This window comes from Pseudomonas sp. E1BtOHC1, assembly GCF_058744285.1.
The window spans coordinates 6,411,941-6,527,283 of the sequence record NZ_CP196023.1 but is presented as its reverse complement, the minus strand read 5'-3'; the positions used below and the strand labels follow the sequence as shown (position 1 = coordinate 6,527,283).

99 protein-coding genes, 1 tRNA gene and 1 pseudogene (2 of these 101 running past the window's edge) are annotated in these 115,343 nt (G+C 61.0%); 59 read left to right on the top strand and 42 right to left on the bottom strand.

Features of this window, described 5'->3' with window-relative positions:
• The 4 genes from ACSSVC_RS29450 to ACSSVC_RS29435 form a co-directional block, all read left to right on the top strand.
• Positions 1-23, top strand: partial view of a glutathione S-transferase family protein gene (locus ACSSVC_RS29450; RefSeq protein WP_123724719.1) — the 3' portion only. Its footprint begins 601 nt before the window's first position; the window shows 23 of its 624 coding nt (coding positions 602-624); the start codon falls outside the window, past its left edge; its stop codon occupies positions 21-23.
• Between the two features lie 127 nt (positions 24-150).
• Entirely contained in the window at positions 151-1,494 is a 1,344-nt protein-coding gene (locus tag ACSSVC_RS29445) for a SidA/IucD/PvdA family monooxygenase (protein ID WP_492611788.1), read from the top strand.
• A gap of 65 nt (positions 1,495-1,559) precedes the next feature.
• Positions 1,560-2,882, top strand: coding sequence for a diaminobutyrate--2-oxoglutarate transaminase (gene ectB / locus ACSSVC_RS29440; RefSeq protein ID WP_346633995.1), 1,323 nt, complete (start codon positions 1,560-1,562; stop codon positions 2,880-2,882).
• Positions 2,872-3,777: a DMT family transporter gene (locus ACSSVC_RS29435; protein ID WP_346633936.1), complete on the top strand. Its 906-nt coding sequence runs from the start codon at positions 2,872-2,874 to the stop codon at positions 3,775-3,777. The genes ectB and ACSSVC_RS29435 overlap by 11 nt, the downstream gene beginning before the upstream one ends.
• Positions 3,778-3,890: 113 nt before the next feature.
• Here ACSSVC_RS29435 and ppk2 read toward each other — a convergent pair whose 3' ends face one another.
• From ppk2 to ACSSVC_RS29395, 8 genes are all read right to left on the bottom strand, one after another.
• Positions 3,891-4,781 carry a polyphosphate kinase 2 gene (gene ppk2 / locus ACSSVC_RS29430; protein WP_446439305.1) on the bottom strand — a complete coding sequence of 297 codons (891 nt, stop codon included), beginning with the start codon at positions 4,779-4,781 and terminating at the stop codon, positions 3,891-3,893.
• Between the two features lie 437 nt (positions 4,782-5,218).
• Positions 5,219-7,234: an aconitase family protein gene (locus ACSSVC_RS29425; RefSeq protein ID WP_346633937.1), complete on the bottom strand. Its 2,016-nt coding sequence runs from the start codon at positions 7,232-7,234 to the stop codon at positions 5,219-5,221.
• A gap of 30 nt (positions 7,235-7,264) precedes the next feature.
• A complete protein-coding gene (locus ACSSVC_RS29420) occupies positions 7,265-7,690 on the bottom strand; it encodes a cupin domain-containing protein (protein ID WP_346633938.1) in 426 nt (141 codons plus the stop codon).
• 13 nt (positions 7,691-7,703) lie between these two features.
• Positions 7,704-8,294: a cysteine hydrolase family protein gene (locus ACSSVC_RS29415; protein ID WP_492611787.1), complete on the bottom strand. Its 591-nt coding sequence runs from the start codon at positions 8,292-8,294 to the stop codon at positions 7,704-7,706.
• Between the two features lie 27 nt (positions 8,295-8,321).
• Positions 8,322-10,226: an FAD/NAD(P)-binding protein gene (locus ACSSVC_RS29410; RefSeq protein WP_492611786.1), complete on the bottom strand. Its 1,905-nt coding sequence runs from the start codon at positions 10,224-10,226 to the stop codon at positions 8,322-8,324.
• Between the two features lie 46 nt (positions 10,227-10,272).
• Positions 10,273-11,448 (bottom strand): pyridoxal phosphate-dependent aminotransferase, encoded by a 1,176-nt coding sequence (locus tag ACSSVC_RS29405; protein ID WP_346633941.1) that lies wholly within the window; start codon positions 11,446-11,448, stop codon positions 10,273-10,275.
• A 55-nt stretch (positions 11,449-11,503) separates the two neighbouring features.
• Positions 11,504-12,505 (bottom strand): Fe(II)-2OG oxygenase family protein, encoded by a 1,002-nt coding sequence (locus ACSSVC_RS29400; protein ID WP_446439152.1) that lies wholly within the window; start codon positions 12,503-12,505, stop codon positions 11,504-11,506.
• 141 nt (positions 12,506-12,646) lie between these two features.
• Positions 12,647-13,891 (bottom strand): MFS transporter, encoded by a 1,245-nt coding sequence (locus ACSSVC_RS29395; protein ID WP_492611785.1) that lies wholly within the window; start codon positions 13,889-13,891, stop codon positions 12,647-12,649.
• Positions 13,892-13,995: 104 nt separating this feature from the next.
• Here ACSSVC_RS29395 and ACSSVC_RS29390 point away from each other — a divergent pair, with 104 nt between their 5' ends.
• Entirely contained in the window at positions 13,996-14,880 is an 885-nt protein-coding gene (locus ACSSVC_RS29390) for a LysR substrate-binding domain-containing protein (protein ID WP_346633944.1), read from the top strand.
• A complete protein-coding gene (locus tag ACSSVC_RS29385; protein ID WP_492611784.1) occupies positions 14,864-15,451 on the top strand; it encodes a hypothetical protein in 588 nt (195 codons plus the stop codon). The genes ACSSVC_RS29390 and ACSSVC_RS29385 overlap by 17 nt, the downstream gene beginning before the upstream one ends.
• A 212-nt stretch (positions 15,452-15,663) precedes the next feature.
• On the opposite strand, the gene ACSSVC_RS29380 is transcribed toward ACSSVC_RS29385, so the two are convergent.
• The 5 genes and pseudogenes from ACSSVC_RS29380 to ACSSVC_RS29360 all read right to left on the bottom strand — a co-directional run bounded on the left by ACSSVC_RS29380 (position 15,664) and on the right by ACSSVC_RS29360 (position 24,884).
• Complete coding sequence (locus tag ACSSVC_RS29380; RefSeq protein ID WP_492611783.1) at positions 15,664-16,551, bottom strand: hypothetical protein; 888 nt, start codon at positions 16,549-16,551, stop codon at positions 15,664-15,666.
• A 1,019-nt stretch (positions 16,552-17,570) separates the two neighbouring features.
• On the bottom strand, positions 17,571-22,646 hold the full coding sequence (locus ACSSVC_RS29375) for a P-loop NTPase family protein (RefSeq protein ID WP_492611782.1): 5,076 nt from the start codon (positions 22,644-22,646) through the stop codon (positions 17,571-17,573).
• Positions 22,647-22,916: 270 nt separating this feature from the next.
• Complete coding sequence (locus ACSSVC_RS29370) at positions 22,917-23,774, bottom strand: hypothetical protein (RefSeq protein ID WP_492611781.1); 858 nt, start codon at positions 23,772-23,774, stop codon at positions 22,917-22,919.
• An 88-nt stretch (positions 23,775-23,862) separates the two neighbouring features.
• Positions 23,863-24,627: pseudogene (locus tag ACSSVC_RS29365) on the bottom strand (DUF927 domain-containing protein); the annotation flags it as partial.
• 172 nt (positions 24,628-24,799) lie between these two features.
• A tRNA-Leu gene (locus ACSSVC_RS29360) sits at positions 24,800-24,884 on the bottom strand.
• A gap of 108 nt (positions 24,885-24,992) precedes the next feature.
• Here ACSSVC_RS29360 and queA point away from each other — a divergent pair.
• From queA to ACSSVC_RS29330, 6 genes are all read left to right on the top strand, one after another.
• Positions 24,993-26,057, top strand: a complete 1,065-nt coding sequence (queA, locus tag ACSSVC_RS29355; protein ID WP_102860388.1) for a tRNA preQ1(34) S-adenosylmethionine ribosyltransferase-isomerase QueA — start codon at positions 24,993-24,995, stop codon at positions 26,055-26,057.
• A 14-nt stretch (positions 26,058-26,071) separates the two neighbouring features.
• A complete protein-coding gene (gene tgt / locus ACSSVC_RS29350; RefSeq protein WP_161799191.1) occupies positions 26,072-27,187 on the top strand; it encodes a tRNA guanosine(34) transglycosylase Tgt in 1,116 nt (371 codons plus the stop codon).
• A gap of 47 nt (positions 27,188-27,234) precedes the next feature.
• A complete protein-coding gene (gene yajC, locus ACSSVC_RS29345; RefSeq protein ID WP_015636884.1) occupies positions 27,235-27,573 on the top strand; it encodes a preprotein translocase subunit YajC in 339 nt (112 codons plus the stop codon).
• 62 nt (positions 27,574-27,635) lie between these two features.
• Positions 27,636-29,504 carry a protein translocase subunit SecD gene (gene secD, locus ACSSVC_RS29340; RefSeq protein ID WP_346633953.1) on the top strand — a complete coding sequence of 623 codons (1,869 nt, stop codon included), beginning with the start codon at positions 27,636-27,638 and terminating at the stop codon, positions 29,502-29,504.
• A gap of 9 nt (positions 29,505-29,513) precedes the next feature.
• Positions 29,514-30,428 (top strand): protein translocase subunit SecF, encoded by a 915-nt coding sequence (gene secF / locus ACSSVC_RS29335; protein ID WP_011063222.1) that lies wholly within the window; start codon positions 29,514-29,516, stop codon positions 30,426-30,428.
• 122 nt (positions 30,429-30,550) lie between these two features.
• Positions 30,551-31,105, top strand: a complete 555-nt coding sequence (locus ACSSVC_RS29330; protein WP_102880808.1) for a glycine zipper 2TM domain-containing protein — start codon at positions 30,551-30,553, stop codon at positions 31,103-31,105.
• Between the two features lie 132 nt (positions 31,106-31,237).
• On the opposite strand, the gene suhB is transcribed toward ACSSVC_RS29330, so the two are convergent.
• Complete coding sequence (gene suhB / locus ACSSVC_RS29325; protein ID WP_011063220.1) at positions 31,238-32,053, bottom strand: type III secretion system regulator SuhB; 816 nt, start codon at positions 32,051-32,053, stop codon at positions 31,238-31,240.
• A 246-nt stretch (positions 32,054-32,299) separates the two neighbouring features.
• Here suhB and trmJ point away from each other — a divergent pair, with 246 nt between their 5' ends.
• The 22 genes from trmJ (at position 32,300) to ACSSVC_RS29215 (ending at position 51,671) form a co-directional block, all read left to right on the top strand.
• Positions 32,300-33,073, top strand: coding sequence for a tRNA (cytosine(32)/uridine(32)-2'-O)-methyltransferase TrmJ (gene trmJ / locus ACSSVC_RS29320; protein WP_123724706.1), 774 nt, complete (start codon positions 32,300-32,302; stop codon positions 33,071-33,073).
• Positions 33,073-33,849, top strand: coding sequence for a serine O-acetyltransferase (cysE, locus tag ACSSVC_RS29315; RefSeq protein WP_404937593.1), 777 nt, complete (start codon positions 33,073-33,075; stop codon positions 33,847-33,849). The genes trmJ and cysE overlap by 1 nt, the downstream gene beginning before the upstream one ends.
• Before the next feature lie 237 nt (positions 33,850-34,086).
• Positions 34,087-34,578: a Fe-S cluster assembly transcriptional regulator IscR gene (gene iscR, locus ACSSVC_RS29310; RefSeq protein ID WP_011063217.1), complete on the top strand. Its 492-nt coding sequence runs from the start codon at positions 34,087-34,089 to the stop codon at positions 34,576-34,578.
• A gap of 50 nt (positions 34,579-34,628) precedes the next feature.
• Entirely contained in the window at positions 34,629-35,843 is a 1,215-nt protein-coding gene (locus ACSSVC_RS29305; RefSeq protein WP_025129551.1) for an IscS subfamily cysteine desulfurase, read from the top strand.
• Between the two features lie 94 nt (positions 35,844-35,937).
• The gene (gene iscU / locus ACSSVC_RS29300; protein WP_007929523.1) at positions 35,938-36,324 is read left to right on the top strand and encodes a Fe-S cluster assembly scaffold IscU; all 387 of its coding nucleotides are present in this window, start codon (positions 35,938-35,940) and stop codon (positions 36,322-36,324) included.
• 42 nt (positions 36,325-36,366) lie between these two features.
• Entirely contained in the window at positions 36,367-36,690 is a 324-nt protein-coding gene (gene iscA / locus ACSSVC_RS29295) for an iron-sulfur cluster assembly protein IscA (RefSeq protein WP_007929524.1), read from the top strand.
• An 8-nt stretch (positions 36,691-36,698) separates the two neighbouring features.
• Entirely contained in the window at positions 36,699-37,220 is a 522-nt protein-coding gene (hscB, locus tag ACSSVC_RS29290) for a co-chaperone HscB (protein ID WP_011063215.1), read from the top strand.
• Positions 37,221-37,271: 51 nt separating this feature from the next.
• Positions 37,272-39,134: a Fe-S protein assembly chaperone HscA gene (hscA, locus tag ACSSVC_RS29285; RefSeq protein WP_346633955.1), complete on the top strand. Its 1,863-nt coding sequence runs from the start codon at positions 37,272-37,274 to the stop codon at positions 39,132-39,134.
• Positions 39,135-39,137: 3 nt separating this feature from the next.
• Positions 39,138-39,479 (top strand): ISC system 2Fe-2S type ferredoxin, encoded by a 342-nt coding sequence (gene fdx, locus ACSSVC_RS29280; protein ID WP_346633956.1) that lies wholly within the window; start codon positions 39,138-39,140, stop codon positions 39,477-39,479.
• Positions 39,480-39,493: 14 nt separating this feature from the next.
• Positions 39,494-39,694, top strand: coding sequence for a Fe-S cluster assembly protein IscX (gene iscX / locus ACSSVC_RS29275; protein ID WP_102860397.1), 201 nt, complete (start codon positions 39,494-39,496; stop codon positions 39,692-39,694).
• 94 nt (positions 39,695-39,788) lie between these two features.
• The gene (gene ndk, locus ACSSVC_RS29270; protein ID WP_025129556.1) at positions 39,789-40,214 is read left to right on the top strand and encodes a nucleoside-diphosphate kinase; all 426 of its coding nucleotides are present in this window, start codon (positions 39,789-39,791) and stop codon (positions 40,212-40,214) included.
• A gap of 28 nt (positions 40,215-40,242) precedes the next feature.
• Positions 40,243-41,391 carry a dual-specificity RNA methyltransferase RlmN gene (gene rlmN / locus ACSSVC_RS29265; protein ID WP_102860398.1) on the top strand — a complete coding sequence of 383 codons (1,149 nt, stop codon included), beginning with the start codon at positions 40,243-40,245 and terminating at the stop codon, positions 41,389-41,391.
• 12 nt (positions 41,392-41,403) lie between these two features.
• Positions 41,404-42,162 carry a type IV pilus biogenesis/stability protein PilW gene (gene pilW / locus ACSSVC_RS29260; protein ID WP_346633957.1) on the top strand — a complete coding sequence of 253 codons (759 nt, stop codon included), beginning with the start codon at positions 41,404-41,406 and terminating at the stop codon, positions 42,160-42,162.
• Positions 42,162-43,193, top strand: coding sequence for a RodZ domain-containing protein (locus tag ACSSVC_RS29255; protein WP_492611780.1), 1,032 nt, complete (start codon positions 42,162-42,164; stop codon positions 43,191-43,193). The genes pilW and ACSSVC_RS29255 overlap by 1 nt, the downstream gene beginning before the upstream one ends.
• Before the next feature lie 3 nt (positions 43,194-43,196).
• Entirely contained in the window at positions 43,197-44,306 is a 1,110-nt protein-coding gene (ispG, locus tag ACSSVC_RS29250; RefSeq protein ID WP_011063207.1) for a flavodoxin-dependent (E)-4-hydroxy-3-methylbut-2-enyl-diphosphate synthase, read from the top strand.
• A 23-nt stretch (positions 44,307-44,329) separates the two neighbouring features.
• Positions 44,330-45,619 (top strand): histidine--tRNA ligase, encoded by a 1,290-nt coding sequence (gene hisS, locus ACSSVC_RS29245; RefSeq protein WP_346633959.1) that lies wholly within the window; start codon positions 44,330-44,332, stop codon positions 45,617-45,619.
• A 40-nt stretch (positions 45,620-45,659) separates the two neighbouring features.
• Positions 45,660-46,301 carry a tetratricopeptide repeat protein gene (locus ACSSVC_RS29240; protein WP_123724699.1) on the top strand — a complete coding sequence of 214 codons (642 nt, stop codon included), beginning with the start codon at positions 45,660-45,662 and terminating at the stop codon, positions 46,299-46,301.
• Complete coding sequence (gene bamB, locus ACSSVC_RS29235; protein ID WP_346633960.1) at positions 46,294-47,445, top strand: outer membrane protein assembly factor BamB; 1,152 nt, start codon at positions 46,294-46,296, stop codon at positions 47,443-47,445. The genes ACSSVC_RS29240 and bamB overlap by 8 nt, the downstream gene beginning before the upstream one ends.
• Before the next feature lie 207 nt (positions 47,446-47,652).
• Entirely contained in the window at positions 47,653-49,125 is a 1,473-nt protein-coding gene (gene der / locus ACSSVC_RS29230; protein WP_346633961.1) for a ribosome biogenesis GTPase Der, read from the top strand.
• Between the two features lie 120 nt (positions 49,126-49,245).
• The gene (locus ACSSVC_RS29225; RefSeq protein ID WP_346633962.1) at positions 49,246-50,394 is read left to right on the top strand and encodes a pyridoxal phosphate-dependent aminotransferase; all 1,149 of its coding nucleotides are present in this window, start codon (positions 49,246-49,248) and stop codon (positions 50,392-50,394) included.
• Positions 50,382-51,173 (top strand): amidohydrolase, encoded by a 792-nt coding sequence (locus ACSSVC_RS29220; protein ID WP_123724695.1) that lies wholly within the window; start codon positions 50,382-50,384, stop codon positions 51,171-51,173. Before ACSSVC_RS29225 ends, ACSSVC_RS29220 begins: the two co-directional genes overlap by 13 nt.
• Positions 51,174-51,269: 96 nt before the next feature.
• Positions 51,270-51,671, top strand: a complete 402-nt coding sequence (locus ACSSVC_RS29215; RefSeq protein WP_346633964.1) for a hypothetical protein — start codon at positions 51,270-51,272, stop codon at positions 51,669-51,671.
• An 88-nt stretch (positions 51,672-51,759) separates the two neighbouring features.
• Here the strand turns inward: ACSSVC_RS29215 and leuA are convergent, their stop codons facing one another.
• From leuA to ACSSVC_RS29195, 4 genes are all read right to left on the bottom strand, one after another.
• Positions 51,760-53,439 carry a 2-isopropylmalate synthase gene (gene leuA / locus ACSSVC_RS29210; RefSeq protein ID WP_346633965.1) on the bottom strand — a complete coding sequence of 560 codons (1,680 nt, stop codon included), beginning with the start codon at positions 53,437-53,439 and terminating at the stop codon, positions 51,760-51,762.
• Positions 53,440-53,795: 356 nt separating this feature from the next.
• Positions 53,796-54,617, bottom strand: coding sequence for a M23 family metallopeptidase (locus ACSSVC_RS29205; RefSeq protein WP_123724692.1), 822 nt, complete (start codon positions 54,615-54,617; stop codon positions 53,796-53,798).
• A 3-nt stretch (positions 54,618-54,620) separates the two neighbouring features.
• Positions 54,621-56,000, bottom strand: coding sequence for an exodeoxyribonuclease VII large subunit (gene xseA / locus ACSSVC_RS29200; RefSeq protein ID WP_346633967.1), 1,380 nt, complete (start codon positions 55,998-56,000; stop codon positions 54,621-54,623).
• Positions 56,001-56,005: 5 nt separating this feature from the next.
• Positions 56,006-56,947 (bottom strand): LysR family transcriptional regulator, encoded by a 942-nt coding sequence (locus tag ACSSVC_RS29195; protein ID WP_492611779.1) that lies wholly within the window; start codon positions 56,945-56,947, stop codon positions 56,006-56,008.
• A 101-nt stretch (positions 56,948-57,048) separates the two neighbouring features.
• Between ACSSVC_RS29195 and ACSSVC_RS29190 the strand changes: the two genes are divergently transcribed.
• The 6 genes from ACSSVC_RS29190 to ACSSVC_RS29165 all read left to right on the top strand — a co-directional run bounded on the left by ACSSVC_RS29190 (position 57,049) and on the right by ACSSVC_RS29165 (position 62,897).
• Positions 57,049-57,819 (top strand): sulfite exporter TauE/SafE family protein, encoded by a 771-nt coding sequence (locus ACSSVC_RS29190; protein ID WP_404937586.1) that lies wholly within the window; start codon positions 57,049-57,051, stop codon positions 57,817-57,819.
• 132 nt (positions 57,820-57,951) lie between these two features.
• The gene (locus ACSSVC_RS29185; protein WP_346633970.1) at positions 57,952-58,500 is read left to right on the top strand and encodes a sugar ABC transporter ATPase; all 549 of its coding nucleotides are present in this window, start codon (positions 57,952-57,954) and stop codon (positions 58,498-58,500) included.
• A 116-nt stretch (positions 58,501-58,616) separates the two neighbouring features.
• On the top strand, positions 58,617-60,086 hold the full coding sequence (gene guaB, locus ACSSVC_RS29180) for an IMP dehydrogenase (RefSeq protein ID WP_025129573.1): 1,470 nt from the start codon (positions 58,617-58,619) through the stop codon (positions 60,084-60,086).
• 104 nt (positions 60,087-60,190) lie between these two features.
• Positions 60,191-61,768 (top strand): glutamine-hydrolyzing GMP synthase, encoded by a 1,578-nt coding sequence (gene guaA / locus ACSSVC_RS29175; protein ID WP_025129574.1) that lies wholly within the window; start codon positions 60,191-60,193, stop codon positions 61,766-61,768.
• A gap of 323 nt (positions 61,769-62,091) precedes the next feature.
• Positions 62,092-62,370 carry a hypothetical protein gene (locus ACSSVC_RS29170; protein ID WP_492611778.1) on the top strand — a complete coding sequence of 93 codons (279 nt, stop codon included), beginning with the start codon at positions 62,092-62,094 and terminating at the stop codon, positions 62,368-62,370.
• Between the two features lie 5 nt (positions 62,371-62,375).
• Positions 62,376-62,897, top strand: coding sequence for a helix-turn-helix transcriptional regulator (locus ACSSVC_RS29165; protein WP_492611777.1), 522 nt, complete (start codon positions 62,376-62,378; stop codon positions 62,895-62,897).
• 16 nt (positions 62,898-62,913) lie between these two features.
• On the opposite strand, the gene treR is transcribed toward ACSSVC_RS29165, so the two are convergent.
• Entirely contained in the window at positions 62,914-63,618 is a 705-nt protein-coding gene (treR, locus tag ACSSVC_RS29160; RefSeq protein ID WP_346633972.1) for a trehalose operon repressor, read from the bottom strand.
• 230 nt (positions 63,619-63,848) lie between these two features.
• Here treR and treP point away from each other — a divergent pair, with 230 nt between their 5' ends.
• The 7 genes from treP (at position 63,849) to tadA (ending at position 73,279) form a co-directional block, all read left to right on the top strand.
• Positions 63,849-65,291: a PTS system trehalose-specific EIIBC component gene (gene treP / locus ACSSVC_RS29155; protein ID WP_123724683.1), complete on the top strand. Its 1,443-nt coding sequence runs from the start codon at positions 63,849-63,851 to the stop codon at positions 65,289-65,291.
• A 60-nt stretch (positions 65,292-65,351) separates the two neighbouring features.
• Positions 65,352-66,998, top strand: coding sequence for an alpha,alpha-phosphotrehalase (gene treC / locus ACSSVC_RS29150; RefSeq protein WP_492611776.1), 1,647 nt, complete (start codon positions 65,352-65,354; stop codon positions 66,996-66,998).
• A gap of 109 nt (positions 66,999-67,107) precedes the next feature.
• Entirely contained in the window at positions 67,108-68,331 is a 1,224-nt protein-coding gene (locus ACSSVC_RS29145; protein WP_346633974.1) for a maltoporin, read from the top strand.
• 60 nt (positions 68,332-68,391) lie between these two features.
• On the top strand, positions 68,392-70,923 hold the full coding sequence (ptsP, locus tag ACSSVC_RS29140; RefSeq protein ID WP_492611775.1) for a phosphoenolpyruvate--protein phosphotransferase: 2,532 nt from the start codon (positions 68,392-68,394) through the stop codon (positions 70,921-70,923).
• A 2-nt stretch (positions 70,924-70,925) separates the two neighbouring features.
• A complete protein-coding gene (locus tag ACSSVC_RS29135; protein ID WP_404937581.1) occupies positions 70,926-71,216 on the top strand; it encodes a PTS sugar transporter subunit IIB in 291 nt (96 codons plus the stop codon).
• Between the two features lie 198 nt (positions 71,217-71,414).
• Positions 71,415-72,791 (top strand): multicopper oxidase family protein, encoded by a 1,377-nt coding sequence (locus ACSSVC_RS29130; RefSeq protein ID WP_404937580.1) that lies wholly within the window; start codon positions 71,415-71,417, stop codon positions 72,789-72,791.
• On the top strand, positions 72,791-73,279 hold the full coding sequence (gene tadA / locus ACSSVC_RS29125) for a tRNA adenosine(34) deaminase TadA (RefSeq protein ID WP_103741932.1): 489 nt from the start codon (positions 72,791-72,793) through the stop codon (positions 73,277-73,279). Before ACSSVC_RS29130 ends, tadA begins: the two co-directional genes overlap by 1 nt.
• 143 nt (positions 73,280-73,422) lie before the next feature.
• Here tadA and cmoB read toward each other — a convergent pair whose 3' ends face one another.
• The 5 genes from cmoB to lon form a co-directional block, all read right to left on the bottom strand.
• Positions 73,423-74,379, bottom strand: coding sequence for a tRNA 5-methoxyuridine(34)/uridine 5-oxyacetic acid(34) synthase CmoB (gene cmoB, locus ACSSVC_RS29120; RefSeq protein ID WP_346633978.1), 957 nt, complete (start codon positions 74,377-74,379; stop codon positions 73,423-73,425).
• On the bottom strand, positions 74,376-75,119 hold the full coding sequence (gene cmoA, locus ACSSVC_RS29115; protein WP_346633979.1) for a carboxy-S-adenosyl-L-methionine synthase CmoA: 744 nt from the start codon (positions 75,117-75,119) through the stop codon (positions 74,376-74,378). The genes cmoB and cmoA overlap by 4 nt, the downstream gene beginning before the upstream one ends.
• A 170-nt stretch (positions 75,120-75,289) precedes the next feature.
• The gene (locus ACSSVC_RS29110; protein WP_404937578.1) at positions 75,290-75,925 is read right to left on the bottom strand and encodes a lysoplasmalogenase; all 636 of its coding nucleotides are present in this window, start codon (positions 75,923-75,925) and stop codon (positions 75,290-75,292) included.
• A gap of 1 nt (position 75,926) precedes the next feature.
• A complete protein-coding gene (locus tag ACSSVC_RS29105; protein WP_346633981.1) occupies positions 75,927-76,319 on the bottom strand; it encodes a protease inhibitor I42 family protein in 393 nt (130 codons plus the stop codon).
• Positions 76,320-76,478: 159 nt separating this feature from the next.
• Entirely contained in the window at positions 76,479-78,899 is a 2,421-nt protein-coding gene (gene lon, locus ACSSVC_RS29100; protein ID WP_346633982.1) for an endopeptidase La, read from the bottom strand.
• Between the two features lie 402 nt (positions 78,900-79,301).
• Between lon and ACSSVC_RS29095 the strand changes: the two genes are divergently transcribed.
• Positions 79,302-81,644 carry a putative bifunctional diguanylate cyclase/phosphodiesterase gene (locus ACSSVC_RS29095; protein WP_346633983.1) on the top strand — a complete coding sequence of 781 codons (2,343 nt, stop codon included), beginning with the start codon at positions 79,302-79,304 and terminating at the stop codon, positions 81,642-81,644.
• Between the two features lie 46 nt (positions 81,645-81,690).
• Here the strand turns inward: ACSSVC_RS29095 and ACSSVC_RS29090 are convergent, their stop codons facing one another.
• Entirely contained in the window at positions 81,691-82,122 is a 432-nt protein-coding gene (locus ACSSVC_RS29090; RefSeq protein ID WP_346633984.1) for a HEAT repeat domain-containing protein, read from the bottom strand.
• A 204-nt stretch (positions 82,123-82,326) separates the two neighbouring features.
• Entirely contained in the window at positions 82,327-82,944 is a 618-nt protein-coding gene (locus ACSSVC_RS29085; RefSeq protein ID WP_346633985.1) for a LuxR C-terminal-related transcriptional regulator, read from the bottom strand.
• A 146-nt stretch (positions 82,945-83,090) separates the two neighbouring features.
• On the opposite strand from ACSSVC_RS29085, the gene ACSSVC_RS29080 reads away from it, so the two are divergent.
• Positions 83,091-84,749: an ATP-binding response regulator gene (locus tag ACSSVC_RS29080; RefSeq protein WP_492611774.1), complete on the top strand. Its 1,659-nt coding sequence runs from the start codon at positions 83,091-83,093 to the stop codon at positions 84,747-84,749.
• On the opposite strand, the gene ACSSVC_RS29075 is transcribed toward ACSSVC_RS29080, so the two are convergent.
• The 6 genes from ACSSVC_RS29075 to ACSSVC_RS29050 form a co-directional block, all read right to left on the bottom strand.
• Positions 84,727-85,374 carry a carboxypeptidase-like regulatory domain-containing protein gene (locus tag ACSSVC_RS29075; RefSeq protein ID WP_404937576.1) on the bottom strand — a complete coding sequence of 216 codons (648 nt, stop codon included), beginning with the start codon at positions 85,372-85,374 and terminating at the stop codon, positions 84,727-84,729. The two genes, ACSSVC_RS29080 and ACSSVC_RS29075, sit on opposite strands and share 23 nt — an antisense overlap.
• A 105-nt stretch (positions 85,375-85,479) precedes the next feature.
• Positions 85,480-85,773, bottom strand: coding sequence for a hypothetical protein (locus tag ACSSVC_RS29070; protein ID WP_123724667.1), 294 nt, complete (start codon positions 85,771-85,773; stop codon positions 85,480-85,482).
• Between the two features lie 232 nt (positions 85,774-86,005).
• The gene (locus tag ACSSVC_RS29065; protein ID WP_492611773.1) at positions 86,006-86,326 is read right to left on the bottom strand and encodes a hypothetical protein; all 321 of its coding nucleotides are present in this window, start codon (positions 86,324-86,326) and stop codon (positions 86,006-86,008) included.
• Between the two features lie 1,528 nt (positions 86,327-87,854).
• A complete protein-coding gene (locus tag ACSSVC_RS29060) occupies positions 87,855-90,275 on the bottom strand; it encodes a glucose/quinate/shikimate family membrane-bound PQQ-dependent dehydrogenase (protein ID WP_492611772.1) in 2,421 nt (806 codons plus the stop codon).
• 117 nt (positions 90,276-90,392) lie between these two features.
• Entirely contained in the window at positions 90,393-91,766 is a 1,374-nt protein-coding gene (locus ACSSVC_RS29055; RefSeq protein WP_404940094.1) for a carbohydrate porin, read from the bottom strand.
• Between the two features lie 222 nt (positions 91,767-91,988).
• Complete coding sequence (locus ACSSVC_RS29050; RefSeq protein ID WP_346632551.1) at positions 91,989-93,191, bottom strand: benzoate/H(+) symporter BenE family transporter; 1,203 nt, start codon at positions 93,189-93,191, stop codon at positions 91,989-91,991.
• Positions 93,192-93,500: 309 nt separating this feature from the next.
• Here ACSSVC_RS29050 and ACSSVC_RS29045 point away from each other — a divergent pair, with 309 nt between their 5' ends.
• The gene (locus ACSSVC_RS29045; RefSeq protein ID WP_404937574.1) at positions 93,501-94,889 is read left to right on the top strand and encodes an aminotransferase-like domain-containing protein; all 1,389 of its coding nucleotides are present in this window, start codon (positions 93,501-93,503) and stop codon (positions 94,887-94,889) included.
• A 65-nt stretch (positions 94,890-94,954) separates the two neighbouring features.
• Here the strand turns inward: ACSSVC_RS29045 and ACSSVC_RS29040 are convergent, their stop codons facing one another.
• Entirely contained in the window at positions 94,955-96,994 is a 2,040-nt protein-coding gene (locus ACSSVC_RS29040) for a TonB-dependent receptor (RefSeq protein ID WP_346632549.1), read from the bottom strand.
• Positions 96,995-97,257: 263 nt separating this feature from the next.
• Between ACSSVC_RS29040 and ACSSVC_RS29035 the strand changes: the two genes are divergently transcribed.
• Both ACSSVC_RS29035 and ACSSVC_RS29030 read left to right on the top strand, forming a co-directional pair.
• Positions 97,258-97,488 (top strand): VF530 family protein, encoded by a 231-nt coding sequence (locus ACSSVC_RS29035; protein ID WP_016966714.1) that lies wholly within the window; start codon positions 97,258-97,260, stop codon positions 97,486-97,488.
• An 8-nt stretch (positions 97,489-97,496) separates the two neighbouring features.
• Positions 97,497-98,165, top strand: a complete 669-nt coding sequence (locus ACSSVC_RS29030) for a Pr6Pr family membrane protein (protein ID WP_492611771.1) — start codon at positions 97,497-97,499, stop codon at positions 98,163-98,165.
• Positions 98,166-98,317: 152 nt separating this feature from the next.
• Here ACSSVC_RS29030 and ACSSVC_RS29025 read toward each other — a convergent pair whose 3' ends face one another.
• The 3 genes from ACSSVC_RS29025 to ACSSVC_RS29015 form a co-directional block, all read right to left on the bottom strand.
• The gene (locus ACSSVC_RS29025) at positions 98,318-99,103 is read right to left on the bottom strand and encodes a siderophore-interacting protein (RefSeq protein WP_346632547.1); all 786 of its coding nucleotides are present in this window, start codon (positions 99,101-99,103) and stop codon (positions 98,318-98,320) included.
• A complete protein-coding gene (locus ACSSVC_RS29020; protein ID WP_123726017.1) occupies positions 99,100-99,672 on the bottom strand; it encodes a PadR family transcriptional regulator in 573 nt (190 codons plus the stop codon). Before ACSSVC_RS29020 ends, ACSSVC_RS29025 begins: the two co-directional genes overlap by 4 nt.
• 165 nt (positions 99,673-99,837) lie before the next feature.
• Positions 99,838-102,945, bottom strand: coding sequence for a transglycosylase domain-containing protein (locus ACSSVC_RS29015; protein ID WP_346632545.1), 3,108 nt, complete (start codon positions 102,943-102,945; stop codon positions 99,838-99,840).
• A gap of 492 nt (positions 102,946-103,437) precedes the next feature.
• Here ACSSVC_RS29015 and ACSSVC_RS29010 point away from each other — a divergent pair, with 492 nt between their 5' ends.
• On the top strand, positions 103,438-104,859 hold the full coding sequence (locus tag ACSSVC_RS29010; RefSeq protein ID WP_346632544.1) for an amino acid permease: 1,422 nt from the start codon (positions 103,438-103,440) through the stop codon (positions 104,857-104,859).
• 102 nt (positions 104,860-104,961) lie between these two features.
• Here ACSSVC_RS29010 and ACSSVC_RS29005 read toward each other — a convergent pair whose 3' ends face one another.
• From ACSSVC_RS29005 to ACSSVC_RS28985, 5 genes are all read right to left on the bottom strand, one after another.
• Positions 104,962-105,555, bottom strand: coding sequence for a hypothetical protein (locus ACSSVC_RS29005; RefSeq protein ID WP_346632543.1), 594 nt, complete (start codon positions 105,553-105,555; stop codon positions 104,962-104,964).
• A gap of 8 nt (positions 105,556-105,563) precedes the next feature.
• Positions 105,564-106,154: a papain-like cysteine protease family protein gene (locus tag ACSSVC_RS29000; protein WP_346632542.1), complete on the bottom strand. Its 591-nt coding sequence runs from the start codon at positions 106,152-106,154 to the stop codon at positions 105,564-105,566.
• A gap of 274 nt (positions 106,155-106,428) precedes the next feature.
• Complete coding sequence (locus ACSSVC_RS28995; protein ID WP_492611770.1) at positions 106,429-106,725, bottom strand: cupin domain-containing protein; 297 nt, start codon at positions 106,723-106,725, stop codon at positions 106,429-106,431.
• 76 nt (positions 106,726-106,801) lie between these two features.
• Complete coding sequence (locus ACSSVC_RS28990) at positions 106,802-107,086, bottom strand: putative quinol monooxygenase (protein ID WP_346632540.1); 285 nt, start codon at positions 107,084-107,086, stop codon at positions 106,802-106,804.
• Between the two features lie 63 nt (positions 107,087-107,149).
• Positions 107,150-108,769 carry an FMN-binding glutamate synthase family protein gene (locus ACSSVC_RS28985; protein ID WP_346632539.1) on the bottom strand — a complete coding sequence of 540 codons (1,620 nt, stop codon included), beginning with the start codon at positions 108,767-108,769 and terminating at the stop codon, positions 107,150-107,152.
• A 311-nt stretch (positions 108,770-109,080) separates the two neighbouring features.
• On the opposite strand from ACSSVC_RS28985, the gene ACSSVC_RS28980 reads away from it, so the two are divergent.
• The 5 genes from ACSSVC_RS28980 to ACSSVC_RS28960 all read left to right on the top strand — a co-directional run bounded on the left by ACSSVC_RS28980 (position 109,081) and on the right by ACSSVC_RS28960 (position 112,605).
• On the top strand, positions 109,081-109,353 hold the full coding sequence (locus ACSSVC_RS28980; RefSeq protein WP_123726025.1) for a type B 50S ribosomal protein L31: 273 nt from the start codon (positions 109,081-109,083) through the stop codon (positions 109,351-109,353).
• 176 nt (positions 109,354-109,529) lie between these two features.
• Positions 109,530-110,876, top strand: coding sequence for a response regulator c-di-GMP phosphodiesterase, NosR family (gene nosR, locus ACSSVC_RS28975; protein WP_346632538.1), 1,347 nt, complete (start codon positions 109,530-109,532; stop codon positions 110,874-110,876).
• Between the two features lie 100 nt (positions 110,877-110,976).
• Positions 110,977-111,411, top strand: a complete 435-nt coding sequence (locus tag ACSSVC_RS28970) for an NUDIX hydrolase (protein WP_492611769.1) — start codon at positions 110,977-110,979, stop codon at positions 111,409-111,411.
• Positions 111,412-111,433: 22 nt separating this feature from the next.
• On the top strand, positions 111,434-112,072 hold the full coding sequence (locus ACSSVC_RS28965; RefSeq protein ID WP_346632536.1) for a LysE family translocator: 639 nt from the start codon (positions 111,434-111,436) through the stop codon (positions 112,070-112,072).
• 29 nt (positions 112,073-112,101) lie between these two features.
• A complete protein-coding gene (locus tag ACSSVC_RS28960; RefSeq protein ID WP_404940092.1) occupies positions 112,102-112,605 on the top strand; it encodes a GNAT family N-acetyltransferase in 504 nt (167 codons plus the stop codon).
• 41 nt (positions 112,606-112,646) lie between these two features.
• Here the strand turns inward: ACSSVC_RS28960 and metR are convergent, their stop codons facing one another.
• Positions 112,647-113,564: a transcriptional regulator MetR gene (gene metR / locus ACSSVC_RS28955; RefSeq protein WP_346632534.1), complete on the bottom strand. Its 918-nt coding sequence runs from the start codon at positions 113,562-113,564 to the stop codon at positions 112,647-112,649.
• Between the two features lie 108 nt (positions 113,565-113,672).
• Between metR and metE the strand changes: the two genes are divergently transcribed.
• Positions 113,673-115,343, top strand: the 5' portion of a protein-coding gene (metE, locus tag ACSSVC_RS28950) for a 5-methyltetrahydropteroyltriglutamate--homocysteine S-methyltransferase (protein WP_492611768.1). 639 nt of this gene lie beyond the right edge of the window; 1,671 of the gene's 2,310 nt are visible here — the first part of the coding sequence; it begins with the start codon at positions 113,673-113,675; its stop codon lies beyond the right edge, outside the window.

Below are 115,343 nucleotides of genomic sequence, written 5' to 3'. Positions count from 1 at the left end.
AGTTGGCTGCAGCAGAAGTTTGAAAAAAGCCAAGTAGTTATAACGAATAACGCTAACTAAAAATTAATGATTATTTGACTGAAGGCAGAAAAGACCCTGGTGTTTTTTCTGCTTTTTCGAGTCTGACTTTTGTTGCGAAAAGGGGAATTTATGAGTGTTCATAAAGTGACTGCCAAGGATGTTGGCCGTGATGGGCAAGTTTACGACGTGATCGGCATCGGCTTTGGCCCGGCGAACATCGCCCTGGCCATCGCCATGGAAGAGATGGAGTTTGCCGGCACCCGGCTGTTTCTCGAGCGTCACGCGAGCACTCAATGGCAGCCGGAGATGATGCTCTCCGGCAGCGATATCCAGAACCACCCGAGCCGCGATCTGGTGACCCCGCGCAACCCGCGCAGCCGCTACACCTTCACCAACTTCCTGTTCGAGAACGACCGGCTGTTCGAACACCTGAACCTGGGCCTGGAGTTCCCGCTGCGCAGCGAGTTCGCCGAGTACGTGCGCTGGGTCGCCGGGTTCTTCGCCCGGGACGTGGCCTACAACCAGAGCGTGGCGCAGATCCAGGTCGACCCGGTCAGCAACCTCTACACCATCACCACCCAGGCCGGTGTGCAGTACCAGGCCCGCTCCGTGGTCCTGGCCCCGGGCCGCACCCCGGTGATTCCGCAGGTGTTCGCCAATGCCGCAGCGGATCGGGTGTTCCACCTGACCCAGTACCTGGGCCGCCTGGCCAACCTGGCCCAGAAGGGCGAGCTCAAGCGGGTGGCGGTGGTGGGCGGCAGCCAGAGCGCCATCGAGATCATCCTGCACCTGCGCCACACCTATCCGACCCTGGAAATCGTCAACGTGCAGCGCGGCTACGGTTTCCGCCTCAAGGACACCAGCCAGTTCAGCGAGCATGTGTACTTCCCGTCCTTCGTCGACCAGTACTACAACAGCTCCGCCGAAGCGAAGAAGAACATCAACCGCCACCTGCACTACACCAACTACTCCGCTGCCGATGCCGACGTGATCAAGGAACTCTACGTGGGCATGTATGAGGACAAACTGCAGGGCCGTGAGCGCGTGATCATCAAAGGCCACAGCGATATCCAGGGCTGCACCCCGGACGGCGAGGGCTATCGCCTGTCGCTGCGCAACAGCAACACCCACGCCACCGAAGAGCTGGGCGGGCTGGATGCCGTGGTCCTGGCCACGGGCTTTCGCAACCTCGGCACCGGCCCCCAGGAAGAACGCTACCCGGCGATTCTCAAGGACCTGGCCGAGCACCTGGACTGCGATGCCCAGGGCGTGATCCGCATCGGTCGCGACTACAGCCTGGCCGCCGCCAAGGGCAGCCATCTGCCGGCGCTGTACCTCAATGGCCTGTGCGAATCCTCCCACGGTTATGGCGATGCCGGCTCCTTCAGCCTGCTGTCGCTGCGCTCGCGGGACATTTTCAACTCCCTGAACCAGCAACTGGGCCTGGCCCAGGCGGCGGAAAAGATCGCCTGAGCCGCTGCATCGAACCCTGAACCTCGACCCCTTTATGTGAGCAGGCAGCAATGGATATTTCAGAAATGGATGAGTTGGGTGTATTTGCGGATGTGGAGTCTTCGGCGCGCAGTTACTGCCGCAGCTTCCCGGTGGTATTCGACCAGGCCCAGGGCAGTCATCTGTATGACCTGAAAGGCCAGGCCTATATCGATTTCCTGAGCTGCGCCGGTTCAGTCAACTACGGACACAACCCCAAGGCGGTCAAGGCCGCGGTGATCGACTACCTGCAACGGGATGGCATCCAGGCCGCCCTGGACATGCACAGCCGGGCCAAGCAGGAGTTCATCTACAACTTCCGCAGGATCATCCTCACGCCACGGACCCTGCCCTACAAAATGCAGTTCACCTCGCCCACCGGCACCAGCGTGGTGGAGTCGGCGGTCAAACTGGCGCGCAAGGTCACCGGACGCCGGCACATCGTGGCCTTCACCAACGGTTTCCACGGCATGTCCAACACCTCCCTGGGCCTGACCGGCAACCGCGACAATCGCCAGCCCGGTGTCGATCCCTATGTGTTCCGCATGCCTTTCGACGGTTACCTGGCGGGCCTGGATTCCATCGAGTACTTCGAGCGCTTGCTCAAGGACAACAGCTCGGGCATGGACCTTCCGGCAGCGGTGATCCTGGAAACCATCCAGGGCGAAGGCGGGATCAATGTGGCCTCGGCGGAGTTCCTGCAGCGTCTGCGGCAACTGACCACCGAACACGGCATCCTGCTGATCGTCGATGACATCCAGGCCGGCTGCGGCCGTACCGGGACCTTCTTCAGCTTCGAGCCCTCGGGCATCACCCCGGACATGGTCTGCCTGTCCAAGTCCCTCAGTGGCTACGGCTTGCCGTTCGCCCTGTTGCTGCATCGTCCGGAGCTGGACCAATGGTCCCCCGGCGAGGACAACGGCACTTTCCGCGGCAATACCCTGGCCTTCGTCGCGGCCACCAAGACCGTGCAGGAGTTCTGGAGCGACGACCGTCTGGTCAAGCACATCCAGGCCAACGAAGCGCAGCTCAAGGAATGGCTGGCCGAAGTCACCGAACGCTTTGCTGGGCACATCAAGGACGTGCGCGGCCGCGGTCTGTTCTACGGCATCGAGTTCCACGATCCGGCCCTGGCCGCTGCGGTGATGCGTGCCTGTTTCGCTCGTCGCCTGATCATCGAGCGCTGCGGTCCGGTGGACCAGGTGCTCAAGCTGATGCCGGCGCTGACCATCAGCAGCGAAACGCTGCAGGTCGGCCTGGCGAGTATTTTCGATGCCATGCAACAGGTACTGGAGCAGGGCACGCTAAGTGACCCGGACCAGGACGTTGATCCTCTGGTCTTCATCAATGGAGTCGCGCATGTCGACTAATACCAACCGCGCCATCATCGAACTGACCATCGGCGGGCTGATGCTCAGCCTGTCGGCGCTGGCGGTGGCCTTCGCGCATATCGGTGCCGGCGGCGCGGGGTTCTACCGCATGCTGTTCGCCTCGATCCTGTTTTTCCTGCTGCTCAAGGTGCGCCGCATCCCGGTGTTGCTCAAGAGCGCCAAGGCGCAGCTGTACACGGCCCTGGCCGGGGTGTTCCTGGCCATCGACCTGGTGCTTTGGCACCAGAGCATCTACATCGTCGGCCCGGGCATCGGTTCGATCCTGACCAACTGCCAGGTGTTCTTCATGACCCTACTGGGTCTGTACCTGCTCAAGGAAAAACCGTCGATCTACTTCCTGATCTCCATCACCCTGGCGTTCGTCGGCCTGTACCTGTTGCTGCTGCCGGAAATGACCAGCGCAGTGGGCATCAAGGGCGTGGTGTATGGGGTGCTCTCGGGTCTGGCTTACGCCATCTGCGTGTATTTCCTCAAGGTCAACACCCAACTGCCTGACGGCGGTGGCGACAAGATCGCACAGATGCTCAACCTGAGCCTGTGGGCCGCGCTGGTGCTGCTGGTCTACGCCCTGGCCATGGGGGAAAGCCTGGCCATTGTCGATGGGCAAACCCTGGTGATGCTGATCATCTACGGGGTGATGGTGCAGTTCGTCGGCTGGTTGCTGGTCAACCGTTCCATCGGTGCCATCAGCCTGGGGCTGGCGGGGCTGATCCTGTTGCTGGAGCCGGTGATCACCTACTTCGTCGACGTGGCGTTTCTCGGCAAGGCCAGTTCGGCGCTGCAGATCGCTGGCGCGCTGCTGACCATCTTTGCGGTGTACATCGGTTCGATCAAACCGCCGGAGAAGGTGACGCCGGTGACCGAGGCCGCCTGAGGCCTCGACCTGATGCAGGGGGCCAGCTGTTAGCTCCCTTCAACTCATAGTTCCGCTCGACTTTTACTGCGCACAGACCCGCCTGTCTGCGCGCAGTTTTTTTTGCCCGCAATTCAGGCCGTCAGTGCCAGGCGTGTCGCGCCGGCGTCCGCCGTCGCCTGGGTCCGTTCATCCTCTTCCAGCCCCCGCGAGGCGCGGCCTACCAGCAGCGGGTCCGGGGCGTGGGCGACTTTCAGGTCCTTGCCCGGGTAGTCCAGCTCGTGGAGGAAATGACGGATGCAGTTGATCCGCGCGCGCTTCTTGTCATCGGACTTGATCACCGTCCACGGCGCATCGGCGGTGTCGGTGTGGAAGAACATCGCCTGTTTGGCGGCGGTGTATTCGTCCCACTTGTCCAGGGACTTGATGTCGATGGGCGAGAGTTTCCAGTGCTTGAGCGGGTCGTCCCGGCGCGAGATGAAGCGCCGCAGTTGCTCTTCGCGGTTCACCGAGAACCAGAACTTGAACATCAGGATGCCGCTGTTGCACAGCATGCGCTCCAGCTCCGGGGTCTGGCGCATGAATTCCAGGTATTGCAGGGGCGAGCAGAACTCCATGACCCGTTCCACCCCGGCGCGGTTGTACCAGGAGCGGTCGAAGAAGACCATTTCCCCGGCGGTGGGCAGGTGCTGGATATAGCGCTGGAAGTACCACTGGCCCTTTTCCTGTTCCGAGGGTTTCTCCAGGGCCACGATCCGTGCGCCACGGGGGTTGAGGTGTTCCATAAAGCGCTTGATGGTGCCGCCTTTACCGGCCGCGTCCCGGCCTTCGAACAGCACCACGATGCGCTGCCCGGTTTCCTTGACCCAGCTTTGTACCTTGAGCAGCTCGATCTGCAGCTCGTTCTTGGCCTTTTCGTACTCGGCCCGGCGCATCCGGTTGCGGTAGGGGTAGCTACCCGGCAGCGAGGCTGAAACGCTGTCTTCATTGGAGCCGCGCGGGGCGCTGGCCACTTGCAGGGCCATGGGTTTCTGGCTGATGGCGCTGATGTCGGCTTCGGCGGTTTTCGCCGGCGCCGCCTGGGTGGCGGTGCGTGGGCGACGGGTCCGGGGGGCGGTGGTTTTACGCACAGCGGTCTTGGCGGCCGGGGTGCTGCTGGCCGGAGCTTTTTTCACTGGAGCAGGTGGCAGGGGCAGGGCGGTGGATTCTTCACTCATGGGAGGGGGCCTGTAGTTGCGTTCAATGTCCTCCGGTCATTTTTAGGGCTGGGCAGTTGGCGGCCGTTGATCTCGATCAAGTTTGTAATAAGGAAAAGTCGGTAATCAGTTGAGATTTTTTCGGCGGCTCGCTCGGGAGCTATCTGACCTGAGGCGGAGACCATCACCACTGGCAATTGCGCCGCAGGATCTCGATGCGCGGGGGGGTGAAAGGACGGCGGATATCAACCCGCCGCCTGTCGTTTTCAGTGAGCCAGGGCCGGGCGTCTGTCCGCAGGATCACGCTGGCCGGGCTTGGCGGGCGCCGAGGGGGTGGCGCTGTGCCGGGTTTGCAGGGCGCCGAACGAGGTGATGTAACCGGCGATGGCGCTGGCGACCACCGTCGGTGGGCTGGCCAGCCAGACCTGACCTGGACCGGAGCGCCCCGGGAAATTCCGGTTGATGGCGCTGACGGTGACCTGCTCCTGATGGGTCGATGAACCAGGGCCGCAGTTCGCGCAGGCTCCGCAGGCCGGCTGCAGCAGCTGCGCGCCAAAGGTTTCGAAGGCCGGCAGGTAGCCCTTTTCCTCGCAGTAGTCGCGGACATCCACGGTCCCGAACTGCAAATAGAGTTTGACCTCGGGATGCAGCCGCAGGTCGTTTTCCAGTGCCCAGTTGATCACCTCGAAATAATGATCGAAGTCATCGCGCTTGCCGGCCGTGCAGGAGCCGCCATAGGCGATATCGACCATGACCCGCTCGGTCAGATCGGTGAGGCGCTGTCCGTTGCCGGGGTCGCCCGGAGAGGCAATCATCGGCAGGATCTGATCGCAGTCGAGGACGATCGTGTCGGCGTAGTTCGCCTCGGGGTCGCTGGTCATCCAGGGCTCGAGCACGAAGTCGAGGTGGCGCCGCTCCTTGAGAAAACGAACGGTTTCCTGATCGGGTACGACGATTCCGCTGAAACCACCCAGCTCCGCTGTCATGTTGGTGAGGGTGGTGCGTTCGTCGGTGGATAGGAACGCCAGGGCCGGGCCACCGAATTCGAAGATCTTGCCGACACCCTGGCCAGCCTTGATCCGGCCATCGGCCAACAGGGCGAGCACCAGGTCCTTGGCGGTCACGCCGGCGGACAAGCGGCCGACCAGGGAAATGCGTAGCACCTGTGGATACACCGTCCTGACCGAGCCGGTCATGAAGGCGTTGGCCATGTCGGTGGTGCCCACGCCAAACGCCAGGCAACCGAGTGCGCCGCTGTGGGGGGTATGGGAGTCGGTGCCGACCACCACTTGTCCAGGCAGGGCATATTGCTCGGCCATCATCGCGTGGGAGATGCCCTCGCTGCCTTCTGCCGGCAGATAGCCGTGGGCGCTGAGTCGATGCTTGGCGACGAAGTCCCGATGGGCCTGAGACAAGCCATCGAGTTCGCCGACCAGGCTCTGTTGCAGGTGCGCCGGGCTTCGGCGCTTGTAGGACAAGTGGTCCTCAAACGCCAGGATCGATTCCGGCTGGTACACAGAGAAGTTTTCGCCGAAGGCATCGTCGAGCAAATGGGCGCAAAGCCCGGTGTAGTACTCGTGGATAAAGCGCCAGTCGGCCTTCAGCAGAATGCCGGCGCCCTGTTCGACGCGCTCGGCCCCGCGGGCCTTGATCAAATGCCGATGAATGATTTTTTCGGCAAAGGTCAGGGGCCCGGTGGGCAGCTGCGGCGACGGCTCCCCGGGCTGGTCCGGCTGCTGACGCAAATGCTCGCGACCGTAGTTGAGCAGCCCGCCGCTGCGCAGAATTGCCGTGGACAGCGCATCCCTGGTGCCAATCAGTTCCTCCAGCGACAGCTCTTCGCCGGCCTGCAAGCGCGGCACCAAGGACAAGTCGGTGGAGGTCAGCAGGCCGATGTTGTCGGCGTTTTGTCGGTAGATGCGCTCGAAGCTTTCGGCGATGACCAGGCGGATGCCGGCTTTTTTCTCCGCCAGCGGGCTGTGCTCGCGGGAAGAGCCTTTGCCGTAGCGGGTACCCGCCACGGTCACTGTAAACCCTGCGGCGGCGACATCGTCCTTGCCGATAGGCAGTACCGGGCCGGTCTTGAGGCCGACATAGGGGTATGAACCCAGCCGGTGGTCAAAAAAAGCCAGCACCGGGATCGGTGTTATTTCGTCTGTTGAAATGTCATCGCGCAGGGGCCGTGCCTCCTCAAGGGTCAGTGTTTGCCCCCCCAACTGCCGTGACACTTTCAAAGGATCGCTGCTGAGAAAAAGCAGCTTTGCGTCAAGCTTGAAACCCATGATTCACCCCAAAAGAAATGGCCGACGGTTTCAGATCAAGTGCCGACCGTCATAGACGCTGTTGTCGTAGGCGGCATGGTTGGCGGCCTCGGCGGCTGGCGCTGGTTTCGAGGTTACGGCGCCTCCCCAGGTGGCATAGATCAACGCGCCCTTGGAGGACTTCCAGGCGTGGGTGCTGCCTGGCGGGTAAATCACCAGATCGCCCTTGAGGTAAGTACCGTTTTCATCCTCAAAGTCACCGTCCAGGATCAGAAAGGTTTCATGGCCGTGATGGTGGTGAGCTTGGGCACTGGCGCCCGCGTCGCAACGGATCAAGGCAATCCGCTGGGCACTCTCCTGGCATTCGAACAGCGTGTGAATGCTGGCGCCGCTGCGACCCAGTTGTTGATGAGTCGACCATTGGATCGAATCCGGCTCGCTGGATACATTCAGCAGATTGAAGACTGTCGGGTTCATGGATGTGCGCCTGTTATAGAGAAGAGGTGATGAAGTTGAAGGTCGAACTGATGGTCGCCGTGCGGGAGATTCTTTCTATCGCCGCCAGGTGACGCTCTTGGGTCACCGCCGCGCAGGCATCTTCCAGCACGGTGATCTTGAAGTCCCTGTCATGCCCGTCGAGGGTCGTGGCGAGGATCACGTGTTCGGTCGATACCCCCGTCAATACCAACTCTTCAATACCTTGGGTCCGGAGTATCAATTCCAGGTTGGTTTGATAGAACGGGCTGACCCGGCTCTTGGCGATCACGATTTCGTCTTCGTGGGGGCGCAGGTCGTCATGCACCTGGGTGGACCAGGTCTGCAACTTCAAGACGCCATGTTCCTTGGCGGGAGCAAACACTCGGGAGTGCGGGGGGAAGCCTTCATAGTGGGCGTTGAAACCGACGACGATAAAGATGATCGGCAGTTGATTGCTGCGGGCGTAGTTCAAGGCCGATGCGGCCTTTTCCACCACCCGACGTTCCTCGGTCTGTTGGTAATAGCCTTCACGGGCATAAACCCCTTCGGGATGGACAATTTCATTGATGAAGTCCATGACCAGCAGTGCTTTCTTTGCAGACATCATTCATTCCTTTAAATGAGGGGGCGATCAGGCCACTTCAGTGATTGCCACAGGCGCTTGGGCGTAGGCCGACTGCAGTGCATCGAAGGCCACGTAGTGGGCATCCTGGGCAAAGTCGGTCCAGAAGCCGGGGCGGCTACTGCCGGCCTGCATGAACCAGCGGGTGTGCTCGGAAGGCAGGCCCAGTACATAGAGCCCCTTGATGGGCTGGCCCGAGCGGTCGATCGGGTGATAAGGACCGGGGGTGACGGCGACGCCGCCGGTGACGAAGTCCTCGTCGATCCCCTGGTTGATGTAGTTGGTCCAGTACCCGCGCCGCACCAGGTTTCTGGTCAGCGGTGACGGGTCTCGGAGCAAGTCTGGCGAAGGGATGCGCCCGTCGATGACCACATCGATCAGTTGCCTGGAGTGACGGACCCTGGGGGACTCGATGCTGAACTTGTGGTGCTGGGTATCGATGCCATAGACCGTTTCAGGTCCCACCAGCGTCAGTACCCCCGCCGCGATCAGGGCGCGGATTTGCTCGGTGCGGTAAAGGGGCGGTCCTGCGGTGAGAAACAGGCTGGTAGGGGCGTAGTACTGCAGGAAGTCTTCTTGATGCGAGCGCGGGGTGAGCCGGCCGAAATCCACCACGCTTCTGATCAGGGCGCGGGTATCGCGAATGGTATCCAGGGCGGCTTTCATCGGGTTGTCGACGTTGCCCTCGCGGGCGCTGCACAAGTCATCTTCCAGTACCCGATCCAGGGCTTGGGCAAAGTCTGCCGGGCTGTGGAACTCTTGGGCGCGGAACGGCCTGGCCAGTCGGTCCAGCTCCAGGACCGGAAGGTCGCTCACGCCGAAGTCGGCGGCCGCGGCAACAAGGGCCGGCAAGGAGAATAGTTGCTGTTGCGCCACGCGCTGCTTGAACTGCTGCTCGGCTGCCTGCCCCGCCTTGGCCCGTAGGGCGGTGGCGAAGTAGACGATGTTGATTTCAACCAGCAGCAGCGGAAGCACTTCGGCAGCAAAGTCGATGTGACCGCGTTTTTGCAGTGCATCGATCTTGTCCCGGGTGATGCACAGCGGTTGGTATTGAAAGTTCGGGCCTTTCTGGTTGCGGCCCCTGGCGGGGATCAGCATGCCGCTGCGGGACCCGGCGAACAGCTTGGGTTCACGGTGCGACGGGATGTAGGTGGTAACACCGTCGACAACGCTGAAGCGGCCACCACGACCGACCGTGAGGGCGGCAACGATGTCGTGGAACGCCAGGCCCAGGCCGACGATCCCCACCTGCTGCTCCGACTGGATTCGCGACAGCGGCATGTCGGCTGCGGAGTCGCCGCGAAAGAACTCCAGCCCGGCAGTCTGCTGGGCGAACTGTTGCAGCTGCTTTTCCCAGCCGATCAACTCGGGGGTGGGGTGCCCGGTGGCGATGACCACCTTGTCGACCTGGAGAAAAGACCCGTTATCCAGTTCCAGGGTCTGGATGTTTTCATCGTTGACCAGATCGACGACCACCGCCGGTACGCGCTGCAGCGAGATGTTCGGCGTGAAGCTGGCCTCGATGGTCGCCAGGACGAACTGCATGTACTCGCCATGTACCGCGCGCGGAGCATAGGCATTGGCCCCCGGGTAGGCCGGGTCCACGGAGCTCCACCATTGTGCCAGCGACGGCCCGGCGCCCGGTCTGATCGGGCCGTCGTCCAACGGCCCGGAGAAGGACGAAACCTCCTCGGCGACGGTATTCATCACGTAGTGGCGTGGTTGATCGGTGCGCCATACCCGGCCGGAGCCCATTTGCGCGCTGTCGATCAGATAGACAATGACTGGCTTGATCGGGGCGTCCATGAGCATCAGTGCGGCCAGGCGCTCCAGCACAGACAGACCACGGGGGCCGCTGCCAATGATAGCGATACGGTGTGCAGGCGACGAAGGCGTGATGTGTCGTAGAGACATACTAACTCCTGTTTGTATGTGATGACGGTTCTAGAGGGGCGGGCAATTATTTGAAGGCTTGATGAAAGCGCCTGACGGCCTCGTCGATGGCTTCATCGCTACCGGCAAAGGACAGTCGGATATAGCCTTCGCCCCCCTCACCAAAGGCGGTGCCTGGGGTGACGGCGACTTTCGCGGTGCTGAGCAGCCAGCGGGTAAACGACAGGGAGTTTTCAAAACCCAGGTCGGCGATGGAGGCAAACAGATACAGTGCGCCCTCGGGGGCTATGCACTTGATGCCGGCAATGCTCTCAAGGCCTTCGATCAGCCGGTCGCGGCGCTTTTGATAGGAGGTCACCATGTCGGCTATTCGGTGCTGGCAACCTTTGAGGGCAGCGACGCCGCCGCGTTGAATAAAGGAGCCCGCACAGCCGACGGTATGCTGATGGACCTTGAGCAGCTCATTGGAAATGCGCTCGGAACTGACGACGTACCCCAGGCGCCATCCGGTCATCGCGTAGGCTTTGGAAAAGCCGCTGATGGTGACGGTGATGTCCTGGGCGCCTTCGATGCTGGCAATGCTGATATGGCGGGCCTGGCCGTAGATGACCTTTTCGTAGATCTCATCGGAAATGATGTACAGCCCGTGTTTCAACGCTACCTGGACCACCCCGGTGACCTCTTCGCGGGTCAGCACGCGGCCGGTGGGGTTGTTGGGGTTGTTGATCAGAATGGCTCTGGTGCGTGGCGTGATCGCCTGTTCCAGGGCGTCGGCTTCGAGCATGAAGCCGTTTTTGCCGTCCAGCGGCACCGCCTTGACGGTGGCACCGGCCATGGCCGCCATGGCCTTGTAGCTCACCCAGCTGGGGGTTGGGATGATGATTTCATCGCCCTGGTCCAGCAAGGTCATCAATGTGATGAACAGCGCGTGCTTTGCCGATGGGGTGACAATGATGTTCTTGTCGGCCACCAGATCGAGCCCGTGCTCGGTCTTGTATTTATGGGCCACGGCGTCCAGCAGTGCCTTGGTGCCACGGCTGGGTGTGTAATGAGTGTCACCGTCTGACAGTGCTTCAACGGCAGCATCTACGACATGATCGGGCGTCCTGAAGTCAGGTTCACCACCGCCGAGATCGACGATATCTTCCCCCTGCTCACGCAGGCTGCGCACCATATCCAAAATGGCGTAAGTTTCCGAAAGCTCAAGGTTTTCAACCCGTTTGGAGAATGCGTGTAGGCGCATTTAAATCACCCTGACTGGTCATGCTGATAATGAAGTTATTGTTTTAGCGGTGAACTTAGTCGATGACGCAGCCGGCCCGGTTATTGGCCCAGTACGCTTCGTAACTTTCGGCAGTGCGGGAGTCCTTGAAGGCATAGGTCTTCAACAGCCAGCGCGCAGCGGCACTGTCAGGATTGAGGATGTCGATCTTTTCCCGGTTATGCAGGCCATCCTGATTGGCGAACGTCAGCAGGTCGCCGGTGAGAATGCGGTGGCGCTTGCATTGAGAGCGGGTCATCGCACTTTTGAAGGCAATGAAGGCATCTCGCGCTTCGAGCGGCGCTTCTTCAGCGACACAGGTCATGGTGTCAAGGAAGCGAATGGAATGAGCGTTACTCAGGATCGGGTGTTTCTCGGAGGTGCTCAGTTGTTTGTTCATGTCCCGTGAGAAGACATCGAAAACCGTATAGAAGTGTGGCTCACGCAAGCAGGCGATGTGCTTGGGCTCGAGGTTGCTGACGATGTCCGCGCCGTCGATGTAGCCGGTGTAGATCAGGTCATCATCGGGGCAGCGCATGCCCAGCAGGGTGATGTAGTCGGCCCGGACTTTGTGTGCTGTGCGGTCGTTGTGAAACACCAGCTCGCTGTCGCTGAACCCGGTGAGCTGCCCGCTGTATTTCTTGATCGCGATGACATCGGTAAAGAAGTCACCCTGGTTTCTGGTTTCGTAGGACAGCAGCGGAGTGCCTGTCAGTTGGGCGAACAGTTCGAGAAAGGCTTCGCTGATGAACTTGTTCTTTTTCAGGTGTTTGTCACTGACTGGATCGTCGGGGTCCAACTCGGGGATCACCTTGTCCATAGGGCAGTTACGTATAACGTGGATCTTTTGCTGGTGACGGGCTCGTTCATTGCTGATGGTTTGGCAGGCCTTTACAAAACGCTGTGGAACCTGGGAATGCAGCTCTCGTATTTCTTCTGAAAAGTCGCTGTAGTTCTTGTAGGGCGATAGCTGGACGTGTTCAAGAAGACTCAGTAGTTGCGCCTTTTCACCGGCTTCAAAAATAAATAGCGGGATCATTGGTTTCCTCCATGGAATAAGATCGGACTAGTTAATCGAGTGGTTAGGTTGTTAGCGTATGTAAGTCAGAGTGCGACGCGTGCCGCTCTTCAAGTTATGCAGCACGCGCTTTAGTTGTGACACGTTTGTAAAGGAGCAACTTCAAGCCGAGCCAAGTTCCAGCGCATAGTTTTTTTCAACGCGCGGAAACAGCGGTACGGTCAACAGGGCGCAGAAGGCGGCTGCCAGCCACACCAGGCTCCAGGAGAAGTGAGTCATGAGCGCGGACGCGGCGATGGGGGTCGCGAACAGCACCACAAACACGCAGGTATTGCCCATGGCCAAGGCTGTACCGGCCCGACTGGCGCCTGCCAGTGTGGCCAGTTCGGTGTAGGCAACACCGTGCCAGGCGGACACGCTGATCCCGGCGATGATCATCACACCGATGATCAGGGCACTGGCCAGCGGGGTCTGGCTGATGCCATAGAAGCTGGCGGCCGATACCGTTGCGCTCAAGGCCACAAAGGTCAGGGTGCTCAACCAGGCGCAGGCTTTAAGGTAGCTGCGGCGGTTTTTGTTTTTGTCGGTCCAGCGTCCGCTCCAGATCCTGCTGACGATTGCGCCAATCTGGATCACCGCCAAGGTCGCGGAAACCAGAGTGATGTTGATGTTGCCAAAGTCATGAAAGAACACCGCCGCATAGGTGAGGATGGCAAATTGCGGGGCGCAGAGCAGGCCGATGGCCAAGACGATTCGCCAGATTCTCGGGTCTTTCAATGGGCTGTTGCTGCTCTCCAGGCTCTGTTTTTTTGCTGCGCTGCTGGAGAAGTCCGGCTCATACAGCCATAACCAGGCAAACAGGGCGGCCACCAGGCAGAACAGGGCGGATGCCGTGAATACTTCGATAAAACCGTAGGTATGAGCCAGGTAGGGCAACACCACCGCGCCCAAGGCATAGCCCCCGGGTACAGCGGTCTGCCGAATGCTCATGGCCAGCCCTCGCTCGCCTTCCTTGAACCAGGCCATGATGGCCCGGCCGCTGGCGCCGTTGACGCTGCTGCCCAGCAGGCCCACGGTGAACAGCCCCGCCGCCAGCAGGACCACCGTGGGGGCATAAAAGGCCAGCATGGCCAGGATCAGCAAGGCGATGCCGGAGGTCAGAAGCCCGGTCAACAGAACCGGACGATCCCCCCAGCGATCGGTGAGCAGCCCCCACGGAATCTCGCTGATGGCGATGCCCAGTCCGAGCACCCCCAGGACCAGCCCCAGCTCGGCGTTGTCCAGCTGATAGGTGGCGCGCATATAGACCGCTGTAGCGGGCAGTCCCCCCACCACACTGGAAAAGCTGGCGTTGGCCGCAACGCCGACGCCGAGCACTTTCCAACGGTGACCGTTATCTACAGGCATAAGAATCCCACTAGTTAAATAGTTGTGGGTCAAAAGACTCTCATGGGAGTATCGTCTCGAATATCAAATAATTTTGCGTGTTAGTCCCAAAAAACAGGATTGTCATGAGACCAGTAAATTTCGATTTGGATGTCATGCGCAGTTTCGTCACAGGGGTCGAATTGGGCAGTTTTGCCAAGGCGGCGCAAAAGCTCGCTCGTTCGACATCGGCCATCAGCGCCCAGTTGAAGAAACTCGAAGCCCAGGCGGGTTCGCCCTTGTTCAAGAAGGCCGGCCGCAGGCTGGCACTGACGGACACCGGGGAAGTGCTACTGAACTACTCCCGGCGGCTCTTAAGCCTCAACGATGAAACCATCACCGCGGTGTCCGAGCTCAAGCTCAAAGGCTGGGTGCGCCTGGGGCTTCAGGAAGACCTGGGCAGCTTCCTGCCCACGGTGTTGGGCCGCTTCGCCAGGGCCCATCCGGATGTTCGGGTCGAAGCCCGCATCGCGCGCAATGGCGATCTGCTCAGCCGCATCGAAAACGGCTCCCTGGATCTCGCCGTGGCTTGGGGGGCAGAGCGGACCACCGGGTATCAGGAAGTGGTGGCGGACCTGCCCATGCAGTGGATCGGCTCATCGCATCAATACCTCGACTGGCGCGTCGAGTCGGGAACGCCGTTGCCGATCATTGCGTTCGACGCGCCTTGTCCATTTCACTCGATGGCCACTGAAGCCCTCAACCGTGACGGGATTCCCTGGTTGCTGTCGTTCACCAGCTCCAGCCTCAATGGCCTATCCGCGGCAACCGAAGCCGGCTTGGGCTACACCATCCGCACGGCCCTGGGCCTGCAACCAGGCACCGAGCTTCTGCAGGCCGGCGACCGCGGCTTGCCAGCCTTGCCCTCAATCGCCCTCACGCTGCATCGCCGAGAGGCAACCCCGGACCCGTTGACCGAACGGCTATCGAACATCGTGATACAGGCCATCCGCAGTGAAATCGTTTACTGACGGGGATGCTTTGAGCGCGGCCTTGCCGAGCGGATATCGCGGAGCAAGGGTTTGCAGCGGGGCTATTGTTGAGTACAGAGATTCGATCAGCAGAGAGCGCTCGATGAACAAGTTCGTTTGGCCGGCACTGGTTGTTTTGCTGTTTACCCAGTCACCGGCCCACGCCATCAATGAAAAGTATCGCCAGCAGCTTGAGCAGTCGGGCTGTACCCAGATGACCGAGCTTCAGGGATGCGACATCCACAAGAGCAAGGCGGAAAACGCCAAGGCCGGATTTGCCGACCCTTACACACCCGCCGCCGCTGCTGACAGCGCCAAGGAACAGACCCCCTACGCCGGACAGTGGACGGCCAAAAGCGATACTGGCGCGACAGTCGCCACCATCCGTATCGATGCCAAAGAGCATGTGTGGGTGAACGGCAAACAGGTCAAAGCCAAACGCACGGATGGCGCCCTGCAATTTCGCCAGGGCACGCTGCTGTTCACCATTCAAGGTGATCGACGCCTGAAGAATGAAGATGTGTGGATGGATACCGATGCCGGAACCAAGGGGCCGATTCAGATCGAGTGAGGATTCGGACAGGCACAAAAAAACCGGCTCAAGTGGCCGGTTTTTTTGGGTTCAAGATGCATTGAGCGGCATCTTGAGGTATGTACTTGGTGCCCCGAGGGGGACCAGAAAGATCTATATAAATCAAGGGTTGAGGCTTTTTTTGTCATTTAGGGATACACGCAGGGATACAGATTTTACCGCGTTGTCCTGCGTGAGAGTCTTGCCCAACCCTAAGTCGGTATTCCAGTGAAAAAGTCTATGTCTTCGTGTTTGTCTTCAGTAAGAGCCGGCATGGAGGGTTGCTCAGGTTTTACGACTGACGTCCGTACAATGTATTGAATCAACGATTGAAGCGTTTGGGCTGCTCCTGGCGCATCTGCCAAGCCGCTAGTGAGCGCGGTAACGATCATAAGGGAGCCAATGATGTTCTGCCACTTTGGGATTTTTGACTGAGCTTCTGCTTTTATTTCCACTAAGTAGCTGTTGATGAGGCGTTTCGTTTCGTAATTCAACGAGCTCGAATTATCGATTTGCTCTGATATTTTATCAATCAGCTCAATAACAATGCTTTCTTTTATACGAGATGGTTTAAATATTTCGTCGTCGAGTTCTTCTCTGTGGCGAAGAATTTCTTCAATTACTTTAAGGGTTGAGATTAACTTGTCGCAGTTAAGTATGGTCCTCTCAATAGACATGTTTTCCTCACCAAATAAACGTTTTGTCTCACTGGTGGAGAAGAATTTTACTTGCAGGAATGACCTAGCTAGTACCTGCATGAACGAGGTAGCGGTAGGTGCGCGAGACATTTGCAGTTTTAGGTTTATTAGCGAAATTTGGTCTACTAATAGAGATTCTTTTTCTAGGCTATCTAATGTTAGGTATGTTTCTTTGTCGATATTGGCGATGTTGCGTTTGATGGTTCTGAATGTCTCAGGGAACTCGTCCATAGCAGCTGTTGCGCTTTCGAAATCATCTAGTTTTCTTGTTATGTGCAAGCCCCGGAAGGCGATTTCTTCTTCTGAAGAAGCAACGTCTATCAAAAATTTCCTTATTAGCTTTGTTGCCTTACCTAGACTGTATGGAGCTACCCAATCCATTTGGTTTTTACCTAAGTTCAATCAGTTGTGTACCTTCCGAGCTGAAAAATGTATTTCTTAGAGCTCGAGGCTGGTGGGGGGGCCGTGAGTATGTAACCAAAAGAGAGAAGCTACCTGTATAGCAATTCATTGTCTATGTTGGTTGGCTGAGAAACGAGGGGGCCCCTGGATAATCCAGAGTCCTACGGGGTCGGAAACCCGCGAGATCTTGGTAGCGACAGTTCCCCCAGCTTACTGAAATTTCGACATTGAAATTGAAAGGATATTGAAGAGAAAAGGGCATCGTTACCGCAACGGTAAAGGTGGGCCATTGTGTGGTTAATAGCGAACGGTTGAGCCCGGTCAACCTTGGGGATGGTGTCAAATACGTCAACCTGTCAACCAACGTAGAAAACTCAGCCGCTAACCAGGTGCGGCGGGTTCTCTGCCCCGTGCCTTTCAGATTTGCTCAGGGTCCCCGGCAACCTCTCAGGACCTTGTGCATTTGCACTGGTGAACTGTGTATTCACCCGGTTCACCAGTTCACTAAGCTGTGCACCTTGTCGCTAACACAGTCCTGCGGGTTTCCGACCCCGTATGTTGCTTAATCTCGCAGGGTCCCCGGCGGCTTACAGACTCGGGAGGACAGGGCTTGCCTCGCCGCTGAAGGAGCGATCGAATAGGGGGCATGGGGTCGCTAGATAACTACGAGTCTAAAGCTGTGTAACGGGTGTAGCGGGTGTGACGAAATCTCACAAGATATTGATTTGTAATGATAAAAATTGAGATACGCCCTGATAGGCATGCTTGCTCCAGCAGTGTAACAACGGAAACGGTGTAACCGCGACTGTTCGCTATCGACCTAAGGCGAATGGTCGAAACAGACTGCTTTCGATCAGAAGCTACCATTGGTCAGCGATGTCTTCTACGCAACTAACACCCACTTCTTCGACTTGTGCGACCTTGCAGCGATCGTAGCCATCTGACTTCGCAGCCCTTTAACCAGATGATCATTGGCTCAGTGTGGGTGCTGTTAGTAAACCTACTGCCAGAATAAAATATTAGGGCTCAAGAACCTCACTAACCGCTGTGGGCGAAGTCGCCAAGTAGTCCCGAAGCTGGAATCCGAGAGACGACCCGGCGTCGACGAGCCGGTCGAGTATCTCGAGTGTTGCCCTGCGCAGGTTAATGTCTCGAATCAAGGACTCTCGGTGTTCATGCACTGCTATTCGGCAGATAGTCTCCGCATGCCATAAGCTGTTTCCGTCGTCGAGCAAGTCGACGGGAGCTCTACCCAAAGCGTCTCGTAGTTGGGGGAGTGCAGAGGGAATCGCGGATTTACGACCAGCACCTGCCATTAGTTGTAGCAGGTGCTCTAAGCCTTTCCGGCTATCACCCACAGCGGTTAAGCAGTTTGAGATGAAGTGTGGTCGGAACCTGAAAAGCTCTAAGTCCTGCCTAGTCTTGGACCAGGGCATTGAGCACAGCAAAAGTGTCCTTAGTACATTGTCGAATCGGCTGTAGAGCCTCCGGCTCTTGGTTCTCAGCGAAACATCACCGAAAACCCTAGCTGTCGCGCGATCCCATACACGCCATAAACTCACTGCGTTTGCGAACTCCTGCTTCACGCACTCTCTAAGTACCGACTCCAGAACCCTTTCGCTGAGCTCAGGTGCGTTCTCTAGACAGTGATCAAACATATCGAAGAGCGGTGAGTCTTCATTTGATTGTGCCATGAGCTCGACTGCGATCAGATCACCCAACTCCCACCGGGCCTCGAAATCAACATGGTCGGGGTCATGCCGCTTCGCTTTTGGCCCTTTTTCATGCTCCACCATGAGCCTGGTAAGCGTCACGAGCGTTTGTACTCGCCAAGTATCGGGCATCTCGCTACACGCAGCGTCAAGAACTATTGTCCACTCCTTTAGGGCCGCCAAACTTTTTGGTGAAGGACGGGGGCCGGGAGTCAACTTTCGCAGTGAGGTGAAAAGTGATTTGACTGTAGTTTCCCGAGCTTCCCTAAAGAAATCATGAGTCTTTCTACGCGGGTGTTGAATGATTACGTCCAGAGCCTCAGCGTACTGAGCAAGACCGTTAGTCAGTACTTCAGCCAGAACAGGTTGTTTGGGCCTCAACTCGTCTGAAATTGCCTTGGCCGCAGCCCGACGCATTTTCCACATCGGCTCAGTCACGATGTTGATTAATGCTTCAACCATCATAGGTAGAGATGGATTGACGGCAGCCAGTGAGATAACCGCTCGTGCCCGCACTTGCCCCCTCAAGTGGTCTCCGCGTAGCCACGCATCCTCATCTTTGAAAACGGTGGCGCGTTCGAGGACAAGGGTCCGGGCCCACTGTAGCGCCTGAGAGGTATCGGTGGGCCACTTGTAAATCAGGGCGCAGGCAAGCTCCTCCTCCAGGCTGGCGAGCATGCTGATTTCCTGTCCTTCAATCTCGTCACAGAGGCGAAGGAATTCTTCATATGGCTCAGACGGCGACGAAAATCGGTCTGTCGTTCCTGGCTCTGCTGTGGAATATGTTTCAGTGACTGCTGTAGCCCAATTACTCACGGTACTAATGCGGTTCACCCGCTGCATACCAGCGTGGGCTTTGTCGCTGGCTTGCTGCAATTCGGGTTCTAGGTTGGCAATCTCCAGAGAAACTCCCTTGCCATCGCTGGCAGTTTCTCCGAACTTTAGTCCACGGACATCCATACGCCTTAGAGCCATGCGCCAGCCGACTGGTACTTCCTCTGCTCCCTCCAGCGCTTCCGAGTGGCTGTCCAGAGTCCTGTGGATGGCTTCGAGAAGATCTGGATGATTGAATTGCAGTTGAAGAACGAGATCCTCCAGGTGCCGCCGCCTATGTGGCAGTCGATTGCTTGCTAAGCGCTCCTGCTGCCTGGAGTCATCAAGCCCATCGTGGCCTCCGTAGATGGCCAGCGCACCTGTCTCTTGAACCCTGCGAGCGATGTCGTCTGAGAAGAATTGCGGGCATTTGAAGATGGAAAGCATCTTCTCGGTTACGAGCTGAGGGTGGGCCATCAAGACCCCTGCAACCATTCCTGTAGTGAAACTCGACTCACCCAACTCAAGGATGATCTCGAGTACCTGCGAGATAACCTTGGGCTGCCCTTTGGCCTCTATAAGCAGGCGCTCTTCCAATGCCATCAAAGCCACATTCAGGAGGTAGCTCGTGACCGAAAGACCGCGATAGGTCGCCCACATGCGATAGTCATGGATGTGTGGGCGATCATTGGGGCTTTGTTCTGGCGGAATAGTTGAAACTTCGTTCGGATGCATTTTGGCAAATGCCTTAGCAGCGTGGTTGCATAGATCAACCACGAAGCGCACGCTCTTGGGCCAAGCGTAGAGCAGCAGCGATCGGAAGGGCCCCTGCAAGACCGACGGAGGGAAGAATTCGTGATCTGCTAGCTCACTCAGTCCCATTTCGGACTCCCATCCGCTCATGCTGAAGTTTTGTTTAACTTTCGGCTCAGACTTCGTGTAAAGAGTCCAGAAGACCTTCCACACTAAGTCTGGAGCGAAGAAGCTAGCCTCGCGGCAGTTCTTGAAGTTGACCAAGAACTGAAGACGTTCCTCCGCATAGAAGTCGCGCATATCGGCGCCAGCCAAGATGCGCTGCAAGAGCGTCTCAGTGAATATCGTGAACCGGCCAGAGTCTGCACCTACGCAGCGACATAAAAGCGCATAGAAGCGCTTGCTAATAGATTGCTCACGATACCAACTCTCTTCATCGCTCCTGCAGAAGTGTTCAGCCATATTGAACACGTCAACTACTCGCTGGGTGGGCTTGTGCCAGTTCTCGTCGTGAGACGTGGCGTCTTCTGCCAATTGGACGAGCCAGGAGTAGTTTTCCGGCTGCAGATCAGGAAATGCCTTTGCAGCCAATCTAATGACTACATCCCAAGCTTTGCCAACCGGTGCAGCCATACCGATCCGCAGCACGATCTCCCTGTTAGAAGGATCGTCCGCAAGGTTGGAGTAGTCGATAGAGGTTGGTCCTTTACATGCCACGCGTAGCAAGTGGCTTAAGCGCTGTAAGAGGTTGGCGTTGTTGAAGGAGACGCAGTTGCTCAGCTTTGCGACTAAGTCTTCTACTCGCTCGGAGCGCAGCAATCCAATGGTTACTTCGTCTCGCCAAAGCTGTGGAATGGTCGAGTCTTGCCTGAGAGCTGCTTCAAGCAGAGCATAGGCATCAGCGTCATCTTCTGCTGAGCGCTGAGCTGTCCAGGTGCGTAGTGCCCGGCGCATGCCCGCGTGTGAACCGAGCTTGCCGAAGAGCACATTCCATTCCCTCTCGGCAGCGCGTACCTCTTGGTCGACTCGGAAGAAGAGCGACCAATCTTCCAAGACATCGTGAGTAGGAGTTACGCGGTGTGCGGCATCTTGTGCTAGCACTCCGTCTTGAACAAGCAAAGCCACCGCTTCAGCGTCCGCTGGTGCCTGTACGAACTGAGCAAAGCGCTCCGTACGCTCGTAGCAGACCTGATTGAAGGCTATGCGACGGCGTTCGGCCATGCCTGCTAGCAAGCCCCTACTGGGAGCAACCATCTCTGTCCACAGCCGCAAGCGCAAGTCGTTACCAGCGGCCTGGGGAAGAATTGCTCCGGTCGCGGTGTAGTTGAAGGCAAGGCGCAGATAGTAAGGCGCTCGGAGAACTTCTCGTACTCTACCGTCCTTAGCCGTAATGTCTTCAAGAGCTGTTCCGATCACTACCGAAGAGATCTCGGCATCTGTCAGTAAAGGGACGTCAACAACCTGGTACGAAAAATCGGCGAGAAATATGGAGTAAAGAGCATTAAGAGCATAGGAGCGAGTCGTCACGCACAACCTCACTCCTTTGTGCTGGCGAACAAGCGCCAAAAGTTCTTCTAGCGCACCCGGGCTCCTGGCTTCGAGCGCTTTTTCTAGCGAGTCGATGACGATAGTTGGTGTGCCGCAGCGCAAGAGGCTCGTCATGCTGAGCACAGCATCCGGCATCCTGCTGAGTGACTGAACCGCAGCTAAGCATGGATGGCTGAGCTCGTCGGCTCGGAAGAAGAACAGTGGGCCAGACTCACGAAGCAGTGGTGCGAGTTCTGCGATGATCGCTGACTTACCCGCACCCGGGCCGCCTGTGATGATGACGAGCTGCCGCTCATCGAGGCCCGCCAGCACCTGGGCTACGCATTGGCCCCGAGGAATGTGCGATCCGTTGGGAAGCTTGGTTGAGATGAGCGAGAGCTGATGCTTGGCGCGGTCACTGAATTGCTCGGCGATGCTGCCAAGGCCACTTTGCTTTGTGAGGCGGCTGACGGCTTCTTGGATGCCGACTTGCGCGGTCGTTTTCCAAGTCTCAGGCGTGATAGTGCCGACAGTGATGCCTTGCTCTAAGACATATGAGAACAGCCCGTTCCATACCTGTTCGCCGGAATCTCCGGGCTGCCCTGAAGCCAATAGGGCCTGCACCAGACTTAGCTCTTGCGAGCCTTCGGTTCCGAGGTCATGTATGTCTACACGCAGTCGTCGCAAGAGGTCGAAGAGGAGCTCGTCGGTGTACTTGTCCGCTAGCGTGTTCCTTGAGACTTCCTTGAAGGCGTTCCACGTACGCTTATGCTGTGCGTCAAAAAGCTTTGAATCAAGTTTTTGTAGGAAGTCAGACAAGTTCAGTGATGAACGAGATAATTCACAGAGCCGTTTGGCTGCTTGGTTAGCGGGCTTCGCTGGTGCCACGGTAGCAAGGATCAGAATATCGCATGCCCGATCAAAAGGGCTGTCCTCTACTCTTAGAAAGTCTCGCCAGGCTCCCTGCAACCCATCAATGAAATCTTCGTCGCTAGCTGTAGCATTAAGGCCTAGCTTGCACTGGATAAGCTGACGTCGGGAGTGCTCCCCGTCTCTAATCTGGCAATAGATATCGTCGGTGTGAGCGCCTGTGTAGCGCGCCTCAAAGCGAAGGGTAGTTACCCGGGCACCGTGCAAGCCAAAGGCACTTGGTACGCCTGCCAGCATATTTGCCAGGTACAGTGCCCCAACCCGCGCTTGGAATACCCCGCCGCCGCCGCCAGTAGCAACGGTGCTCATGAGCTGAGTGCCCTGAAGGGGCAGGCGCTTCGATTTTTTTTCTATGCTCATCCAAAAATACCCTCGCCGCTCCTCGGCGCGTCCTATTAACAAGCATAAATGTTCTGTAAGCGTCACAGCTGAAATATATGGGTGATCTGCACCGGTGATAGCGCTAGATGTCCGTTATGAGTCGAAAAGCTTTTACTCATGAACGGTAACTGCCGACCGAATGTAGTCATCTACGATGAGTGGCACACTCGCTGTTTGACTAGATCAACACGTAGGAAAGTCGTACCCATTGCAGTAGCAAAAAGCCCGCATCTGCGGGCTGTTTCGGGGTTACTCGGCAAGTAGCTGTTCTAGGGATATGCTATGGGCCGCTGCCGCTAAATCGGTCCGATCAAGCCTCGAATAGAAAGGGCCAAAACGTGGCACTTCAAGTCCAGACAAGGCATCTCCCATTCCGCCCTTTTGATAGCTAACGGCAAGTATCTGGGCGCCTACAGCTAGCAGTTGCTCAGTCACGGTGTTCCACTTCTCGTCCAGCGCGAACCCGACTGCACTTAACGCTGTCACTTTGGCTTCATCTCCACGTTGGCGGACCTCCGAGATTTGAGTCTCGATGGTATCAAGCTCCACTTTTAGAGCGTCGAGGATAAGATCTTGCCTCCTGACTTGCTCTTCCGTTACTGCCAGCTGCTTGGCTGCCTTTTGCATTTCGCTGCTTGCAGATTTTTCCCCTTCGGTGTCACCATTTGCCAAGCTTTTGGCGTAGGACGTCGCGGCGTCACGCTCGACTTGTTGCGCTTGTTCTATCGCTTTATCCGCCTCCAACTGAATCGCTTGAAGTCGCTCAGTTAGTTGTGCTTTTTTTCGCTCCAGTACTTCGACTTCGGCAGTTGCGTCGGACATTGCCTGGATAGAGTCTGCTTTGATCTGATCAATTTCCTCCAGACGCTCTAAGTGCTTAATTTTACGATCAATTACTGCAAGTGCGCCTGGAATTGCTCGCATGCGGGATTGGGCACTCGAAAGCTTGTCTTCAGCCGCTCTGCTCTCCGCGCTTCCTATCATGTTGCCGTTAGCACTGAAATCAGTCGGTGCGTTGCGCCAGTCGGCTTCCAGTTGTGGAAGGCGTTGCTCCAAGGTTTCCATTTCTTGAATTAAGGCGGTTTTTTGTTGTTTCAGTTCGTTCATTTTGAATTCCTAAAGATAAAAGATGAATTGGATTTTTGCAGGCTGGCCAAGCCAAGGTGAGCCGGTGGTTCCTCATGGCTCAGTTGTTTTAGGTTGCGTGCGAGTCCTGTTCACCTAGTTCTGGAACTGCCCCGATCACGTAGCAACGCTGTAGACCAAGTCCTGGTAGTCGCACTGCGGTCGAAGCTTTTCCATCCTTGCCAGGGGCTAGTACTCCGCGTCTCAACAACTCCTTGTTTACTGCGTTGATGTTCATGCCCCTGAAGATCTCGGAGCGCCACGCCTCGGGCAGCACGTAATAGGTGTTGGTGGTGTGCATGGTGTCGCCCATGCCGTGCTCAAGTGTTTTGCGAAAGCCCAGGCGGTCGATGGTGCGGGGACCGTGCTCATCGACCTTTGCGGCGGCTGACTCCCAGCGGGTGAAGCGGCTTTCACCGAAGCGCTCGATCACTTGTCGCAGTCGAGCCAATATCGCGTCGCCCTCGAAGTTTCCGGCGCCGCCACGCTCGGCTAGCCATGCGTGCAAGCAGACTCGGGCTGCGGAGATAGCGGTGCCATCCGGCCAACCGGTGACACCAAAGGCTGTGGCCAACTCGCCTGCTGCTGCCGCGAGCCCGAAGCGCAGGGCTGCGCGTTGAGCCTGACCACTTGATGAGGTCGGCAAGTTTTGGGTAATGAATTGCTCCAGCGTGCGGCGAACGATCACTGACCACCTGAGCATTTCTCCTGGCGCGCACAGCGCCTCCAGAAAGGCGGTGAGGGGTGTGCCGTAGTACTTGGCTACCCTCGCTGTAAGCGCGTCGAAGAGGGCGGCTGCGTTTTCCTGGCCGTTCAGCACGTCGCACATGCCGATTTCGTCCAGGCTGCGGTGTTCCTGGTTTCAGGCTCCAGCCTTGCAAGCTGGGAAGCAGGAGTACAGAAGAGGAGGGGATAGAGAGGCGAATAGCCAGGCACAAAAAAACCGGCTCAAGTGGCCGGTTTTTTTGGGTTCAAGATGCATTGAGCGGCATCTTGAGATATGTACTTGGTGCCCCGAGGGAGACTCGAACTCCCACTTCTTGCGAAAACGGATTTTGAATCCGCCGCGTCTACCAATTCCGCCATCAGGGCTCAATGGCGGCGAAGTATAGAGAGGCGGTTACCGTTGGTCAATCGGCTTTCGTGGTCAATTTTTAGTTATTCCGCTAAACTTTCCGGCCCTGCTAGACGAACCCCATCATGCGCGTTGCTGACTTTACCTTCGAGCTTCCTGATTCGCTGATCGCCCGCCATCCTTTGGCCGAGCGTCGCGGCAGCCGTCTGTTGACCCTGGATGGGCCAACCGGCGCCTTGGCCCACCGTCAATTCACCGATCTGCTGGAGCATTTGCGTCCGGGCGATCTGATGGTGTTCAACAATACCCGGGTGATTCCGGCCCGTCTGTTTGGCCAGAAGGCCTCCGGCGGCAAGCTGGAGATCCTCATCGAGCGGGTGCTGGACAGCCATCGGGTGCTGGCCCATGTGCGCTCCAGCAAGTCGCCCAAGCCTGGGTCGAAGATCCTGATCGACGGCGGTGGCGAGGCCGAGATGCTGGCGCGCCACGACACGCTGTTCGAGCTGGGCTTCGCCGAGGAGGTGCTGCCGCTGCTGGATCGGGTCGGGCACATGCCGTTGCCTCCTTATATAGACCGCCCGGATGAAGGCGCGGACCGTGAGCGTTATCAGACCGTGTACGCCCAGCGTCTGGGGGCTGTTGCGGCGCCCACGGCGGGGCTGCATTTCGACCAGCCGCTGCTGGAGGCCATTGCTGCCAAGGGCGTGGAGACAGCGTTCGTGACCCTGCATGTCGGCGCCGGCACTTTCCAGCCGGTGCGGGTCGAGCGCATCGAAGATCACCATATGCATCACGAGTGGCTGGAAGTCGGCCAGGACGTGGTGGATGCGGTTGCCGCATGCCGTGCTCGCGGTGGTCGGGTGGTGGCGGTGGGCACCACCAGTGTGCGTTCCCTGGAAAGTGCCGCGCGCGATGGTGTGCTCAAGCCGTTCAGTGGCGACACCGATATCTTTATCTATCCGGGCCGGCCGTTCCATGTGGTCGATGCCCTGGTGACCAACTTCCATCTGCCGGAATCCACGCTGTTGATGCTGGTTTCGGCGTTCGCCGGTTATCCCGAGACCATGGCCGCCTATCGCGCCGCGGTGGAAAATGGATACCGCTTTTTCAGCTACGGTGATGCGATGTTCATCACCCGTAATCCCGCGCCAACCGCTCCCAAGGATCTGGCCCCCGAGGAAACTGTATGAGTCGCACCTGTCGTATGTCCTTCGAGCTTCTGGCCACTGATGGCAAGGCTCGTCGCGGTCGCCTGACCTTCCCCCGCGGTACGGTGGAAACCCCGGCCTTCATGCCGGTGGGCACCTACGGCACGGTCAAGGGCATGCTGCCGCGGGATATCGTCGCCACCGGCGCCGAGATCATCCTCGGCAACACGTTCCACCTGTGGCTGCGCCCGGGCACCGAGGTGATCAAGGCTCACGGTGACCTGCATGACTTCATGCAGTGGAACGGCCCGATCCTCACCGACTCCGGCGGTTTCCAGGTGTTCAGTCTGGGCGCCATGCGCAAGATCAAGGAAGAGGGCGTGACCTTCGCCTCGCCGGTGGACGGTGCCAAGGTGTTCATGGGCCCGGAAGAGTCGATGCAAGTGCAGCGCGACCTGGGTTCGGACATCGTGATGATCTTCGACGAGTGCACCCCGTATCCGGCCGATGAAGACGTGGCGCGGATTTCCATGGAGCTGTCCCTGCGCTGGGCCCAGCGTTCCAAGAACGCCCATGGCGACAACACGGCGGCGCTGTTCGGTATCGTCCAGGGCGGCATGCACCAGGACCTGCGCATGCGTTCCCTGGAAGGCCTGGACAAGATCGGCTTCGACGGCCTGGCCATCGGCGGCCTGTCGGTGGGCGAGCCCAAGCATGAAATGATCAAGGTCCTGGACTACCTGCCGGGCCAGATGCCTGCCGACAAACCTCGTTACCTTATGGGAGTTGGCAAGCCGGAAGATCTGGTTGAGGGTGTGCGCCGCGGTGTGGACATGTTCGATTGCGTGATGCCAACCCGCAATGCCCGCAATGGGCATCTGTTCATCGATACAGGCGTGCTGAAAATCCGTAACGCGTTCCATCGCCATGATGATTCGCCGCTGGACCCAACTTGTGATTGCTACACCTGTCAGAACTTCTCCCGTGCTTATCTGCATCACTTGGACAAGTGCGGGGAAATGCTCGGGAGTATGCTCAATACCATCCATAATTTGCGCCATTACCAGCGTCTTATGGCTGGTTTGCGCGAGGCTATTCAACAAGGTACATTGGCCGCCTTTGTCGATTCCTTCTATGCCAAACGCGGGTTGCCCGTGCCGCCTTTAGAATAAGTTCTAAAGACGTTAAGCCACTAATTTTGCAATTATCGGAGTGTTAAATGAGCTTTTTGATCCCTGCCGCGTATGCGGACGCCGCTGCACCTGCCGCTGCCGGTCCTGCTGGCACTGGTTTCGAGTGGATTTTCCTGATCGGTTTCCTGGCCATCTTCTATCTGATGATCTGGCGTCCACAGGCCAAGCGCGCCAAAGAGCAGAAAAACCTGCTGGGCAGCCTGCAGAAAGGCGACGAAGTTGTGACCACTGGCGGTATCGCCGGCAAGATCAACAAGGTGACCGACGACTTCGTGGTTCTGGAAGTGTCGGACTCCGTTGAACTGAAGTTCCAGAAGGGCGCGATCGCTGCCACGCTGCCAAAAGGCACGCTGAAAGCCATCTAAGTTTCATCTTTTACCAATCGACGGGGCGCGCAAGGCGCCCCGCGTCATAAACGGGCGGCGTGATGCTGAACAAATATCCTCTGTGGAAGTACCTACTGATCCTGGCGGTGCTGGCGATCGGTTTTATTTATTCCGCTCCCAATCTATACCCTGATGATCCGGCCATTCAGGTCAGCGGTGCGAGCACTGCGTTGCAGGTCACTCAGGCGGATCTGGATCGTGCGAGCAAAGCGCTCACCGACGCCGGTATCAACGTCAAGGCTTCTTCCATTGCTGCCAACGGCAAGGGCGGCCTGCTGCGCTTGATCAACAAGGAAGACCAGCTTCCGGCCAAGGATGTAGTGCGCAAGGCGCTGGGCGATGACTATGTGGTGGCGTTGAACCTGGCGCAAACCACCCCGCAATGGCTGCGCAACCTCGGTGCGCACCCGATGAAACTGGGTCTGGACTTGTCCGGTGGTGTGCACTTCCTGCTGGAAGTGGACATGGACAAAGCCCTCGACGCCCGCCTGAAAGTCTATGAAGGCGACGTCAAGAGCCTGCTGCGCAAAGAGCGTCTGCGCTATCGCAGCCTGCCGCAGCTCAACGGCGCCATCCAGCTGGGCTTCAGCGATGAAGACAGCCGTGAACAGGCTCGTTCGCTGATCCGCAAGAACTTCAACGATTTCGATATCGTACCGGCCGACCTCAATGGCCAACCGGTGCTGCGTCTGGCGATGACCCCGGCCAAGCTGGCGGAAATCCGCGAATACTCCATCAAGCAGAACTTGACCACCGTGCGTAACCGGGTCAACGAGCTGGGTGTGGCCGAGCCTCTGGTTCAGCGTCAGGGTGCCAACCGTATCGTGGTTGAGCTGCCGGGCGTGCAGGACACTGCTGAAGCCAAGCGGATCCTGGGCAAGACCGCCAACCTGGAATTCCGTCTGGCCGCCGAGCCGGGTGCTTCCAAGGCGACTTCCGAGTCTTTCGAATTCCGTGAGGGCAACCGTCCTCCCGCGCAGATCGAGCGCGGCCTGATCATCACGGGTGACCAGGTGACCGATGCCCAGGCCGGTTACGACGAACACGGCCGTCCACAGGTGAACATCAAGCTTGATGGTCACGGTGGCGAGCTGATGAACCGTTCGACCCGCACCAACGTCGGTCGCAGCATGGCGGTGATCTTCATCGAGCAGAAGCCGACCACCACCTACACCAAGCAAGTGGTGAACGGTGTTGAGAAAGACGTGCCGGTGCAGACCTTCAAGGAAGAGAAGAAGATCATCAGCCTGGCGACCATTCAGTCGCCGCTGGGCAGCCAGTTCCGCATCACTGGCCTGAACGGCCAGGGCGAATCTTCCGAGCTGGCGCTGCTGCTGCGTGCCGGTGGTCTGGCGGCTCCGATGTACTTCGCCGAAGAGCGCACAATCGGTCCAAGCCTGGGTGCTGACAACATCACCAAGGGTATCGATGCGTCGCTGTGGGGCATGCTGTTCGTGTCGCTGTTCATCATCGCCATCTACCGTTTCTTCGGTGTCATCGCCACTGTGGCACTGGCATTGAACATGGTGCTGCTGCTGGCCCTGATGTCCCTGCTGGGGGCAACGCTGACCCTGCCGGGTATCGCCGGTATCGTCTTGACCATGGGTATGGCGGTGGACGCCAACGTACTGATCTTCTCGCGGATACGTGAAGAGATCGCCGCGGGCATGACTGTGCAGCGGGCAATTAACGAAGGCTTCGGCCGGGCATTCACCGCGATCCTGGACTCCAACCTGACCACCTTGCTGGTGGGTGGCATTCTGTTCGCCATGGGTACCGGTCCGGTCAAAGGCTTTGCGGTGACCATGTCCCTCGGGATCTTTACCTCGATGTTCACGGCCATCTGGCTGACCCGTGCGATGGTCAACCTGATCTTCGGCGGTCGTGACTTCAAGAAGTTGTGGATTTAAGGGGCTGCCATGTTACGTACTATTAACTTCATGGGCGTGCGCAACGTTGCGTTCGGCGTCACCGTGCTGCTCACCATCCTGGCGTTGTTCAGCTGGTTCCACAAAGGCTTGAACTACGGTCTGGACTTCACCGGCGGTACGCTCATCGAGCTGACCTACGAGCGTCCGGCGGACGTGATGAAGGTGCGTTCGCAGCTGAACGATGCCGGTTATCACGAGGCTATCGTGCAGAGCTTCGGTGCTACCACCGACCTGCTGGTGCGGATGCCGGGTGAGGACCCGCAACTGGGTCATCAGGTGGCCGAAGCGCTGCAGAAGGTTGGCGGTGACAACCCGGCGCAGGTCAAGCGCGTCGAGTTCGTCGGCCCGCAAGTGGGTGAAGAGCTGCGGGACCAGGGCGGTCTCGGCATGCTCATGGCCCTGGGTGGCATCCTGATCTACCTGGCCTTCCGCTTTCAGTGGAAGTTCGCGGTGGGCGCCATCGTTTCGCTGATCCACGACGTGATCGTGACGGTGGGTATCCTCTCGTTCTTCCAGATCACCTTCGACCTGACGGTGCTGGCGGCAGTGCTGGCGATCATTGGTTACTCCCTCAACGACACCATCGTGGTATTCGACCGGGTGCGTGAGAACTTCCGTGTGTTGCGCAAGGCCAGTCTGATCGAGAACATCAACATCTCGACCACCCAGACCCTGCTGCGCACCATGGCCACCTCGATCTCCACCTTGCTGGCGATCGTGGCTCTGTTGTTCTTCGGCGGCGACAACCTGTGGGGCTTCTCCATCGCTCTGTTTGTCGGTGTGTTGGCGGGTACCTACTCGTCGATCTATATCGCCAACGTGGTGTTGATCTGGCTGAACCTGAACAGCGAGGATCTGATTCCTCCGGCCAATACCGAGAAGGAAGTGGACGACCGTCCGTGAGGATCTAGCCCTTTTCCGGCTGTCAGTTAAAAAGGCGCGAGTGTTGAACTCGCGCCTTTTTTATTGCTCCAACGCTGGGAGAAGCGCGGGCTAAGTCCCGTTTGTATGGTCAGGAGGTTCACGTGAACAAGTCGTTGCTGGTTGGTGCGGTATTGGGTGCTGTCGGTGTCACCGCCGGGGGTGCTGTTGCCACCTACAGCCTGGTTAAAAGCGGCCCTGAGTATGCGCAAGTGCTGGCCGTACAGCCGGTCAAACAACAGATCAAGACCCCTCGTGAAGTCTGCAAGGACGTCGCCGTGACTCGCCAGCGCCCGGTCAAGGATGAGCATCAGATCCTGGGTACCGTGGCGGGTGCGGTGGGCGGTGGTCTGCTGGGTAGCATGATTGGTGGTGGTAATGGCAAGAAGATCGCCACCGTGGCGGGTGCCGTTGGCGGTGGCTATGCCGGCAACAAGGTGCAGGAAGGCATGCAGGAGCGTGACACCTACACCACCACCCAGACTCGCTGTAACACGGTCAATGACATCAGTGAGAAGGTCGTGGGTTATGACGTGAAGTACGACCTGGGCGGCAAGCAAGGCCAGGTGCGCATGGATCGTGATCCGGGCAATCAGATTCCGGTGGATAAAGAGGGTCGCCTGATTCTGGGTCAGAACCAGAATCAACCTGGCCAATAACCCTCGCTTGTAGGGGTTGGCTTACCGGCGAATGGGCTTTGAGATCGCCTTCGCCGGCAAGCCGGCTCCTACAGGTCGGGTTTTGCGGACATAAAAAAAGCACCCCTCGGGGTGCTTTTTTGTCGCTGGCGTTTAGCGCTTCAGCGAAGCCGGCAGGTGCGGCTGGATGGCGGTCAGGACCGCTTTGAAGCATTTGGTGTTGCCAGCCACCACGTGGCCTTTTTCCAGGAAGTCGTGACCGCCGGTGAAGTCGCTCACCAGGCCGCCGGCTTCTTGGATCAGCAGGGCGCCTGCTGCCATGTCCCATTCGGACAGACCCGATTCCCAGAAGGCGTCGAAACGACCGGCAGCCACGTAGGCCAGGTCCAGGCTTGCAGCACCGGCGCGACGGATGCCGGCGGTCTGGCCTACCAGGGCGCGGAACATGCCCAGGTAGTTGTCCAGGTTGTCCATCTGGTCGTCACGGAAGGGGAAGCCGGTGCCCAGCAGGGCGCCGTCGAGGCTGGTGCGGCCGCTGACGCGCAGACGGCGACCGTTCAGCTGGGCGCCACGGCCACGGCTGGCGGTGAATTCTTCCTGACGAACCGGGTCCAGGACCACAGCGTGTTCCAGGCGACCACGGTATTTGCAGGCGATGCTCACGGCAAAGTGCGGGATGCCGCGCAGGAAGTTGGTGGTGCCGTCCAGTGGGTCGATGATCCACAGGTAGTCTTCGCCTTCGCCGCTGCCGGCGTGCAGGCCGGTTTCTTCGCCGAGGATGGCGTGGGTCGGGTAGGCCTTGCGCAGCGCGTCGATGATCTTCTGCTCGGCAGCGCGATCAACTTCGGATACGTAGTCTTTGGCGTCTTTTTCGTCGACCTTGATGGTATCCAGGCGCTCGATGGAGCGGAAAATCAATTCACTGGCGCTGCGGGCGGCGCGCAGCGCGATATTCAGCATTGGCTGCATGGATAGGTCACCTAAGGTTGTTAAAGAAAGCCGAGCATTCTAGCAGAAAACTTTTGCAGATGAAGGTCGGTGTTCGCTTTTGATTGCATTGATCCGCTGTGTGGCGTTCTCCGGTGGCGAGTGTTTGTGTCGCTTGCTGGGCGCCTTTATAGAATGTCGGAATCTTTCGGGTGGTTATTTTTGAGGCGGGAGTCTTGCCTGTTCTGTAAGATTTGCTCCCCCTTACCGTGTCCGAGAGCGCATCCCTTGCTGCAGAACATTCGTGTCGTCCTGGTCAATACCAGTCATCCGGGCAATATCGGCGGGGCTGCGCGTGCCATGAAGAACATGGGCTTGTCGCGGCTGGTGCTGGTGGAGCCTCGGGTATTTCCGTCCCACGAGGCGGATGCGCGGGCTTCCGGCGCCACCGATATCCTGGCCAATGCCCAGGTGGTCGCCACCCTTGAGGATGCATTGGCGGGTTGCACGCTGGTGTTTGGCACCAGTGCTCGCGACCGGCGCATTCCCTGGCCCTTGCTTGATCCGCGTGAGTCCGGCCTCAAGGTGGTAGAGGAAGCCGGGCAGGGTGCGCAGATCGCCCTGGTGTTTGGTCGTGAAGATTCCGGCCTGACCAATGATGAGCTGCAGCGATGTCATTTCCACGTGCATATCCCGTCGGATCCGGAGTTCAGCTCGCTGAACCTGGCTACGGCGGTGCAGGTGCTGACTTATGAAGTGCGCATGTCCTGGCTGGCGGCCCAAGGCCGGCCAACCAAGGTAGAGAAGGATGAAGTGGCTTCGCCGCGCAGTGAAGAACTGGCGACCATGGATGAGTTGGAGCGGTTCTATGAGCATCTGCAGCAGACGCTGGTGGCCATCGACTTCCTCGATCCGGAAAAGCCGCGGCACTTGATGGCGCGCCTGCGTCGGTTATACGGTCGCAGCTCGGTCAGCCGGGCGGAAATGAATATATTGCGTGGCATTCTCACGGAAACCCAGAAAGCGGCCCGTGGAGAGCTACAGAAGCGGAAGGATCAGTGATGTTCGAGCGTCTTCGTGAAGATATCCAAAGCGTATTCCATCGTGACCCGGCGGCGCGCAATGCCTTCGAGGTGTTGACCTGCTACCCGGGCATGCACGCGATCTGGATTCATCGTTTGTCCGGTGCCTTGTGGGGCATGGGCTGGAAATGGCTGGCCCGGCTGGTGTCGAACTTCGGTCGTTGGTTGACCGGGATCGAAATTCATCCGGGAGCCAAAGTCGGCCGTCGCTTCTTTATCGACCATGGCATGGGCATTGTCATTGGCGAAACCGCTGAGATCGGCGATGACGTGACCCTCTATCAGGGGGTGACCCTGGGTGGCACCAGCTGGAACAAGGGTAAGCGCCATCCGACCCTGGAAGACGGTGTGGTGGTGGGGGCGGGTGCCAAGGTGCTGGGGCCCTTCACTGTGGGAGCGGGGGCTAAGGTCGGTTCCAATGCGGTGGTGACCAAGGCGGTGCCGGCCGGAGCGACGGTGGTGGGCATTCCTGGGCGGATCATCATGAAGTCCAGCGACGAACAGGCAGCCAAGCGCAAGGCCATGGCGGAAAAGCTCGGTTTCGATGCCTACGGAGTCGGCGAGGACATGCCGGATCCGGTGGCTCGGGCGATTGGGCAGTTGCTGGATCACTTACAGGCGGTTGATGGTCGCCTGGAGGATATGTGCGGCGCGCTGAAGGATCTGGGCAGTGACTACTGCGCCAAGGATCTGCCCCAATTGCGTGAAGAGGACTTCGCTGAAGTCAAGGGCAAGGACGGCAGCCAGGTCGGCTGAAGTCCTGCAAGCCGGCTCCTTGCAGGGGCTGGCTCGCTGGCGAAATGGTCGCGATAGCCGGTAAACGCCCCGTGGGTCAGTTACTGCCATCCTGCTGTGCCATTACGTCGCAGACTTTGCTATGATTCGCGCGCTCTTTTGCGGGTAAACCCGACTAAAGTAGTTGGTCTTATAGTTGACTCGATTACTCGGGTATTGCATACTCGCCTCCATTCCGAAACTCCGTGGTACTTGTCCATGCGACTGACTACTAAAGGCCGATACGCCGTGACCGCCATGCTTGATCTGGCGTTGCACGCGCAACATGGCCCGGTCTCCCTGGCCGATATCTCTGAGCGCCAAGGCATCTCCCTGTCCTACCTCGAACAGCTTTTCGCCAAACTGCGCCGCAGTAATCTGGTGTCCAGCGTCCGGGGTCCTGGTGGCGGCTACCAGCTGTCCCGTGACATGCAGGGGATCCAGGTGGCTCAGGTGATCGATGCGGTGAACGAATCGGTCGATGCAACCAAATGCCAGGGGCTGGGTGACTGCCATGCCGGCGACACCTGCCTGACCCATCACCTGTGGTGCGATTTGAGCCTGCAGATTCACGAATTTCTGAGCGGTATCAGCTTGGCTGATCTTGTTACTCGCCGTGAGGTACAAGAAGTAGCCCAGCGTCAGGACCAGCGCCGCTGTAATGGCAAGGCGCCGCGCCTGGACAAGATTGAAGCGTCCGCCGTCGAATGACAGCCAAAGAGCTAGCGGCACGCCAGCCAGCCTGATTTAGGAGAGAGTCCATGAAATTGCCGATTTACCTTGATTACTCAGCGACCACGCCGGTCGATCCGCGTGTTGCGCAAAAAATGAGTGAATGCCTGCTGGTCGACGGAAACTTCGGTAACCCGGCGTCCCGCTCTCACGTGTTTGGCTGGAAGGCCGAAGAGTCGGTGGAGAATGCCCGTCGCCAAGTGGCCGACCTGGTTAACGCCGACCCGCGTGAAATCGTCTGGACTTCCGGTGCTACCGAGTCCGACAACCTGGCAATCAAGGGTGTCGCGCATTTCTATCACACCAAGGGTAAGCACCTGATCACCTCGAAAATCGAGCACAAGGCTGTCCTGGACACCATGCGCCAACTCGAGCGCGAAGGCTTCGAAGTGACCTACATCGAGCCGGGCGAAGATGGCTTGATCACTCCTGCCATGGTTGAGGCGGCCCTGCGTGACGACACCATTCTGGTTTCGATCATGCACGTGAACAATGAAATCGGCACCGTCAACGACATCGCCGCCATCGGCGAGTTGACCCGCTCCAAAGGCATTCTGTTCCACGTCGACGGCGCTCAGTCCACCGGCAAGGTCGAAATCGACCTGCAGGCCCTGAAAGTCGACTTGATGTCCTTCTCTGCCCACAAGACCTACGGCCCTAAAGGCATTGGCGCGCTGTACGTCAGCCGCAAGCCTCGTGTGCGCCTGGAAGCCACCATGCACGGCGGCGGTCACGAGCGCGGCATGCGTTCCGGTACCCTGGCCACTCACCAGATCGTTGGCATGGGCGAAGCCTTCCGCGTCGCCAAGGAAGACATGGTCGCCGAAAATGCTCGCATCAAGGCACTGAGCGATCGCTTCTACAAGCAGGTTGAACACCTGGAAGAGCTGTACATCAACGGCAGCATGACTGCTCGTGTACCGCACAACCTGAACCTGAGCTTCAACTACGTTGAAGGCGAGTCGCTGATCATGGCCCTCAAGGACCTGGCAGTGTCTTCCGGTTCGGCCTGTACTTCGGCTTCGCTTGAACCTTCCTACGTGCTGCGTGCCCTGGGCCGCAACGACGAGTTGGCTCACAGCTCGATCCGCTTCACCTTCGGCCGCTTCACCACCGAAGAAGAAATCGATTACGCGGCGCAGAAAGTCTGCGAAGCCGTCACCAAGCTGCGCGCTCTGTCGCCGCTGTGGGACATGTACAAAGATGGCGTCGATATCTCGAAGATCGAGTGGGCGGCGCACTGAATATAAGTCGCCGCACAGGGTTCTGTAGAGCGTACCGATAACGGCGATTTGCAGAACCCAAGAGCGACTCTCTGATGAGTGAGGATTAAGAATCATGGCTTACAGCGAAAAGGTCATCGACCACTACGAGAACCCGCGCAACGTCGGCAAGATGAATGCGGAAGATCCGGATGTCGGCACCGGCATGGTCGGCGCTCCTGCCTGCGGCGACGTGATGCGCCTGCAGATCAAGGTCAATGAGCAGGGCATCATCGAAGACGCCAAGTTCAAGACTTATGGCTGCGGTTCCGCCATTGCTTCCAGCTCCCTGGCCACTGAGTGGATGAAGGGCAAGACGCTGGATGAGGCCGAAACCATCAAGAACACCCAGCTGGCTGAAGAGCTGGCCCTGCCTCCAGTGAAGATCCACTGCTCGGTTCTCGCCGAAGACGCCATCAAGGCCGCCGTTCGCGACTACAAGCAGAAGAAAGGCCTGATCTGATCGATCGGCTTTCACAGATTTGGCGACAAGTAAGGAGTCACGATGGCTATCAGCATGACAGAAGCGGCTGCTCAACACGTGCGACGCTCCCTCAATGGGCGCGGCAAGGGTGATGGGATTCGTCTGGGTGTTCGCACCACAGGCTGTTCCGGCCTTGCCTATGTGCTGGAGTTCGTCGACGAGATCGGCGAGGACGATCAGGTGTTCGAAAGTCACGGCGAGAAAGTGATTATCGACCCGAAAAGCCTGACCTATCTGGACGGCACCGAGCTTGATTTCGTCAAGGAAGGGTTGAACGAAGGCTTCAAGTTCAACAACCCCAACGTGCGCGGTGAATGTGGCTGCGGCGAAAGCTTCAACATCTGAGGCTTCTTGTGGGTACTCCTTGTCATTTCGCTTTATTTGAGCTGCAACCGAGTTTCCGCCTGGATCTCGAGCAGTTGGCCGCGCGCTACCGTGAGTTGGCGCGTGGGGTTCATCCAGACCGTTTTGCCGATGCTTCCGAGCGCGAGCAGCGCCTGGCCCTGGAGCAGTCGGCAAGCCTCAACGAGGCTTACCAGACCCTCAAGAGTCCGCCCAAGCGCGCCCGTTATCTCCTGGCCTTGAATGGTGGTGAGTTGCCGCTGGAGGTCACGGTGCATGATCCGGAGTTTCTTCTGCAGCAGATGCAGTGGCGCGAAGAGCTCGAAGACTTGCAGGACAGCGCCGACCTGGCTGGAGTGGCGGCATTCAAGCGTCGACTCAAGACTGCACAGGATGAACTGAACGAAAGCTTCGCAGCCTGTTGGGATGATGCAGCGCAACGCGAGCAGGCCGAACGCCTGATGCGGCGCATGCAGTTCCTCGACAAGCTCACCTACGAAGTGCGCCAGTTAGAAGAGCGCCTCGACGATTAACCCAGTGCCGCTCCGGTCGCACGCCTGATATACAGATAAGTCCAGATAAGCATGGCCCTACTGCAGATCGCCGAACCCGGCCAAAGTCCTCAACCGCACCAGCGTCGTCTGGCTGTGGGGATCGACTTGGGCACTACCAATTCGCTGGTCGCTGCCTTGCGCAGTGGTCTTTCCGAGCCTCTGGCCGACGCGCAGGGCCAGGTGATTCTGCCGTCGGCCGTGCGTTATCACGCCGACCGCGTTGAAGTGGGCGAGTCCGCCCGCCTGGCTGCGCCCTCCGACCCCCTGAACACCGTGCTCTCGGTCAAGCGCCTGATGGGGCGCGGTCTGTCCGACGTCAAGCAATTGGGTGAGCAACTGCCTTATCGCTTCGTTGATGGTGAGTCGCACATGCCGTTCATCGAGACCATCCAGGGGCCGAAAAGCCCGGTGGAAGTTTCGGCTGAAGTGCTCAAGGTCTTGCGTCAGCGTGCTGAGGCGGCCCTGGGTGGCGAGCTGGTGGGGGCGGTGATTACCGTTCCGGCCTATTTCGATGACGCCCAGCGTCAAGCCACCAAGGATGCGGCCAAGCTGGCTGGCCTGAATGTGCTGCGCCTGCTCAACGAACCTACTGCGGCAGCTGTGGCTTATGGTCTGGATCAGCACGCCGAAGGCGTGGTTGCGATCTATGACTTGGGTGGCGGCACCTTCGATATTTCCATTCTGCGCCTGACTGGCGGTGTCTTCGAGGTCCTGGCTACCGGTGGCGATACTGCCCTGGGCGGCGACGACTTCGATCACGCCATTGCCGGCTGGATCATCGAGGGCGCGGGCCTGTCCGCCGACCTCGACCCGGGTACACAGCGCAGTCTGTTGCAAGCGGCCTGTGCGGCCAAGGAAGCCTTGACCGGCGCCGCGTCCGTGGAGGTGGTGTATGGCGATTGGCGTGCCACCCTGACTCGCGAAGCCTTCGATGCGCTGATCGAGCCGATGGTTGCCCGCAGCCTCAAGGCCTGTCGTCGTGCTGTACGCGATTCCAATGTCGAATTGGATGAAGTGCAGGCGGTGGTCATGGTGGGCGGTTCGACCCGCGTGCCGCGTGTGCGTGAGGCGGTGGCTGAAATGTTCGGTCGCCAGCCGTTGACCGAGATCGATCCGGATCAAGTGGTGGCCATTGGTGCCGCGATCCAGGCCGATACCCTGGCCGGCAACAAGCGTGAAGGTGGCGAATTGCTGCTGCTGGATGTGATTCCGTTGTCTTTGGGGCTGGAAACCATGGGCGGGCTGATGGAGAAGGTGATTCCGCGCAACACCACCATCCCGGTTGCCCGTGCCCAGGACTTCACCACTTACAAGGATGGCCAGACGGCCATGATGATTCATGTGCTGCAGGGTGAGCGCGAGCTGATCAGCGACTGCCGTTCCCTGGCGCGCTTCGAGCTGCGCGGCATCCCACCGATGGTGGCCGGGGCGGCGAAGATCCGCGTGACCTTCCAGGTCGACGCCGATGGCCTGCTCAGTGTCTCTGCCCGAGAACTGGGGTCGGGTGTTGAGGCCAGCATTCAGGTCAAGCCGTCCTACGGCCTGACCGACGGCGAAATAGCCAAGATGCTCAAGGACTCCTTCCAGTATGCCGGCGACGACAAGGTGGCCCGCGTGCTGCGTGAGCAGCAGGTTGATGCCCAGCGCCTGATCGAGGCCGTGCAGGGCGCCCTGGACGCCGATGGTGATCGTCTGCTGGACGCTGAAGAGCGCATGGTCATCGAGCTGCAGATGCAGGAACTGAGTGAATTGATGCGTGGCACCGATGGTTACGCCATCGAGCAGCAGACCAAGCGTCTGTCGCAAGTGACCGATGCCTTTGCTGCCCGCCGCCTGGATTCGACGGTGAAAGCCGCGTTGGCGGGGCGCAACCTGAATGAAATCGAGGAATAACTGATGCCGCAGATCATTTTTCTGCCACACGCCGTGTTCTGCCCGGACGGTCTGGTTGTCGAGGTCGAGCCCGGTGTTTCGGTGCTCGACGTGGCCCACGACCACCACATCGAGATCGAGAGCGCCTGCGGCGGCGTCTGCGCCTGCACTACCTGCCATTGCATCATTCGTGAAGGGTTTGACTCGCTGAACGAAGCCGACGAGCTGGAAGAAGACTTGCTGGACAAGGCCTGGGGCCTGGAAGCACAGTCGCGCCTGTCGTGCCAGGCCATCGTTGGTGATGAAGACCTGACCGTTGAAATTCCCAAGTACTCACTCAACCATGCCGCCGAAGCGCCGCACTGATTCAAGGAGTCGTCATGAGTCTGAAGTGGGTTGATGTACTGGAAATCGCGATCCAGCTGGCTGATTCCAAGCCGGATGTGGACCCGCGTTATGTGAACTTTGTCGACTTGCACCAATGGGTTCTGGCACTGCCAGAGTTCAGCGACGATCCGGCTCGCGGAGGCGAGAAGGTTCTTGAAGCAATTCAGGCCGCCTGGATCGACGAAGCGGACTGAATCCGCGGGCTACGCAGTTAGGCAATCCTTATAAACCCGCGTATAATTCGCGGGTTTAATTTTTCGCTTTAATCACCGTTTCTGGAGTTACACCATGGCTGTTCAACGTACTTTCTCCATCATCAAGCCTGACGCTGTTGCAAAAAACGTTATCGGCAAGATCGTTTCCCGTTTTGAAGAAGCCGGCCTGCGCGTTGTAGCTTCGAAAATGAAGCAACTGTCCAAGGCTGAAGCTGAAGGCTTCTACGCTGAGCACAGCGAGCGTGGCTTCTTCGGCGAACTGGTTGCCTTCATGACTTCCGGTCCGGTTGTTGTTCAGGTTCTGGAAGGCGAAAACGCCATCGCTCGCAACCGTGAGCTGATGGGCGCTACCAACCCTAAAGAAGCTGCTGCCGGCACCATCCGTGCTGACTTCGCCGAGTCCATCGACGCCAACGCCGTTCACGGTTCGGACTCCGAAGCTGCCGCTGCTCGCGAAATCGCTTACTTCTTCGCAGCTACTGAAGTAACCGCTCGCTGAGTAAGGCTGGCGAGTGAGGGGTGAGACCATGACTACATCGATCGGCAAAACTAACCTGTTGGGGTTGACTCAACCGGAAATGGAGAAATTCTTCGACTCAATCGGGGAGAAGCGTTTCCGTGCCGGTCAGGTAATGAAATGGATTCACCACTTTGGCGTCGATGATTTCGACGCCATGACGAATGTCGGCAAGGCCTTGCGCGAGAAGCTCAAGGCCGTTGCCGAGATTCGCGGTCCGGAAGTGGTCAGCGAGGACATCTCTAGCGACGGCACCCGCAAATGGGTGGTGCGCGTGGCGTCCGGCAGCTGCGTCGAGACCGTTTACATTCCCCAGGGCAAACGCGGCACTCTGTGCGTTTCGTCCCAGGCAGGCTGTGCCCTGGATTGCAGTTTCTGCTCCACCGGCAAGCAAGGCTTCAATAGCAACCTCACCGCCGCCGAAGTTATCGGCCAGGTGTGGATTGCCAACAAATCCTTTGGCAGCGTCCCGGCGACCGTCGACCGTGCCATCACCAACGTGGTGATGATGGGCATGGGTGAGCCGCTGCTGAACTTCGACAACGTCATCGCTGCGATGCACCTGATGATGGACGACCTGGGCTACGGCATTTCCAAGCGTCGTGTGACCCTGTCCACCTCCGGCGTGGTGCCGATGATCGATGAGCTGGCCAAGCACATCGACGTGTCCCTGGCGTTGTCCCTGCACGCACCCAACGATGCGCTGCGCAACCAGCTGGTGCCGATCAACAAGAAGTACCCGCTGAAGATGCTCCTCGAGTCCTGCCAGCGCTACATGTCCTCCCTGGGCGAGAAGCGTGTGCTGACCATCGAGTACACCCTGCTCAAGGACGTCAACGACAAGCTGGAACACGCGGTTGAAATGATCGAGTTGCTCAAGGACATTCCTTGCAAGATCAACCTGATCCCGTTCAACCCGTTCCCGCATTCCGGGTACGAGCGTCCGAGCAACAACGCCATTCGTCGCTTCCAGGATCAACTGCATCATGCCGGCTTCAATGTCACCGTGCGTACGACTCGCGGTGAAGACATCGATGCCGCCTGCGGTCAGTTGGTCGGGCAGGTGCTGGACCGCACCCGTCGTAGCGAACGTTATATCGCCGTGCGTGAGCTGAGCGCCGACGCCGATATGCCGCAAAGCGCCGCGACCCGTACCTGAGAGAGGATCTCCATGACCCTGCGCTTCGCGCTGCTCCTGCTTGTTGCCAGCCTCTGTGCTGGCTGTGTTCTGTCGGGTGATTCCAATCCGATGAACACCAGCAAGGGCCGCGATGAGGCACGTGAGGCCTATGTACAGTTGGGCCTGGGGTATCTGCAGCAGGGGATGAGCGAAAGGGCCAAGGTGCCGTTGAAAAAGGCCCTGGAGCTGGCGCCTGCCGATGCTGACGCCAATGCCGCCCTGGCGCTGGTGTTCCAGGCCGAGATGGAACCTGTGCTTGCCGATGAGCACTTTCGCCAAGCCCTCGCAGCCCGTCCGGACAGTACGCGTATCCTCAACAACTACGGCAGCTTCCTGTTCGAAGAAAAACGTTACAAAGAGGCTTATCAGCGCTTCGAGCAGGCCGCTGCTGATACTCTGTACCCCGAGCGTTCCCGGGTGTTCGAAAACCTCGGTATGACCGCTTCCAAGCTGGGCCAGCGTGAGTTGGCCCAACTGCAACTGGAAAAAGCCCTGCGCTTGAATCACCAACAGCCCCGCGCATTGCTGGAAATGGCTGAGTTGTCTTACGAAGACAGGCATTATGTGCCCGCGCGTGACTATTACGATCGTTTTAGCCTGCTCGAAGAGCAAAATGCACGTAGTCTATTGCTCGGCGTTCGGCTGGCAACGGTGTTCGAAGATCGCGACAAGGCCGCCAGTTACGGTCTGCAACTAAAACGACTTTATCCCGGTACGCCGGAATATCAGCAATACCTGTCGGAGCAATGATGAAAGCGGCGCATCCCGAAGTTCAAGCAGTGACTCGCGTAAACCCCGGTGAGACCCTGCGTCAGGCCCGCGAAAGCAATGGTTGGTCGCTGGCTGAAGTGGCCCACAAGCTCAACCTCACCGTGAGCTCCCTGAGCAATCTGGAAGCCGGCGCGTTCGACAAGCTGCCGGGGCACACCTTTGCCCGCGGCTATATCCGCGCCTACGCCAAACTGCTGGGCATGGACCAGGCCATCCTGGTACAGGAATTCGATCAGTACACCGGTACCGACTCCCAAGGCAGCAGCGTTCACGCCCTGGGTCGTATCGAAGAGCCGGTACGGGTTTCCCACACCATCCTGCGCATCGTCAGCTTGCTGCTGTTGGTGGCTGTGGTGGGTGGCGGTTTCATCTGGTGGCAGGATCAGTCCTCCTTGCGCGGCAAGGAGCCGATCTCCTTGAGTCCCGAGCATGTCGAGGTCGAGGGTGCCGATGGCACCACTCAGATCCATCCAATCGACGAGCCGGAAGACCAGGCCGTCGCCGAAGGTCAGAGCGAAGCGGTGGTCAACGCCGGGCAGCCGGAGAGCCAGGCAGCGGGTGAAGCGCCTGCCAGTCCGGCAGCGCCTGTTGCGACGGCTCCGGCTGCAACGCCTGTTACGCCGCCTGTTGCGCCAGTGACTCCGGCACGCGCGGCGCCGGCTACGGCACCGGCCGTTACCGCTCCAGTGGTTCAGGCGCCTGCTCCGGCAGCCGCGCCTGCCAACGCCTTGAGCCCGGCGGCAGTGGCCCCGGCAACCTCAGCTGCAGGTTCGGCCCAGGTGCAGATCCAGTTCAGCGCCGATTGCTGGGCCCAGGTTATCGATGGCAACGGCAAGATTCTGCTCAGCGCCCTCAAGCGCAAGGGTGAAGCGGTTGATGTCAGCGGCAAGCCACCTTTTGCCGTACGTCTGGGTTATGCCCGTGGCGCACAAATTTCTTACAACGGTCAGGCGGTGGATATCGCCCCGTTCACCAGTGGCGAGACCGCTCGCCTGAAGTTAGGTCAATAAGTCATGCACGGCGAATCTCCAATCAAACGTCGCGAGTCCCGCAAGATCTGGGTCGGCTCGGTACCGGTCGGTGGCGATGCCCCGATCGCGGTGCAGAGCATGACCAACAGCGACACCAACGATGTGGCCGCAACCGTCGCCCAGATCAACCGCCTGGAAGCTGCCGGTGTCGACATCGTGCGGGTCTCGGTGCCGGACATGGACGCCGCCGAGGCGTTCGGCCGCATCAAACAGCAGGTCAAGGTGCCGTTGGTGGCCGACATTCACTTCGACTACAAGATCGCCTTGCGCGTAGCCGAGCTGGGTGTCGATTGCCTGCGGATCAACCCCGGCAACATCGGTCGCGAAGACCGGGTGCGTGCGGTGGTGGATGCCGCCCGTGACCGCGGGATTCCGATTCGTATCGGGGTCAATGCCGGTTCCCTGGAAAAAGACCTGCAGAAAAAGTACGGCGAACCGACCCCAGCGGCGCTGGTTGAGTCGGCACTGCGCCACGTCGAGCACCTTGAACGCCTGAATTTCAAGGACTTCAAGGTCAGCGTGAAGGCATCCGATGTGTTTATGGCCGTCGAAGCCTATCGGTTGCTGGCCAAGGAAATCATCCAGCCCCTGCACCTGGGGATCACCGAAGCCGGCGGATTGCGTTCAGGCACGGTGAAATCCGCTGTCGGCCTCGGTATGCTGCTGGCCGAAGGCATTGGCGATACCATTCGCATCTCGTTGGCGGCCGACCCGGTCGAGGAAGTGAAGGTCGGCTACGACATTCTCAAGTCCCTGCACCTGCGTTCCCGTGGCATCAACTTCATCGCCTGCCCGAGCTGCTCGCGGCAGAATTTCGATGTGGTGAAAACCATGAACGAACTGGAAGGGCGCCTTGAAGACCTGCTGGTACCGCTGGATGTCGCAGTGATCGGTTGCGTGGTCAACGGTCCGGGTGAAGCCAAGGAAGCGCATATCGGCCTGACCGGTGGTACGCCGAACCTGATTTACATCGACGGCAAGCCGGCACAGAAACTGACCAATGACAATCTGGTGGACGAGCTTGAAAAGCTGATCCGGCAGAAGGCGGCCGAAAAGGTCGAAGCCGACGCAGCGCTGATCGCTCGCGGCTAACCGAACGTATTTAAGGATTTTTTGTGAGCAAGTCTCTGCAAGCCATTCGTGGCATGAATGACATCCTGCCCGAGCAGACCCCCCTGTGGCGTTATTTCGAGGGCACTGTGGCGCGTCTGCTGGATAACTACGGTTACAAGCAGATCCGCATGCCAATCGTCGAGTTCACCGAGCTGTTCAAGCGCTCCATCGGCGAAGTGACCGACATCGTCGAAAAAGAGATGTACACCTTCGAAGACCGCAACGGCGATTCCTTGACCCTGCGTCCGGAAGGCACCGCGGCGTGCGTACGTGCTGTGCTCGAGCACGGCATCACTGGCGGTGGTCAGGTGCAGAAGCTCTGGTACATCGGCCCGATGTTTCGTCACGAGCGCCCGCAGAAAGGCCGCTATCGCCAGTTCCACCAGATCGGTTGCGAGGTTTTCAACCTCGACGGTCCGGACATCGATGCTGAGCTGATCGTGTTGACCTGGCGCCTGTGGGGCGAGCTGGGTATCCGTGATGCGGTCAAGCTGGAACTGAACAGCCTGGGTACCGCTGAGGCCCGAGCACGTTATCGCGACGCGCTGGTGGCGTTCCTGTCGGCGCGCATGGACAAGCTGGACGAAGACAGCCAGCGTCGCCTGAAGACCAATCCGCTGCGCGTGCTCGATACCAAGAACCCGGACACTCAAGCCGTGCTGGTGGACGCGCCCAAACTGGCCGACTACCTGGACGAAGAGTCCCGTGTGCACTTCGAAGGGCTCAAGGCCCGTCTGGACGCCGCAGGCATCCCTTATGTCATCAACCCGAAGCTGGTGCGCGGGCTGGATTACTACAGCAAGACCGTTTTCGAGTGGGTTACCGACAAGCTCGGCGCCCAGGGCACTGTCTGTGCCGGCGGCCGTTACGACGGTCTGGTCGAGCAGATGGGCGGCAAACCTACTCCGGGTGTTGGTTTCGCCATGGGGATCGAGCGTCTGGTGCTGCTGCTGGAAACCCTGGAGCAGATCCCGCAAGAGATCTCGCGTCAGGTCGACGTTTACCTCTGCGCCTTCGGGGAGGCTGCCGAACTGGCCGCACTGGCGCTGAGTGAGCGCGTTCGAGACCAATTGCCGAACCTGCGTCTGCAGATCAATGCCGGTGCCGGCAGCTTCAAGAGCCAATTCAAGAAAGCCGACAAGAGCGGTGCGTTGTACGCGCTGATCCTCGGTGACGACGAACTGGCCCAGCAAGTGGTAGGTTTCAAACCCCTGCGTGGCCAGGGTGAACAACAAAGCATTGCCTGGGATGCGCTCGCTGCGCACCTGGCCACCTGCGTCGTGCAGGGTTGAAGCTGTCAAACAGCCGATTTAGCGAATAAGGAGTATTGGGGTGTCGAGTACCGAAGATGAACAGCTGGCGGAATTGAAAGACTGGTGGCAGCGTAACGGCAAACCCCTGGTGACTGGCGGCCTGCTGGCCCTGGTTATCGTGTTCGGCTGGCAGGCCTGGCACAAGTATCAGAACAATCAGTCGCAAGGCGCTTCGGTGCTCTATCAGCAACTGCTTGAAACCACCTTGACGCCGGATGGCAAGCCTGACGCTGCCCGGGTTGCGGATCTGGCCGGCAAGCTCAACAGCGAATTCGGCGGCACTGCCTATGCGCAATACGGCAACCTGTTCGTGGCCAAGGTAGCCGTGGACACCGGCAAGCTGGACGACGCAGCGGCGCAGTTGAAAGCGGTAGCCGACAAGCCGGCGAACCCGACCCTGGGTGAAGTGGCGCGTCAGCGTCTGGCCCAGGTACTGGCAGCGCAGAACAAGGCTGATGAAGCCCTTAAGCTGCTCGACGGTGATGCCGACAAGGCGTTCCTGGCGACCCGCGAAGAACTCAAGGGTGATCTGCTGGTCCAGTTGGGCCGTGTGGATGAAGCCCATGCGGCATACCAAAAAGCCAAGGCGGCGCTCTCGGATGAAGCAGCGGTCGGTGGCTTACAAATCAAGCTGGACGACCTGGCCAAAGGGGATGCATGACGTGATCCGTTGGAAACATGCAGCATTGCTGGCTCTGGCCTTGTTGGCCGCGGGTTGCAGCAGCAACAGCAAGAAAGAACTGCCGCCGGCTGAACTGGTCGACTTCAAAGAAGAAGTGGTCCTGCAGAAGCAGTGGAGCCGTTCGATCGGTGACGGTCAGGGCGAAACCTACAACATGCTGGTGCCGGCCATCGATGGTGACACCATCTATGCCGCCGACGTGACTGGCGTTGTGGTTTCCATGGATCGCATGAACGGCGACGTCAAATGGAAGAAAGATCTCGAACTGCCTGTTTCCGGCGCCGTCGGCGTGGGTTACGGCCTGGTCATGATCGGCACTCTGAAAGGCGAAGTGGTTGCCCTGGATGCTTCCAGCGGTGAAGAGAAGTGGCGCGCCCGGGTCACCAGTGAAGTGCTGGCTCCGCCAGCCACCAACGGTGACGTGGTGGTGGTCCAGACTCAGGATGACCGGGTGATTGGCCTCGATGCCAGCACCGGCAACCAGCTCTGGCTCTACGACAGCACTCCAGCGGTACTGACCCTGCGGGGCACCAGTGCGCCGTTGGCCACCAACCGTCTGGCCCTGGCCGGTCTCTCCACTGGCAAGGTGGTGGCGCTGGATATCCGCAACGGCGTGCCGGTGTGGGAGCAGCGTGTCGCTATTCCACAAGGCCGTTCCGAGCTGGATCGGGTAGTGGACATCGACGGCGGCTTGCTGCTGTCCGGCGGTACCCTGTACGTCGCCAGCTACCAGGGACGTGTGGTTGCCCTGGACCTGGAGAGCGGTCGTCCGCTGTGGCAGCGTGACGCTTCCAGCTATGCCGGTGTGGCGCAAGGTTTTGGCAGCGTCTATGTCAGCCTGTCGTCGGGCACCGTGGAAGGCGTGGACGAACGTTCGACTACGGCCCTGTGGAGCAACGACTCCCTGGCCCGTCGTCAACTGTCGGCCCCGGAAGTCTTCTCCAGCTACGTAGCGGTGGGCGACCTGGAAGGTTACCTGCACCTGCTGAGCCAGGTTGACGGTCGTTTCGTCGGTCGTACCCGCATCGATAGCGACGGCCTGCGCGCTCGTCCGCTGGTAGTGGGCGACATGATTTATGTGTATGGCAACAGCGGCAAACTGGAAGCCCTGACCATCAAGTAATGGTTTGACTATGCTTGGGGGGATCCCCAAGCGAACTGTAGGAGCGGGCTTGCTCGCAATGGATGCCAGGTGACGCCAGCTTGCTGGATGAGCGCGGCGCCATGGAGTCAATCGCGAGCAAGCTCGCTCCTACAGTGCTGCCCCGAGCACCAGCCGCTGCCTCGCAGCGGCTTTTGTATTTTCTGAATTAACGCAGTGGAGAGCCGCATGGTTCCCGTAATCGCCCTGGTGGGCCGACCTAACGTCGGCAAGTCCACCTTGTTCAACCGCCTGACTCGGACTCGCGACGCCATTGTCGGCGACCTGTCCGGTCTGACCCGTGATCGCCAATACGGTGAGGCCAAGTGGCAAGGGCGTACCTATATTCTGATCGACACCGGCGGTATCTCCGGTGACGAACATGGCATGGATGAAAAGATGGCCGAGCAGTCGCTGCTGGCCATCGAAGAAGCCGATGTGGTGTTGTTTTTGGTGGACGCCAAGGCCGGGTTTACCGCGGCCGACCAGATGATCGGCGAACACCTGCGCAAACGTAACAAGACCTCCTACGTGATCGCCAACAAGGTCGACAACATCGATCCGGACATGGCCCGTGCCGAGTTCGCGCCATTGGGCATGGGCGACGCTGTTCCGATCGCTGGTGCCCATGGCCGCGGCATCACCCAGATGCTGGAAATCGCCCTGAGCGAGTTCCCCAAGGATGACGCCGACGAGCCGGAAGAAGGCGAGGAAGAGATCGTCGCCGAAGGCGAGGAAGCCAAGCGCATTCCTGGCCCGAGCGAGAAAGACGGGATCAAGATCGCCATCATCGGTCGTCCCAACGTGGGTAAATCCACACTGGTCAACCGCATGCTCGGTGAAGACCGGGTCATCGTCTACGACCAGCCCGGCACTACCCGCGACAGTATCTACATTCCGTTCGAACGTAACGACGAGAAGTACACGCTGATCGACACCGCCGGTGTGCGCAAGCGCGGCAAGATCCACGAGGAAGTTGAAAAGTTCTCGGTGGTCAAAACCCTGCAAGCGATCAAAGACGCCAACGTGGTGATCTTTGTCATGGACGCCCGGGAAGGCGTGGTAGACCACGACCTGAACCTGCTGGGCTTTGCCCTCGAAGCTGGTCGGGCCCTGGTGATTGCCCTGAACAAGTGGGACGGCATGCAGCCGAGCGAACGCGACTACGTGAAGACCGAGCTGCAACGCCGGTTGTTCTTCGTCGACTTCGCCGATATCCACTTCATCTCGGCCTTGCACGGTACCGGTGTGGGTAACCTCTACCAGTCGGTGCAGAACTCCTTCAAGTCGGCGGTCACCCGCTGGCCGACCAGCCGTCTGACGCAGATCCTCGAAGATGCCGTTGGCGAGCACGCACCGCCCATGGTCAACAACCGTCGGATCAAGTTGCGCTACGCCCACTTGGGGGGTGCCAACCCGCCGCTGATCGTGATTCACGGTAATCAGGTGGAGAAGGTACCGAAGTCCTACGTGCGTTACCTGGAAAACACCTACCGCCGCGTACTGAAGCTGGTGGGCACGCCGATTCGTATCGAGTTCAAGGGTGGCGAGAACCCGTACGAAGGCAACAAGAACACGCTGACCGACCGCCAGGTCAACAAGAAGCGTCGTTTGATGTCACACCACAAGAAGGCCGACAAGAAGCGCCGCGACAAGCGCTGAGCAACCGGGATTTGTGTGGGTAAGAGGGCGCTTTATGCGCCCTTTTTCATGCCCGGTGTTTGGGCTATTCTCGGGACCTCCCGCGCCGTCGTAGAGCCGGGTGTTCAGCAGGGAATCCTCATGATCACCAGTAAGCTGCCGAATGTCGGCACCACCATCTTCACGCAAATGTCCCAGCTCGCGGTTGAAACCGGAGCGCTCAACCTGTCCCAGGGCTTCCCTGATTTCGATGGTCCCCAAGCCTTGCGTGATGCGGTTGGGCGGCATATCGCCAATGGCCATAACCAGTACGCACCCATGACCGGCTTGCCGTCCCTGCGCCAACAGGTAGCGGCAAAAATCGCTCGCAGCTATGGCGTCGAGGTCAATGCCGACAGCGAAGTGACCATCACTCCGGGCGCCACCCAGGCCATTTTCTGTGCCATCCAGGCGGTGATTCAGCGCGGTGACGAGGTCATCGTTTTCGATCCCTGTTACGACAGTTATGAGCCGGCAGTGGAGCTGGCCGGTGGCCGTTGTGTGCATGTGCAACTGGGCCACGAGGACTTTGCCATCGACTGGCAGAAACTTGGCGAAGCCCTGAGTTCGCGTACGCGGATGATCATTCTCAACACGCCGCATAACCCCAGTGGTGCCTTGATCAGCCGTGCCGAACTGGACCAGTTGGCAGTGCTGATCCGTGATCGCGACATCTACCTGGTCAGCGATGAGGTCTATGAACATCTGGTGTTCGACGGCGTCCCCCATGTCAGCGTTTTGGCCCACGAGGAGCTGTATCAGCGGGCTTTCGTCGTCAGCTCCTTCGGCAAGACCTATCACGTGACGGGTTGGAAGACCGGTTATGTCATTGCTCCGCCGGCCCTGAGCGCCGAGCTGCGCAAGGTGCATCAATATGTCAGCTTCTGCGGCGTGACCCCTTTGCAGTACGCTCTGGCGGACTTCATGGCCGAATGCCCGGAACATGTCGAACAGCTGCCAGCCTTCTACCAGGCCAAGCGTGATCTGTTCTGCGATTTGCTGAGTCCTTCGCGCTTCAGCTTTACCCGGGTGGCCGGCACCTACTTTCAACTGGTGGACTATTCGCAGATTCGTCCAGACTTGAATGATGTCGACATGGCGACCTGGATGACCCGCGAACACGGCGTGGCAGCCATTCCGGTGTCGGTGTTCTATCAGCAGCCGCCTCAGGGGCAGCGTCTGGTTCGGCTGTGTTTTGCCAAGCGCGAGGAGACGCTGCGTCAGGCAGCGGAGAAACTATGCGTGATCTGAGTGCATTACCCGATCTGAATCTGGCATTGATCCAGACTACCCTGGCCTGGCATGACCGCCAGGCCAATTTCGAGCATTTCGAGCAGTTGCTGGAGCAGGCCCGCGGTGCGGATCTGATCATTCTCCCGGAAATGTTCACCACCGGTTTCTCCATGGAATCCAGCACCCTGGCTGAGGCGGAGAACGGCCCCACCAGCAAATGGCTGCGCTGCCAGGCGAAGAAGCTCGATGCGGTGATCACTGGCAGTGTGATCATCCAGGCGGCGGACGGCAGCCACCGCAACCGCCTGTTGTGGGCACGTCCCGACGGCGAAGTCTGGCACTACGACAAGCGCCACCTGTTCCGCATGGCCGGCGAGCACAATCACTTCACCCCTGGCGAGCGCCAGGTGCAGTTCGAACTCAAGGGTTGGCGGATTCGTCCACTGATCTGCTATGACCTGCGCTTTCCGGTGTGGAGCCGCGATGCCCAGGACACTGATCTGCTGCTGTACACCGCCAACTGGCCCGGGGCTCGGCGGCTGCACTGGAACCGCTTGCTGCCGGCCCGGGCCATTGAAAACCTGTGCTATGTAGCGGCGGTGAACCGGGTGGGTACCGACGGCAAGGGCTTTGCCTATACCGGTGACAGCCAGGTGCTGGACTATCAGGGCGAGACCCTGCTCAGTGCCGGGGAGGCGGACGGGGTGTTCCAGGTACGCTTGAACGCCGGTGAGTTGGCCGCCTACCGAGCACGCTTTCCCGCGAATCTCGACGCCGATACCTTCAGGTTCACCTAGAAGGGCTGGGCCGCGGCTCTACACTTTTTTACAGGTTGCACATATCAAGCTTCAGGGATGAAGGCCGATAGGACGGACATTCAGGAGGAATCAGTCATGACCACCATCAATGCCAATGTCGTCAATCCTTACCCGCTGTCGGCACCGAAGACAGCGACCGGCGAAGCCGAAGACACCAGCCCGCTGGCGCCGGTTGCCCAGGGCAAGGACGGCGAAGACAAGGAGCTGCGGGTCAACTCTGCCGATGCCAGCATCGATGCGGTGAAAGGCGGAGGCGATCCGGTCAAGCAACTGCAGAAGCAGATCGAGCAGACCCAGAAGATCCTTGAGCAACAGCAGGCGCAGTTGGCCAGCACCGAGAAGGGCCAGGCCAGCGACGAGCAGAAGGCCCAGCAGGTGATGGAGATCCAGACCCAGATCGCCGTGACCAACAGCACTTTGCAAGTGTTGCAGGCAGCCTTGTTGCAGGCCATGTTCAGCGTCGACGTACATGCCTGAGGCGAGCGTCGCCGGTTGTTAGGTTAATGCCACATACAAAAAGGCCCCGAGGAGCAGGACTCCCCGGGGCCTTTTTTGTCAGGGCTGCTTAAGCGGCCTTGGCTTCCTGCTCGCTCAGGGAGCGGTTCAGGGCACTGAACAGCGCTTTGAAGCTGGCAGTGGTGATGTTTTCGTCGATACCAACACCGTGGACCGCACGTTCACCGTTGACCCGCAGTTCGATGTAGGCCGCGGCCTTGGCGTTGGTGCCCGCACCAATGGCGTGTTCGTTGTAGTCCATGATCTCTACAGGAATCGGCAGGCCGGCCACCAGGGCTTCCAGGGCGCCATTGCCCTTGCCACGCCAGTTCAGGTTGGTCTCGCCCTGGCCCTTGCTCGACACTTCCACTTCCACGGCGCTGTGGCCGTTTTCTTCCTGCAGGCGATGGCTGACCAGCGCGTACGGAGTGTTGGCCTGCAAGTATTCGCTGTGCAACAGCGCGTGGATTTGCTGGGCAGTCATCTCCAGACCCAGGCGGTCGGTTTCACGTTGCACCACCTGGCTGAACTCGATCTGCATGCGGCGCGGCAAGCTGATGCCGTATTCCTGTTCCAGCAGGTAGGCGATACCGCCTTTGCCCGACTGACTGTTGACGCGGATGACCGCCTCGTAGCTGCGACCGATGTCGGCCGGGTCGATCGGCAAGTACGGCACTTCCCACAAGCCATCGGCTTTCTGCTGGGCGAAGCCCTTGCGGATTGCGTCCTGGTGGGAACCGGAGAAGGCGGTGTGGACCAGGTCGCCAACATAAGGATGACGCGGATGCACGGCAATCTGGTTGCACTCTTCCACGACTTTGCGCACGCCGTCGATGTCGGAGAAGTCCAGTTCCGGGTTTACACCCTGGGTGTAGAGATTCAAGGCTACGGTGACCAGATCGACGTTACCGGTACGTTCACCGTTGCCGAACAGGCAGCCTTCGACACGATCGGCGCCCGCCATCAGGCCCAGTTCGGTGGCGGCTACACCAGTGCCACGGTCGTTGTGGGTGTGCAGGCTGATGAGCACGCTGTCACGACGGTTGATGTGGCGGCAGAACCACTCGATCTGGTCGGCATAGATGTTTGGCGTCGCCACTTCAACGGTGGCCGGCAGGTTGAGGATCACCTTGTTGGTCGGCGTCGCGTTCCAGACTTCCACCACGGCGTCGCAGACTTCCTTGGCGAACTCCAGTTCGGTGGCGCTGAAGGTTTCCGGCGAGTACTCGAACTGCCATTGGGTTTCCGGCTGCTGGGCGGCGTACTTGACGAACAGTTTGGCCGCGTTCACTGCGATCTCTTTCACCCCGGCCTTGTCCTGGTTGAAGACGATACGGCGGAACGAAGGGCTGGTGGCGTTGTACAGGTGGACGATGGCTTTCTTGGCGCCACGCAAGGATTCGAAGGTACGGGCGATCAGGTCTTCACGGGCCTGGGTCAGCACCTGGATGGTGGTGTCGTCCGGGATGTGGCCGCCTTCGATCAGGGTGCGCACGAAGTCGAAGTCGGTTTGCGAGGCAGCGGGGAACGAAGCCTCGATCTCTTTCACGCCGACGGCCACCAAGGTCTTCCAGAAACGCAGCTTCTTGACCGCATCCATCGGCTCGATCAGCGACTGGTTGCCATCACGCAAGTCCGAACTGCACCAGATCGGCGCGCTGGTGATGGTCTTCGACGGCCAGGTGCGGTCCGGCAAGTTGATGGTCGGGAACGCGCGGTACTTAGAGGATGGGTCTTTGAGCATGGTCATGGCGAAATCCTTATTGTCCGGGCCGAAAAGAGGCGGCCTACCGGTGAGTCAAGAGTGAGGTGTTGACGCAGGGGGATGAGGCACCGCGATTCAGCCTGGCAGTCGTGCGCTGACGAGGCAGAGGCTCCGGTGTTGACGACGCTGAATGAGGGTGTGAGAGGTTTTCATGTGCTCAACCCTAACCACTGAGGTGAGAGATGGCAAGCAGTCGAAAAAAATTGAGAGGAATACTCGAAATAGAAGCTATATCGAGATTTTATGCTGCCTATTCTTTGAAAGAATACTAACGATTGCGCAGTCATGATGGCCTGCGCAATCCTCGTGGGAGCCGGCTTGCCGGCGATCAGGGCCCGGGATCAGGGTTGAAACGCCCCGATAAAGATCGCCGGATCGACCCGTGCATCGTTCAGGCTGATGTTCCAGTGCATATGCGGGCCGGTCGCGCGTCCGGTCGAACCCACCTTGCCCACCACTGCCCCACGGGCCAGAGACTGACCCACCTTCACGTCAATCTTCGACATGTGGCAGAACATGCTGATAAAGCCCTGGCCGTGGTCGACGAACACCGTGTTGCCATTGAAAAAGTAGTTGCCGGTCAGGATCACCTTGCCGGCCGCCGGGGTCTTGATCGGTGTGCCTGCCGGCACTGCGAAATCCAGGCCAGCGTGGGGGTTGCGCTCCTCGCCGTTGAAGAACCGGCGCACACCGAACTTGCTCGACAGCGGCCCGTTCACTGGCTTGTCCAGCAGCAGATTGCTCGGGGTGTTGGGGCTGAAGCTGCGATAGGCACGGAGCTGCTCTGCCAGTTCACCATCGATGCGTTTCAGGTCAGCCGGGTTCGGATTGACCTGGCGCTGGTTCTTCAGGGTGATGTGCTGCTCGGGGTACTTCTTACTGCCCACCACGAAGTTCAGGCTGCGGTTGCCGGCGCTGATCTGCTGGGTGCCTGGCTTGACCGTCAAGGGGATACCGACAATGGCCAGCCAGTTGTTCTGCTCCTTCACCACCAGCACGGGTTTGCCCTGGTAGCTGGCCTTGGGTGCCTGGGCTGCGCTGCCCAGGTCCACTACCGCCACGCCACCAGGCACGGGTTTGTTCAACAGGCGAGTGATGTAGCTATCGGCGTTGGCGTTGAAGGCCAGGCACAGCAACAGCAGGGAAGCGAGAAAACGCGGCATGGATCAGTCCAATAGAGAAAGAGTGACAGGCGTCAGGTGGTTGTCTTCGACTCGCACCTGCAGTTCGCCTTCGCCCAGGCGGGCGGTGAGGCGCTGGCCATTGCGGGTCTGGGCGGCAGTGCGGATGGCGTGGCCGCGGTCGTCCAGAAGAATGCTGTAGCCGCGCCCGAGGGTGGCCAGGGGGCTGACCACATGCAGGGTCTGCATCTGACTGTGCAACTGCAGGCGTCGGGCTTTCAGGCCTTCGCGCATGGCTCGGGGCAGGCGTTCGGCGAGGCTGTCCAGGCGCTGGCGCAACAGGGCCAGCTGCCGTCCTGGATGCTGGGCGCCGAGGCGGGTTTCCAGGCGGATCAGGCGCTCGCGACGGGTATTGAGGTTGCGCTCGAAGGCCCTGCGCATGCGCATATCCAGGTCATCCAGGCGTTGTGCTTGCTGACGCAGACGTTCGCCCGGATGGCGCAGGCGTCTGGCCAGGCCGTCCAGGCGTAAGCGGTCGCGCATCAGCCGGTCGCGGATGCGCATCACCAGGCGGCGATGCAGGCTCTCGACCCGGCGTTGCAGGTCACTGGAGTCGGGGGCCAGCAGTTCAGCGGCGGCCGAAGGGGTGGGGGCCCTTACGTCGGCGACGAAGTCGCTGATGGAGACGTCGGTTTCATGGCCGACGGCGCTGACGATCGGCGTTACGCAAGCATCGACCGCCCGGGCTACCGCCTCTTCGTTGAAGCACCAGAGGTCTTCCAGGGAGCCGCCACCCCGAGCCAGGATCAAGGCATCGAAGCCTCGGGCATCGGCCAATTGCAGGGCGCGGACGATCTGCGCCGTGGCCTCGCGACCCTGCACGGCCGTGGGGATCAACGTCAGTGCAACCTGGGGCGCTCGGCGGCGGAATACGCTGATGATGTCGCGGATCACCGCGCCGGTGGGCGAGCTGATAATGCCAATGCGTTGCGGATGGGCCGGTAACGCTACTTTGCGTTCGGCACTGAACAACCCTTCGGCGCTGAGCTTTTCCTTCAGCGCATCGAAAGCCAGACGCAGGGCGCCGTCACCGGCGGGCTCCACAGTGTCGAGAATCAGCTGATAGTCGCCGCGTCCCTCGAACAGCGATACCTTGCCCCGGACCTTGACCGCCAGGCCGTCCTTCAGCGCTTGACGGACCCGCGCGGCATTCTGCCGGAACAGCGCACAGCGCACTTGGGCGCCGCTGTCCTTGAGGGTGAAGTACACATGGCCGGAAGCCGGGCGGGCAAGGTTGGAGATCTCGCCTTCGACCCAGATATTGCTGAACACATCCTCGAGCAGCACCCGAGCGCGGCCGTTGAGCTGGGTGACGGTGAGGACCTCGCGGTCCAGGCCGAGTCGTGCAAAGGGATCTTTAATCATGGGGCTCAGTTTAAAGGGCTGTCTGGCAATGGAACAACGCAAATCGGCAGATCCAGGTGAGCACGCAAATATTCGACGAACTGTGCCACCAGGGGCGTGGGTTGCTGACGATAGGCGAGGGCGACGGTGCTTTGGCAGTCGCTATCGGCCAGGGGCAAGAAGCGGACGCCGGCCGGGGCAATGTCCTGCATCGAGGCGGGCAGCAGGGCAATGCCGAACCCGGCCTGGATCAACTGCAACTGGGTGGTCTTGCGCGACATCACCCGCGCCGCCTTGGGAAAGAAACCCTGGCGCATGCACAGCTCGGCCGACAGGTAGCTCAAGCCGCCGCGCTGTGGATGAGGGATGGAGATAAAGGCCTGGTCCCTGAGCTGTGCCAGGTCCACCCCATGAGGCGCAGGGTCCAGTGCCAGCGGATGCTCCGCAGGCACTGCCAGCAGCAGCGGCTCACTGAACAATGGCACGATCTGTACGCCTTCCCGCTGGCGCAGTACCGGCAGGCGCAGCAGGCCGATATCCAGCCGGCCTTCGGCGAGTTCTTCCAATTGCCCCTCGGAGGACAGTTTGACCATGTCCATGGACGCTCCGGGGCAGGATTGCAGATAACCGCTGATGCCCTGCAGCAGGCGGCCGCTCATGGGCACGGTGCTGGAATGACTGAGCCGTAGCGTGCCCAATTGCCCCTGGCCCACCTGGGTGGCCAGTTCACTGGCCTTGTGCAGCTCGCTCAGCAGGTTGCGCGCCTTGGGGAAGAACGCCTCACCGGCGGCGGTCAACCGTGGCAGGCGTGCGGTGCGCTCGAACAGTGGGGTTTGCAGCTGGCTTTCCAGCTCCTTGATCTGCCGGCTGAGGGCCGATTGGGCGACGAACAGGCGCTCTGCCGCAGCACTGAAGCTGCCGCATTCGGCGATTTCCACGAAGTAGCGCAATTGACGGGTTGAAATCACAAGACATGCCTTTTTGTGATGAGTAGGCGACTTTGAAGATATTAGTCGCAAGGCTCGCTGCTGGCTAAAGTCGTTGCGTACTGACTAAGGAAGTTGCAGTGATGAGTGTGATCATCGAGGGTTTGAACCAGTGGTCTTTCGGTCCGGGCGGTTGGCTGGTCATCGGTCTGGGGATCGCGCTGGCGTACGTGGTGTTTGGCATTGCCGGTTTCGGCACGGCGCTGGTGGCGGGGCCGATCCTGATCCTGTTCATGCCGTTGTCGAAAATCGTGCCGCTATTGGTGTTGCTCGACTTTGTCGCGGCCTTCGGCAACCTGCTGCCGTCGCGCAAGGATGTGGCCAAGCCCGAGTTGTTGCGCTTGCTGCCGTGCATGGCGCTGGGTTGTACCTTGGGGGTGATCTTTTTGCTCAACCTCAAGTCCGATTTGTTGCTTCTATTAATGGGGCTGTTTATCAGCGCTTATGCCGTTTACAGCTTGTGGGTTAAGGCGCGTCCCACACGCTTGGCGGTGGGGTGGTCAGTGCCCATGGGGATTGTCGGCGGGATGTTTGGTGCCTTGTTCGGCAGTGGCGGCTTTCTATATGCCATTTACCTGAACAGCCGTTTGCCCAAGGACCCGGCCCGGGCCACCCAGAGTGCGTTGATCAGTTGCAGCACCGTGGTGCGTCTGAGTCTGTTTGCCGTGGCCGGGGTGTATGCCGAGTTGCCGCTGTTGCTCTTGGCTGGGTGTTTGCTGCCGGCGATGGCGTTGGGCTTGTGGGTGGGACGGCGCTTGACCATGAGGCTGTCTCGGGAAGCTTTTGTGCGCCTGGTGACCTGGTTGGTGCTGGCCAGTGGTGTTGCCTTGATCGGGCGCTACCTGAGCACTTGACCTACGAGGTTCAGGGATTAAGCTGCGGGCCTTTAAATCTGTTCGCCTGCCCGCCGGCTCCTACAATTAATGCTAGGCGCCGGCTAGCCGGCGAAAGCGTTCGTACCGTCCCAGCATGTTCCAGGCTTATCCATGAATTCGCAAAGCATCCTCGTCCCGAAAATTTCCACCCTGCCGGTGCACGAGCCCCGGGCTCGGGCCATTGTGCGTTGGCTGGTGCGCAAGAATATCGTCGAGGAAACCCTGAGCACCTGTGGGCGTACCGGCAATCGCATGGGCCATGCCATTGCCGCCGGTGCCCGGGACGTTGTGCTGCGCCCGGACGCACTGCCTTTTGGCGAGCCGATCAATGGCCTGGAGATCATCACCAAGCGTTGCATCTATACCCCGGCCAGAGGCTTTCTCGAAGAAGCCGGCTGCGCCGAGTGTCGCCAGGAAGTGGGCGAAGCGCTGTTCGAGAGCCTGGAAGACTGGATGCCCGGGCGGACCGACAACTTTACCTGCCCCGAATGCGGTCATGAAGATGACATCAACGGGTTTCTGTTCCTGCAGGCCTGTGGTTTTTCCAACCTGGGGTTCATCTTCAACAACTGGGCAGAGGCGGGCTTCAAACAGAGCTTTATCGACGAATTTGCCGATTGGCTGGATCAGCCAGTGAGTTGGGTGAAGGTCGAGCTGTAGCGTGGCGATATCTCCATCTATCACTCCAGCGATATTAGACAGAGTTTTACATTGAGCCCGGGTAGGTGTCTGAGTATAATGGCGCGCTTCCATTTTCCCGCCCGGGAGCCCCCGCGATGCTGCGTATCAGCCAAGAAGCCCTCACCTTCGACGACATCCTCTTAGTGCCCGGTTATTCCGAAGTACTGCCTAATGAGGTCAGTCTAAAGACCCGTTTGACCCGTGGCATCGAGCTGAATATTCCACTGGTTTCCGCCGCCATGGACACCGTCACTGAAGCCCGTCTGGCAATTGCCATGGCTCAGGAAGGCGGCATCGGCATCATCCACAAGAACATGACCATCGAGCAGCAAGCTGCCGAAGTGCGCAAGGTCAAGCGTTTCGAAGCCGGTGTGGTCAAAGACCCCATCACCATCGAAGCCGACGCCACCGTACGTGATCTGCTCGAACTGACCAGCATGCACAACATCTCCGGTGTGCCCGTGCTGCACAACGGCGATCTGGTGGGCATTGTGACTTCCCGCGACGTGCGTTTCGAAAGCCGTCTGGAAGTCAGCGTCCGTGAAGTGATGACGCCTAAAGAGCGTCTGGTCACGGTCAAGGAAGGCGCCGACAAGACCGCCGTCCGTGAACTGCTGCACAAGCACCGCATCGAACGCGTACTGATCGTCGACGACGCCTTCGCCCTCAAGGGCATGATGACCGTCAACGACATCGAGAAAGCCAAGGCTTACCCACTGGCCAGCAAGGACGATCAAGGTCGTCTGCGTGTAGGCGCTGCAGTCGGCACTGGTAAAGACACGGGCGATCGCGTTGCTGCGCTGGTCAACGCCGGTGTCGATGTGGTGGTGGTAGACACCGCCCACGGTCATTCCAAAGGTGTGATCGACCGCGTTCGCTGGGTCAAAGAGAACTTCCCTGAAGTCCAGGTGATCGGTGGCAACATCGCTACCGGCGCTGCAGCCAAGGCTCTGGCCGAAGCTGGCGCTGACGCCGTCAAGGTCGGTATTGGCCCTGGCTCGATTTGCACCACCCGTATCGTTGCCGGTGTTGGCGTGCCGCAAATCAGCGCGATCGCCAATGTTGCAGCAGCACTGGTCGGCACGGGCGTTCCTTTGATCGCCGACGGCGGTATCCGTTTCTCCGGTGACCTGTCCAAGGCCATCGTGGCCGGTGCCTCCTGCGTGATGATGGGTTCGATGTTCGCCGGTACCGAAGAGGCGCCGGGCGAGATCGAACTGTTCCAGGGTCGTTCCTACAAGGCTTACCGTGGCATGGGTTCCCTGGGCGCCATGTCCCAGGCCCAGGGCTCTTCCGATCGCTACTTCCAGGACTCCTCCGCGGGTGCCGAGAAGCTGGTGCCGGAAGGTATCGAAGGTCGCGTGCCGTACAAGGGCACCCTGACCGCGATCATCCATCAACTGATGGGTGGCCTGCGTTCTTCCATGGGCTACACCGGTAGCGCCAACATCGAAGAAATGCGCACCAAGCCGGAGTTTGTCCGCATCACCGGCGCCGGCATGGCTGAATCCCACGTCCACGACGTGCAGATCACCAAGGAAGCGCCAAACTATCGCGTAGGTTGATAGTGATCGCCTCCAGGCTCAGGCCCGGAGGCGATTGACGAATTTAGTAACCGGGGCTGTGTTTTTCAGCCCCGTGTCGTTTCTGAAATTAGACGAGACTGACCATGGCCCTCGACATTCACGCTCACCGTATCCTGATCCTCGACTTCGGTTCCCAGTACACCCAATTGATCGCCCGTCGCGTGCGCGAGATCGGTGTCTACTGTGAACTGCATCCGTTCGACATGGACGACGAAGCGATCCGCGAATTCGCTCCCAAAGGTGTCATCCTCGCCGGCGGTCCCGAGTCCGTGCACGAAGCCAACAGCCCTCGCTGCCCGCAAGCGGTATTCGACCTGGGCGTTCCGGTCTTCGGCATCTGCTACGGCATGCAGACGATGGCCGAGCAACTGGGCGGCAAGGTCGAAGGTTCCGAACTGCGTGAATTCGGTTATGCCCGCGTTGATGTGGTCGGCAAAAGCCGCCTGCTGGACGGCATCGAAGACCACGTCGACGCCGATGGCCTGTTCGGCCTCGACGTATGGATGAGCCACGGTGACAAAGTCACCAAGATGCCGGAAGACTTCCACATCCTGGCCAGCACCCCGAGCTGCCCGATTGCCGGCATGTTCAACGACGACCTGCGCTACTACGGCGTGCAGTTCCACCCGGAAGTGACCCACACCAAGCAGGGCGGCCGCATCCTTTCGCGCTTCATCCTCGACATCTGCGGCTGTGAAGCACTGTGGACGCCGTCGAAGATCGCCGAAGACGCGATTGCCCAGATCCGTGCCCAAGTCGGCACCGACAACGTCCTGTTGGGCCTGTCCGGCGGCGTCGATTCCTCCGTGGTCGCGGCCCTGCTGCACAAGGCCATCGGCGACCAGCTGACCTGCGTCTTCGTCGACAACGGCCTGCTGCGCCTGCACGAAGGTGAGCAAGTGATGGCCATGTTCGCCGAGAACATGGGCGTCAAGGTGATCCGCGCCAACGCCGAGGAGCAGTTCCTGGGCAACCTGGCCGGTGAAGCTGACCCGGAGAAGAAGCGCAAGATCATCGGTCGCACCTTCATCGACGTGTTCGATGCCGAATCCTGCAAGCTGGAAAACATCAAGTACCTGGCTCAAGGCACCATCTACCCGGACGTGATCGAGTCGGCTGGCGCGAAAAGCGGCAAGGCCCACGTGATCAAGTCGCACCACAACGTGGGCGGCCTGCCGGAAGAAATGAACCTCAAGCTGGTTGAGCCACTGCGCGAGCTGTTCAAGGACGAAGTCCGCCGTCTGGGCCTGGAGCTGGGCCTGCCGTACGACATGGTCTACCGTCACCCGTTCCCGGGCCCGGGCCTGGGCGTGCGCATCCTTGGTGAAGTGAAGAAGGAATACGCCGACCTGCTGCGTCGTGCCGACCACATCTTCATCGAAGAACTGCGCAAGGCCGACTGGTACCACAAGGTCAGCCAGGCATTCGTAGTGTTCCAGCCAGTGAAATCCGTCGGCGTGGTCGGCGATGGCCGCCGTTACGCCTGGGTCGTGGCCCTGCGCGCCGTGGAAACCATCGACTTCATGACCGCACGTTGGGCGCACCTGCCTTACGAGCTGCTGGAAACTGTCAGCGGCCGGATCATCAACGAAATCGAAGGCATCTCCCGCGTCACTTACGACGTGTCGAGCAAGCCGCCGGCCACGATTGAGTGGGAGTGATCGGGGCCGAGTGATCGGCGCTTGATCCATTCGCGGTAAACAATGGCGATCGGGACCTTGGGGTGTCGATCGCCATTGTCGTTTCTGGGGGATTGAATCCGTTACACATCGACATTTGTGTTGCAGAACCTTTAGAAGCGGCGCTTTTTCGCCTTCCGGCAATATCACGTAAGACATGTTCGGCGCTCTGTCCCGGGCTTCTCTCTACCCTTGGGTCTTCCCCCGCTGTTTTTACTGCGGCTTGTTCGTGGTGCGGGTTTGATCGGATTGCTTAAGGTTGTCAGTTGACAACCGTGCATGGCTGGCGATACTGGAGGCTACGGATGGCTCGTGCAACTCATCCCAAGAAGGATATTGAAATGGCCCTGCGCTACGCCGAATGGCAGGGCTGGCGCATTGAGGTCGGCGGCGGCCGTGCCTGGGGCCGGATCTACTGCCCGTACAACAACGAGGTGTGTCGCTGTGGCGAGTTCTGCATTACCAGCGTGTGGCGCACGCCGAAGAACCCGAGCCAGCACGCTCGGGCGCTATGCCGGGTGATCGACAACTGCACCCTGAACCAGCTGCGTGGGGCCAGGGCCCCGGCAGCCCGCAAGGAGTAAGGACCATGGAATACCTGTTCACCCTCAACTATCTGCTGCCGCTGGAGGACAGTGATCCGCTGCAACTGGTGGAGCGCCTCGGTGCGGCGGGTTGCACTGACGTCCTGGTGGGAACCGGCCTGGCCGGGCGCCTGGCCCTGGAGTTCAGTCGCGAGGCCGAGAGTGCCGAAGCGGCGCTGCTCAGTGCCCTGGGGGATATCAAGCGGATCATTCCCGAGGCTCGGCTGGTAGAGGCCAGCCCGGATTTTGTCGGCCTCAGCGAGATCGCCGAGATCGTCGGCGTGTCCCGGCAGAACATGCGCAAACTGATGCTCGGTCACGCCGACAGTTTTCCCCTGGCGATCCATGAAGGCAGCACTTCGCTGTGGCATCTGGCGGAAGTCTTGAGCTGGCTGGACAGCAAGGGCGGCTATCCCCTCAAGCACCCGGTGATCGAAGTGGCGCGAGTGGCGCAGCAGGTGAACACCGCCAAGGAGTCGAAGCGCATCGGCCCCCTCAGCGGTGAGCTGGTGGCCCTGTTGGGCTGACGGGGCAGGGTGGGGATTAGCGCCGGGCCACGTCGGAGAAGTAGAACTTGTCCAGAGTGTGCCGTGATTCGGTGTATTCGAACTGCCGCCCGTCCTGGAGAAAGGTCTGGTTGCTCACCACGATCACATGGCTCTGGCCGTCCAGGTCGAGCAGCTGCTGGTCGTCCTTGCTCCTTGGGCTGGCCTCGATGGTTCGCTGGGCGTAGCTGATGTTCAGTTGCAGGGTCTGTTCGATGTAGGCGTAGATCGAATGCTCGGCGATCTCTCGGTCCAGTCCCGGAATCAGCTCGGCGACAAAATGGTTGATGTCGAGAATCACCCGCTTGCCGTCGATCCGTCGCACTCGTTTGATCCGCGTGATCAGGCTGCCTTCTTGTGCCTGCAGATGGTTGCGCAGGGCGCCTTGCAGGGGAAACTGGCTGAACTCCACCACCTCGGTGCTGACGTCATCCCCCAGCCCTGGATAGGTTTCCTGGAAACTGACGATGCCGCCCAGCTGGAACTCGATGGGATTGGGCGAGAGCACGAAGGTGCCCTTGCCGTGGATCTTCTGCGCGAAACCGCGCTCCTGCAGCAGTTCGATGGCCTTGCGCACGGTGCCGCGGCTGGCCTGGTAGCTGTCCATCAGTTCGCTTTCCGAAGGCAGGCGGGCGCCACGCTCCAGACGTTCGGTGGTGATGCTGGCAAGCAGATCGCTGTAGATCTGGTTGTATTTGCTCATGGGATGGCTCTGTGCCGGACTGTGCTCAAGGCAGGCACCTTAAGGGCTGGACGGGGCATTTGTCCATGCGCCCTGGTGATGCTTTCCCGGGTGGAAAAAGCATGGCGCAGGGCCACGCTGGAAGAAAATTTCAAACTCGTCTGTACGAGTTATTGATTTAACTCGTACAGACGAGTAATTTGCCCCTCGGCGTGCTGCCAATAACAAAAATCTCAGGTGGAAGAACAAGCATGAGCCACGACTATTCAATAATCGCCAGCGAGTTGCTGCACAGCCTCGGTGGCGCCGACAACCTCGAACAGGCGGCCCATTGCGTGACCCGCCTGCGCCTGGCCCTCAAGGACCCGAGCCTCGTCGACAGCGCCACACTCAACCAGATCGATCTGGTCAAGGGTTCGTTCTTCACCGGTGGCCTGTTCCAGGTGGTGATCGGCCCTGGCGAGGTAGAGAAGGTCTACGCGGCCCTGCGAGAACAGACGGGCCTTGCGGTTTCCACCATTGCCGACGTGAAGCAGAAGGGCGCGGAAAAGACCAACGCCATGCAGCGTCTGGTGCGGGTGTTCTCCGATGTGTTCATGCCCATCCTGCCGGCCCTGATCATCGCGGGCCTGCTGATGGGGGTGAACAACCTGCTGGGCGCCAAGGGCATGTTCATCGAGGGCAAGACCCTGCTTGAGGCTTACCCGGGGCTGGATGGGCTCTGGAGCCTGATCAACCTGATGGCCAACACCTCTTTCGTATTCCTGCCGGCCCTGGTGGGCTGGTCGGCGGCCAAGCGCTTTGGTGGCAGCGAGATCCTCGGCATTGTCCTGGGGCTGATGCTGGTGCACCCCGACCTGCTCAATGCCTGGAACTATGGCAAGGCTGTGGCCGGGCTGGACGGCCAGAGCCTGCCGTACTTCGATATCTTCGGTCTGTTCCAGATCGAGAAGGTCGGCTACCAGGGGCAGATCCTGCCGATCCTGCTGGCGGCCTATGTGATGAGCGTGATCGAAAAGTGGCTGCGGGCCCGGGTGCCCAACGCCATCACCCTGCTGGTGGTGCCCATCACGACCATCGTGGTCACCGGCGTACTGGCCCTGGCGATCATCGGGCCCGTGACCCGGCACCTGGGGATCCTCATCACCGAAGGCGTGGTCACCCTGTTCGACCTGGCTCCCGTGCTCGGGGGCGCCATTTTCGGCCTGCTCTACGCACCACTGGTGATCACCGGCATGCACCACATGTTCCTGGCCGTCGACCTGCAACTGATCGCCACCCAGGGCGGCACCTTCATCTGGCCGATGATCGTCATGTCCAACCTGGCCCAGGGCAGCGCGGCCCTGGCGGTATTCACCATGAGCCGCAATGCTCGTGATCGCAGCATGGCCTCGACCTCGGCGATTTCCGCCTACTTCGGCATCACCGAGCCGGCGATGTTCGGCGTCAACCTGCGCTACAAGTTTCCCTTCTACGCCGCGCTGATCGGCTCGGCCCTGGGCAGCATCTTCCTCTCGCTGAACAAGGTCCAGGCCTCGGCCATCGGCGTCGGTGGGCTGCCGGGGTTCATTTCGATCATTCCCCAGTACATCCCGACGTTCGTCATTGGCATGGTCATCGCCCTGGTGGTGCCCTTTGTCCTGACCTGCGGCCTGAGCCTGAAGATCATCCGCCCCGGCTACCGAGTGGCCTGACCGGCCTTGTAGGCGCCGGCTCGCCGGCGAACGCCCTCGCACTTTCCAAAGGATTCCCCCATGCAAGACTGGCAGCGTTCGGTGATCTACCAGATCTACCCGAAAAGTTTTCACAGCCACCAAGGCCAGGCCACCGGTGACCTGCTGGGGGTGGTGGACAAGCTCGACTACCTGCACTGGCTGGGGGTCGACTGCCTGTGGCTGACCCCGTTCCTGCGCTCGCCGCAACGGGACAACGGCTATGACATCAGCGACTACTACGCCATCGATCCCAGCTACGGCAGCATGGCCGACTGCGAGCTGCTGATCGCCGAAGCCGGCAAGCGCGGGATCAAGCTGATGCTGGATATCGTGGTCAACCACACCTCCATCGAGCACGCCTGGTTCCAGCAGGCCCGCAGCAGCCTGGACAACCCCTACCGGGATTTCTACATCTGGCGCGATGAGCCCAACAACTGGGAATCCAAGTTCGGCGGCTCCGCCTGGGAATGCGAGGCCCAGACCGGGCAGTACTACCTGCACCTGTTCGATCACACCCAGGCCGACCTCAACTGGGACAATCCCCAGGTGCGTGCTGAAGTCTTCAAGATGATGCGCTTCTGGCGCGACAAGGGCGTTGGCGGCTTCCGCCTCGATGTGATCAACCTGATCTCCAAGCCGGCGGATTTCCCCGAGGATCAGAGCGACGGCCGCCGCTTCTATACCGACGGCCCCAACGTGCACCAGTACCTGCAGGAAATGCATCGGGAAGTGTTCGCCGGGCACGATCTGGTGAATGTCGGCGAGATGTCCTCCACTCGCCTGGAGCACTGCATCCGTTACTCGCATCCGGAGTCGAAGGAGCTGTCGATGACCTTCAACTTCCATCACCTGAAGGTGGACTACCCCAACCAGCAGAAGTGGCTGCGGGCCGATTTCGACTTCCTCGAACTCAAGCGCATCCTCTCCGACTGGCAAACCGGCATGCAGGCCGGTGGCGGCTGGAATGCGCTGTTCTGGTGTAACCACGACCAGCCGCGGGTGGTCTCGCGTTTTGGCGACGACGGCGAGCATCGGGTAGTGTCGGCGAAGATGCTGGCCACCGCGCTGCACCTGCTTCAGGGCACGCCTTTCATCTACCAGGGCGAAGAACTGGGCATGACCAATCCGCACTTCGAGCGGATCGAGCAGTATCGCGATGTCGAGACCCTGAATATCCACCGCCTCAAGCGCGAGGCCGGTGAAGAGCCGCAGGCCATCATGGCGGCGATCCAGCAGAAGTCCCGGGACAACGGGCGCACGCCGATGCAGTGGAATGCCGGGGTCAATGCCGGTTTCAGCAGCGCCGAGCCCTGGATCGGGATACCGGCCAATGCCAGCCAGATCAATGTCGAGGCACAACTGGACGACGAAGATTCGGTGCTGCATCACTATCGCCGGCTGATTGCCTTGCGTCGTCACGAGGCGCTGATCCAGCACGGCCTTTATCGCCAGTTGTTGCCCGAGCATGGGCAGATCTGGGCCTATGTGCGTGAAGGCGACGGCGAACGCCTGCTGGTGGTGAACAACTTCTACGGCTCGCCGTGTGAGGTCGAGTTGCCGGAAGCGGTGATCAGCGCCGGCATGCAACAGCGTCTGCTGATCAGCAACTACCCGGACCACGAGCCGCGCAGCCAGCACTTGCACCTGCGGCCTTACGAGTCCTTCGTCCTGCACCTGACCCTGTAGGAGCCGGCTTGCCGGCGAACCGGGCCAGGCGATCTTTCTGGCCCAGGCATTCGCCGCCAAACCGGCTCCGACGAATCCAAACATCACAATAAAAATAATGGGGTGGCTTATGAAAACAACAATAAATCGCGGTCTGGCGGCGTCTTGCCTGTGCCTGGCATTGCCGTTACCGGCCCAGGCCCTGGAGTTTGCCGGGTACCTGCGCAGCGGTCTTGGCACCTCGGTGAACAGTGGCTCGCAGTCTTGCTTCCAGTTGCCCGGCGCGCAGTCCAAGTACCGTCTGGGCAACGAGTGTGAACAGTACGCCGAGCTTGAGCTGCGCCAGGACCTGTACACCCTGGAAGACGGCTCGGTGCTCAGCGTCGACGGCATGGCTTCGCTCTACAACCGCTACGACCGCAACCTGACCTTCCAGGGCGAGAACGGCTCGGCGCGCATGCCGCAGATGTACGCCCAGTGGTCGAACCTGCCCAGCCTCAATGGCGGCTCGTTGTGGGCCGGGCGCCGTTACTACAAGCGTAACGACATCCATATTTCCGACTTCTACTACTGGAACCAGAGCGCCACCGGCGGCGGGGTCGAGGACGTGCGCATCGGCGATCTGAAATACAGCTACGCCTTTTCCCGCAAGGACAACCTCTACCAGAAGCAGGCCGTGAGCCGTCACGACTTCAACGTTGCCGGTTTCCAGACCAATCCCGGCGGCGAGCTGGAGCTGGGCCTGAGCTACCTGGAAAAGCCCGATCGCCGTGGTGTCCACAATGGCTGGGCGATTACCACCCAGCATGTGCAGAAGGACTTTTTCGGCGGCAAGAACAAACTGGCCCTGCAATACGGTGAGGGTCCCGGTACCGGCCTGGGCTACACCGGCAATCCCTACCTGGATGACGGCAACAAGAGCTATCGCCTGGTGGAGTTCTTCGACTGGCAGGTCACCCCGCGCTTCGGTGGCCAGGTAGAGGCGGTCTATCAGAAGGACATTCGCCCCGACGGCCAGGACCAGAACTGGATCTCCCTGGGCGTGCGCCCGGCCTATGCCATCACCGAGCAGTTCAAGCTGGTGACCGAGTTTGGTCACGATCAGGTGGAGGCGCCGGGAGGCACCCGCAAACTCAGCAAGTTCACCTTCGCGCCTACCTGGTCACCCAAGGGGCCAGACTTCTGGGCCCGGCCGGAAGTGCGCCTGTACTACACCTATGCCAGCTGGAACGAGGCCGCCAAGCGCGCGGCCAACGAACTGGCGGCCGGTTCCGCGCTGTCCGACAGCGGTGTGTTCGGCACCGCCCGTCACGGTGCGAACGTCGGTTTGCAGGTCGAGTACTGGTGGAAATAAGCGATGCTGTCGGGGCTCGCGCTCCATCGGCACTTCAAGGAATCATTAGCAGGTGACGTCATGGCCATAACCCAACCCTTGCAATTGCTCGCGCCCCTGTCCGGGATGCTGCTGCCCCTGGACCAGGTTCCGGACCCGGTGTTTTCCAGCCGGGTGATCGGTGACGGGCTGTGCATCGACCCGACTTCCCAGACCCTCTGTGCGCCTCTGTCCGGGGTCGTCAGCAACCTGCAACACAGTGGCCATGCGGTGAGCATCACCGGTGAACAGGGCCAGCAGGTGCTGATGCACATCGGGCTGGACACGGTAAACCTGGCGGGCAAGGGCTTCATCTGTCTGGTGGAGGAGGGGCAGCAGGTCTCGGCAGGCCAGCCACTGATCGAGTTCGATGCTGATTATCTGGCCCAGCACGCGCGCAGCCTGTTGACCCTGATGCTGGTGGTCAGTGGCGAGGCGGTGACGGGGCTGGTGTCCGGCAGCCTGCTGGTGGAGCTGGGACAGCCGCTGTTGCAGATCGAGCCCGCCTCCGCGAAGGAGGTCGCCGAGGACGCTGAAGCTGAGGCGCTGTTTTCCAAACCGCTGATCCTGGGCAACCCCCAGGGGCTGCACGCACGTCCGGCGGCGTTGCTGGCCCAGGCCGCCAAGGGCTTTGCCGCGAACATCTGCCTGCACCGGCGCCAGGACTCGGCCAACGCCAAGTCCCTGGTGTCGATCATGGCGTTGCAGACGGTGCAGGGCGATGTCTTGCAGGTCAGTGCTGCGGGTGCGGATGCCGAGCGGGCGATCCAGGTTCTGGTGGAGCTGTTGGCTTCGGGTTGTGGCGAAAAGGTCAGTGCTGTGGCGCCGAGTCCTGCGCCGGTAGCGGCGCGGGATGAGTCGCTGGAGACGGTTCTGCGGGGTGTCTGTGCGTCACCGGGTTCGGCGGTCGGTCAGGTGCTGCAGGTGGCTGAGCAGCGCCTGCAGATAAGGGAGTTGGCGGCGAACCCGCAGCAGGAGCGCGAAGTCCTTGAGCGGGCCTTGCGGGAGGCGGTCCGGGGCCTGCAACAGCTGCGGGACAATGCCCCGGGTGAAGCGCAGCAGGAAATCTTCCGTGCCCACCAGGAACTCCTCGACGACCCGAGCCTGTTGGAGCAGGCCGAAGCCCTGATCGTCAGCGGCAAGAGTGCTGCCTTTGCCTGGAACAGCGCCATCGAGGTCACCGCCGAGCTGTTCAAGGGCCTGGGTAGTACGCTGCTGGCTGAGCGCGCGGTGGATCTGGCGGACGTCGGCCAACGGGTGCTCAAGCTGATTCTCGGGGTGCAGGAGCATGCCCTGAGCTTGCCGGACCAGGCGATTCTGATTGCCGAGCAACTGACGCCCTCGCAGACCGCCAGCCTGGACACCAGCAAGGTGCTGGGATTTGTCACGGTGGGCGGTGGCGCCACCAGCCATGTGGCGATCCTCGCCAGGGCCCTGGGCCTGCCGGCGATCTGTGGCGTGTCTTCCCGAGTCCTGTCCCTGGCCAACGGCTCCCGGGTTCTGCTGGATGCCGATCGCGGCGAACTGCATACGGACCCGGACCCGCAACGCCTGCAGCAACTGGAGTCCCTGCGTCAGCAGCAACGCCTGCGCCAGCGTCAGCATCTGGCCCAGGCGGCGCAACCGGCGGTGACCCGCGATGGTCATCATCTGGAGGTAACGGCCAATATCGCGTCTCTGGCGGAGGCCGAGCAGGCAATGAGCCTGGGAGGCGAAGGCGTCGGCCTGTTGCGTTCGGAGTTCCTCTACCAGGACCGCAGCCACGCCCCCAGCCCCGAGGAGCAGGCCGAAACCTATCGAGCCATTGCCCAGGCCTTGGGGCCGACGCGCAATCTGGTGGTGCGGACCCTGGACGTGGGTGGCGACAAGCCTCTGGCTTATGTGCCCATGGACAGCGAGGTCAACCCCTTTCTCGGCTTGCGGGGTATCCGCCTGTGCCTGGAGCGTCCCGAACTGCTGCGCGAGCAGTTCCGGGCGATTCTCGCCAGCGCTGGGCAGGCTCGCCTGCACATCATGTTGCCGATGGTCAGCCAACTGGCGGAGCTGCGTCAGGCGCGGCAGCTACTGGATGACGAGGTTCGGGCCCTGGGTCTGGCGGAGCGGCCCAAGTTGGGCATCATGATCGAGGTGCCTTCGGCGGCCTTGATGGCGGACCGCTTCGCTCCGGAGGTGGACTTCTTCTCCATTGGCACCAACGACCTGACCCAATACACCCTGGCCATGGACCGTGATCATCCGCGTCTGGCCAGTCAGGCCGACAGCTTCCATCCGTCGGTGCTGCGCCTGATCGCGCGAACGGTGCAGGCTGCCCATGCCCACGGCAAGTGGGTCGGCGTCTGTGGCGCACTGGCTTCCGAGACCCTGGCGGTGCCGCTGTTGCTGGGCCTGGGAGTGGACGAACTGTCGGTGAGCGTGCCGCTGATCCCCGCCATCAAGGCCCGGGTACGGGAGCTGGACCTGAGCGAGTGCCAGGCCCTGGCGGCGCGGATCATCGATCTGGAAGACGCGGTACAGGTACGCGAATACCTGCAACAGCAGCAAGTCGCAGCCGACTCACTGGTTCTGGAGAACTGAAGATGTTCGAGAAATTGCAACGGGCGTTCTGGAAGGCCCTGACTCCGGATCTGGTGCCTGATCAGCCGAAGGCCCCCAAGGCCAACGGCAGTGTTCTGAATGACGCGATGCTGGCGGCACTGGGTGGCAGCGCCAACATCAAGAGCCAGCAACCACTGGCCCTGACCCGCTTGCGCCTGGAGCTGCATGATCCGCAGTTGCTGGACAGCAGCGCCCTGCGAGTGGCTGGGGTGCCGGCGGTGATGCCCCTGGCCGGTGGCGTGGTGCATCTGCTGTTGGGATTGCAGGGCTGAGGGGCTTCTTCGCCGGCAAGCCGGCTCCTACGAGAGCGGCGGGCTTGCCAGCGAGCAGATGCTCGAAAATACCCCACGTTTCCCCGTCCTGCCTGCGTCCGGTCGCCACGCCGGCCTTACTGTTTCTCAACTGCGGGTGTATCGTATTCGCCTTTTGCGGGCCTGGGTCCGCCGCAGATACGTGAGGTAGTTGAGTCCATGTCCTTTACCCGTCGACAAATACTCGGTGGTCTGGCCGGTCTGGTAGTGGTGGGCGTGGGAGCGGGTGGCGCCTCGCGTTACTGGCTGGGGAAAATGGCTGACGCTGAAGCGGGCCACGACTACGAGCTGATTGCCGCGCCCCTGGATGTGGAGCTGGTGCCGGGGCACAAGACCGAGGCCTGGGCCTTCGGACCATCGGCACCGGGTACCGAGCTGCGGGTACGTCAAGGCGAGTGGCTGCGGGTACGTTTTATCAACCACCTGCCCGTGGCCACCACCATCCACTGGCACGGCATCCGCCTGCCCCTGGAAATGGACGGCGTGCCTTACGTCTCGCAACTGCCGGTGCTGCCCGGCGAATACTTCGACTACAAGTTCCGCGTACCGGATGCCGGCAGCTACTGGTATCACCCCCATGTGAACAGCAGTGAAGAACTGGGCCGTGGCCTGGTGGGCCCGCTGATCATCGAAGAACGCGAACCCACCGGCTTCCAGTACGAGCGCACCCTGAGCCTGAAAAGCTGGCACGTGGATGAAGAGGGCGCATTCTTGCCCTTCAGCATTCCTCGGGAGGCGGCGCGAGGCGGTACCGCCGGGCGCCTGTCCACCATCAACGGCGTGTCCCAGGCGGTGATCGACCTGCCGGCCGGGCAGATCACCCGGGTGCGCCTGCTCAACCTGGACAACACCCTGACCTACCGCATCAACATTCCGGATGTCGAAGCACAGATCTATGCGCTGGACGGTAACCCCATCGAGCCGCGGCCCTTGGGCAAGGAATACTGGTTGGGCCCGGGCATGCGCATCTGCCTGGCGATCAAGGCGCCGGCAGCGGGGGAGGAACTGTCCTTGCGTAACGGGCCGGTGCGCCTGGGCACGTTGCGCTCGGTGGCCAACACTGATGCACCTACTACCTGGCCACCGGCCCTGCCGGCCAACCCGGTGGCCGAGCCGGATCTCGACAACGCCGAGAAGCTCAACTTCAATTTCGAGTGGGTTGGCTCGGTTTCGGTGAACCTGGACAATGGCAAGCCGCCCAGCCTGTGGCAGATCAACGGCAAGGCCTGGGACATCACCGACAAGACCTGCGCCGACCGCCCGATTGCCACGCTGAAAAAGGGCAAGAGCTACATTTTCGAATTGAAGAACATGACCCAGTACCAACACCCGATCCACTTGCACGGCATGAGCTTCAAAGTCATCGCCTCGAACCGCAAGAAGATCACTCCGTATTTCACCGACACCTACCTGCTGGGCAAGAACGAACGTGCCCGCGTGGCGCTGGTGGCGGATAACCCCGGGGTCTGGATGTTCCACTGCCACGTGATCGACCACATGGAAACCGGCCTGATGGCCGCCATCGAGGTGGTGTGATGCGTCAGATACGCCCGGCGCCGATCATCGACCGCAGTCGCGACCAGGACTTCATGCGCGAAGCCCTGGCCCTGGCCGCCCAAGGCGCCGCCCTGGGGGAAGTGCCGGTGGGCGCGGTGCTGGTACTGGATGGGCAGATTATCGGCCGCGGCTACAACTGCCCCATCAGCGGCAGTGACCCTAGCGCCCACGCCGAGATGGTGGCGATCCGCGCGGCGGCCCAGGCGCTGAGCAATTACCGGCTGCCTGGCAGCACCCTGTACGTGACCCTGGAGCCTTGCAGCATGTGCGCCGGGCTGATCGTCCATTCGCGCATTGCCCGAGTGGTGTACGGCGCCCTGGAACCCAAGGCCGGCATCGTGCAGAGCCAGGGCCAGTTCTTCACCCAGGGTTTCCTCAATCATCGAGTGCTGTACGAGGGCGGGGTATTGGCCGAAGAGTGCGGTACGGTGTTGAGCGAGTTCTTCAAGGCGCGTCGAGCGCGCTGAGCGCAAACCGGTTCGCGGCCTACACCAAACCGTAGGAGCCGGCTTGCCGGCGAAGAGGCCCTTTAGCCTCGCACCGCTTTGGCGGGCGCCTTCGCTGGCAAGCGGAACGCCGCCCGGCCAGCTCCTACAGGGTGAGGGCGGCGTTATTTTTTGGCGACAATCACCGCGCGCATCGGCGCCGGCAGGCCTTCGATGGTCTTGCTGTGGTCGTTGGGATCGAGGAAGTCGCTGAGGGACTGGTACTTCATCCACTCGGTACCGCGCTGCTCCTCGACGCTGGTCACGCTGACATCCACGCACCGCACGTCGCTGAACCCGGCGCGGCGCAACCACAGTTCCAGAGCCGGCACCGACGGCAGGAACCACACGTTGCGCATCTGCGCGTAGCGGTCTTCCGGCACCAGTACCTGATGCTGATCGCCTTCCACCACCAGGGTTTCCAGCACCAGTTCGCCGCCCTTGACCAGACAGTCCTTCAACGCCAGCAGGTGCTCGATGGGCGAGCGGCGGTGGTAGAACACCCCCATGGAAAACACCGTGTCGAAGCCTTCCAGGTTGGCCGGCAGATCTTCGAAGGGGAACGGCAGGTGCCACACCGAAGGCTCCGACAAGTAGCGCTGCACCGCCTGGAACTGGCAGAAGAACAGCCAGTTGGGGTCGACACCGATCACGCTGTGGGCGCCGGCGCCGAGCATGCGCCACATGTAGTAGCCATTGCCGCAGCCGACATCGAGGATGCGCTTGCCTTCAAGGTTCAGGTGCGGGGCGACCCGGGACCATTTCCAGTCCGAGCGCCATTCGGTGTCCACGTGCACGCCGAACAGATCGAACGGCCCCTTGCGCCATGGCGACAGGCCCATCAGCGCAGTACGCATCTGCGCTCGGGTGGCGTCATCGCAATCGGTGTCCAGGCGCAGGCCATTGATCAGGTCGACTTCGCTGGGCTGGATCTTCGGCAGCGCATCCAGGGCGCTCTGCCAGCGCTCCAGGTCGCCATGGCCCTTTTCCATCTTGGTATCGAGCTGGGCTTGCAGGCCGTTGGCCCATTCGGCCAGGGGCGTGCCCGCCAGACGGCGAGCGAGGGGGGACAGATCAATCATGGCAGGGCAATCAACGAGGCAAAATTAAGACACTGGAACCACGGCACGACTTTCGAGAACCCAGCGGCCAGCAGGCGTTCGCGGTGTTCTTCGAGACTGTCGGGCTTCATGACGTTTTCGATGGCGCTGCGCTTCTGGGCAATTTCCAGTTCGCTGTAGCCGTTGGCGCGTTTGAAGGCGATGTGCAGGTCGGTGAGCAGGGCGTGTTCCTCGGTGTCGTTGAAGCGCAGCTTCTCCGAGAGGATCAGCGCGCCGCCGGGCAGCAGCGACTGGCGGATGCGCCCGAGCAGGGCCAGGCGCTGCTCGGGGGCGATGAACTGCAGGGTGAAGTTCAAGGCCACCACCGAGGCCGGCTGGAACTCCAGGGCCAGGATATCGCCTTCGATCACCTGCACCGGCAGCAGCTCCTGGAACATCGAGTCCTGGCCGTTGAGGTATTCCCGACAGCGCTCGACCATGGCCGCCGAATTGTCCACGGCGATGACCCGGCAACCGTCGGTGCGCACATGGCGGCGCAAGGCCTGGGTCACCGCGCCCAGGGATGAGCCCAGGTCGTAGAGCACGCTGTTGGGCTGGGCGAACTGCGCTGCCAGTACCCCGAGGTTCTCGACAATGGTCGGGTAACCCGGCACCGAGCGCTTGATCATGTCCGGGAACACCCGCACCACATCCTCGTTAAAGGCGAAGTCGGGCACCTGGGCCAGGGGCTGGGCGAATAGGCGGTCGGGTTCTTTGCTCACGGCGGTTCCGGCGATGGAGATAAAAAGAGGGCGGCATTGTAGCCGCTGGCGCCGCTTGCGATAAGGCCCGAAGGGCCTTCAGGGGGGCGAGGGCGACACAAGGTGTGGTGCTGTTCGCCGGCAAGCCGGCCCCTACAGATTGTAGGGACCGGCCTGTCGGCGAAGGTGGGTCAGCGCGGCTTCTGGCTGAATGCCGAAGCGGCAATGCCCCACTGGCCCAGCCAGTAGAAAATGATGATCAGGTAGGGCGCGGCATCGAAGGCCACCACGAAGCGGCTGATGCCGATCAGGCTGTCGGAGAAGGCGAAGCTCAGGGCGCCCACTGCGGCCAGGGCCGCCGAGCGCGTGGGCACTGTCGAGCCCAGGCGTGCCAGGGCCCGCCAGAGCATGGCGCTGATGGTCAGGGCGTAGACGATTACCGGGATCAGCAACGGGCCCAGGCCGTGGGAAATCAGGATGCTCAATAGCACCGCGCCAATGGCCAGTGCCACCAGCAAGGGCAGCAGCGCCGGGCGCCGGCAGTCACTGAGATAAGCCTTGAGGTAGGCCAGGTGCGCCACCAGAAACGCCCCGAGGCCGAACACGAACAGGTCCGAGGGCCATGCCAGCAGCACGTCCCCCAGCACCGAGAACAACAGACCGATGATGATCCAGCGGCGATAGTCCCCCGGCGGCGCATCGTGCAACCAGCCCAGCAGTGCCAGAACCGGCAGCGGCTTGACCAGCAGGCAGAGCAGCGTGGCATGCACGCTCACCCCGTAGATGAAGGTGGCGGCGCCCATTAGCGCAAGAATCAGCCAGCCCATCTCAGTTGACCGTGATCGAGCAGTCGAAGGCTTTCACCGGTGCTTCTTCCGGTGCCCAGGGTTGCTGATAGGTCAGTAGCAGCCGGCCCTGGCCGCTGGCGAAAGCCTGGAAACGCCAGGTGGATTGACCACCGCTGCCCACCAGGCCGGTATTCTCGGGATTGCTGTAGACCTCGGGGCTGACCTTGCGCAGGATGCCGCCGGCCGAATCCTGGATCGCCCAGCGATAGCCAGTGGTGGGATTGCTGGGCAGGGTCAGGGTCAGGGTTTGCCCGTTGTGCAATTGCAGGGGGCACTGGCTCTGGTTTTCTACGGTGACGTTTTGCTTGGGTTGGCTGGCGCAGGCGGCCAGCAGGGCGAAGCTGAGCAGGGCAAGAAGGCGGGGTGCGGGCATGGGTCAGGAAGCTCCGATCATTCGTGACGAACGGCGAGCATAACTGAAGATGATGGGCGGTGTGGGGTGGGGATGGAGGTTGGCGGTTATGACCTCTTCGCCGGCAAGCCGGCTCCTACACGGGACAACCTGTAGGAGCCGGCTTGCCGGCGAAGGGATTTAGAACAGCACTTTGGCCACGTCGGCAAAACGCTTGGCGAAATGCACGGTGATGCCTTCCTTGAGGTAGTCCGGCAGTTCCTCGAAATGCCCGCGGTTGGGTTCCGGCAGGATCAGCTCGTGGATCTTCTGCCGCCGCGCGGCGATGACTTTCTCGCGCACCCCACCAATGGGCAGCACGTGGCCGGTGAGGGTCAGCTCGCCGGTCATGGCCACGCCTTTTTTCGGCGGCTGGTTGCGCGCCAGAGACAGCAGGGCGCTGGCCATGGTCACCCCGGCACTCGGGCCATCCTTGGGCGTGGCGCCTTCAGGAACGTGCAGGTGGACGAAGGCTTCGTCGAAGAACTTGCTGTCGCCACCGAACTGCTTGAGGTGCGAACTGACGTAGCTGTAGGCGATCTCCGCCGACTCTTTCATCACGTCACCCAGTTGCCCGGTGAGCTTGAAGCCGCGGTTGTGGGTGTGAATCCGCGTCGCCTCGATGGGCAGGGTCGCGCCGCCCATGCTGGTCCAGGCCAGGCCGGTGATGACCCCGGTGCCACTCAGGACCTGCTCGTTGCGGAACACCGGCATGCCCAGGGAAGCTTCCAGGTCCTTTGGCCCGATCTTGATGTTTGCATCCGGCTCGTCCAGCAGCTTGACCACCGCCTTGCGCACCAGCTTGCCCAGCTGTTTCTCCAGTTGGCGCACCCCGGCTTCCCGGGCGTAACTGTCGATCACCGTGCGCAGGGCACTGTCGCTGATGCTCAGGCTGCTCTTGGCCACACCGGCTTTCGCCAACTGCTTGGGCCACAGGTGGCGCTTGGCGATGGCGAGTTTTTCCTCGGTGATGTAACCCGACAGGCGAATCACTTCCATGCGGTCGAGCAGCGGGCCGGGGATTGAATCCAGGGTGTTGGCGGTGCACACGAACAGCACCTTGGACAGGTCCATGCGCAGGTCCAGGTAATGGTCGAGGAAGTCGACGTTCTGCTCCGGATCGAGGGTCTCCAGCAGGGCCGAGGCCGGGTCGCCCTGGTAGCTTTGGCCCATCTTGTCGATCTCGTCGAGCATGATCACCGGGTTCATCACCTCCACTTCCTTGAGGGCCTGCACCAGCTTGCCCGGCTGGGCGCCGATGTAGGTGCGGCGGTGGCCCTTGATCTCGGCTTCATCGCGCATGCCGCCGACGCTGAAGCGATAGAAGGGGCGCCCCAGGGATTCGGCGATGGACTTGCCAACGCTGGTCTTGCCAACGCCGGGCGGGCCCACCAGCAGCACGATGGAGCCGCTGATCTCACCCTTGTAGGCGCCCACCGCGAGGAACTCGAGGATGCGGGTCTTGATGTCGTCAAGCCCGGCGTGGTGCTGGTCCAGCACCTTGCGCGCGTGCTTGAGGTCGAGCTTGTCGGCGCCGTACACACCCCAGGGCACGGCGGTGGCCCATTCCAGGTAATTGCGCGTTACGGCGTATTCCGGCGAACCGGTTTCGAGGATCGACAGCTTGTTCATCTCCTCGTCGATGCGCTTCTGCGCCTGTGGTGGCAGGACCTTGCCGTTCAGGCGTTGCTCGAACTGTTCCAGGTCGGCGCTGCGGTCGTCCTTGGTCAGCCCCAGCTCCTGCTGGATCACCTTGAGCTGTTCCTTGAGGAAAAACTCGCGCTGGTGCTCGCCGATCTTGCGGTTGACCTCGGCGGAGATCTCTTTCTGCAGACGCGCGACCTCGACTTCCTTGCGCAGCATCGGCAGGACTTTTTCCATGCGCTTGAGCATCGGCACGCAGTCCAGCACTTCCTGCAGGTCGTTGCCGGTGGCGGAGGTCAGGGCGGCGGCGAAGTCGGTCAACGGCGAAGGGTCGTTGGGGCTGAAGCGGTTGAGGTAGTTCTTCAGTTCTTCGCTGTACAGCGGATTGAGCGGCAGCAGCTCCTTGATCGCGTTGATCAGCGCCATGCCGTAGGCCTTGACCTCGTCGGTGGGTTCGCTGGGCTGGTGCGGGTATTCGACTTCCACCAGATAGGGCGGACGGTGGTGCTTGAGCCAGGTGCGGATGCGGACCCGGGTCAGGCCCTGGGCGACGAATTGCAGCTTGCCGTTCTCGCGGCTGGCGTGGTGGACCTTGACCAGGGTGCCGTACTCCGGCAACGCGGATGTGTCGAAGTGGCGAGGGTCGTCCTGGGGCGTGTCCATGAAAAACAGCGCAAGGGAGTGGTGGTCGGATTGGCTCACCAGTTCCAGGGTTTCGGCCCAGGGTTCTTCGTTGACGATCACCGGCAGCACTTGCGCCGGGAAGAAGGGTCGATTGTGAATCGGGATGATGTAGACCTTGTCCGGCAGATTCTGCCCGGGCAGGGCCAGGCCGGTGCCATGGGCACTGGGCTGTTCGGTATTTTCCGGATCGACGTACTCACGTGGATCTTCGGGAAATGCTTGCTGGTCGCTCATGAAGGCTCCTGCGCGATGGGCTATGCAGGTTAGATGGGGCAGGTCACGGCAGGTTTCAATGGGAAACTGGTTTCAGCTTTTTTCCGAGCGCTCCTCAACTCCCCTTGGGGCTAAGTCCAGACGCGTCGAGTGGACGTTGTGGAGGTATTTGACGGCTTTGACGGATATCAAATGTCAATAAAATGACTGCGTGATCACCTGTTTTATTGCGTGATCTTCTGTAGTTAGAGGATTAATCTGAGTGTCCGGAATGCCGGAATGAAGATGGCATTTATTTGACGCACGCATTCAGCTTCTCAGAGGGATGGGTATGAAGAACGGATTTTTCAGCTCCCGGCGGCCGTCACCCGCGCTGGTACTTTCCCGGCTCGGCGGGCGATCGGAGTGGATGAGAGCAGCCCTATGAAGTGGCGCCTAACCTTTCAGGCAAGGATTGTCGGGGTGCTGGCGCTGTTGCTGTTGGTACTGATTGGCGCGGTGTATTTCGCGGTGAAGACTGCCACCACCCAGGCAGTGGAGAAGCAGGCGCAACTGCAATTGAAGATCGGCACTCGAGTGTTCGAGCGCCTGCTGGACCTGCGGGGCCGCAACCTGCAATACGGTGTCGACTGGCTGGTGGTGGATTCGGAGTTTCGTCGTGCTGTGGTCAGCGGCAAACCGGTGGACATTCTTGCGTCCCTGGCCCAGCACCGTGGGGGCATCCGTTCCAGCGAGATGTTCGTGCTCAGCCCCGAGGGGCGAGTCATCGCCAGCACTCTGGCGGAGATTGCCCGGGACCAGCCTTTTCCCTACGACCGGGCGCTGCGTCGAGCGCTGCGGCACAACACCCACATGCTGTTCGTTGCGATCAAGGGCCGTCCCTATCTGCTGGTGCAAGGCGAAGTGTTGGAGTCGCTGCCCATTGCCCGGGTAGTGATGGGCTTTCCCATGGACGAGCTGTTCGCCCGGGAACTGCGTTCCATGAGCAACCTTGAAGTGTCATTCCTGACCGTCGACGGCGAGCACCCCGGAGAGTTGTTCAGCACCCAGCCGGAGTTCTTCTGGTCACCGATCATCAATGTCCTGCGTGATTCTTTGTGGCAGTCCCTGCCGCAGATGAGCGAAGCCCATGGCCAGCGCTTTCTCAACCAGGCACTGCAACTGGCCAATACCGGGGATGCCGACGATCCGCGGGTCATGGCCTTGCTGCAAAGTCCTCTGGAACAAGCACTGCAAGCCTTCGCGCCACTGGACCGGGAGTTCCTGTGGATCGCCATGGTGGCGCTGGTGATTTCCCTGGCCTTCGCCCTGCTGATGGCTCGGCGGGTTTCGAGGCCTCTGGAAGACCTGGCCCAGGCCGCCCGACGCATCGGTGCCGGCAACTATCAGGCCACGGTGGCCATCAAGCGCAGCGACGAATTCGGCGTGCTGGCCGATGCCTTCAACGCCATGCAAAGTGCCATTGCCACCCGTGAGCGGCAACTGGCCCACAACGCCCTGCATGACGCCCTGACCGGGCTGCCGAATCGGGCTCTGGCCATCGAGCGTCTGAGCCAGGCCATCGCTGCCCGGCGCAATGTGGTGTTGCTGTACCTGGGGATCGACAACTATCGGGCGATCAACGAAGGCTTCGGCACTGAAGGGCTGGAGCAGATGATGAGGGAGCTGAGCCGGCGGCTGCGTGAAGTGCTGTCCCAGGGCGATACCGCCGCGCGGATCACCGCCAGCGAGTTTCTCCTGCTGCTGGAAAACACCGAGCTCGATGGCGCCATTGCCATGGCCGACCGCCTCCATGGCTTGTTGAGCCGACCCCAGCTGATCCAGGGCGATGAGGTGCGGCGCCAGATCTGCATGGGCATGGCGGTGTATCCCGTCGACGGCAAGTCCGCCGAAGAATTGATCAGCCGTGCGGCGATCGCCCGCCACGATGCATCGCTCAACCCCGGTTACCTGCAGGTCTACCAGCAAGACCGCGACCTGGCTCATCAGCGGCAGATCAGCTTGATCCGTGATCTGCGTCGTGCCGCCGCCGAAGGCGAACTGTTCCTGCTGTATCAGCCCAAGCTGGATCTGCGTCGAGATTACCTGCACCAGGCCGAGGCTCTGCTGCGCTGGCAGCATCCGGTGTTCGGCGTGGTGTCGCCGGCGGAGTTCATTCCCCTGGCCGAGCGGACCGGCAGCATGCACAGCCTGACCTCCTGGGTCATCGAGGCTTGTATTCGCCAGTTGGCGGAGTGGAGTCGCCGGGCTTTGCCGGTGCGCCTGTCGCTGAATATCTCCGCCAGCGACCTGGAGGACGACGGCCTGGAAGTCCGGGTCAGCGAGTGCCTGGAGCGCTATCAGGTGGCCGCCGAGCAACTGGTGTTCGAGATCACCGAGAGCGCCATCATGCGCCATCCGGAACAGTCGCTGGCGGTGCTGCAGCGCTTGCGTGGCTGCGGCATCAGTCTGTCGGTGGATGATTTTGGAACCGGCTATTCGTCCCTGGCCCAGTTGCAGCGTCTACCGGTGCAGGAGCTGAAGATCGACCAGTCCTTTATCCGCAACCTGGACGAAACCAGCGGTGATGCGGTAATCGTGCGCTCGACCATCGAAATGAGCCACAAGCTGGGACTCAAGGTGGTGGCTGAAGGGGTGGAGTTCGAGCATTGCCTGAAACTGCTGGAGAGCTGGGGCTGTGACACGGTTCAGGGCTACCTGATCAGCCGGCCGTTGCCCACCGAGGCTTTCGAGCGTTGGCTGTTGCGTTCACGGGTGTCCAGCTGAAGGGACTGGATGGCCGGCGGGGAGCCGGCATCCAGGTTGGGGGCTTTCAGAGGGTGGCCGACTCGGCCTTGGTCAGCAGGCTTTGCAGCTCCGGCTCGATGCCTTCTTCACTGAGGTTGTCCATGATTTCCAGGATACAGGGCGCATAGCGCTGCTCGATGGCGGCTTGCGCCCAGTCCAGCTCATAGACCGCCATGACTCGCACATCCAGGTAAGGCGAGTCTGCCAGCAGGCGTTTCAACAACGCGATGGCGGGTGCGGTTCGCAACTCGCCCAGGGAGACGGCGCAGCGGTGCTGCCAGTACTCGGGCCGGGACAGCAGTGTCTCGCCGAGTCGTTGCCATTGCGCCGGGGTAAAGGCGTGAAGCACGCCCTTGGCCACCTGTTCGGTGGTGTATTCGTTCCAGTTGGTGGCTTCCGAGTCACCGAACCAGTGGTGCAACCGATCAAATAATTCATCACGTTTATCCGTATTCATGATGTGTTTCTCCTGCGTGGGGCGGCCGCGCCAGCACGCTGTTCCTGGCGTGCCGCCCAATGCCATGGCGTTTATACAGGCGTGCCAGGACCGATGCTGCCTCATTTATGCCTGGCTTCCCAGTGTTAAAGGTGCAACCGGGTCAAACGGCCGGTGCAGCGCCGGAGGCGATTCTTTGGCATTGGTGCGCGAGCCTGTCCCGGATTACCAGGCCCCGGCGAACTTCACCGCAGCCGCTGCCCGGGAGGGCACCTTCAGGGTGTGCAGCAGGGACGAGACATGGATGCGCACGGTGAACGGCGAGATATCCAGCTCCCGGGCGATTTCCTTGTTGGTCTTGCCCTGGGCGATCAGGCGCAGCACCTCTTGCTGGCGGTTGGTCAACTGGCTGATCTCGGCGCAGGCATCCAGGGGCAGCAGCAAGCCGGAAGGGGCGTACTTGACCACCACTTCGCCCTGGCGAATGGCCAGGATTGCCTGGCCGATCTCCTCCGGGCTGATGCTCTTGCCGATAAAGCCGTCGGCGCCGGCGGCCATGACTTCGCCGATCAGGTCCTGGTTGTCCACCATCGATACCACGATGATCGAGGTTCGGGGCAGCTGTCGGCGTAGGTCGGTAATCATGCTGACCGAGGTCAATCCGGGGAAACGCAGGTCGAGAATCAGCGAGTCCGGTTCCTCGCCGGTCAGGGCCAGGGTCAGCACCGCCGTCAGGTCGCCGGCCTCTTCGAGCACCGCCTCGGGTAGCAGGCGCTGGATGGTACGCAGCATGCCTTCGCGAAACAGCGGGTGGTCGTCAGCGACGATAATCCGGCATCTCATGTCTTGAAACTCCTTGAAACATCCAGTCCTGTGAGCATGCTAACGTGGGTCGCGGCGTTGTAACTGCCCGCTGGTCGTGTTCGATACGCTGTTTTGCAGAGCGGCAAAAGACCACGGTAGCGCCTATTGCACAAGGAGGTGATTGCATGAAAGTTGAGAAGGACAGCGAGCTCGATCAGGCCACCCTGCGGATTATCGTGGCCAGTTGTGCCCTGGTCTGGTTTGGTTTGATCGGCTTTCTGCCGGGGCAGAGTGTCGATACCTATGTGCCGGTGATGATCTACATTTCCCTGTTCTTGCTGGGTTCGATCATCCTGCGCGCGGCCATTGCCCGCTGGCCCGGGCACTACCCGGCGCGGCGCGTTTTGGGCATGGTCTACGACTACAGCGGCACCTGTTACGGACTGGTGGTGGGCGGGGAAGGGGCGCTGCCGATCTACGCGGTGATGGTCTGGGTGAACCTGGGCAATGGCATGCGCTTTGGCTCGCGCTACCTGGCCATCGCCACCGTTCTGGCGCAGTTCGCACTGTTCATGGTCTACCTGCTGACCCCCTATTGGCAGGCCCAGCCGTACATGGTGCTGATGCTGATGATCACCAGCACGGTGATTCCGGTGTACGCCCATATCCTGCTCAAGCGCACCCGCCTGGCTTCGGAAGAAGCCATCGCCGCGAACCTGGAAAAGTCCCGTTTCCTGGCCCAGGCCAGCCACGACCTGCGCCAGCCGATTCACTCCATCGGCCTGTTTACCGCTTGCTTGCGCGAGGCCAACCTGGGGGGGGAAGAGCGGCGCTTGGTGGACAACATCGACCGTTCGCTGCTCAACGTGTCGCAGTTGTTTCGTTCGATCCTCGACCTTTACACCCTGGACAACGGACGCGTGCAGCCCAAGTACGAAACCGTGCACCTGGGGGAGTTACTGCGGGACCTGGTGCGTCAGAACACCGAAGCGGCGCGCTGGGCCGGGGTCGAGCTGCGGTTGCGGCCTTGTGCCCATTGGGTGCGGGTCGACCCGGGGTTGCTGGCGACCATGGTGCAGAACGTGCTGTCCAACTGCTTCAAATACGCTGCGGAACGGCCAGTGCTGATTGGCGTGCGCCGGCGCGGCGAGGGCCTGGCTATCGTCATCTATGACCGGGGCCGGGGCATTGCAGAGGAGCATCTGCCGAAGATTTTCGATGAGTTCTACCGGGTCCGCCAGGTACGGGACAAGGACGTCGAAGGCGTCGGCCTGGGGCTGTCCATCGTCAAACGCCTGGGGCAGTTGACCGACCTGCAGGTGACGCTCCGCTCGCGGGTCGATCATGGTACTGCCGTCAGCCTGCATGGCTTGGTTCTGGCCGCGCCGCAGCGTTTGCACGGCCGTGACGAGGCGTTGCAGAGCGGCTTGCTGACCGGGTTGCGGGTCTGTCTGGTGGAAGATGACCGCAACGTCCTGCTGGCCACCTCGGCGCTGCTGGAACGCTGGGGCTGCGTGGTCCAGGCCGAGTCGAGCGGGGAAGATCTGCTGACCGACTGCGACATCATCGTCGCCGACTACGACCTGGGCACCCGCGCCTCGGGCATCGAGTGCATCGACAGCATCCGCCAGCAGCGGGGCTGGGAAGTGCCGGCCTTGATCATCACCGGACACGACCTCGAGAAAATCCACGCCGCTCTGCACGATCGCAACATCGCCATCCTCTCCAAGCCGGTGCACCCGGTGGAACTGCGGGGCACCTTGCGGGCCCTGCGCGAGGCGCCGATGGCGTCCAGTCACAGGGCCGTGACGCAAGGGGCTGCTACCAGGTCCGGCACGGGATAAGCAGGGGGTAGTTGGTCATGGTCAGCTTCTTGTTCTCGCCACTGGCGAGCTCGACGAAGTTGTCCAGCATGCCCGAGTACGAAGAGGTCGAACTGCGCTCGGTGTAGTAGTGAGTGGTCACCGGCCCGTAGTTGGTGTTGCTCTGGCCGGTGCCCACGTACTCGTTCCAGCGACTGGTGCCGTACACACTGTCCTGGCCCTGGACGAAGTACCGGCCCGGTTGCAGGCCCGTGAACTGGAAGATGCCGTTGCCGTTGGTCCGGGTCACCCGGTGCACGGCCACGGCCTCGGGGGCCATGCTCACCGGCGCGCCCTCGGGCTGGGACCTGCGCAAGTCATGCCAGGCCTGCAAGTGCGGGGTGACCGGGTAGAGATAGATCTCCACATTGCCGCTGTTCTCGATGCCGTCGTTGCCGACGATGCAGAACTTGCCGGTGAGCGTTGCGTTGCCGGGTTGCAGGGCGGCGCGCGCGGCCTGGGTATCGAAGGGGACGGTGGGGTACTGCACGGTGGGGATCTTTACCGGCGGGTATTCGTCCAGGGTTCGTCCCTGGCGCGGCGCGCAGGCACTCAAGGCACAGGCGAGCAGGACTGTGCCTGCCACCATGAGTAAGCGGGAGTTCATGGGTTCAGAACCTTTTGAAGAAGTTGCAATGTTCGCGCGACACAGCCCTGCCATGGCGCAGGTGCCGGTGTTCGCCGCGAACCTGGGTAGTCAGGGACTGCCGGCTTACTGCTTGGTGCACTGGGCGGGGAGCGCTACTGCGCCGCCCATGGTGGCGAAGGCGACCATGCCGCCGCTGGGCAATACGCAGTCATATTCGCCGTTGCTGGTGCTGGCGGTGAAGTAGGTCTGGGACGCGTCGCTGCGTACGTTCGAGACCGTGCTCACGGGCTTGCCGAGGGTGGTCTGGGCGCGGTTCTTGAGGTCGTCGTTGCTCGGTTTGGCGATGGCGCAACCGCCCAGGGCGAGGGCCAGGATGCTGAGCAGGGTGAGAGGACGGACACTGGAATGGAGTTTCATGATGAATCTTCCTTGGTGTTGTTGTGTTTTCAACGGCGCAGCCGCTCCCGACACCGCAGAACGGCGGTGTTGGGGGAGAGCGGGTGGTTGCTTGGCACTATATCGCCCGGGTGGGGGAGGGTCGATTAGCACAAATGGGCTAATGTCGCTTTGCAATTACGAGGCGCAGGGGGCGCGGGGATCAGGGCCGCTTGATGGGCCCGGCGGGGCGCTGCCGGGCCCGGATAAGGGGTCAGGTGAGCAGTTGTTCCTGCAGGCGCCGGCCTAGTACGTCGAGCAGGTCGCAGCCGTCGCGCAGGGGGATGACGCACAGCTGGGCGAAGTCCTGGAGCAGGGCAGGGTTGCTCTGCAGGTTGTCGTGGCTGGCGATGTTTTCCAGTAACTGGGTGGCCGCGCGGATGCGGTGGGCGGCGGCTTCGTGGAGGGCGTCCAGCGGGGCCTGGGTGTCTACCAGCAGGGTGGGGATGTTGTAGTCGTTGCTGGTTAATGGCATGTGACGGGAGTTGGACTCCGTCGCAGTTGTGTCGGGCTTCTTGGGTTTCACCTTTTTCATTTGATCGAGCTCCGGGTAGGCATGAGAGCTGCCAACGGCCTTCCTACGGGCTTGGGTGGCAGCCGCGCGCGGGGTAGGAATACCGAATACCCTTGGACTCGGCCACGCCGAAGCGTGCCCGCGCACGGCCGCCGCGGCTGATCTTACGGATGCGACAGATGCTCCGCAATCAGACGGGCGCTTATGCGCCAAGGGTTCTCGAAGGGTTCCTACGCCCTGTCACTGAATTTGCAATGACCCCCAGACCTTAAGGGCATCGTCTTGGAGGGACAAGGTGATGCAATTGGACGCGAGTTGTAGGAATTTTCGGTGATCGCGGTTTGAGGGGAAGGGGGGGAGGGTTTGCTCTTGATTGGTGGGGAAGCAGTCGTAAAACCGGGATCTTTTTGTGTACATATCCGTTGCTGCGGGTGTGGCGGCTGGCGGTTTCGCCCTTACGGCGAGTCCCTTTTTACAAACGCCTAAAAAGGAACCAAAAACGCTTGCCCCTCCATGGGCCCCTCGCTGAGGCTCGGGGTGCCCTCGCTCCGGCATTGCTCCGGGGGCCCGCCGCCAACCGGCCATCCATGGCCGGGTGGCGGCTAGCTCGGCATCCTTGCCGAGCTGCCCCCTACGCAACGCCTACGCTCGGCCGGCTGGGAAGGGGCCTGAAGATCAAGATCAAGATCAAGAGCAAGAGCCAAGCGCGTATTACGCGCTTTTCGTAGGAGCCGGCTTGCCGGCGAAATGGCCTGTGAGACATGCAGCGTCTGGGCTGGCGCCTTCGCTGGCAAGCCAGCTCCTACGGTGGCCCAACTACCGCATCTTGCTGTAGGAGCCGGCTTGTCGGCGAAGAGGCCCGTGAGACATGCAGCGCCTGGGCTGGCGCCTTCGCTGGCAAGCCAGCTCCTACGGTGGCCCAACTACCGCATCTTGCTGTAGGAGCCGGCTTGCTGGCGAAGAGGCCCGTGAGACATGCATCGCCTGGGCGGACGCCTTCGCTGGCAAGCCAGCTCCTACACGGGGGGCGGTACACACCGCTCCAGCTTCAGGCCGGCCGCAAGGCCGCCGTCGCGCTCTTGATCTTGATCTGAGCGCCCCGTTAACCACGATGGCCGAACGCAGGCATTGAGCCGTGGGTAACCCGGCAGGGATGCCGGGTTAGCCGCCACCCGGCCATGGATGGCCGGTGGCGGCGGCCCACGGATCAATGCCGGAGTGAGGGCATGCCGAGCCTAGGCGAGGCACCGAGTGGAGGGGCAGAGCGTTTTGCTTACTTTTGCGCTGTTCAAAAGTGAGCCGCTGTAAGAGCGGAACCGCCAGCCGCCACCCCCGCAGCACCGGATATGTACCCCAACCCCGCTGTAAGAGCGGAACCGCCAGCCGCCACCCCCGCAGCAACGGATATGTACCCAACCCCGCTGTAAAAGCGGAACCATAAGTCGCCACCCCCGCAGCAACGGATATACACACCATCCCCCTCTACCCAGAACACAAAAAAAAGCGGCTACCCCAAGGTAGCCGCCCCTTTCACCCCTGCCGGTAAAACTTATTCCGACAGTTTGTAGGCAATGATGTAGTCGCCCATCTTGGTGCCCAGGGAGCCGTGGCCGCCCACGACCACCAGGACGTATTGCTTGCCGTCCTGGCCGGTGTAGCTCATCGGCGTGGCCTGGCCGCCTGCTGGCAGGCGGGATTTCCACAGTTCCTTGCCGTTTTTCACGTCATAGGCGCGGATGTACTGGTCCAGGGTGCCGCTGAGGAAGCCCACGCCACCGCCGGTGACCATGGAGCCGCCCATGCTCGGTACGCCGATTGGCAGGCCGATCGGGATCGGCGAACTGTCGCGGCTGGTGCCGTTTTTGTGCTTCCACACCACTTTGTTGGTGGTCAAGTCGATACCGGCCACATAACCCCAGGCCGGCGCTTGGCACGGTACGCCCAGAGGCGACATGAACGGATGCATGATCACTGCGTAAGGCGCGCCAGTGTTGGGTTGCACGCCCGAGGTCTCGCTTTCGCGCTTGCTGCCGGCGGCCACTTCGGCACGCGGCACCAGCTTGGAAACGAAGGCCATGTAGTTCGGGCTGGTGAACAGCAGATGGCGCACAGGGTCCAGCGAGACGCTGCCCCAGTTGAACACGCCGACGTTGCCCGGGTAGATCAGGCTGCCCTGCACCGACGGCGGGGTGTACTGGCCTTCATAGCGCAGTTCCTTGAACTGGATGCGGCACAGCATCTGGTCGAACGGCGTGGCGCCCCACATGGCCTTTTCGTCCAGTGGTGGTGGCAGCAGGTTCAGGTCCGAGCGGGCCTGGGTTGGAGCGGTGTGGTCACCTTCGACTGCGCCGGTCGGGGCCGGTACTTCACGGATCGGCACGATCGGGGTGCCGTCGCGACGGTCCAGCACATACAGGCTGCCTTGCTTGGTCGGCTGGATCAGCGCCGGCTTGACGCCGTCCGCGGTCTTCATGTCGAGCAGGGTCGGCTGGCTACCGACGTCCATGTCCCACAGGTCGTGGTGGGTGAACTGGTAGTTCCAGCGCAGCTTGCCGGTGTCGATGTCCAGGGCCACGGTGCCGGCGCTGAATTTCTCGGCGCCCGCAGTGCGGTTGCCGCCCCATTGGTCAGGCATCTGGTTGCCCAGTGGCAGGTAGACCATGCCCAGTTTCTCGTCGACGCTGGCCAGGGACCACATGTTCGGCGAGTTGCGGGTGTAGGTCTTGCCTTCTGGCAGGGGAGCGGTTTCGTCGGGGTTGCCCGAATCCCAGTTCCACACCAGGTGACCGTCGTGCACGTCGAAGGCGCGAATCACGCCGGACGGTTCGTTGGTCGATTCGTTGTCGGTGACGTGACCGCCGATGATCACCAGATTGCGGGTGATGGCCGCTGGCGAGGTGGAGTAGTAGCCACCCGGAGTGAACGGGCCGATACCGGCCTTGAGGTCCACGGCGCCTTTGTTGCCGAAGTCTTCACAGACTTTACCGGTGTCGGCGTTGATGGCGATCAGGCGTGCATCGGCGGTGGGCAGGAACAGGCGACGCGGGCAGCTGGCGGCGATGGCCTGGCCCGCTGGGGACAGGGTGGCCGGTTGGCTGATGGCGTCGGTGTTCTTGAAGTTGGCTTCGTCGTAGTACGACACGCCACGGCAGGTCATGTGCGCCCAGCCACGGAAATCGTCGCCGTTGGGGCCCTGGATCTGCGGGTCGAAGCGCCAGATTTCCTTGCCGGTATCCGGGTCCAGAGCCAGCACCTTGCTGTGGGCGGTGCAGGCATAGAGCTTGCCGTTGACCTTCAGCGGGGTGTTCTGGTTGGTGATTTCTACCGGGTCCTTGGCAGTCGGCATGTCGCCGGTGCGGATGCGCCAGGCTTCCTGCAGCTTGCCGATGTTGGCCGGGGTGATCTGCTTCAGCGGCGAGTAGCGGTCACCGAACTCGGTGCGGCCGTAGGCCTGCCAGTCACCATCAGGGATGGCCGGCGCGGTGCTGGTCATGTCGGCGCTGTCGCGACCCAGGTCGCCGGAGATTTCCCCAGGGTTAGTGAACTGGCTGCCGATGGCAGCGCCACCGGCCAGGACCACGGCCACGCTCAGGGCCGCAGTGCCCATCGGTGCCGGGCCATCGCGCAGCAGCGGACGACGGAACCAGGGCAGCAGCAGGACCACGCCAAGGGCGAACCACAGGGACAGGCGTGGCACCAGCTGCCACCAGTCCAGGCCGATTTCCCACAGCGACCAGACGGTACTGGCGAACAGTACCAGGGCATAAAGACCCAGCGCAGCGCGTTTGCCGGCCAGCAGCAGAAGGCCGGTCAGCGTCAGGCCGATACCGGCCAGGACGTAGTACAGCGAGCCGCCGAGCATGCTCAGCTTGATCCCCCCGGCCAGCAAGGCCAGGCCCATTAGCAGCAGCAAGATTCCGAGCAGGCTTGGCAGCAAGCGGCTCGGACTTGAAGCACCCTCAGTGCTCATAGTGTGGTTCTCCGTGACGTTAAGAGTGTTCCCGCGCATGTTCACTGTAGATGACGATCAGGCGCGGGCTTGGTTCAGCTGAAAACTGTGAATGGCGTGGTTTTTTGCCTCGCGGCTTCAGAACGAACTCTGGATCTTGATCCCGCCGATCAATGCGTCGTCCACCTGGCTGACGCCACCGGGATGACGGATGTATTGCAGGTTGGGGCGTACGGTCAGCCAGTTGGCCAGGTGCACGCCGTAGTACAGCTCGGCGCTGTATTCAGTGTCCTGGGGCGGCAGGTAGCCCGGGTTGTCGTAGTCGTAGATCGCGCGGGCCTGGTTGCGGGCCTGGGCGTTCTTGCGGTACGCCGGGTTGACGTGGACCCGGGCCAGGGCAAAGCCGATGTCGTCCTTGGCGCGGGCATCGAACAGGCCTTTGTAGACCAAACCGGCCTGGACGTAGTTGTCGATGGCGTTGGTCTTTTTGTCATGGGCGGTGACGTTGGCGAACAGGCTCAGGCCGCGGGAGTGGTCGCTGGCCAAGCTGGTGACTTGCTGTTGTGCGCCGAACCACAGGCCGTGCTTGCTCGAGCTGCTGCGGTAGGCTTCGCCGCTCAGGGCCGCGCTCTGGCCGTTGCTGTCCTTGTACACGTCGCTGGCCTTGGCGCTGCTGTAGTAGTAGCCGGCGCGGTACTCACCGGCCAGGCCGTTGAGCTTGGGGGTCCACACCAGTTCCACCGGCAACAGGGTGCCCTGGGTGCCACTGCCGCTGAGCTTGAAGCCGTTGTCGCGGTCCAGGTTCGACGGGTTCTGCTCATAGGCGCCGATCTGCGCGTAGACCTCTGGGGTCAGGTGGTATTTGACCCGCAGCGCCCACTGGCTCACCGGCCAGTTGTACCAGACGCTGCCGGCCCAGTTGCCCACCTGGGAGCCGCAGAACGCCAGGTTCTGGAAGTCGCAGGGGAAGCTGTTGAAGTCTTCGCCCTGGCCGAAGCGTCCGGCTTTGATGTCGAGTTTCTGGTCGAAGAATTTCTGCTGGTACCACATCTGGGTCAGGCGCCAGGTCTGGCCGCGGCCCCAGACTTCTTGGGCCGAGGTGAAGCCGCCGACCCGAGGGTCGTTGATCCGGTCGTCGCTGATGTTGTTGCCGTCGCGCTTGGTTACCGTCAACTGGAACTCGGCGTCATCCCAGCCGAGGATCTTCTGCAGGTCCAGGTGGCTGCCGAAGGCGAACTGATCGCTGTAGCGCGCGGTACGGTCATGGTCGTAGCCGCCATGCAGGTTGGCGCCCATTTCGCCGACGTAGTCGACCTTGAACTCGTAACCCTTGTTGGCCAGTTCCGTGCGTGTGCCATTCCAGTCGCCGAGCATCCAGGGCGAGTCGCTGTCGAAGGCCGGTGCGGCCTGGGCGCAGGCGGCAAACCCCAGGGCGCCGATCAGGCTCAGGGTCTTGGGCAGGGCGACGGGAGTCAGGACAGCGCTGTCTTTTAGGCGCTGGAAAGTAGGCATAGGCATTCGAGTCAGGTCTTTTTCTAGGAATAGGCAGAAGCAAGGGCGGGCTGCGTGGCCTTGATCACGCTGGATCGAGGGGCATGCCGCTGATTTCAAAAGGAAAGATGAAGCGTTTCAGCTTCAGGGTGCGAAGGATAAAGCGCCGTCTCATCAAGAGAAAGCGCTTTTATTGACATGAACAGTTTCGGATTCGGTAACAGTAATCGGGCCCATTCGGGGTCAGCGCGGCGTGGCTGCCTCGGCGAGGGCTTGTTTCTGCCGGGTATAGCTCAGGGCGAAGTGCGCCACCAGGCCGAAGATCAGCCCCCAGAACGCCGCGGCCAGCCCCAGGAAGCTCATGCCCGAAGCGGTCACCAGAAAGGTGATCAGGGCCGCTTCACGCTGTTTCTCATCGGCCATGGCACCGCTCAGGCCGGCGCTGATGGCACCGAACAGGGCAAGACCGGCCAAGGCGGCGATCAACTCCTTGGGCAGGGCGGCGAAGACCGAGGCCAGGGTGGCGCCGAAGATGCCCATGAACAGATAGAACAGGCCGCAGGCAATCCCGGCGATGTAGCGTTTGTCCTTGTCTTCGTGGGCTTCGCGACCGGTGCAGATGGCTGCGGTGATGGCGGCGAGGTTGATGCCATGGGAGCCGAACGGCGCCAGCAGTACCGAGGTGATGGCGGTCCAGGACACGATCGAGCGCGCCGGAGTGTTGTAGCCGGCGCTGCGCATCACCGCCATGCCCGGAACGTACTGTCCGGTGAGGGTCACCAGGGCCAGGGGCAGACCGATGTTGATGATGGCGTGCCAGCTCCATTCGGGGGCGATGAAGATCGGCTGGGCCACCGCCAGGGTAATGGCGCCGCCGTTGAACTCGCCGAGGCCGGCGGCCACGGCGCAGCCCACCAGCAGTACCGCCAGAATCGCATAGCGTGGCGACAGGCGCTTGCCCAGCAGGTAGGCGGCGATCATCGCCAGTACCAGGACCGGTTGCAGGGTGACTGAGGTGAACAGTCCGGCGCCGAAGCGGAACAGGATGCCCGCCAGCATGGCGGCGGCAATGGCTTTGGGCAGGCGGCTCATGAGTTTGTCGAAGGCCCCGGACAGCCCGACCACGGCAATGATCAGCGAGGCGACTATATAGGCGCCTATGGCTTGGGGCAGCGACACCGTGGGCAGCATCGACACCAGCAGCGCCGCGCCCGGAGTTGACCAGGCGGTGATCACCGGCACCTTGAGGCGCCAGCTCAGCAGCAGGCCGGTGAGGCCGCTGCCGATGGAGATGGCCCAGATCCAGGACGACACCTGATCGCTGGGCAAGTGGGCTTCGCGGGCGGCCTGGAACACGATGATCAAGGGGCCGGCGTAGGAAATGATCACGGCGATCAGGCCGGCAATCACGGCGGAGAGGGACAGGTCCTTTCTGAGACTGTGCATGGCATCTCGACTGGCGTGGGTGAGAGAAGGATTGAATCGATTGGGTTGGCGATGGTTGAGTGTATTTCAATGAATTGAATCGATTCAATTGTTTCTCAAGAAAGATTTCTCTGGGAAGTCCTTTGTTTGTGTATAAGTGACTGATTTAAAACTATTTATATTGATCATGAATAAAGCTTTCGAGTCGCCTGCAGTTTTTTATTTGTCTTTTGATCGAATCAATAGCTCGATTGAGTCGATGTTAAAGGCGAGTGCAAGCCTGTGATATGCTCCGGTCCACTTCAAAGCAGCCGATGGTGATCAGCCTCCATGTGGGTTCCCCAGTTAAGCGAGTTCAATCAGCCGGTTTACCTGTCCATCGCCGACGCCCTGGCGCGGGACATCGGCAGCGGCCTGTTGAACGACGGTGACCGCTTGCCGACCTTGCGCGAGCTGGCGGTGACCCTCAACGTCACCCCTGGCACCGTCAGTCGTGCCTACAGCGAAGCCCAGCGTCGTGGTCTGGTGCAGGGAGAGGTGGGGCGCGGTACTTATGTGCTGGCGCAACCGCCGCTGGAGTTGCCGGAAGGTTCCAGCGCACCTTCGCTGTCCCTGGGGCAGTCCGAAGCCCTGGATCTGTCGATCATCAAGCCCTACAGCGAAACCCTGGAGTACTGGTTGCGCGGCGCGTTGGTGGGCATGGCCCGCAGCAGCGACTTCGGCCGTGCCCTGGACTACGCCCCCGACGGTGGTCATCCGGCTCATCGTGAAGCCGGTGCCCAGTGGCTGCGCCACTCCTTGCCCGAAGCCCATTGGCAACAGGTGGTGATGACTGCCGGCGCCCAGCACGGGTTGCTGGTGGCTATCAGCGCCTTGAGCAATGCCGGCGATCTGGTGCTCTGCGAATCATTGACCTACCCGGGCATCATCTCCGTGGCCCATGGCCTGGAGCGGCGCCTGCGGGGCGTGGCGATGGACGCTGAGGGGATGATTCCCGAGGCCTTGCGCGAGCAGTGCCTAAGGGAAAAGCCGGCGCTGCTGGTGTGCGTCGCCAGTTGCCAGAACCCCACCACGGCGATCATGTCACCCCAGCGCCGGGCGCAGATTGCGGCGATTGCCGAAGAGTTCGACTTCCTGATCATCGACGACGATATCTACGGCTTTCTCGCCACCGATCCGTCGATCAAACCGCTTTCCAGCTATGCGCCGCAGCGTTCGGTGTACCTCACCAGTCTGTCCAAGGCGATCATGCCGGCGTTGCGTGTGGGCTATCTCTACAGCCCGCCCAAGTTGCTGTCGCGGCTGAGCTCGATGGTCCGTAGCAGTGTGTGGATGCCGTCGCCGCTGACCGCGCAACTGGCCAGCAATGTGATTGTCGAGGGATTGGACCGCAAGCTGGTACAGACCCAGCGTAACGAAGCGGCAGCGCGCCAGGCGATTGCCCGGGAAGTGTTTGCCGGTCTGGAGATCCAGACTCAGCCCCACAGCTATCACCTGTGGCTGACCTTGCCGGAGCCCTGGACTGGCGATGAGTTCGCCACCCTGGCCCGAGCCAATGGAGTGCTGGTGATGAGCGGCAGCCAGTTCCAGGTGGAACGCGGTGCCAGCTCCCGTTGTGTGCGGGTGGTGCTGATGTCGCCTACGACCCAGGACGAGTTGCGTTTTGCCCTGACTCAGTTGGCCAGCTTGATCGAGGCTGACCCGCGACGTTATTGCTGAGACCGCTTTCGCCGGCAAGCCGGCCCCTACAGATCCGTGTAGGAACCGGCTTGCCGGCGAACGGTTTAAAAGGTGGTACGCAATCCCACTTCCACACTGCGCCCGGCAGCCGGCGCGATATCCCGCAGGATCGAACTGGCGTAGCGCACGGTCTGGTTGGTCAGGTTCTCGCCTTTGACGAAGGCCAGCCACTGGCTACGGCCAATGTCGAAGCGATAGCCGGCGCTGGCACCAAAGGTGGTGTAGCCATCGGTGCTGCTTTCGTGGTCCGGCACTCGGCCCTGGCCGGCGGCATGCTGGACATCCAGGCGTGCTTGCCAGCGATCCAGTTCCCATAGCAGGCCGCTGTTCAGGCGCAGCGGAGCAATGCGTGGCAGGTCCTGGCCATTGTCGAGGTTCTTGGCCCGGGTGTAGTCGCCGGACAGCTCCAGGGCGAACTTGCCGTAGGCGCTTTCTCCCAGGTTCCAGCGGTCCTGGGCTTCGATCCCGGTGAAGCGTGCCCGTACTCCGGAATAGGCGTATTCCGCAATTCCGTCTGCATCTTCTTCCCCTTCATCGTTGAGGGTTCGGCCCGTGCCCAGCAAGCCGATGTAGTTGGAGAAGTGGCTGTAGAACACCCCGACGCTGCCTTTGTGGGTGCCGTTGTCGAAGCGCAGGGCCAGGTCGCTGGACACGGCCTTTTCCTTGGACAGCTTGGCGTTGCCCAGCTCATAGGTGCCTGTGGCGACGTGGGCGCCGTTGGCATACAGCTCGTAGAAGGTCGGAGCGCGTTCGGTGTAGCCCAGGGTGGCGGCCAGGGACCAGACCGGCGTCAGGGTATAGACCGCACCGGAGGACAGGCTGCCGGCAGTAAAGCTGCTGGACTTATTGGCCTGGGCAAAACGTTCGTTGCCTTTGCCGTCCGGGTCCACGGTGGTGTGTTCCAGGCGTCCGCCAAGGCTGAGTCTCAGGCGCTCGGTGGCTTGAAGTTCTTCAAGAATGAACAGTGCGCCGCTGTTGGTATCGGTCTTCGGCACGAAGGCTTCTTCACCCAGGGCGGAAAACTCGTTGCGATTGACCTGGGCACCGACCACGCCTTCCAGCGGGCCGATGGGCAGATGACGGGCCTCGACCCGCGCCTCGTAACCCTTGTTCTTGAAGGTGGTGCCGGTTTCACCGCCTTCGATCTCCCGGTGTTCATAGTCGGTGTAGCCGGCGTTGAACTTGAGCGAGCTGAACGGGCCTTGGAGGTTGCGCAGCTCCGAGGCAAAGGCGTAGTGATCCTGCTTCATGCGGATACGCACGTCCTCTTCGGCGGGGGAGCCGTAGTTGGAGTCGTAGTTGCTGTAGGACAGGCCGGCATAACCGTCGTCCCAGGTGTAGGAGCCGCCGATGGCGCCGCCGTCCTGGCGACCGTCGCTGTTGCCCAGGCGGCCTTTCTTGCCGTCGCCATCTTCGCTCGCCGGCGCGTGGCGGCTGCGGGCGTAGCCGGGAATCTTCAGGTCATTGAACTGCCGGGAGTTGGCGTCCAGGTGCAGGGCGAAGGTACCGTCGCCGGCTTCCAGTTTTCCGGCGCTGCTGCGGGTGGTGGCGGCGCCGCCGTAGCGCAGTTCACCGGCACCGTGAATGCCCTCGATGGCTTCGGTGGGAATGCGGTTGTCGAAGCTGTTGATGACCCCGCCAATGGCGTTGCCGCCGTACAGCAAGGCTGCCGGGCCACGAACGATTTCGATACGTTCGACGTTGACCGGGTCCAGGGGTACGGCGTGGTCGTAGGACAGCGACGAGGCATCCAGGGCGCCGACGCCATTTTGCAGGATGCGGATGCGGTCGCCGTCCAGGCCACGAATCACCGGGCGGCTGGCGCCGGGACCGAAGTAGGACGAGGACACGCCCGGCTGCTTGTTCAGGGTTTCACCGAGGCTGCCTTTCTGTTCCAGGGTCAACTGCTCGCCTTCCAGCACGGTGGTCGGTGCGGCCAGTTGGGTACTGCCCAGAGGATTGGCGGTGATGACTTGCTGGGGCAAATCCAGGGCCTGGGCCTGGGAAGCAATCAGCAAGGCGGCGGACAGCGGCGACAGGCGCCACAGTAAAGAGCGGGAAGGGCGAGGGACTGAGAGGGACATCGGTCATTCCTTGGCAAGCGTTGCGCAGCGCGCTTTGAGTCAGAAAACAGGCGGGACACGGGGGTGCCCAGGATGCAGGTGAGTTGTTATTGATTGATACAATATAACATCTCTTTTATTTCAAAAAGCCAGGAACTTTTTGCTTCTCATGCTCAAGCACCGTGGTTGCCGACGGCGGCTACAGTTAAAACAGCGCTCTGGCGTGGGCGCATGCCCTCGGCTAAGGTGCGCGGCTTCCTCATCTTTCTCCCCGAAGGCCTGGCATGACCGATACCCAAACCGACCCGCTGCATGGCGTGACCCTGGAACAGATCCTCAAGGCGCTGGTGGAACACTACGAATGGTCGGGGTTGGCCGAGCGCATCGATATCCGTTGCTTCAAGAGTGATCCGAGCATCAAGTCGAGCCTGACCTTCCTGCGCAAGACGCCCTGGGCACGGGAAAAGGTCGAGAAGCTCTACGTGAAGTTGCAGCGCACCAAGCGTCCGCTCTGAGGAATTCCATGACCGGTGTATCGCTGCAGAGGCTGTTCAGCCGACGCGGGCTGATCGCCATTGCCGCAGTGTTGGGTTGGCTGGGGCTGACGGTTCAGCTGTACTTGATCCTGTTGCTGCGCTGGGAGGCCGGTGCCAGCCTGCTGGGCGGGCTGGTGAACTTCTTCAGTTTCTTCACCGTGCTCAGCAATACCCTGGTGGCCAGTGTGCTGACCTGTGCCCTGAATCTGCGGATTTCCCGGGGGCAGGCGTTCATGCTGCGTGCGCCGGTCAGTGGCGCGGTGGCGGCGAGCATTGTCCTGGTGGGGTTGGCCTACAGCCTGCTGTTGCGTCACCTGTGGCATCCCCAGGGCTGGCAATGGCTGGCGGACGAGCTGCTGCACGACGTGATGCCGGTGCTGTTCCTGATCTATTGGTGGTGCTGTGTGCCCAAGGGGCGGCTGCGGCTGAGGCACATCGGCTTATGGATGATTTACCCGATGCTGTATTTCGCCTATCTGCTGTTACGCGGGAATTTGCTGGGGTTGTACCCCTATCCCTTTATTGCCGTGGACAAGCTCGGCTACCCCCAGGTGTTGCTCAATGCCCTGGGCATATTGGCGGGATTCGTCCTGGTGTCGCTGCTGTTGCTGGGCCTGGATCGCTGGCTGGGCAAACACCCTCCGCAACCCCGCTAGGCACCGGCTTGCCGGCTTGAAATCGCTTTCGCTGGCAAGCCAGCTCCTACAAGGGAAATGCATTCCCGGCCATCTCGTAGGAGCCGGCTTGCCGGCGAAGGGGCCCTTGAGAACGCCTTCGCTGGCAAGCCAGCGCCTACCGTGAGGCGGGGTTATTCTTCTTCGCTGCCGTCCAGGCGCCAGTAACCGGCGGCCTTGACGAACTCGTCGTTGAGCCGGTGCTCATCCAGCAGCACTCGACGAACCTGGCGCGAGACCTTGCTCTCGGTGGCCACCCAGGCGTACAGCTTGCCTTGCGGGACCTGCAATTGACGCACAGTGCTGATCAGGTCCTGCCCGCCGCCATCACGTTCCACCCAGATCACCTCGATCTCGGCGGCGCTGTGCAGTGCCTGGCGCTCGGCTCGATCCTGAACCTCGATCACCGCCAATACCTGGCGTCCGGCCGGCAGTTCTTCCAGGCGTCGGGCAATGGCCGGCAGTGCGGTTTCGTCACCGATCAGCAGGTAGCTGTCGAAGATGTCCGGCACGACCATCGAACCTCGCGGCCCGCCGATGTGCAGGTACTGCCCCGGCTTGGCCTGTTCGGCCCAAGTTGAGGCGGGGCCGTCGCCATGGAGCACGAAGTCGATGTCCAGCTCGCCCTGTTCCAGGTCGTAGCGGCGTGGGGTGTAGTCGCGCATGGCGGGCATCGGACCGCTGTCCTTGCCCGGGCCCAGCACCAGGGTTTCCAGGGCGGCTTGCTGTTCGGCGTTCTGCGGAAACAGCAGCTTCACATGGTCGTCGCTGCCCAGGCTGATGAAGCCGGCCAGCTCAGGCCCGCCGAGGGTGATGCGGCGCATGCGCGGGGTCAGGTCGACAACGCGCAAGACTTCCAGGCGCCGGCGCTTGATCTCGTGCATGACCCGGTGAATGGATGGCTCTGGGGTTGCAGTCATTCGGATTTCTCCTGGGCAGTGTGGCTGACAGGACCATCGACAATGGCCTTGGCGGTGTTGTTCAGCAGGTCGCGTACCCGGAGGATTTCTTCCGGGCTCCAGCGGCCATGGTGCATTTGCAGGGCGTGGCGCAGGTTGTGCACCGCCTCATGAATTTCCGCGGGGCGGTCGTGGCCGCGCAGGGAACGCTTGCTGACCTCGATGCGCATGCGCACGCCGTCCAGGGCAATGGCCTGCTCCTGAAGGGAAAGACGACCGGCGTCGGTGACGCTGTAGCGTTTTTTTCCGCCTTCGGCGTCGCCCTGGATCATTTCGCTTTCTTCCAGGAAGGTCAGGGTCGGATAGATCACTCCGGGGCTCGGGCTGTAGGCGCCGTCGAACATGCCTTCGATCTGGCGGATCAGGTCGTAGCCGTGGCAGGGCTGCTCGGCGATCAACGCCAGCAGCAGCAACTTCAAATCGCCGGGGGCAAACACCCGGGGGCCGCGGCCGCCGCGTTCACGACCGGGACGGCGCTCGAAACTGTCGTGGCCGTCACCGTGTTCGCGGTGGTGAGGATGCTCTCTCATTTTCTCTTTCTCCTGTTCGATTTAGACATAACTTAAGATATATCTTAAGAATTGCGCAAGCACTTCTGTGCCGCTCAAAGCTGCCGTTGGTCGGAGATGGAAAATCGCAATGGACGGGCGATCCACGCCATGGAATGGCGTGGAGGGTCTGGCAAGCGGAGGGATTCAGCGTTGCGCGAGGCTGCCCAGGCACTGGGTGCTGCTGCCAGGCTGCAGGTAGGGCATGAGAATCGGCGCCATGCCTTTGAGCACCTGCACCGGCAAGGCCGAGGTGAACTTGAAGCCCTGGGCCGAAGCCCCCGGCACATAGGCTGTGAGGGTGCCGAAGTGGTGATCGCCGATGTAGAACACGAAGGTCGCGGTGCGGTTGATGGACTTGGAGCTCAGCACCCGGCCGCCGGCACCAATGGCCTCGATGCGGTTGTCGCCCGTACCGGTCTTGCCGCCCATGGCCAGCGGCGTACCGTCCGCCAGTTTAAAACTGCCGGATACCCGTTTCGCGGTGCCGGCATCCACCACCTGTGACAAGGCTCCGCGCAGGGCCGTGGCGACCTCCGAAGGCATCACGCGCTTGCCCTTGCCTGGGTCGTTGCTCAGGCGGGTTTCGTAAGGCGTGCCGGCGGCAAAGTGCAGGCTGTCGATGCGCAGGGTCGGCAGGCGCACGCCGTCGTTGAGGATGGTGCCTACCAGCTCGGCGAGAGCCGCCGGCCGATCGCCGGAACTGCCGATGGCGGTGGCCAGGGAAGGCACCAGGTGGTCGAACGGGTAACCGACGCTCTGCCAGCGCTGGTGAATATCCAGGAACGCTTCGATCTCCAGCATGGTGCGGATGCGGCTGTCCCGGGCGCTGCGATGGCGGCTCTTGAACAGCCAGCTGTAGACCTCCTGGCGTTCAAACTCACTGGCCTTGACGATCTGGCTGAAGGTCGCGTCGGGGTTGTTCATCAGGTAGCCCAGCAGCCACAGGTCCAGGGGATGGACCTTGGCGATGTAGCCCTGGTCCGGCAGGTCATAGGCCCCCGGGCCATAGCCGGCATAGAGTTTGTCCAGGCGCTCATCGGTGAGCTTTTCGCCGGTCTTGGCGTTTTTCATGTGGGCCCGGACAAAGCGATTGAAGCTTTCCTGGCTGGCGTCCGGCAGCAGGTAGCGGTGCACGGCAGCCAGGCGGATCGCCGTGGGGTGCATGCCGTCGAGAAAGGTGTCCAGTCGTGCCTGGGTGTCCTTGTTGCGGTACTTCTTCCAGAACCGCAACAGGAACGAGGTGCCCTCGCGGTCAGCGAAGCGTGCCAGGTATTCCTGACGCCGCGGGTTGGCGTCGTCCTTGAGCAACTCGGCACTGCCGCTGTCGCCGCCGTAGGTGCTGTAGCGCACCAGGTCACGCATCAGGCGAATGAACGGCAGGTTGATGGATTCGCGCAGGGCATCGCGCAGGGTCGGGCTGCGGCCGTTGTCCTCGTTGCGAAAGTTGTGGAAGTGATGCACCCCGCCGCCGGTGAAGAAGGCTTCGCCGGGGCTGGCGGAGTAGGTGCGGTCCAGGGCGGCGTCGAGCATCTTCGGCAAGTTGCGGTCGCTGTTCTGCATCAAGTAGTCGATGGCCCAGCGGCTCAGGCGGTCCTGGTCATTGACCACAACCTTCTTCAGTTCGGCCGGGGTTTTCCCGGCGTGCTTGTCGTGCAGCTCGGAGATGATCTGCAGGTAGGTAGTCAGCACCCGCAACTTGGCGGTGGAGCCCAATTCCAGCTTGCTGCCTTCGTTGATGTCGAAAGGCTGGTCGGTGCTGTCGGTCTGCACGCGCACCCGCGAGCCGTCGGGGGTGAGTTCGAACAGGGTGAAGCTGTAACGCACTTGGGTGGTGCTGGTGGGGGTCAGCAGGCGCTCGCCGAGCACACCGATCTGTGCCGCAAATGCAGGGTCGGCGAGATGCTTGAGGTACTCCGTGGCCTGGCGTTGCAGGTCGCTCTGCAAGGTACTGGTGGCCGATAGGTCAAGGCGGTCCAGGTCGTACAGGGGGCGGTTGAGCAGCGCTGCCAAACGGCTGCGGGCCACGCTGATGCCCTTGTTGGTTTCGATCGGCTGGATCGTCGGCTGCTGCTGCCAGTCGCGGTAGCTGACCTTGCTGGCCAGGGCCGCGGCGGTCAGGGCGGGATCGATGACATCGTTTTGCGCCAGCAGGCGGATATGGCTGTCGGTGAGGTCCGCCAGCTCGGCGTGCCCCTTGACCAGATAATGGGAGGGGCGGCGTTGCGCGATCATCAGCGACAGCACCTGACGCAGGGCCAGGCCACGCTGGGCCAGGCTTCTGGCATCGGTGGCGTTGCTGGCCAGGGCCTGGTTGACCTGATCGAAATCGGCGCCGTACCAGACCCGCAGGCCCTCGGCCATGCCATGTACCTCGCCGTGGCCGGGAACTGCCGACAGCGGCACGCTGTTGAGGTAATCGCGGACGATCCGGCGCCGGGCTTCCAGGGTTTGCGGGCCATCCTGATAGGCGCGCACGCTGGCGGAAATCATCTGGCGGATCTTTTCACCGCCGGACACCGTCAAGCCATCGGGTGAGTGGCGGTATTTTTCCAGCTGGGTGGCCAGGGTGCTGCCGCCAGCGGTCTGCCCGGGCAGGTGCAGGAGCTTGGCCACCTGGGACCAAGCGGCCTTGGCGAAGCGCGGCCAATCCACTGCCGGGTTGGCCTGGGCCAGCTTGGGGTCCAGCAGATCGCGGTTTTCGATGAACAGCAGGCTGTGCACCATCAGGGGCGGGATATGGGCGAAGCTGGCATACAGCTGTTGCGGGTAATTGAATTGATACAGGGGCGCGGCGCGGCAATCGGTGATGGACAGGCCGGCCTGGATTTTCTCGGTATAGGGCACGAAAAAACCGTTTTTACTGTAGTCCATCAACGCCGGGGAAAAGCGTGTCTGAGCGTCGATCAGGTAGCCGCGTTTGAGCAGACGTGGCAGGAACTCACCCAGGGCGCTATAGCCCAGACGCCGGTCGAAGGGGCCGGCGCCGGGATAGAGCATGGCATCGCTGGGGCCAGGTTGCAGGGAATAGCTCAAGTCACGAGCCAGCTTGCTGAATTCCCGGGCCTGGAGCTTGGAGGTCCGCATTTCCCGGGTGGCGGCGACCCCCAGGGCGATCAGCGCAATCAGCAATAGCAGCCAGAACAGGCGCCAGGCATAACGGCGCGGTCCGGTTTTTTTGGGTATAGGCGCTTCGTCCTCGCTGTGGTTTGGCACTGCGGTTTTACGCGAATCGGTCTGCCACAGAGCGCCCATAGTCGATTGATCCATTCACGCAGATTGATCGGACTTGTCTGAAGCTTAGTCGGTGGTGGCCGCGGGTGAAGAAATTGTGAAAGCAACTTGTCCTCGAACCGGGCCGTGGCAACCGGGCTGATCTGGAGTCGGTGGGAAAGTGCTGTGATAGAGCCTTTTTTCCAGGTAAATACGCCCTAGGTAGGGGCATGACGATGCACCAGGGCTGTGCAATACTTCCGGCCCTTTCCGAGTGAGGTTTAAGGGCAAAAAGCAGGTAATGCTTCTCCGCGAAAGCGGTATTTGCCGAGATTTCTCTCTGAATTTAGCTACTTATAGAGTGAAAAGCCCTGTCGGGAGCTTTTTATACTGCGCACCCCGCTGATCTGGCAGGTCTTGTCCTACAGACGCGCCGTCCCACAAGGTCGGTCCGGTTGAGCACGCTATGGCTATCCGCCATGGCTTCGCAGACTCGGTGGTTCATATCCAATAACAAAATGAGGTTGTATCTCTATGTCAGTTGGCAACCAACTGCCCCACGGCGAGACCGCTCAGGGCGGCCCGCTGAAACGCGAACTCGGCGAACGGCATATTCGCTTGATGGCGCTGGGCGCCTGTATCGGCGTCGGCCTGTTCCTCGGCTCGGCCAAGGCCATCGAAATGGCCGGTCCGGCCATCATGCTGTCCTACATCATCGGCGGCCTGGCGATTCTGGTGATCATGCGCGCCCTCGGCGAGATGGCGGTGCATAACCCGGTCGCCGGCTCCTTCAGCCGTTACGCACAAGACTACCTGGGCCCGTTGGCGGGTTTTCTCACCGGCTGGAACTACTGGTTCCTGTGGCTGGTGACCTGTGTCGCGGAAATCACCGCGGTGGCGGTGTACATGGGCATCTGGTTCCCCGATGTGCCGCGCTGGATCTGGGCCCTGGCGGCCCTGGTGAGCATGGGCTCGATCAACCTGATCGCGGTCAAGGCCTTCGGTGAGTTCGAGTTCTGGTTTGCCCTGATCAAGATCGTCACCATCATCGCCATGGTGATCGGCGGCGTCGGCATCATTGCCTTCGGCTTCGGTAACGACGGCGTGGCCCTGGGGATTTCCAACCTGTGGACCCACGGCGGCTTCATGCCCAACGGCGTGACCGGCGTGCTGATGTCCCTGCAGATGGTAATGTTCGCCTACCTGGGCGTAGAGATGATCGGCCTCACCGCCGGTGAAGCGCGCAACCCGCAGAAGACCATTCCCAATGCCATCGGCTCGGTGTTCTGGCGCATCCTGCTGTTCTATGTGGGCGCGTTGTTCGTGATCCTGTCGATCTACCCATGGAACGAGATTGGCACCCAGGGCAGCCCCTTCGTGATGACCTTTGAACGCCTGGGGATCAAGACTGCTGCCGGCATCATCAACTTCGTGGTGATCACTGCAGCACTGTCCTCCTGCAACGGCGGCATCTTCAGCACCGGGCGCATGCTCTACAGCCTGGCGCAGAACGGCCAGGCCCCGGCCGGTTTCGCCAAGACCTCGAACAACGGTGTGCCGCGTCGCGCGCTGCTGCTGTCGATCTTCGCCTTGCTGCTTGGCGTACTGCTGAACTATTGGGTGCCGGAGAAAGTGTTCGTCTGGGTGACTTCGATTGCCACCTTCGGCGCGATCTGGACCTGGGTGATGATCCTTCTGGCCCAGCTCAAGTTCCGCAAGGGCCTGAGCCCGAGCGAGCGTGCTGCGCTGAAATATCGCATGTGGCTGTACCCGGTCAGTTCCTACCTGGCCCTGGCGTTCCTGGTGCTGGTGGTGGGGCTGATGGCCTACTTCCCGGACACCCGTGTGGCGCTGTATGTCGGCCCGGCGTTCCTGGTGCTGCTGACGGTGCTGTTCTACCTGTTCAAGCTGCAGCCCACCAACGCCCAGCAGGGTGCGGTGCGTTCGGCGTCGTGATCCCTCGCCCGGGAGGCTCTTGTCTTGAGCATCCCGGGCCAACGGCCTGACCTGAAGAATCCGGCGTCCCGCCAGGGCCGCCGGATTTTTTTTTGCCGCGGTTCAGCCTCCCAGGGTGCCGCTGGTATCGGCATCGAACACCGCCTTGGCTTGTCGGGCCAAGGGGGTCAGCAGGCTCAATAGCGCCGCTGCGTCATAGAGCTGTTGGGCTGCCAGGTTCACCGGGGTGGGATCGATGGGAATCAGCACTTCGGCATCGGCTGCGTGCAGCCAGATCGCCGTCACCTGCAGGGCAGGGATGAACAGCAACCTCAACTCGCAGGATTTTCCCAGCAGCAGGGGGGCCTGTTCCGCCAGGTTCAGGGCACTGATGGCGGACGCCGCCAGAGCGCCGTGATTGAGCGCCGCGAACTCGACCTTGCCGGCCACTTCCGTCAGTTGCGCGTCGGCAATGGATACGCCGCCGGCGAACACCAGGTAATGCCAGTCCCCGGTTGTGGCCTGGTCCAGGCCCTTGCCGCTGGCCAGGTCCTCCAGGCTGAGGGCGTAGCCACGAAATGCCTGTGACAGGCTCAGGGTGCCGGCATTGGCAAAGGCGCGGTTGACACCGAAACCCTGGGTGCGCAGGGCCGCCTGCAGTGCTGGGTGCAAGGTCTGGACGCCGTGGGTGGGCGCCTTGGGGTAAGTCAGTTGCATGACGCCTCCTAGTTTTTCCGGGTGAAGTAGGTGTGAGTCCAATTGCCGCCGCCGTTGTAGGAACCAGGGAAGCTGTTAAGGGCACGGGTCGAGTAACCGAAAATGGAGTCGGCGACCAGGATGTAGTTGCCGTCGGTGCCGTAGATCGTCAGGAAATGCGCGCCGCCGCCATACCAGGCGCAGCGCAGGCCGACGGGGCGGCCCATGCCGAGCTGGTTCTCGATGGCCGGCATCTGCATCCGGTTTTCCCGCATGCCGCCATAGCTGCGGGTGGTTCTGAGGGCCGAGTCCAGGTAGCCGTAGACGTTGCATGGCCCGGGCTGGCTGCAGCAGGAGTTGCGGCCCAATTCGGCGTTGGCTACCCCGCACTGGGTCCAGGAGCCGGTGCCGTAGTAGTTGCCGACCGAGGCGGATAGGGCCGCCCAGCACCAGTTGCTCTGGGTCTGCGGCTGCACACTGAAATTGAGTCGGGCGCCGGCCTGGGGCGCAGCCTCGGCGCGTGGGTCGACTTCAGCCAGTTGCAGATCGATCAGCGTACCGGCCAGGCATTGGGGCAGGGCCTGTGGGTTGCCAGTGGGGGTCAAGGTAGTGCTTAACATGTTCATCCTCCATGAATGAAAACCAGCCTCCGGCTGGTGTCGTTGTTGCCTCTGGGGCTACAGCAAGTAGCCGGACCCGGCGCTGGGTGCCGCGCTGTGCCAGCCTCGATGGCGTGCGCTGGCCGGGTCTGCAAGCAACCTTAGACGGAACATGCGTCAATGCAATTTAATTATGCGTTTATGCATTTGCGCGGGCGTGGATGTCCCTGATAAAGGGGGCGTCCACAGCCGGCCCCGGTCCGGGTTGTGGCCCCTTGTTGAGTGTCGACTGAGGCTAGACGTCGATGATCACCAGGGTGCCGTGGCTGCCGGGCAGTACGCTGTGGGCTTGGCCGGCTTCCACCAGGTACATCTGACCGGCCAGCACTTCTACAGTGGCCTGGCCAATGCCCAGGCGCAGGCAGCCCTGGGTCACCAGCAGGCCTTCGTTGTAGTCGTGGGTTTCTTCAGCGTAGGGCGCTTGGTCCATGCGCAGGACCTTGATGCGGGCCGGGCCGACCTGGCCCACCAGCGAGGATTGCCAGGGGCCGGGCAGTTGGCGGGACAGTTGCTCGAAAGACAGCAAGGGCATGGTGGAACTCCGAAAGGTCAGTGGTGGTTCGGTCTGCTTTCGGTGGTCCGGTCAAGCATCGGGAGGATGTCGGCTTCTAGAATTCGTCCATCAGCAACACGCGGCATTCGCGGGTTTGAAAGGCGTTGATCTGCGGTACCAACCGGGTGAAGTGTTCGGTGTTGCAGTGAGCGTCGAGGGCTGCTTGGTCCGGCCACTGTTCGACGAAGATGAAGTGCCCCGGGTCTTTCTGATCGACGAACAGATCGTAGGCAATGCACAACGGTTCCTGGCGGGTTTTTTCCACCAGTTCGGCGTACCACGGGCGCACGGTTTCCAGGTGTTCGGGCTGGATGAAATCTTCAGCGATGACCTTGAGCATTGCAATCTTCCTTGGGTGACGCCCGGCGCTCCCCGGCGATCGGGGAGCACTGGGCAATGGGGCTTAAGCGGCGGCTTCGGTGTTGGGTTCGAAGCTGTCGGCCCGGGCCAGTTGCCACATGCGCGAGTAGAACTCGCCGTTGACCTCGCCGGTGAGCAATTCGCCGGGCTTGAGGAACACATGCAGTTGGGAGAACAGCTTGATTTCGGTGGCGGACATGCGTCGCACCAGGTGTTTGGCTTCCAGTTGCGACGGGTGCTGCAGGCCGGCGGCGGCCAGCATCTCCGCCAGGGCCTTGAGGGTGTTGCGGTGGAAGCTGTACACCCGTTGGGCCTTGTCCGGCACCACCAGGGCGCGTTGGCGCAGGTTGTCCTGGGTGGCGACACCGGTGGGGCATTTGTTGGTGTGGCAGCTTTGTGACTGGATGCAGCCGATGGCGAACATGAAGCCTCGGGCCGAGTTGGCCCAGTCGGCGCCAATGGCCAGGACGCTGGCGATGTCGAAGGCGCTGACGATCTTGCCGCTGGCACCGAGCTTGATCTTGTCCCGCAGGTTCAGGCCCACCAGGGTGTTGTGGACGAACAGCAGGCCTTCACGCATGGGCGCGCCGATGTGGTCGGTGAACTCCACGGGTGCCGCGCCGGTGCCGCCTTCCTTGCCGTCGACCACGATGAAGTCCGGGAGGATGCCGGTTTCCAGCATGGCCTTGGCAATGCCCATGAATTCCCACGGGTGGCCCAGGCAGAACTTGAAGCCTACCGGCTTGCCACCGGACAACTCACGCAGCTGCTGGATGAAATGCATCATTTCGATGGGGGTGGAAAACGCACTGTGGCTCGACGGCGAAATGCAATCCTCGCCCATGCGGATGCCGCGGGTGTCGGCGATTTCCTGAGTGACCTTGTGCTTGGGCAGGATGCCGCCGTGACCCGGCTTGGCGCCCTGGCTCATCTTGATCTCGATCATCCGCACCTGCGGGTTCTGTGCCTGGGTGGCGAAGCGCTCGGGGTCGAAGCGCCCGTCGGCGGTGCGGCAGCCGAAGTAACCACTGCCCAGTTCCCAGGTCAGGTCGCCGCCGTGCTCGCGGTGATAGGGGCTGATGCTGCCTTCACCGGTGTCGTGGGCAAAGTTGCCGAGCTTGGCGCCCTGGTTCAGGGCGCGAATGGCGTTGGCGCTCAGGGAGCCGAAGCTCATGGCCGAGATGTTGAACACCGACGCCGAATAGGGCTGGGTGCATTGCGGGCCGCCGACGGTGACCCGAAAACTGCTGGGGTCGCTCAGAGGAGCCGGGCGCATGGAGTGGCCGATGAACTCGAAGCCCGACTGATAGACATCGATCAGGGTGCCGAAGGGTTTGTCGGCGCTCTCATTCTTGGCTCGTGAGTACACCAGGGAGCGCTGGGCGCGGGAAAAGGGCAGGGCGTCGCTGTCGGATTCCAGCAGGTACTGGCGAATCTCCGGACGGATGCCTTCGACCAGGTAGCGGATGTTGCCCAGAATCGGATAGTTGCGACGTACCGCGTGGGGACTTTGCAGCAGATCGAAGATCCCCAGCAGGCTCAGCAGGCCGGTGACCAGGGTGAATGGCCAGAGCCAGTCGTGTTCGAGAAAAGGCAGGCTGGCGAGGGTGAATATCACGCAGGCAGCAAAGAAGGCGTAGCGGCTCAGGAGTGACAGGCTCATACGGTTTCCTTGGTTCGGACTCATCAGGTCAATCAGGCATCGGGTGCCTTGATAACGGGTAATCGACAGCGGCACCGAACAGCTGGAACGGTGGGCTGCACAGGCATTTCTTATAGGAATTCACGGCTGTGTCAGAGCGTTGCAGCCCAGCATACTGGCCCGCTGGGGCCTTACGGGCAAGCCTGAATCGGGGGAACGAGACAGGAGTCAGACCATTTTTGTAGGGGCTTATTGCGATAAGTTCTCGTTTAAGGCGGTTTTTGTTGTTACTGTATAACGCTTGTTTTTCACCCCAGCCGCTGGAGACTCCGATGAAACCCAACATCCACCCCGACTATCGCCCTGTGCTGTTTCACGATACTGCCGCCGACGTGTTTTTCCTCATCGGCTCTACCGTCGATACCGACCGCACCTACCAGCACAGTGATGGCCAGACCTATCCCTACGTGACCCTGGACGTTTCCAGCGCCTCGCACCCGGTGTACACCGGCCAGCAGCGCAAGACCCAGTCCGAAGGCCGTATCGCCGGTTTCAACAAACGTTTTGCGTCCTTCAGCTCCAGCGGTAAAGCCGCTGCCAAGTGAGGTCCTTGGCGTCCATTCGCGCCGCCGTCCGTTGGAGCACTTTCAGCGGACGGATGGTATTAAAAAGCCATCATTGCCCTCGGAAATTCTTCTACGCTTGAAACAGGCAACAAGGATCAGTGTTGTCAGTAAAAAGAATGAAGGACATGTGCATCGATGTTGACCCGAGGTGTCTCATGGGTGAGCTGAACGTTGCCACAGTCACACGCCTGCCCGAGGTTCTGTTGGTGGACAGCCAGGACACGATCCTGCAGCGCCTGCACCAACTGCTCAGCTCCCATTCCTACGTGCTGCATCTTGCCCACGACGCCAGCGAAGCCCTGAAGATCATGGCCACCCGGGAGGTGGACCTGGTGATCAGCGCCGCCCATCTGCCGCAGATGGATGGCCCGACCCTGCTGGCGCGCATTCACCAGCACTATCCGGCCACCACGCGCATCCTGCTGACCGGTGACCCGGACCTGAAACTGATCGCCAAGGCGATCAATGAAGGGGAAATCTACCGTTACCTGAGCAAACCCTGGGATGATCAGGAACTGCTGCTGACCTTGCGCCAGGCGCTGGAGCATCAGCATTCCGAACGTGAGCGCCAGCGCCTGGAAGCTCTGACCCAAGAGCAGAACGCTGAGCTCAAGGCCCTCAATGCCCTGCTGGAAAAACGCGTCGCCTCGCGCACCGCGGAGCTGCAACAAACCGCCGACATGCTCGACCTGGCCTATGAGGAGCTCAAGCACAGCTATGCCACAGGCGCCGAGCTGTTCTCGCTGCTGGTGAACCAGCGTCTGCCAAGCGACAAGCAGACCAATCGCCGGATCATCGAACTGGTGCGTGCCTACTGCAAGATCCAGGGCATCGATGCCGTGGCTCAGCGCGACCTGGCCATGGCCGCGGCCCTGCACAACATCGGCAAGCTGAGTTGGAGCGACAGCATGATGATCACCCCGGCCGATTGGCTGCATCACCATGAGCGTGATCGTTATCGGGCCTATCCGGCGCAAAGCGAATCCCTGCTGATGACCCTGGAGCCGGTGCAGGATGCTGCACGCCTGATCCGCCATCACCAGGAGCACTGGGACGGCAGTGGCTTTCCCGATCACCTCAAGGGCGAGGCGATTCCCCTGGGCTCGCGGCTGCTCAAGCTGGCGGTGGACTTCATCGAACTGCAGTGCGGCCTGATTCTCGAACGGCACATGAACAGTGACGAGGCCCTGGTGTTCATCCGCAAGTACGCCGGCCGGCTGTACGACCCCGAGTTGGTGGAGGGGTTTATCCAAGTGTGCTCGGTCTACCTCAGCGATGTGACTCTGGGTGACCCTTCGGTCAAGGTCCTCGGCACCCGGGAGCTGGCGGCGGGCATGGTGCTGGCGCGTAACCTGAATGCCGACAACGGCATGCTTCTGCTCAACGCCGGCAAGGTGCTGAGCCTGCCCCTGGTGGACAAACTGATCGCCTTTGAAACCATGGAGGGCGCCCGTTACAGCGTGTTCGTCAAACTGGCGCGGGAGCAGCAGTCGGGGGCCTGAAAAGAGGGCTCCAACAACGGGAAAAATATCGCTGGCGGATGACGGCCCGCTGCCGGACATGTGATCCTTGCGCCTTCGCTCTCAAGGTTTTCAGGTTCCCATGTCGCTGTCTTCCGCCGTTGCACCCTCCATCATCCGTATCGCCGCTGCTCTGTTGCTGGGGGCCGATGGCCAGACCCTGCTGGTGCGCAAGCGCGGCACCCAGGCCTTCATGCAGCCTGGCGGCAAGATCGAAGCCGGCGAGCCGCCGGTGCAGGCCCTGGCCCGAGAGCTGGAGGAGGAACTGGGCCTGCGCATCGATCCGAGCCAGGCCCGCTATCTGCAACAGTTTTGCGCACCGGCGGCCAACGAGCCTGGACATGTGGTGCAGGCCGAGGTCTTTCTTGTTCGCATCGACACTGCGGTGACCCCGGCGGCGGAGATCGAGGAGGTGTGCTGGATCGATCCGGCCGGCGATGGTGATTTATTCCTGGCGCCGTTGACACGGGATCTGATCTTGCCGTTTTATCGCAAGGCCCAGGCGAACCTCGCCTGATTCCTCATCGCCAAGGACTGCCATGATTCCACTCCACGACTACCTGATCTTCGCCGCGGCCTCGTTGCTGATGGTGCTGACCCCGGGCCCGAACATGATCTACCTGATTTCCCGTTCGATCTGCCAGGGGCGCAAGGCCGGGGTGACATCGTTGCTGGGGGTCGTGGCGGGGTTTTTCGTCCACCTGTTTGCCGCTGCACTGGGCCTGACTGCGGTGTTCATGGCGGTGCCCATGGCCTATGAAGTGCTCAAGTGGGCCGGTGCCCTGTATCTGCTGTGGCTGGCCTGGCAGGCGCTCAAGCCTGGCGCGCGATCGCCGTTCGAAGCCCAGCAGTTGCCGGCGGACTCGCCCCGCAAGCTGGTGACCATGGGCTTTCTGACCAGCGCTCTGAACCCCAAGATCGCGGTGTTCTACCTGTCGATCTTTCCGCAGTTCATTCATCCCGAGCACGGTTCGGTGTTCTCCCAGAGCCTCATTCTCGGCCTGACCCAGATCAGCGTGAGTTTCTCGGTGAACCTGCTGATTGCCCTGTTCGCCGCAGGCATTGCCTCCTGGTTCGCCAGTAACCCCACCTGGCTGTCGGTACAGCGTTACTTCATGGGCTTCGTGCTGGCGGGGCTGGCGGTGCGGTTGATGTTCGAACAACGTCGAGCCAACTGAATGTGATGGATGGACGCCCCTCGATGAGCCTGCAGATCCAGCGCCTGACCCCTGACGATGTGGAGCAATACCGGGCCTTGATGCTCGAAGCCTATGACCGTCATCCCCAGGCGTTCACTTCCAGTGTCAGGGAGCGGGAAAAGCTACCCCTGGCCTGGTGGGCCGCGCGCCTGGACGGCGAGCTGGACCTGCTTCTGGGGGCTTTTTCCGAGGGGCGCCTGCTGGGGATTGTCGGTCTGGCCTTTGAACTTCGCGAGAAAGCCCGGCACAAGGCGACCCTTTTCGGGCTCTACGTCACGGGCGAGCAGCGTAGCTGCGGTCTGGGTTATCAGCTGGTGCAGAGGTTACTGACGCAGGCCGCCGATTATGAGGGGCTGCGTCTGGTGCAACTGACGGTAACGGCGGGCAATGACGCAGCGCTGTCCTTGTACCGGCGCTGCGGCTTTGTCCAGTTCGGGCTGGAACCCCAGGCGGTGTGCGTGGGGGAGGATTATCTCGACAAGATCCACATGTGGCGCGAAGTACCGCGGTGATCCTGTGCGCTGACAAGCCGGTTCCTGCGTGAGTGTGGGGCTCAGCGTACGACGCTGACGCCGTCCAGGGTCGAGAACGAGGTGTCCTTGGCGGTCAGCAGGAAGTCACGCATGTAAGGCGCATCCAGCATATCGGCGCGAATCGCCGCGTACAGGGTGGCGAATAGTCCCTTTTCACCCAGCCGCTTGGCCTTCACATAACCCCGTGAGCTGTATTCATGCAGAGCCCAGTGGGGCATGCCACACACACCGCGGCCGCTGGCCACCAACTGCATCATCATCACCGTCAGTTCCGAGGTGCGTACCTGCGCCGGTTCGATGTCCGCCGGCTCCAGGAAGCGGGTGAAGATGTCCAGACGATCCCGCTCCACCGGATAGGTGATCAGGGTTTCGTTCAGCAGATCTTCCGGGACTATGTAGGGCTTGCTTGCCAGAGGGTGCTGGTTGGCCACCGCAAGCATGGCTTCGTAGGTGAACAGCGGCACATAAGTGATACCGGCCAGTTCCAGGGGATCGGAAGTCACCACCAGGTCCAGGTCGCCCCGGGCCAGCGCCGGTAGCGGTGCAAAGGAGAAGCCCGAGGCCAAGTCCAGCTCCACTTCCGGCCAGGCGTCGCGGAACTGGTCGATGGTGGGCATCAGCCACTGGAAGCAGCTATGGCACTCGATGGCCATGTGCAAGCGGCCGGCGGTGCCGCCGGCCAGGCGGGCAATGTCACGTTCAGCGCCGCGTAGCAGCGGCAGGGTGGCATCGGCCAGTTGCAGCAGGCGCAGGCCGGCGCTGGTGAAGCGCACCGGCTTGGTCTTGCGCACGAACAGCGGCATGCCCAGGCGCTCTTCAAGCTCCTTGAACTGGTGGGACAGGGCGGACTGGGTCAGGTGCAGGCGTTCGGCGGCTTCAACCAGGCTGTCGGCTTCGCGCAGGGCGTGCAGGGTCTTCAGGTGACGGATTTCGAGCACCAGGGTCTCCATGAGTAAATTTTGTGATCAACACGAAAAGGTTGAGTTTGTCTCATGTTGGCCGAGCTGTCGACAATAGCGCCATCTTTTACAAGGAGGCACTTTCCCATGGCACTGGCCCACACCCTCGGTTTTCCCCGCATCGGCGCTGACCGTGAACTGAAAAAGGCCCTGGAAGCCTATTGGAAGGGCGACCTTGATCTGGCGGCGGTGCAAGAGGTCGGTCGTGAACTGCGGGCTCGGCACTGGCAAGTGCAAAAAGACGCCGGCATCGATCTGCTGCCCGTGGGTGACTTTGCCTGGTACGACCAGGTGCTCGGCCACTCCCTGACCTTCGGGGTGATTCCCGAGCGTTTCGACGGTGTCCGCGATGCCCAGGGCCGTCCGACCCTGGACACCCTGTTCACCATGGCCCGTGGTGCCAGTGCTGGCTGCTGCGGGGAGCATGAGCAGGCGCAATACGCCCAGGAGCTGACCAAGTGGTTCGACACCAATTACCACTACCTGGTCCCCGAGTTCAGCGCCGACCAGCCGTTCAAGCTGAGCTGGGAGCAACTGTTCGACGAAGTCGATGAAGCCCATGCCCTGGGGCATCAGGTCAAGCCGGTGATCATCGGCCCCTTGACCTACCTGTGGCTGGGCAAGGCCAAGGGCAATGCATTCAACAAGCTCGATCTGCTGGAGCGCCTGTTGCCGCTGTACGGCGAGATCCTCAATCGCCTCAAGGCCCAGGGCGTGGAGTGGGTGCAGATCGACGAGCCGATCCTGACCCTCGACCTGCCACAGGAATGGAAGAGTGCCTTCGAGCGGGCTTACCACATCCTCCAGTACTCGCCGCTGAAAAAGCTGGTGGCCACTTACTTCAGCGGCTTGGAAGACAACCTTGGCCTGGCGGTGGGCCTGCCGGTGGACGGCTTGCACATCGATGCGGTGCGGGCTCCGGAACAACTGGGCCAGATACTGGACCGGCTGCCGACCTACAAGGTTCTTTCGGTGGGCCTGGTCAATGGGCGCAACGTCTGGCGCTGCGAACTGGAGCAGGCCCTGCAACAGTTGCAGGTCGCCCAGGAGCGTTTTGGCGACAACCTTTGGGTCAGTAGCTCTTGCTCGCTGCTGCACAGCCCGGTGGACCTGTCTCGGGAAGACCAGCTGGATGCCGAGCTGAAAAGCTGGCTGGCCTTTGCCGTGCAGAAGTGCGGCGAGATCTCGGTCCTGCGTGATGCTCTGAACGATCCCCAGGCCCCTGCGGTGCAAGCGGCCCTGGCGCAAAGCCGGGAGGTCCAGGCCAGTCGTGCCCGCTCGCCACGGATTCACAAGGCCCAGGTCCAGGCCCGGATCAAGGCCATCAGCGCCGCCGACAGTCAGCGCCAGTCACCCTTCGCCCAACGTATCGAACAGCAGCGAGCGCGCCTGCAACTGCCGGTCTTTCCCACCACCACCATCGGTTCTTTCCCGCAGACTGCATCGATCCGCCTGGCGCGCCAGGCCTACAAGCAGGGCAAGCTGTCGCTCAACGACTACACCGATGCCATGCGCAGCGAGATTCGCCACGCAGTGGAGATTCAGGAGAGCCTTGGCCTGGATGTACTGGTCCACGGTGAAGCCGAGCGCAACGACATGGTGGAGTACTTTGCCGAGCAACTGGACGGCTACTTGTTCACCCGCTTCGGCTGGGTCCAGAGCTACGGCTCGCGCTGCGTCAAACCGGCCATCATCTACGGCGACCTGAGCCGGCCCCGGGCCATGACCGTGGACTGGATCCAGTACGCCCAGAGCCTC

Bases quoted from the DNA above. Each gene is read 5' to 3' on its own strand.
- ACSSVC_RS29445 (WP_492611788.1), top strand. From the start codon at position 151: ATGAGTGTTCATAAAGTGACTGCCAAGGATGTTGGCCGTGATGGGCAA.
- ectB (WP_346633995.1), top strand. From the start codon at position 1,560: ATGGATGAGTTGGGTGTATTTGCGGATGTGGAGTCTTCGGCGCGCAGT.
- ACSSVC_RS29435 (WP_346633936.1), top strand. From the start codon at position 2,872: ATGTCGACTAATACCAACCGCGCCATCATCGAACTGACCATCGGCGGG.
- ppk2 (WP_446439305.1), bottom strand. From the start codon at position 4,781: ATGGCCCTGCAAGTGGCCAGCGCCCCGCGCGGCTCCAATGAAGACAGC.
- ACSSVC_RS29425 (WP_346633937.1), bottom strand. From the start codon at position 7,234: ATGGGTTTCAAGCTTGACGCAAAGCTGCTTTTTCTCAGCAGCGATCCT.
- ACSSVC_RS29420 (WP_346633938.1), bottom strand. From the start codon at position 7,690: ATGAACCCGACAGTCTTCAATCTGCTGAATGTATCCAGCGAGCCGGAT.
- ACSSVC_RS29415 (WP_492611787.1), bottom strand. From the start codon at position 8,294: ATGTCTGCAAAGAAAGCACTGCTGGTCATGGACTTCATCAATGAAATT.
- ACSSVC_RS29410 (WP_492611786.1), bottom strand. From the start codon at position 10,226: ATGTCTCTACGACACATCACGCCTTCGTCGCCTGCACACCGTATCGCT.
- ACSSVC_RS29405 (WP_346633941.1), bottom strand. From the start codon at position 11,448: ATGCGCCTACACGCATTCTCCAAACGGGTTGAAAACCTTGAGCTTTCG.
- ACSSVC_RS29400 (WP_446439152.1), bottom strand. From the start codon at position 12,505: ATGATCCCGCTATTTATTTTTGAAGCCGGTGAAAAGGCGCAACTACTG.
- ACSSVC_RS29395 (WP_492611785.1), bottom strand. From the start codon at position 13,891: ATGCCTGTAGATAACGGTCACCGTTGGAAAGTGCTCGGCGTCGGCGTT.
- ACSSVC_RS29390 (WP_346633944.1), top strand. From the start codon at position 13,996: ATGAGACCAGTAAATTTCGATTTGGATGTCATGCGCAGTTTCGTCACA.
- ACSSVC_RS29375 (WP_492611782.1), bottom strand. From the start codon at position 22,646: ATGAGCATAGAAAAAAAATCGAAGCGCCTGCCCCTTCAGGGCACTCAG.
- ACSSVC_RS29370 (WP_492611781.1), bottom strand. From the start codon at position 23,774: ATGAACGAACTGAAACAACAAAAAACCGCCTTAATTCAAGAAATGGAA.
- queA (WP_102860388.1), top strand. From the start codon at position 24,993: ATGCGCGTTGCTGACTTTACCTTCGAGCTTCCTGATTCGCTGATCGCC.
- tgt (WP_161799191.1), top strand. From the start codon at position 26,072: ATGTCCTTCGAGCTTCTGGCCACTGATGGCAAGGCTCGTCGCGGTCGC.
- yajC (WP_015636884.1), top strand. From the start codon at position 27,235: ATGAGCTTTTTGATCCCTGCCGCGTATGCGGACGCCGCTGCACCTGCC.
- secD (WP_346633953.1), top strand. From the start codon at position 27,636: ATGCTGAACAAATATCCTCTGTGGAAGTACCTACTGATCCTGGCGGTG.
- secF (WP_011063222.1), top strand. From the start codon at position 29,514: ATGTTACGTACTATTAACTTCATGGGCGTGCGCAACGTTGCGTTCGGC.
- suhB (WP_011063220.1), bottom strand. From the start codon at position 32,053: ATGCAGCCAATGCTGAATATCGCGCTGCGCGCCGCCCGCAGCGCCAGT.
- cysE (WP_404937593.1), top strand. From the start codon at position 33,073: ATGTTCGAGCGTCTTCGTGAAGATATCCAAAGCGTATTCCATCGTGAC.
- iscR (WP_011063217.1), top strand. From the start codon at position 34,087: ATGCGACTGACTACTAAAGGCCGATACGCCGTGACCGCCATGCTTGAT.
- ACSSVC_RS29305 (WP_025129551.1), top strand. From the start codon at position 34,629: ATGAAATTGCCGATTTACCTTGATTACTCAGCGACCACGCCGGTCGAT.
- iscU (WP_007929523.1), top strand. From the start codon at position 35,938: ATGGCTTACAGCGAAAAGGTCATCGACCACTACGAGAACCCGCGCAAC.
- iscA (WP_007929524.1), top strand. From the start codon at position 36,367: ATGGCTATCAGCATGACAGAAGCGGCTGCTCAACACGTGCGACGCTCC.
- hscA (WP_346633955.1), top strand. From the start codon at position 37,272: ATGGCCCTACTGCAGATCGCCGAACCCGGCCAAAGTCCTCAACCGCAC.
- fdx (WP_346633956.1), top strand. From the start codon at position 39,138: ATGCCGCAGATCATTTTTCTGCCACACGCCGTGTTCTGCCCGGACGGT.
- iscX (WP_102860397.1), top strand. From the start codon at position 39,494: ATGAGTCTGAAGTGGGTTGATGTACTGGAAATCGCGATCCAGCTGGCT.
- ndk (WP_025129556.1), top strand. From the start codon at position 39,789: ATGGCTGTTCAACGTACTTTCTCCATCATCAAGCCTGACGCTGTTGCA.
- rlmN (WP_102860398.1), top strand. From the start codon at position 40,243: ATGACTACATCGATCGGCAAAACTAACCTGTTGGGGTTGACTCAACCG.
- pilW (WP_346633957.1), top strand. From the start codon at position 41,404: ATGACCCTGCGCTTCGCGCTGCTCCTGCTTGTTGCCAGCCTCTGTGCT.
- ACSSVC_RS29255 (WP_492611780.1), top strand. From the start codon at position 42,162: ATGAAAGCGGCGCATCCCGAAGTTCAAGCAGTGACTCGCGTAAACCCC.
- ispG (WP_011063207.1), top strand. From the start codon at position 43,197: ATGCACGGCGAATCTCCAATCAAACGTCGCGAGTCCCGCAAGATCTGG.
- bamB (WP_346633960.1), top strand. From the start codon at position 46,294: ATGCATGACGTGATCCGTTGGAAACATGCAGCATTGCTGGCTCTGGCC.
- der (WP_346633961.1), top strand. From the start codon at position 47,653: ATGGTTCCCGTAATCGCCCTGGTGGGCCGACCTAACGTCGGCAAGTCC.
- ACSSVC_RS29225 (WP_346633962.1), top strand. From the start codon at position 49,246: ATGATCACCAGTAAGCTGCCGAATGTCGGCACCACCATCTTCACGCAA.
- ACSSVC_RS29220 (WP_123724695.1), top strand. From the start codon at position 50,382: ATGCGTGATCTGAGTGCATTACCCGATCTGAATCTGGCATTGATCCAG.
- ACSSVC_RS29215 (WP_346633964.1), top strand. From the start codon at position 51,270: ATGACCACCATCAATGCCAATGTCGTCAATCCTTACCCGCTGTCGGCA.
- leuA (WP_346633965.1), bottom strand. From the start codon at position 53,439: ATGACCATGCTCAAAGACCCATCCTCTAAGTACCGCGCGTTCCCGACC.
- ACSSVC_RS29205 (WP_123724692.1), bottom strand. From the start codon at position 54,617: ATGCCGCGTTTTCTCGCTTCCCTGCTGTTGCTGTGCCTGGCCTTCAAC.
- xseA (WP_346633967.1), bottom strand. From the start codon at position 56,000: ATGATTAAAGATCCCTTTGCACGACTCGGCCTGGACCGCGAGGTCCTC.
- ACSSVC_RS29190 (WP_404937586.1), top strand. From the start codon at position 57,049: ATGAGTGTGATCATCGAGGGTTTGAACCAGTGGTCTTTCGGTCCGGGC.
- ACSSVC_RS29185 (WP_346633970.1), top strand. From the start codon at position 57,952: ATGAATTCGCAAAGCATCCTCGTCCCGAAAATTTCCACCCTGCCGGTG.
- guaB (WP_025129573.1), top strand. From the start codon at position 58,617: ATGCTGCGTATCAGCCAAGAAGCCCTCACCTTCGACGACATCCTCTTA.
- guaA (WP_025129574.1), top strand. From the start codon at position 60,191: ATGGCCCTCGACATTCACGCTCACCGTATCCTGATCCTCGACTTCGGT.
- ACSSVC_RS29170 (WP_492611778.1), top strand. From the start codon at position 62,092: ATGGCTCGTGCAACTCATCCCAAGAAGGATATTGAAATGGCCCTGCGC.
- ACSSVC_RS29165 (WP_492611777.1), top strand. From the start codon at position 62,376: ATGGAATACCTGTTCACCCTCAACTATCTGCTGCCGCTGGAGGACAGT.
- treR (WP_346633972.1), bottom strand. From the start codon at position 63,618: ATGAGCAAATACAACCAGATCTACAGCGATCTGCTTGCCAGCATCACC.
- treP (WP_123724683.1), top strand. From the start codon at position 63,849: ATGAGCCACGACTATTCAATAATCGCCAGCGAGTTGCTGCACAGCCTC.
- treC (WP_492611776.1), top strand. From the start codon at position 65,352: ATGCAAGACTGGCAGCGTTCGGTGATCTACCAGATCTACCCGAAAAGT.
- ACSSVC_RS29145 (WP_346633974.1), top strand. From the start codon at position 67,108: ATGAAAACAACAATAAATCGCGGTCTGGCGGCGTCTTGCCTGTGCCTG.
- ptsP (WP_492611775.1), top strand. From the start codon at position 68,392: ATGGCCATAACCCAACCCTTGCAATTGCTCGCGCCCCTGTCCGGGATG.
- ACSSVC_RS29135 (WP_404937581.1), top strand. From the start codon at position 70,926: ATGTTCGAGAAATTGCAACGGGCGTTCTGGAAGGCCCTGACTCCGGAT.
- ACSSVC_RS29130 (WP_404937580.1), top strand. From the start codon at position 71,415: ATGTCCTTTACCCGTCGACAAATACTCGGTGGTCTGGCCGGTCTGGTA.
- tadA (WP_103741932.1), top strand. From the start codon at position 72,791: ATGCGTCAGATACGCCCGGCGCCGATCATCGACCGCAGTCGCGACCAG.
- cmoB (WP_346633978.1), bottom strand. From the start codon at position 74,379: ATGATTGATCTGTCCCCCCTCGCTCGCCGTCTGGCGGGCACGCCCCTG.
- ACSSVC_RS29110 (WP_404937578.1), bottom strand. From the start codon at position 75,925: ATGGGCTGGCTGATTCTTGCGCTAATGGGCGCCGCCACCTTCATCTAC.
- ACSSVC_RS29105 (WP_346633981.1), bottom strand. From the start codon at position 76,319: ATGCCCGCACCCCGCCTTCTTGCCCTGCTCAGCTTCGCCCTGCTGGCC.
- lon (WP_346633982.1), bottom strand. From the start codon at position 78,899: ATGAGCGACCAGCAAGCATTTCCCGAAGATCCACGTGAGTACGTCGAT.
- ACSSVC_RS29095 (WP_346633983.1), top strand. From the start codon at position 79,302: ATGAAGTGGCGCCTAACCTTTCAGGCAAGGATTGTCGGGGTGCTGGCG.
- ACSSVC_RS29090 (WP_346633984.1), bottom strand. From the start codon at position 82,122: ATGAATACGGATAAACGTGATGAATTATTTGATCGGTTGCACCACTGG.
- ACSSVC_RS29085 (WP_346633985.1), bottom strand. From the start codon at position 82,944: ATGAGATGCCGGATTATCGTCGCTGACGACCACCCGCTGTTTCGCGAA.
- ACSSVC_RS29080 (WP_492611774.1), top strand. From the start codon at position 83,091: ATGAAAGTTGAGAAGGACAGCGAGCTCGATCAGGCCACCCTGCGGATT.
- ACSSVC_RS29075 (WP_404937576.1), bottom strand. From the start codon at position 85,374: ATGAACTCCCGCTTACTCATGGTGGCAGGCACAGTCCTGCTCGCCTGT.
- ACSSVC_RS29070 (WP_123724667.1), bottom strand. From the start codon at position 85,773: ATGAAACTCCATTCCAGTGTCCGTCCTCTCACCCTGCTCAGCATCCTG.
- ACSSVC_RS29065 (WP_492611773.1), bottom strand. From the start codon at position 86,326: ATGAAAAAGGTGAAACCCAAGAAGCCCGACACAACTGCGACGGAGTCC.
- ACSSVC_RS29060 (WP_492611772.1), bottom strand. From the start codon at position 90,275: ATGAGCACTGAGGGTGCTTCAAGTCCGAGCCGCTTGCTGCCAAGCCTG.
- ACSSVC_RS29055 (WP_404940094.1), bottom strand. From the start codon at position 91,766: ATGCCTACTTTCCAGCGCCTAAAAGACAGCGCTGTCCTGACTCCCGTC.
- ACSSVC_RS29050 (WP_346632551.1), bottom strand. From the start codon at position 93,191: ATGCACAGTCTCAGAAAGGACCTGTCCCTCTCCGCCGTGATTGCCGGC.
- ACSSVC_RS29045 (WP_404937574.1), top strand. From the start codon at position 93,501: ATGTGGGTTCCCCAGTTAAGCGAGTTCAATCAGCCGGTTTACCTGTCC.
- ACSSVC_RS29040 (WP_346632549.1), bottom strand. From the start codon at position 96,994: ATGTCCCTCTCAGTCCCTCGCCCTTCCCGCTCTTTACTGTGGCGCCTG.
- ACSSVC_RS29035 (WP_016966714.1), top strand. From the start codon at position 97,258: ATGACCGATACCCAAACCGACCCGCTGCATGGCGTGACCCTGGAACAG.
- ACSSVC_RS29030 (WP_492611771.1), top strand. From the start codon at position 97,497: ATGACCGGTGTATCGCTGCAGAGGCTGTTCAGCCGACGCGGGCTGATC.
- ACSSVC_RS29025 (WP_346632547.1), bottom strand. From the start codon at position 99,103: ATGACTGCAACCCCAGAGCCATCCATTCACCGGGTCATGCACGAGATC.
- ACSSVC_RS29020 (WP_123726017.1), bottom strand. From the start codon at position 99,672: ATGAGAGAGCATCCTCACCACCGCGAACACGGTGACGGCCACGACAGT.
- ACSSVC_RS29015 (WP_346632545.1), bottom strand. From the start codon at position 102,945: ATGGGCGCTCTGTGGCAGACCGATTCGCGTAAAACCGCAGTGCCAAAC.
- ACSSVC_RS29010 (WP_346632544.1), top strand. From the start codon at position 103,438: ATGTCAGTTGGCAACCAACTGCCCCACGGCGAGACCGCTCAGGGCGGC.
- ACSSVC_RS29005 (WP_346632543.1), bottom strand. From the start codon at position 105,555: ATGCAACTGACTTACCCCAAGGCGCCCACCCACGGCGTCCAGACCTTG.
- ACSSVC_RS29000 (WP_346632542.1), bottom strand. From the start codon at position 106,154: ATGTTAAGCACTACCTTGACCCCCACTGGCAACCCACAGGCCCTGCCC.
- ACSSVC_RS28995 (WP_492611770.1), bottom strand. From the start codon at position 106,725: ATGCCCTTGCTGTCTTTCGAGCAACTGTCCCGCCAACTGCCCGGCCCC.
- ACSSVC_RS28990 (WP_346632540.1), bottom strand. From the start codon at position 107,086: ATGCTCAAGGTCATCGCTGAAGATTTCATCCAGCCCGAACACCTGGAA.
- ACSSVC_RS28985 (WP_346632539.1), bottom strand. From the start codon at position 108,769: ATGAGCCTGTCACTCCTGAGCCGCTACGCCTTCTTTGCTGCCTGCGTG.
- ACSSVC_RS28980 (WP_123726025.1), top strand. From the start codon at position 109,081: ATGAAACCCAACATCCACCCCGACTATCGCCCTGTGCTGTTTCACGAT.
- nosR (WP_346632538.1), top strand. From the start codon at position 109,530: ATGGGTGAGCTGAACGTTGCCACAGTCACACGCCTGCCCGAGGTTCTG.
- ACSSVC_RS28970 (WP_492611769.1), top strand. From the start codon at position 110,977: ATGTCGCTGTCTTCCGCCGTTGCACCCTCCATCATCCGTATCGCCGCT.
- ACSSVC_RS28965 (WP_346632536.1), top strand. From the start codon at position 111,434: ATGATTCCACTCCACGACTACCTGATCTTCGCCGCGGCCTCGTTGCTG.